Consider the following 113,048-nt stretch of genomic DNA (forward strand, 5'->3'; position numbering starts at 1 on the left):
TGGTATTCCAGCGCGAATCGGCCCTCACCGTGATCGCGGACGGATCGGCATTCAGGCGTGCGATCGGCTCCAGCTGGGCGGGGTCTAACGTGGTCGGCCCGACATGCGGGACGATCACGGCTTCCGCGATGATTATGCCGAGCTTGTAGCCATCCGGCCTGGCGCGGGCCACTTCCGTCATGCCGATTGCGCCACTGGCGCCTGGCTTGTTCACCACGGTCAGCGGCTGCGGCAGGTACTTTCGCATGGCTTCGCTGAAGGCTCGCGCAACCGTATCAGTACCACCGCCCGCTGAGCTTGGCACCACCAGTTCGACAGCGTGACTCGGGTAAGTCGCCGCAGTAGTCTGGCCCATCACGGGAACTGCGGCAAGGAATGCGGCCAGTTGAGCGGCCAGCAATAAAGCTGTTTGAAGGTGCTTGCGGGGTAGTCGCATCTATGACTCACACGTTTAGCTAGCCGGCGGCATTGCAAGCATTGGAGCACTGTCGGGGACACAACGTGAAAGACTAGCACCATTTGCCGCTTGCCGGATTTGTCGTGCTGGCGAACGGCGTGGAGACCACCTTCGCCTGTCTCCAGTTTTTTCTCTAGCGCAGTCCGCAAGGGATGGTCATGGTCAGGAACACCGCGAAAGAGGTCTATCACGTGGGGCGCTGCATTTGATCCCGAATCGCCCGGCAGAGCCATCCCGAAGTTGATAGGAACGGCCACACTGGCGGCCTTGCTACCGACCCCAGAGTCCGATTTCAGTCGATAGCCATCGATAGCCAAAAACACGAAACCCGCGCAGCAGCGCGGGTTTCCGGGAGATTTCCGATCGTCAGCGATAGACTTCGGAGGACGTCAAATCACTCCCACTCGATCGTCGCCGGCGGCTTGCCCGACACGTCGTACACCACCCGGTTCAGGCCGCGCACCTCGTTGATGATGCGATTCGAGCAGCGGCCCAGCAACGCGTACGGCAGGTGCGCCCAATGCGCCGTCATGAAGTCGGTGGTCTGCACAGCGCGCAGCGCCACGACGTAGTCGTAGGTGCGGCCGTCGCCCATCACGCCCACCGACTTGACCGGCAGGAACACGGCAAATGCCTGGCTGGTCAGGTCATACCAGCTCTTGCCGACCTGGTTCGGCTCGCACAGGCCAGCGGCAGCGTCCTGCTCGGTGGCGATGGTCTTGCGCAGTTCTTCAATGAAGATGGCATCGGCGCGGCGCAGCAGGTCGGCATAGTCGCGCTTGACTTCGCCGAGGATGCGCACGCCCAGGCCCGGGCCCGGGAACGGATGGCGGTAGACCATTTCCGGCGGCAGGCCCAGTTCCACGCCGAGTTCGCGCACTTCGTCCTTGAACAGGTCGCGCAGCGGCTCGAGCAGCTTCAGGCCCAGCGTTTCGGGCAGGCCGCCGACGTTGTGGTGGCTCTTGATGGTGGTGGCCTTCTTGGTCTTGGTGCCGCCCGATTCCACCACGTCGGGGTAGATCGTGCCCTGCGCCAGCCACTTGGCCTTGCTCAGCTTCTTCGCCTCGGCCTGGAACACCTCGACGAACTCGCGGCCGATGATCTTGCGCTTCTGCTCGGGGTCGGTCACGCCGGACAGGTGGCCGAGGAACTGCTCGGAAGCGTCGATGTGCACGACCTTGGCGTGCAGGCGACCGGCGAACATTTCCATCACCATCTTGCCTTCGTCGAGGCGCAGCAGGCCGTGGTCGACGAAGACGCAGGTGAGCTGGTCGCCGATGGCGCGGTGGATCAGCGCCGCGGCCACCGACGAATCGACGCCGCCCGACAGGCCCAGGATCACCTCTTCGTCGCCGACCTGTTCGCGGATCTTGGCGACGGCTTCTTCGATGTGGTCGCGCATGACCCAGTCTGCCTTGCAGCCGGCGATCCCGAGCACGAAGCGCTCGAGCATCTGCCGGCCCTTGACGGTATGCGTGACCTCGGGATGGAACTGCACGGCATAGTAGCCGCGCGCTTCGTCGGCCATGCCGGCGATCGGGCAGCTCGGGGTGGACGCCATCAGCTTGAAGCCCGGCGGCAGGCCGGTGACCTTGTCGCCGTGGCTCATCCAGACCTTGAGCATGCCGTGGCCTTCCGCGGTGCGGAAATCCTCGATGTCCTTGAGCAGCGCGGTATGGCCATGGGCGCGCATCTCGGCGTAGCCGAACTCGCGCTGGTCGCTCCACTCGACCTTGCCGCCGAGCTGCACGGCCATGGTCTGCATGCCGTAGCAGATGCCGAGCACCGGCACGCCGAGGTCCCACACCGCCTGCGGCGCGCGCAGCTGGTGGTCTTCATAGGTGCTGGCGTGGCTGCCCGACAGGATGACGGCCTTGGGCGCGTACTCGCGCACGAAGTCGTCGGAGACGTCGTTCGGGTGGATTTCGCAGTAGACGTGCGCCTCGCGGACGCGGCGGGCGATCAGCTGCGTGACCTGCGAGCCGAAATCAAGAATGAGGATTTTGTCGTGCATGATGGGCCGATGGCGTGTCTTCCGTTGCGGGCTCGGTCACTTCCGTGCCGGGGCCATAGCCCGGCGGCGGCGTGATGACCGGCTCGCGCCGGTATTCTGGGGTATTCGTTGGGCGTGCCGCGGGGGCGACGCCGGGTTCCTTCCGGGTTTCCTGTTCCTTCAGCGCGCGTTCCATCTTCAGCTGCTGCTCGCGCACGCGCACGCGTTTCGCCGCGGGGATCTGCACCGCGGCAAAAAACAGCAGCACCACGGCCATGGTCGGCAGCCAGATCTTGCCGGCGCCTTCGAGCGGCAGCTCCAGGAACACCATCCAGGCAATGATCAGCATCGCGCTGGCGAGGTTCACATAGCCGGCCGTGCGTGCCACCGGTACCGTCAGCTGGCCGTTGAACGCGGCCTGCCACAGCAGCACCGACAGGCCGGCCAGCGCCACGCCCAGCAGTTGCCCGAACAGCGCGGGTTGTGGCTGCGGCAATTGCAGCGCCGCGTACAGCGTGGTGAATGGGGACATCAACAGCAGGACGCCCAGCAGCAGGTCCACCAGGGCATCGAAAAACAGCACGGCTCGCAGCAACACCTTCATTGGCGCTCCTCGTCTGGGCCCCGCCGGTGATGCGGCTGGCAGCAAGGCACGCCGGGACAGGCAACACCGGCGTGGCGCGCGGCCGGGGCCACGGTCGGGGCCGGATTGGAATCCGGTCGGACCAGGGCGGCGCTGCGCACCTCGCACCAAACCTCGCACGCCCTCGTCCCGCTGATCGCGGGTAGCGCACCGCCGCCACTGCGGACGGCGGGCGCGACCGCTGCGCGTCAGTCGATATGGTAGTTCGGCGCTTCCTTGGTGATCTGCACGTCGTGCACGTGCGATTCACGCATGCCGGCTGCCGTGATCTGGACGAACTGGGCACTCTCATGCCAGTCGGCGATCGACTTGCTGCCGCAGTAGCCCATCGAGGCACGCACGCCGCCCGTCAGCTGGTGGATGATGGCCATCACCGAACCCTTGTACGGAACGCGGCCTTCAATCCCCTCGGGGACCAGCTTGTCGACGTTGGCGGTGTTGTCTTCCTGGAAGTAGCGGTCAGCCGCGCCGTCCTTCATCGCGCCTACCGAACCCATGCCGCGGTAGCTCTTGAACGAGCGGCCCTGGTACAGGAACACTTCGCCCGGCGCTTCTTCGGTGCCGGAGAACATCCCGCCCATCATCACGGTGTGGGCGCCGGCCGCCAGGGCCTTGGCCACGTCACCCGAATAGCGGATGCCGCCGTCGGCGATCAGCGGCACGCCGGTGCCCTTGAGCGCCTCGGCCACGTTGGAAACGGCGGTGATCTGCGGCACGCCCACGCCAGCCACGATACGGGTGGTGCAGATCGAGCCGGGGCCGATGCCGACCTTGACGCCGTCGGCGCCATGCTCGACCAGCGCACGGGCGGCGTCGCCGGTGGCGATATTGCCGCCGATCACCTGCACTTGCGGGAAGTTCTGCTTGACCCAGCGCACGCGATCCAGCACGCCCTGGCTGTGGCCATGCGCCGTATCGACCACAATCACGTCGACGCCGGCCTTGACCAGCAGCTCGACACGCTCGTCGTTGTCCGGACCCACGCCGACCGCGGCGCCTACGCGCAGCTGGCCGTGGTCATCCTTGCTCGCCAGCGGGTTCTCGACCGCCTTCTGGATGTCCTTCACCGTGATCAGGCCGCGCAGCTCGAAGGCCTGGTTGACCACCAGCACGCGCTCCAGGCGGTGGCGGTTCATCAGGCGCTTGGCTTCTTCCAGCGGCGCGCCTTCGGCCACCGTCACCAGCTTCTCGCGCGGGGTCATCTTGGCGCGCACCGGGGCGTCGAGTTCTTCCTCGAAGCGCAGGTCGCGGTTGGTGATGATGCCGACGACGATCTTGCCTTCCAGCACCGGGAAGCCCGAAATGCCATGCTGCTGCGACAGCGCGATCACATCGCGGATCTTCGCGTCCGGCGAAATGGTGATCGGATCACGCAGCACGCCCGACTCGTAGCGCTTGACGCGCGACACTTCGCGGGCCTGGTCGGCGGGCTTCAGGTTCTTGTGGACGATGCCGATGCCACCGGCTTGCGCCATGGAGATCGCCAGGCGTGCCTCCGTCACCGTGTCCATGGCAGCGGACACCAGCGGAATGTTCAGTTCGATCGAACGGGACAGGCGAGTGCGGAGGGAAACATCCCGGGGAAGGACGGCCGAATAGGCCGGGACGAGCAGCACGTCATCGAATGTGAGTGCTTTCTGGACAAGACGCATAGCAAATCCTCTAGGCGCAAAAGCGAATTATACAGGAATGCGCGGCTGGCTGATGAACGGCAACGGGTTTTCCGGCGTGTCGTCTGCTATGCTCGTCGTCCTTTTAACCGGGCGTTGAAAAGCATGGGGATCGGCGTATTGTGCGGGCTGCTGGCGGGCGCGTTCTGGGGCATGGTCTTTATCGCGCCCAAGCTGCTGCCCGTGTTCTCGCCGTGGGAGCTGGCGATCGGGCGCTACCTGGCGTATGGCCTGGTCGCGCTGGTTGCCGCCCTGCCGCTGATCAAGCGCATCGCCCGCAAGCTGACCCGCGCCGATTGCGTGGCGCTGCTGCGCCAGGCCTTTACAGGCAACCTGCTCTACTACGTGCTGCTGGCCTTCGGCGTGCAGCTGGCCGGGGTCGGGCCGACTTCGCTGATTATCGGCATCCTGCCGATCACGGTCACCATCATGGGCCGGCGCGACCACGGTGCGGTGCCGCTGTCGCGGCTGCTGTGGCCGCTACTGGTGGTGGCCGCGGGCATCGCCTGCATCAACATCGACCTGTTCGGCGGCGGCCAGAGCGCACATGCCGCCGCGGCCGGTGACGCCGTGCGGCCGGTCTGGCAGAAGATTGCCGGCGTCTGCTGTGCCGCCGGCGCGCTGGTCTGCTGGACGCTCTATGCGGTCGACAACGCGCGCTACCTGCAGCGCAACCCGCACTACAGCGGCAATGAATGGTCGGCGCTCTATGGGCTGTCGACCGGCGCGGTATCGGCCGTGCTGGCCATAGTCGGCTGGCTGGTGGCGGGCGATGCCCTCACTTCCGGCGACAGCGGCCGCGACTGGCAGTGGTTCTGGATGGTCAACGCCGCGGTGGCGCTGGGCGCGTCGCTGATCGGCAATAACCTGTGGAACATCGCCAGCCGGCGCCTGCCGCTGACGCTGTCAGGCCAGATGATCGTGTTCGAGACGCTGTTCGCGCTGGCATACGGCTTTGTCTTCGACCACCGCTGGCCGCGGCCGCTGGAAATTGCCGCCATTGTGTTGCTGATGGTCGGCGTGGCCTGGTCGGTGCGCTTGCACGCCAGCGACAAGTCTGCGTAGACTAGCGGACGATGGCGCGGGGGTCACACGCGCCACATCAGAACTGAAGTACCAGGGTCAAACCGGCGCCATGCCCTGGCGCCAAGCCATCGCCCGCGGCAGGCCTGCCGCGGCATTGCCTCGCGCGCAGCCGGCGGCCCAGCAGTTCTCCAGCCGCATCCGTTCCTTACCAGCCACTTTGAGACGCCGCGCCATGAAACGATCGTCCGTGCTGTGCCTGCTTGCCGCTGCCGTCACCGCTGCCGCCTCGGCCCACGCCCATGCCTACTGGCAATGGCGCGATGCCAACGGCCGCATGGTCTACAGCGACGTGCCGCCCTCCGGCGCCGCTGCCAGGGTGCTGCGTGCCCCTGGCCGCAGCGCCGGCGAGTACCAGCCGGTGGAGGCCGCCAACGCGGAGACCGCCAACGCCCCCGTGGCTGCACCGGCCCCTGCCAGGGCCGCGGGAAAGGCGAAGGAGGCCCCGCCGCCCACGGCCGAAGAGGCCTTCCAGAAGCGCCGCGACTCGCGCCTGAAAGCCGCCGCGGAAGAGGCGCGCAAGGAAGCCGAGGCTGCCGACCGCGAGGCCCGCTGCGCCCAGCTGCGCAACTACGCCACCGGCCTGCAGCAAGGGATGCGCGCGGCGGTAGCGGGTCAGGACGGCTCGCTGCAGCACCTGAACAGCGAGCAGCGCCAGGCCGAACTGGTCAAGACCAGCGCCAGCCTCGAAAAGAACTGCAACTGAACATAAGCAAAAACGGGGCATCACGCCCCGTTTCGCGGTCAGTGCTGCGGCTGGTGGCGCAAGCCTTGCGGCTCAGCCATTGCCACGCAGCCATTTCTGGCCTTCCCGCGCCCCGCCCTCGCGCAGCTTCTGCACGCGCTTGCGCCGCGCCTGCTTGGGGTCGGCAGTCAGCGGCCGGTACACCTCCACGCGGTCGCCCTCGCGCACCACGGTATCGGGCGTCTTGAGCTTGCCGAAGATGCCCACCCGCATGGTCGACGGATCCACTTCCGGGCACGCCTGCTGCAGCCCCGAGCCGACGATGGCCGCAGCGATCGTGGTGCCCGCGGGCACGTCGATCTCCTTCAGGAATACCGCATGGGGCCGCGCATAGCACACCGTGACATGCACGGTGCCCGCGCCTTCAACTGGCGCCATAGACCACCTCGGCGCGCTTGACGAAGGCATCGACGAAGGTATTCGCGATCATGCTGAACACCGGGCCGATGAGCTTTTCCAGCAGCAGGCTCGAAAACTCATAGTGCAGGTGGAATTCGATCTTGCAGGCGTCCGCGCGCAGCGGCGTAAAGCGCCACGCGCCATTAAAGGTCTTGAAGGGCCCGTCGGCGAAGGTCATGTCGATGCGGGTCGGGCGCTCCTGCGTATTGCGGGTGTGGAAGAACTGCTGGATCCCCTTGAAATGGATATGGATCTTGGCGTCGAGCGTGGTTTCGGTCTGCTCGAACACCTCCACGCCGCCGCACCATGGCAGGAACTTGGGATAGTCCTCCACGCGCGTGACCAGGTCGTACATCTGCGCGGCGGAATAGCCGAGCAGCACGGATTTATGGACGTCTGCCATGTATTGGAAAATCTGGCTCCCGGCCATGCCTGGCGCATTGCGCCAGGACACAAGCCGGTACCGGGGCTGGTTTGCTAAAATCCCAATTTTAGCCGACGCTGGTCGCTGGCGGCACTTCGCCATGCGGCGCTGCAGCGATCCGGCCCGCTTTCACCACATTGTTCCCCTACCCGCACGCATGACCATCGCAGACAACAAGAAGGCCTTTTTCGACTACTTCATCGAAGAGCGATATGAGGCCGGGATCGTGCTGGAAGGCTGGGAAGTGAAGGCGATCCGCGCGAACCGAGTACAGATCAAGGAAGGCTACGTGGTGGTGCGCGACGCCGAGATGTTCCTGATCGGCGCCCATATCAGCCCGCTGCAGAGCGCCTCCACCCACGTCAACCCCGATCCGGTGCGCACGCGCAAGCTGCTGCTGAAGGCCGACGAGATCAAGAAGCTGATCGGCAAGGTCGAGCAGCGCGGCTACACGCTGGTGCCGCTGAACCTGCATTACACGCGCGGCAGAGTGAAATGCGAGATCGGCCTGGCCAAGGGCAAGAAGCAGTTCGACAAGCGCGAGACCGAAAAGCAGCGCGACTGGCAGCGCGAGAAGGCGCGCATCATGAAGGGCGACACCAAGGGATAATGCCGCCCGGCGGCGCCTGCGCGCTCAGGCGCCGGCCTTCTGCCCCTTCACGATCTGCAGCGCTGACGCGATCATGCTGCTCATCTCGCTCATATTCCCGGGCACGATCAGCGTATTGCCCTGCTTGGCCAGGTTGCCGAACGCAGCCACGTATTCCTCGGCCACCTTCAGGTTGACCGCGTCCATGCCGCCTTCGGTGCGGATCGCGTTGCCCACCTTCTGGATCGCCTGGGCATTGGCGTCCGCCACCGCCAGGATCGCCGCCGCCTCGCCCTGCGCCTTGTTGATGGCGGCCTGTTTCTCGCCTTCCGACTTCTGGATGGCCGCTTCCCGCGCACCCGTGGCCAGGTTGATCTGTTCCTGGCGCTTGCCCTCCGACGCGGCGATCAGCGCGCGCTTCTCGCGCTCGGCGGTGATCTGCGCCTGCATCGCATGCAGGATTTCCTTCGGCGGCGTCAGGTCCTTGATCTCGTAGCGCAGCACCTTGACGCCCCAGTTGGCGGCGGCCTCATCGAGCGCGTTCACCACGCTGTGGTTGATGAACTCGCGCTCCTCGAAGGTCTTGTCCAGCTCCAGCTTGCCGATCACCGAGCGCAGCGTGGTCTGCGACAGCTGCGTGATCGCCACCACGAAGTTGCTCGAGCCGTAGGACGCCTTCATCGGGTCGGTCACCTGGAAGTACAGCACGCCGTCCACCTGCAGCTGCGTATTGTCCTTGGTGATGCAGACCTGGCTGGGTACGTCCAGCGGGATTTCCTTGAGCACGTGCTTGTAGGCAACGCGGTCGACGAACGGCACCACGATCGACAGCCCCGGCGTCAGCGTCGCATGGTAGCGGCCCAGGCGCTCCAGCACCCAGGCGTGCTGCTGCGGCACGATCTTGATGCCCCTGGCGATCAGCACGATCACGGCAATAAGGATGATCAGCGGCAACAGGCCAAGCTGAAAAGCGAGCATGTAACAACCCTCCGGTCAGGAAACAGCGGTACGGCGCCGCCGGAACGGCGGCAGGCGGATGGTTGCGCGGCTGGCACCGGGCAACCCTTGGATGCGGCTCAGCGCGGCGAAACCACCAGCGTGCTGCCGCGCACTTCGACGATACGGTAGCGGCCCGGTGCCGCGGCGCAGTTCGGCGCAAGCTCGACGGTCCAGTCTGCGCCCCGGTACGGCACGCGCGCACGGCCGTTGGCGTCCCACGCTGCAACGTCGAGTTCCTGGCCGATGTCGAGATTGACGTTGGGATCGGCGGCGGCATTGCCGCGCCGCAGCTTGCCGAAACGGGTACGGCGCAGCCCGGCGATCAGCACCGCGGCGACCAGCGCCGCGGTCACCGTCTGCGCGGCGGGCGACAGGTCCAGCAAGGCCGCGACGCCGCCGGCGGCCAGCCCGACGGCCACCATCAGCAGGTAGAACGTGCCGGTATTCAGTTCGACGATCACCAGCGCGACCGCCGCCACGAACCAGATGTAGTACGCCATCCGAAATCCCCCCGTCCGATCGGTTCCCGGCAGCGAATGCCCGGAATCGATTCCCGAAAAACAAAAACCCCGCAGCGCCAGGGGCGCCTGCGGGGCCGATGCAACACCTGACGCAGGGGCCGGTGCCAGCCGGCTGCCCGAAGGCGCGCCGGCGAATGTCGTTATTGTGACGTCAAAAGCCTCAGGAAGCCAGCTTCTGCCAGGTGTCGACCACCGAATCGGGGTTCAGCGAGATCGACTTGATGCCTTCCCTGGTCAGCCATTCGGCAAAGTCCGGGTGGTCCGAAGGACCCTGGCCGCAGATGCCGACGTACTTGTCCAGGCGGAGGCACGCCGAAATGGCGCGCGACAGCATGAAGCACACCGCCGGATCGCGTTCGTCGAAGTCCTTGGCCAGCAACTCCATGCCCGAGTCGCGGTCCAGGCCCAGCGTCAGCTGCGTCAGGTCGTTCGAGCCGATCGAGAAACCGTCGAAGTACTGCAGGAACTCTTCGGCCAGGATCGCGTTGGACGGCACTTCGCACATCATGATGATGCGCAGGCCATTCTCGCCGCGCTTCAGGCCGTGCTTGGCCAGCAGGCCGATGACCTTCTCGGCCTGGCCCAGCGTACGCACGAACGGCACCATGATCTCGACGTTGGTCAGGCCCATTTCATCGCGCACGCGCTTCATGGCCTTGCATTCCATCTCGAACGCTTCGGCGAAGTCTTCGGCGATGTAGCGCGAGGCGCCGCGGAAGCCCAGCATCGGGTTTTCCTCGTCCGGCTCGTAGCGCGAGCCGCCGATCAGCTTCTTGTACTCGTTGGACTTGAAGTCCGACAGGCGCACGATCACGGGCTTCGGGTAGAAGGCCGCGCCGATGGTGGCGATGCCCTCGGCCAGCTTGTCAACGTAGAACGCGCGCGGGCTGGCGTGGCCGCGGGCCACGCTTTCCACGGCCTTCTTCAGGTCGGCATCGACCTGCGGATAGTCGAGGATGGCCTTCGGGTGGACCCCGATGTTGTTATTGATGATGAATTCCAGGCGGGCCAGGCCAACGCCGCAGTTCGGGATCTGCGCGAAGTCGAAGGCCAGCTGCGGGTTGCCCACGTTCATCATCAGCTTGACGTCGATTTCCGGCATGTCGCCACGCTGGACTTCGGTCACTTCCGTTTCGAGCAGGCCGTCGTAGATGCGGCCTTCGTCGCCCTCGGCGCACGACACGGTTACCAGCGTGCCATCCTTCAGGATGTCGGTGGCATCGCCGCAGCCGACCACGGCCGGCACGCCCAGTTCACGCGCGATGATGGCCGCGTGGCAGGTACGGCCGCCACGGTTGGTGACGATCGCCGAAGCGCGCTTCATCACCGGCTCCCAGTTCGGGTCGGTCATGTCGGCGACCAGCACGTCGCCGGGCTGCACGCGTTCCATCTCGGACGGATCGTTGATGACGCGGACCGGGCCGGTGCCGATCTTCTGGCCGATGGCGCGGCCGCTGGTCAGCACGGGGGCGGTACCCTTGAGCTTGAAGCGCTGCTCGGCCTTGCCGGCCGACTGGCTCTTCACCGTTTCCGGGCGGGCCTGCAGGATGTAGATCTTGCCGTCCTTGCCGTCCTTGCCCCACTCGATGTCCATCGGGCGGCCATAGTGCTTCTCGATGATCACCGCGTACCGGGCCAGCTCGGTCACGTCTTCGTCGGTGATCGAGTAGCGGTTGCGCAGCTCGGCCGGCACATCGACGGTCTTCACGCGGCCGGCTTCGCCCGGCTTGGTGAATTCCATCTTGATCAGCTTGGAGCCGATCGAGCGGCGGATGATCGGGTACTGGCCGGCTTGCAGCGTCGGCTTGAAGACGTAGAACTCGTCCGGGTTGACCGCGCCCTGCACCACCGTTTCGCCCAGGCCGTAGCTGGAGGTGATGAAAACCACATCGGGGAAGCCGGATTCGGTGTCGATGGTGAACATCACGCCGGAAGCGGCCAGGTCCGAACGGACCATGCGCTGGATACCGGCGGACAGTGCCACCACGTCATGGGCAAAACCCTTGTGCACGCGGTAGGAGATAGCGCGGTCGTTGTACAGCGAGGCGAACACGTGCTTGATCTTGTCCAGCACGTCGTCGATGCCGCTGACGTTCAGGTAGGACTCCTGCTGGCCGGCGAACGAGGCGTCGGGCAGGTCTTCGGCCGTGGCCGACGAACGCACCGCGAACGAAGCCTCGGCGCCTTCGCGCTCGGACACGCGGGCATAGAACTCACGGATTTCCTGTTCCAGGCGCGGCTGGAACGGAGCGGTGGCGACCCAGTCGCGGATCTCGGCACCGGCCTCGGCCAGGGCCTTGACGTCGTCGACGTCGAGCGTCTTCAGGCGCTGGGAAATGCGCTCGGTCAGGTTGTTGTGGGCGAGGAAGTCGCGGAAGGCAAGCGCGGTGGTAGCAAAACCGCCGGGAACGCGCACGCCGGCCTCCGCCAGCTGGGAGATCATCTCGCCCAGCGACGAATTCTTGCCGCCGACGATTTCCACGTCAGCCATGCGCAACTGCTCGAACGGCAACACGTAGGCGCCGTTATCTGCCTGGTTAGTCATGAGAGCCTCAAAACAAAGTAGAAAACTTGTTGCGCATGCCCGGTATGTTGTTCGCGTTCTGTTCCCGGACCGATCGCTTGGCTAAGCAACCCCATGCTCATGGTGCTGCAATGTTGCGGACACGGCGCTACGGCTCTCATCGCGCAGCGCACATTGTCGACAATTCCGGGCCTGGATTGATGCAAAGCGGGCCCCTCGCGGAATTGCTTAGCGAAAAGATCGCCGCTATTCTACCGTGCTGCGCCGCACTTTTCTGCGGAAGATTGAATCTATTTATTTGCGCAACCCCATGTCCCAGCCAGAAGCGCCCGGTACAGCGGATTCCGGGACCCAGCCTGGAACGCAGCCCGCCTCCCCGTCCACCCAAGCGACCGCGACAAGACCTGCGATAACGCCCGCTGCAGCCGCCCAGACCGGCGACCGGCCGCCGGTGCGTACCGTCTTTATCGTCTCGGATGGCACCGGGATCACTGCGGAAACGTTCAGCCACTCGATCCTGGCGCAGTTCGAAATGCGCTTCCGCAAGGTGCGGATGCCCTTCGTCGATACCCCGGAAAAGGCACATATCGCGGTCGGCAAGATCAACGAGGCCTTCCACAACGAAGGCGTGCCGCCGATCGTCTTCACCACGCTGGTCAACCAGGAAGCGAACAAGGCACTGCGACGTGCCAAGGCGATGATCCTGGACATGTTCCAGACCTTCATCGAGCCGCTCGAGAAGGAACTGGGGCTCAAGTCCACCCACGCCATCGGCCGCTTCCACCAGAATGCCGATACCGAGGCGTACAAGAACCGGATCGAGGCGATCAACTTCTCGCTGGCGCACGACGACGGCCAGTCGCACAAGAACCTCGAAGAAGCCGATGTGATCCTGGTGGGCGTGTCGCGCAGCGGCAAGACCCCAACCAGTCTCTACCTGGCGATGCAATACGGGCTGAAGGCAGCCAATTACCCGCTGATCCCGGACGATTTCGAGCGCGGCAAGCTGCCGTCGGCGCTGTACGCATTCAAGAGCAAGATCTTCGGGCTGTCGATCGACCCGCAGCGCCTGACCGAGATCCGCAACGAGCGCCGCCCCGGCAGCAAGTACGCGGCGGTGGAGAACTGCCGCTACGAGGTCAATGAGGCCGAGGCGATGATGCGGCGCGAAGGCATCAAGTGGCTGTCGTCGACGCACAAGTCGATCGAAGAGATTGCGACCACGATCCTGCAGGAGATCAAGGTCGATCGCGACAACTACTAGGCACAAACAAAAAGCGGCCGCCCGGCCGCTTTTTTCATCGCCGCTGCCGCACCGCCTCGAACAGGCAGATCGCGGTGGCGGCCGCCACGTTCAGCGATTCCAGGCCGCCCGGCTGTGGAATGCCGACCTTGCGCTTGACGTGCTGCATCCACGCGTCGCTGACGCCGGCGCCTTCATTGCCGACCACCCAGGCCACCGGCGCGCGCAGGTCCGTATCGAACACCGCGGCGTCGGCATGCGACGACGTCGCCAGCAATGGCAGCGCCAGCCGCGGTGCCAGCGACTCCACGGTGCAGTGCTCGACGATGTTCAGGTGGAAGTTGGCGCCCATGCTGGCGCGCAGCGTCTTCACCGACCAGGCGAACGCGCATCCCGTTGCCAGGAAGGCATGGCGAATGCCCGCCGCGGCGGCGCTGCGCAGGATCGAGCCGACATTGCCGGCGTCCTGCACGCCGTCGAGGATGATGCAGTCCTCTTCGATGCGCGCCGGCAGGTGGCCCGCAGGCGTTTCGATCACCAGCATCAGGTCGATGCCGTTGACCACGCCGGAAATCTGCGTGAACAGCGTATCAGCCAGCACTACCAGCCGCTCCGCGTCGACGCGCGCCAGCAGCGGCGCAACCTCGGCATGGTCGTAGTGGCGCTCGGACACCACGCAGGTGACTGGCTGGCCCAGTGCATCCACATAGGCCTGGGCCAGGTGCACGCCGTCGAGCAGCGACTGCCCGGCCTTGCGGCGCTGGTGGGTGGAGGTGGCCAGCGCCTTCAGGTGCTTGAACAGCGCGTTGTCGCGCGAGGTGACGTGCTTCACGGTGCGTCGGTTTGCAGGGTGCCTGGGGGCGCGGCCTGGATCGGGGTGGTGAGTTCGGCGACTTCGATGCCGTCAATGCCCCCGGCAGCAACTGCCGTCACCGCGGTAAACAGCGGACGCTGTGCCAGCGCCTCGCGCACCGGCGCGAACGAGCGGCGGTGATGCGGCGTGGCGCCGAACTCGGCCAGCGCCGCCATGTGCTGCGGCGTGGCGTAGCCGACGTGCGAGTCGAAGCCGTACTGCGGGTAGGTTGCGTGCAGCTCCATCAGGGCACGGTCGCGCGCCACCTTGGCCAGGATCGACGCTGCTGAAATCGCCTTGACCAGCGCGTCGCCCTTGACGATGGCCTCGACCGGGAACGGCACCTGCGGGCAGCGGTTGCCATCGACCTGCACCAGGTCCGGCACGATTCCCTTGGCGGCCAGGCCCTGCACGGCGCGCTGCATCGCCAGCATGCTGGCGTGGAAGATATTGATGGTGTCGATTTCCTCGACCGTGGCGAAGGCGATATGCCAACCCAGCGCTCGCTCGCAGATCTTCTCGTACAGCGCCTCGCGCTTGGCGGCGGTCAGGATCTTGGAATCGGCCAGCCCGCGGATCTGGCGCTTGGGGTCCAGCACCACGGCGGCGGCATAGACCGGGCCTGCCAACGGCCCCCTGCCCGCCTCGTCCACGCCGCACAAACGTTGCACGGCGGATGCGGAAGGAGCCAGGTCCAGTCCCATCTGCAGGGATACGGCATTGCGGCGGGCCATCAGACTTTGCCCCGGCTATGCATCAAATCGACCACCACATCGGCGGCAATCTGCGCGGTGTTGCACTTGAGCGTCTCGTGCATGCGGGTGAAATGCTCGTACAGGAAGGCGGTATTGCCCTCGTCGTTGAGCTGCAGCAGCGTTTCGCGGGCCAGCGCCTCGGGCGTGGCATCGTCCTGCAGCAGCTCGGGCACGACAAAGCGCCCTGAAAGGATATTAGGCAATCCCACGTACGGCAGGTAACCCTGCCGCTTCATGATCTGCGCGGTCAGCCAGGGCACCTTGTACGAGATCACCATCGGCTTCTTGTACAGCGCCGCCTCCAGCGTCGCGGTACCGCTGGCCAGCAGCACCACGTCAGCGGCTTCCATGGCCTGGTGCGACTTGCCGTCGACAATGGTCAGGCGCAGTTCCGGATACTGCCGGTGCAGGTCTTCGACGATGGCGCGCAGCGGCGCGCTTGCCGCCGGCAGCACGAACGCCAGGTTCGGGTCCATGCGCTGCATCTGCGCCATCGCGGCAAAGAAGGTGGCGCCAAGGTTGCGCACCTCGGACTGCCGGCTGCCAGGCAGCACCGCGACCACGCGGTGGCCGGCAGGCAGCCCCAGCTCGGCGCGCGCGCCGGCCACGTCAGGCACCATCGGGATCACGTCGGCGAGCGGGTGCCCGACGTAGGTGGCGGGAATGCCGGCCTTGGCGTAGATCTCGGGCTCAAACGGGAACAGGCACAGGATGTGGTCCACCGCGCGCGCGATGGTGCGGATGCGCCCGCCGCGCCAGGCCCAGATCGACGGGCTGACGAAATGCACCACCGGGATGCCGGCGCGGCGCAGCGGCACTTCCAGGCCGAAATTGAAATCCGGGGCGTCGACCCCGATAAAGCACTGCGGCGGCTCGGCCAGCAGCCAGTCTCGCACCTCGCGCCGGGTGCGCAGGATCTCGCGCAGCGAGCCCAGCACCTCGACATAGCCGTTGACCGACAGCGTTTCCATCGGCCAGCGCGAGACGAAGCCCTGCGCCATCATGCGCTTGCCGCCGATCCCGGCGTACGCCATGGTATCGCCCAGGCGGGCCTTGAGCCCGCCCATCATCAGCGATGCCAGCAGGTCGCCGGAGGCCTCTCCGGCCACCATGGCGATGGTGCCGCGCCTGGCGGCGGCAGAACCGTTGCCCGTGGGCAGGCCACCCCGAATCGCGGCGTCGACCATGTGCAGCCCGGTCTCAGCGCACGATGCCGCGCTGGGTGGCGGCAAGGAAGTCGACGAACGACTGCAGCGGCGCCGCGGTGCCGGCATCCGACTGGGCCAGCAAGGCGGCGATCTCGTTGCGGGCCTCGTCGAAGCTGAGGTCGGACTTGTAAAGCAGCTTGTAGGCCTGGCGCAGCGCGGCGATCTGGGCCGCATCGAAGCCGCGGCGGCGCAGCCCCTCCACGTTGACGCCATGCGGCGTCGCCTTGTTGCCGCCCTTGTCGCTGGCGGCGATCACGAACGGCGGCACGTCCTGCACCAGCGCCGAGGCACCGCCCAGCATCGCGTGGGCACCGATGCGCACGAACTGGTGCACGCCGCTCATGCCGCCCAGGATGGCCCAGTCGCCCACGTCGACGTGGCCGGCGATCTGCGCGTTGCTGGAAAACACGGTGTGGTTGCCGACCGAGCAGTCATGCGCGATATGCACGTAGGCCATGATCCAGTTGTCGCTGCCGATGCTGGTCAGGCCGCGGTCCTGCACCGTGCCGGTGTGGATCGTGGTGAATTCGCGGATGGTGTTGCGGTCGCCGATCTCGAGCCGGGTCGGCTCGTTGCGGTACTTCATGTCCTGCGGCACGCCGCCGACCGAGGCATAGGGACCGATGTTGTTGCCCTCGCCGATCGTGGTATGGCCCTCGACCGTCGTATGCGAGCCGATCCGGGTGCCGCTGCCGATCCGCACATTGGGGCCGACGATGGAGAACGGCCCGACGGTCACGTCGGCTGCAAGCTCTGCCTTCGGGTCAACCAGGGCGGTGGGGTGGATTTGCGTCATACGTCCTGTCCTGTGGTGTGTCTGGTGAAGAATGGGCCCCTGCGCGCGGCAAAGGTTCCCGTCCGCGCCGCGCGCCCGTCCGGGAGCGCGGCAGCCGGCCTCACTCGGCCTGCTTCACGGTGCACATCAGTTCCGCCTCGCAGGCGACCTTGTCGTCCACGGTGGCGAACGCCTTGAATTTCCAGATGCCGCGGATATAGCGCTCGACCGTCACATTCATGTGCAGCTGGTCGCCCGGGTACACCACCTGCTTGAAGCGGGCGCCGTCGATGCCGACAAAGTAGTACAGCGCGCCTTCCTTGCGCTCCATGTCGGCGCCGAAGGTCAGCAGGCCGGCCGACTGCGCCAGCGCTTCCAGGATCATCACGCCCGGCATCACCGGCTGTTCCGGGAAATGGCCCTGGAAGTAAGGCTCGTTGATGGTGACGTTCTTCAGCGTCTTGATCCGCTTCTGCGCTTCGAACTCCAGCACGCGGTCGACCAGCAGGAACGGGTACCGGTGCGGCAGCAGCTTGAGGATCTTGCGGATATCGATTTCGGCCGCGCTCATGATGATTTCTCTTAGTCTTGTGTGGGTTGGGACCCGGCGGACTGGCCGCGCAGGCGACGTTCCAGCGCCACCACGCGTTCGCGCAGCTTGCTCAGGCCGCGCACGATGGCTGCGTTGCGTTCCCACTCGCCGTGCGGCAGGAACGGGAAGACGCTGGTGAAATGGCCCCCGGGCTTGGTAATGGATTTGGTAATCGACGTACCGCCGGACACTGTGGTCCGGTCGGCGATGGTCAGGTGGCCGGCAAAATTGGCGGCGCCCCCGATCACGCAGAAGCGGCCGATGCGCGTGCTGCCCGATACCGCGGCGCAGCCGGCAATGACCGTATGGGCGCCGACCCGTACGTTGTGCGCGATCTGGACCTGGTTGTCGATCTTGCAGCCGTCCTCGACCACGGTGTCGGCCATGGCGCCGCGATCGATCGCCGTATTGGCGCCGACCTCCACGTCATGACCCAGCACCGCGCGTCCCGTTTGCGGGATCTTCACGTATTCGACGCCGGTGGCGCTGATATCGGGAGCGAAACCGAAGCCATCGGCGCCGATCACCACGCCGCTGTGCAGGATGGCGCGCGCGCCGACCACGCAGTGGTGGTAGATCGAAACATTGGCGTACAGCAGCGAATCGTCGCCGATCTCGGCACCGGCACCGACGTAGCCGTTGGCCAGGATGCGGACGCGCTCGCCCAGCCGCGCGCCGCGCTCGATCACCACGTTCGGGCCGATGAAGCACGACGCCGGCACCGCCGCGTCGGGCGACACGCTGGCACGCGGGTCGATGCCGACGCGGGGATCGTGGTTGGCTTCGCGATCGAAGCGCTGCGCCACGCGGGCAAAGCAGACGTAGGGATTGCGCGCCACCAGCCAGTTGCGGCCGTCGGCCCGGCCCTCGCCGCGGATGCGCTCGAGGTCGGCCGGCGACACGATCACGGCGCCGGCTTGCGAATCCAGCGCCTGCTGCAGGTAGAGCGGATTGGACAGGAACGAGAGCTCGCCCGCCGAAGCCTGGTCAAGGGGAGCCAGGCCAACGATCGCCAGGTCGGGATCACCCACAACCTGCGCGCCGTTCTCGGTGGCGAGCTGACCCAGTGTGGGTGTCTGCATGGCGGTACTTCCTGAAAAAAGGGACGAAACGAACAGCGGCGGCTTAGCGGGCGCCGGCGTTCAGCGCCTTCATCACGTCGTCGGTGATGTCGATGCGCGGGTTCACGTACACGGCTTCCTGCACGATCAGGTCGTACTTGCGCTGCTCCGCCAGCTGGCGGATCACGCGGTTGGCGCGCTCGAGCACCTGCGCCAGCTCTTCATTACGGCGCTGGTTCAGGTCCTCGCGGAACTCGCGCTGCTTGCGCTGGAACTCGCGATCGAGGTCGGCCACCTCGCGCTGGCGGCGCTGGCGGTCGGAGTCGGCCAGCACGGCGGTGTCCTTGTCGAGCTTGTCGGCCATGCCCTTGATCTTCTGGGCCATGTCCTGCAGCTCGCGGTCGCGCTTGGAGAACTCCTGCTCGAGCTTCACCTGGGCCTGCTTGGCCGGCTGCGAATCGCGCAGGATGCGCTCGGAATTGACGGCGGCAATGCGCGCCTCCTGGGCCATGGCCGGCATCGCGGTGCACAGCGCCGCGGTGGCGAATGCGGCGGCGCCCAGGGATTTGACCAGTTTGGATGTTGTCATCATGAAAACAGATCCTTTTACAGAATCAGAATGCCGTCCCGATCTGGAACTGGAAGCGCTGGACCTTGTCAGTTTCTTCCCGGTTGAGCGGGAAGCCCATGCTGATCTTCAGCGGGCCGATCGGCGACAGCCACGACATGCCGAAGCCGGTCGAGTACTTGAGGTCGCTGAACGAAATCGGCGCGCCTTCCTGGTAGACGTTACCGAAGTCGAAGAACGTGAACAGGCGCAGCGTGCGGTCGACACCCGAGCCCGGCAGCGGGAAGATGAATTCCACGTTACCGATCATCTTGGATGCACCGCCCACCGGGTTGCCGTTCTGGTCCTTAGGACCCAGCGTGCTGGTCTGGTAGCCGCGCACCGAGCCGATACCGCCGGCGTAGAAGTACTTGAACACCGGGAACGGCGTGTTGCCGTAGCCGTGGCCGTAAGCGACTTCACCGTTCAGCGCCAGCGTGAACGACTTCGAGATCGGATAGAAGTACTGCTGCTGCACGCTGGCGCGGTAGTACTGCGTATCGCCGCCCGGCAGGCCCACTTCCAGGTTGGCCTGGGTGTACGGGCCCTTGGTCGGGACCAGCGCGCTGTCGCGGCGGTCACGTGCCCAGCCGATCGTGAACGGGAAGTTGTTGATGCCGTCGCCGCTGTTCTTGCCGATCGCGTTCAGCCACGCCGTGTACTGGCTCGGCGTGTTGACCGAGGTATAGACCTGGGTGCGCTCGTAGCCGATACCGAAGAACACGGTGTCGACTTCCGAGAACGGCACGCCGAACTTGAAGCCGCCGCCGGCGGAGACGATCTTGTAGTCCTGGTCGCCGGTGTAGTACAGCGGACGCGAAGTGCGGTAGTAGATATCGGTCGAGCGGCTGATGCCGTCCACCGTGAAATACGGGTCGTACTGCGTCAGCGCGATGGTACGGAACGACTTGGCGGTGTTCACGTCCAGGCCCAGGCTGGTACCGGAGCCGAACACGTTGTCCTGGCGCAGGCCGGCCTGCAGCACCAGCTTGTCGGTGGACGAGAAGCCCACGCCCAGGCTGATCTGCCCGGTCGGTTTTTCGGTCACGTTGACGTTCACATCGACCTGGTCGGGCGCGCCGGCCACGTCCTCGGTGGTGATGTTGGTGTCGGTGAAGTAGCCGGTCCGGTTGATACGCGCCTGCGACTGCTGCAGCTTCTCGCTGTCGAACCACGAGCTTTCCATCTGGCGCATCTCGCGGCGCACCACTTCGTCGCGGGTCTTGCTGTTGCCCACCACGTTGACGCGGCGCACATAGACGCGCCGTCCCGGATCGACCATCAGCGTCAGCGCGACCTCGCGCTTTTCCTGGTCGATGTTCGGCTGCGGGTTGATCGTGGTGAAGGCGTAGCCATAGGTGCCAAGCAGGTCGGTAATGGCCTTGGTGCTGGCGGTCAGCTTTTCGGACGAGAAGATGTCGCCCTTCTTCAGCTGCAGCAGCTTTTCCATTTCCTCCTGCTTGCCCAGCAGTTCGCCGGCCAGGCGGATGTCGGACACCTTGTACTGCTCGCCTTCCTTGATGTTCAGCGTCAGGTAGATGTCCTTCTTGTCCGGCGTGATCGACACCTGGGTCGATTCGATCGCGAACTCGAGGTAGCCGCGGTTCAGGTAGTAGGAACGCAGCGCCTCCAGGTCGGCGGTCAGCTTCTGCTTCGAGTACAGGTCATTCTTGGTGTACCACGACAGCCAGTTCGGCGTGGACAGCTGCATCTCGTCGCGCAGCGTGCTTTCCTTGAACGCCTTGTTGCCGACGATATTGATCTGGCGGATCTTGGCGACCGGGCCTTCCTCGACGTTGAACACGACCGAGACGCGGTTGCGGTCCACCGGCGTAACCGTGGTCTGCACGTCGGCGGCATAGTAGCCGCGCGCGACATACTGGCGCTTGAGCTCCTGCTCCGCCTTGTCGATCAGCGCCTTGTCATAGTAGCGCGCTTCGGCGACGCCGACCGCGCGCAGCGAGCGGCGCAGCGTGTCCTTGTCGAATTCCTTGATGCCGACGAATTCCAGTTGCGAGATCGCCGGGCGTTCTTCCACCTGCACGACCAGCACGCCGTCTTCGGCGCGGATCTGCACGTCCTTGAAGAAGCCGGTATTGTAGAGGGCACGGATCGCATCGGCGCCCTTGTCGTCGGTGAACGTTTCACCGACGCGCACGGGGAGGTAGCCAAACACCGTACCCGGCTCGACGCGCTGCAGGCCCTCAACGCGGATGTCCCTGACGACGAACGGATCGGCAGCCCAGCCCGCCGGGCTCCAGGCTGCAATAACGGCACTCGCCAGCAAGCCCAGCGAAATGCGCTTATGTCTGATCAATGTTGATCCCCTCTTTGATTCCATCCAGGATTTTCCATGCCTCGTGGGACTGCGCATGGCAATGGCGCCCCCTGGCGACGGTGTCCGACGACACGACCGCCCCCTTGCCGACAAGCGTTTCTAGCCGTTCGCCAGAAACATTCGGCTGACGTCATTGAACAAAGCGAGCGAGGTCAGGAGCAGGATGCAGGCAATGCCAACCTTCTGCAGCATTGCCTGCCAGTGGTCTGGTACGGGCCGGCCAGTCAAAAATTCCACGCAATAATACAGCAAATGCCCCCCATCCAGAACCGGAATAGGTAACAAATTCAGTACACCGAGGCTGACGCTGACTAGCGCCAGGAAGCTGACAAAAGCCTGCAGGCCGAGGTTTGCGGCACGCCCGGCGTAGTCCGCCACTGTCAGCGGTCCGCTCAGGTTCTGCAGCGACGCCTGCCCCACCAGCATCTTGCCCAGCAGCTTCAGCGACAGCGCGCTGGTGTCCCACACCTGGCCGAACGCGCGCGCCAGCGCCTCGTCCGGACGGTAGCGCACCGTCTCCATCTCCACCGCCTGGCTGAGCGCCGCGCCCAGCTTGCCTGCGGGCGGCGCCGGCGCGCCGCTGGCATCCTTCTCGCCGTCGCGCGGGGCGGCAGCGTCCAGCGTCACCGGCACGTCCAGCCGCTTGCCGTCGCGCTCGATGCCGAGCGTCACGGTCTGGCCCGGCTGGCTGCGCACCGCCTTGATCAGCGCGCTGGCCTGGGTCATCGGGGTGCCCTGCCAGGCGACGATGCGGTCGCCCTTCTTCAGCCCGGCGCGCTCGGCGGCCGAGTCCGGCACTACCTCGGTGATCGTGACCGGCCCGCCTTTCAGATTCAGGCCCAGCGTGCTGAGCGGATCCTGCTCCGGGTTGCCGCCGGTATTGGGCAGGCGCGCCAGCGTGACGTCGCGCTCGGTGCCATCGGCGGCGCGCACGCGCAGCACGGCGCGCGCATCGCCGAAGCCCCCGGCGAAGACCGCCATGCGCAGGTCGTTCCAGGAACGCACCGCTTCGGTATGGCCGTTGGCGGTCAGCGACAGCACCCGGTCGCCTTCGCGCACGCCGGCCTGCTGCGCCATGGTGCCGGCCGCCGGCGCGGCGACGATCGGCGCGGGCTCGCGCATGCCGCCGGCGAACAGCGCGAAGTACAGCACGATCGCCAGCAGGAAATTGGCCAGCGGCCCGGCCGCGACGATGATAAAGCGCTTGCCGACCGGCTGGCGGTTGAACGCGCGCGGCAGGTCGGCCGGATCGATCCGGGCGTCGCGCTCGGGGTCGAACTCGCGCTCGTCCAGCATCTTCACGTAGCCGCCCAGCGGGATGGCCGCCACCGTCCATTCGGTGCGGTCGCGGCTCTTCGAGATCCAGCGTAGCAGCGGCCGCCCGAAGCCGATCGAAAAGCGCAACACCTTCACGCCGCAGGCGCGCGCGGCGAGGTAATGCCCCATCTCGTGCACGTAGATGAGTACGCACAAGGCAACAATGAAAGCGAGTACGGTTTGCATGGCGTCGGGACGTCAGTAACAGTGGCTGGACTGGCGCGCCGGATCCGGGGGTACCGGCAGGTCCGGGGCCGCCGCAACCGCTATTGTCGCAGATGCGGCGTGCCGGTCCGTCGGATCAGTGGCGCAGCGCCAGCCCGGCAACGGCCGCGCGCGCAGCCGCGCGCGCCATGCGGTCGGCATCGAGGATGGCGTCTAGCGTGTCCGCCGCGCCGGCCGGTGCCGCCTGGAGCACCTGAGCCACCAAACGCGAAATGTCCGTGAAGCGCACTTTTCCGCCCAGGAATGCTTCGACCGCCACCTCGTTGGCGGCATTGAGCACGGTCGGCGCCACGCCACCGGCGCGCAGCGCGTCGAAGGCCAGCCCCAGGCACGGGAAGCGCTGCAGGTCCGGCTTCTCGAAATGCAGCCCGCCGGCCAGCGTCAGGTCGAGCGGCGTCACGCCGGCATCGATGCGCTCGGGATAGGCGAGGCCGTAGGCGATCGGCGTGCGCATGTCCGGGTTGCCCAGCTGCGCCAGCACCGAGCCGTCGTGGTAGGCCACCATCGAATGCACGATGCTCTGCGGGTGGATCAGCACCTCGATGCGCTCGGCCGGCGCGCCGAACAGCCAGTGCGCCTCGATGACCTCGAGGCCCTTGTTCATCATGGTGGCCGAGTCGACCGAGATCTTGCGGCCCATGACCCAGTTCGGGTGGGCGCAGGCCTCGTCCGGCGAAATGTCATGCAGCGTGTCGGGATCGCGGGTGCGGAACGGCCCGCCCGACGCGGTCAGCAGCACCTTGGCCACGCCACGGCCGTAGCGCGGGTCGTCGGCAGGCAGGCACTGGAAGATGGCGTTGTGCTCGCTGTCGATCGGCAGCAGCGTGGCGCCATGCTCGCGCACCGCGTCCATGAAGATGCGGCCGGACATCACCAGCGCTTCCTTGTTGGCCAGCAGCACGCGCTTGCCGGCACGCGCAGCGGCCAGCGTCGGGCGCAGGCCGGCGGCGCCGACGATCGCGGCCATCACGGCGTCCGTCTGCGCGTCGGCGGCGACCGATTCCAGCTCGGCCTCGCCGTGGCTGACTTCGGTATCGACACCGGCATCGCGCAGCAGCGCCTGCAGCTCGCCGGCCGCCTCGGCACTGCCTACCACGGCGCGGGCCGGGCGGAACGCAATGCATTGCTCGGCCAGCTTGCGCACTTGCCGATGCGCCGTCAGCGCGTGCACGGTGTAGCGGTCGGGATGGCGGCGGACGACATCGAGCGTGCTTTCGCCGATCGAGCCGGTGGCGCCAAGGATGGTAATGCGCTGCATATCAGACCGCTTCAGAGAAGGCTTCAGAGAAAAATCAGCATCAGTGCCGCCAGCGGGAACACCGGCAGCAAGGCATCGATCCGGTCCAGCACGCCGCCATGGCCCGGCAGCAGCCGGCTGCTGTCCTTCATGCCGACCTGCCGCTTGAGCAGCGACTCGAACAGATCGCCGATCACGCTCGCCGCGACCAGCAGCGTGGTCAGCGCGGCCACGTAGCCCAGGCCGCCGCGGTCGCCCAGCACCGAGAACCACGTCGGCGCGAAGGCATGGGTGGCGGCCAGCGCCAGGCCGATGACGAGCGCCAGCAGCCAGCCGCCGATGGCGCCCTCCCAGGACTTGCCCGGGCTGATGGACGGTGCCAGCTTGCGCCGGCCGATGGCCTTGCCGGTGAAATAGGCGCCGATGTCGGCCGCCCACACCAGCACGGCCGCCGTCAGCAGCACGCCGATGCCGGCGCCGCGCAGGATCATCGTGGCATGGGCAAACGCGGGCAGCATGACCAGGCCCAGTATGGCCCCCAGCACGGCAAAGCCCGGCGTGGCGGTGCGCACGCCGCGCGCCAGCAAGACCAGCGCCACGCCCCAGCACACCACCGCCGCTTCCAGCAGCCAGGTGGTGGCGTGGCGCAGCGGCATGTCATGCCAGGTGATGGTGGCGATCAGGCAGGCCAGCGCATAGACATAGGGCCAGGGCCCGCGCAGTCCGATCAGGCGTCCGAATTCCCAGCCCGCCAGCAGCACGATCACCCCCAGCAGGCCCGCCAGGCCGGCCGGCGGCGCCAGGAACAGGATCGGAAGAATCAGCAGCAACAGGCACAGGGCGGTGATGACGCGGGTGAGGAGCATGCGCTGCGGTCCCGTGGTAGTTGTTGGAGTAGCCCGGATCGGCCAGGGTGTCAGGCGGTGCCCGATAGTCCCGGCGCAACCAGTTGCGCGCTGGTGCGGCCGAAACGGCGTTCGCGCTGGCGGTACGAGGCAAAGGCCTTGTCCAGCTCGGCGGCGTCGAAATCCGGCCAGTACACGTCGGTGAAATACAGCTCGGAATACGCGAGCTGCCACAACAGGAAATTGCTGATGCGCTGTTCGCCGCCGGTGCGGATGAACAGGTCGGGCTCCGGCGCATAGGCCATGGCCAGGTGCGGGGCGAGCATCGATTCGTCGATCGACTCCGGATCGAGCATCGGCGAGTGCGCCAGCATCTTGCGCATGGCCTGCAGCAGGTCCCAGCGGCCACCGTAGTTGGCGGCGATGGTCACGGTCAGGCCGGTGTTGCCTGCGGTGCGGGCCTCGGCGTCCTTGATCAGTTTCTGGATGCGCGGGCTGAAGCGGGCCAGATCGCCAACCACCCGCAGGCGGATGTTGTTGGCGTGCATCTTCACCACTTCGCGCCGCAGCGACATCATGAACAGCCGCATCAGGAACGACACCTCGTCTGCCGGCCGGCGCCAGTTCTCGGAACTGAACGCGAACAGCGTCAGGTACTGCACGCCGCGCGCGGCGCAGGCTTCCACCACCGCGCGCACAGCATCCAGCCCCCGGGAGTGCCCGGCAACGCGCGGCAGGTGCCGCTGGGTCGCCCAGCGGCCGTTGCCGTCCATGATGATGGCAACGTGACCGGGCACGTAGGAGGTATCGGGTACGGCGAGTGTTGAACTGATGTGCTGCATGATGGCAGACGGTCGCGGCAGCCCCGGCAAATGCCGGGACGGCGTCAGACCGTCATGATCTCCTTCTCTTTTTCGGCGACCATCTTGTCGATCTCGGCCACGTACTTGTCGGTCAGCTTCTGCACCTCGTCCTGGCCGCGGCGCTCGTCGTCCTCCGAGATGGCCTTGTCCTTGACCAGCTTCTTGAACTGCTCATTGGCATCGCGGCGCAGGTTGCGCACCGCAACCTTGGCACCCTCGGCCTCGCCCTTGACGACCTTGGTCAGCTCCTTGCGGCGCTCTTCGGTCAGCGCGGGCATCGGCACGCGGATCACGTCGCCCATGGTGGCCGGGTTCAGGCCCAGGTCGCAATCGCGGATGGCCTTCTCGACCGCACCCACCATCTTCTTTTCCCACGGCTGCACCGTGATCGTACGCGCATCGGCCAGGCCGACGCTGGCGACCTGGCTGATCGGCACCATCGAACCGTAGTAATCCACCTGAACGTGGTCGAGCAGGCCGGTGTGGGCACGGCCAGTGCGGATCTTCGCCAGATCGGCCTTGAAGGCTTCGATCGACTTCTGCATTTTCTGCTCGACGCTCTTCTTTGTGTCGGCGACGCTCATGTTAACCTCCGGAAATCAGCCAACCATGATCCCGCCGGGCGGGATCGAAAATGAATCATTCTACTCTTTGCCCGGCCAGACACCAGCGCCGTGGCGCGGCATCGGGGGGCGCCGGACTCAGACGTGGACCAGGGTACCCTCGTCTTCGCCCAGGATCACGCGCTTGAGCGCGCCCGGCTTGACGATCGAGAACACGCGGATCGGCAGCTTCTGGTCGCGGCACAGGGCGAAGGCGGTAGCGTCCATCACCTGCAGGTTCTTCGAGATGGCCTCGTCGAAGCTGATGGTGGTGTAGCGCGTGGCGCTCGGATCCTTCTTGGGGTCGGCGGTGTAGACGCCGTCCACCTTGGTCGCCTTGAGCACAACCTCGGCACCGATTTCCGAGCCGCGCAGCGCGGCGGCGGTATCAGTGGTGAAGAACGGGTTGCCGGTGCCGGCGGCGAAGATCACCACCTTGCCCTCTTCCAGCTGGCGAATCGCGCGCGGGCGGATGTACGGCTCGACCACCTGGTCCATGCGCAGCGCGGACTGTACGCGGCCTTCGATATTGGCGTGGCGCATCGCGTCCTGCAGGGCCAGCGCGTTCATCATGGTGGCCAGCATGCCCATGTAGTCGGCCGTGGCGCGATCCATGCCGGCCGCGCCGCCCGCGACACCGCGGAAGATATTGCCGCCGCCGATGACCACCGCGACCTGGACGCCGAGCTTCACGATCTCGGCAATGTCGTTCACCATCGCCTCGATGGTGGAGCGGTTGATGCCAAAGGCATCGTCGCCCATCAGGGCTTCACCGGACAGTTTCAGAAGGACGCGCTTGTAGGCTGGCATGTTTACCCTCGGGCAGGAGCAAGTCGCTCGTTTGGGACTGAACACAAATGAGACGATTGATTTTTTGACACCGGCGGCGCGGATCGCGCGCCACCGGCGGGAGAAAGCCGGTTTTCGGGGTCGCCCCGCCCTGGCGGCAGGCGACAGGAAGACGACCGCGAAAACTGACTGCTGCAGTCAACGTGCTGCAAAGTGCAATACGCATCACTGCGCTACTTATGCAGAGGGGCACCTTGCGGCGCCCCTGCGGCATTATAGGCGCCCGGACCGTCCCATAAGGGCCGGCCGGCGCGCCCCTGACATCAGCCCTTCTGGGCAGCGGCCACCTGGGCGGCCACTTCAGCGGCGAAGTCGTCCTGCTTCTTCTCGATGCCTTCGCCCACGACGTACAGGGTGAAGCCCTTCACGGTCGTGTTGGCAGCCTTGAGCATCTGCTCGACGGTCTGCTTGTCGTTCTTCACGAACGGCTGGTTGAACAGCGACACCTCCTTCAGGTACTTCTGCACCGAGCCCTCGACCATCTTGGCGGCGATCTCGGCCGGCTTGCCCGACTCGGCAGCCTTCTGCTCGGCGATGCTGCGCTCCTTGGCGATCAGGTCGGCGGGGACCTGCTCGGCCGACAGCGACACCGGCTTCATGGCGGCCACGTGCATGGCCACGTCCTTGGCGGCGGCTTCGTCGCCGTCGAACTCGACCATCACGCCGATACGGGTGCCGTGCAGGTACGAAACCAGCTTGCCGCCGTTGGCGTAACGGACAAAGCGGCGGATCGTCATGTTCTCGCCGATCTTGCCGATCAGGGCGGCACGGGTTGCTTCCACGCTCACGCCGTCGATTTCCAGCGCCGACAGCGCAGCCACGTCGGCCGGGTTCTGCTTGGCGATCAGCTCGGCAACCTTGGCCGTGAACGCCAGGAAGTCGTCGTTCTTGGAGACAAAATCGGTCTCGCAGTTCAGTTCGACCAGGGCGCCGGTGGTGCCGTCGATGAACGAACCGACCACGCCTTCAGCGGTCACGCGCGATGCGGCCTTGCTGGCCTTGTTGCCCAGCTTGACGCGCAGCAGCTCTTCGGCCTTGTTCAGGTCGCCGTCGGCCTCGGTCAGGGCCTTCTTGCATTCCATCATCGGCGCGTCGGTCTTCGCGCGCAGTTCTGCAACCATGCTTGCGGTAATTGCCGCCATTTGTCACTCCTTGAATGGTTCGCGCCGGGCCCCGGCAGTCGCCCGCGGCACCCGGTCGGTGGGTCTACAGCGCACCCGCGGCAGATATTGCCTGCGGCGGATGACAACAATTCAAATTCGAAAAAAGGGGGCGCCAGATGTGCCCCCTTTTTTTGCCCTGCTGCCGAAGTACCCCGGCTTGCGCCCTGCGCGCTGCCCGGCATGCCGGGCGGCAAGCGATGCTTGCTGTCTTATGTTGACGTGCGCGCTATCGGGTTCCTTTCAAACAGCGGGCCGGAGGCTATCAGCCTTCCTGCACTTCGACGAATTCGTCGTCGCCGCGGGCGGCTTCAACGACTTCCTGCACCGCGTTGGCACGGCCTTCCAGGATCGCGTCAGCCACGCCGCGCACGTACAGGGCCACAGCCTTGCTCGAGTCGTCGTTGCCCGGGATCACGTAGTCGATGCCGTCCGGCGAGTGGTTGGTATCGACCACGCCGATCACGGGGATGCCCAGCTTGTTGGCTTCGGTCACGGCAATCTTGTGGTAGCCGACGTCGACCACGAAGATGGCGTCAGGCACGCCGCCCATGTCCTTGATGCCGCCGATCGACTTTTCCAGCTTGATCATCTCGCGCTCGAACATCAGCGCTTCCTTCTTGCTCATGGTTTCCAGCGCGCCGGCTTCCTTGGCGGCTTCCATGTCCTTCAGGCGCTTGATCGAGGTCTTGACCGTCTTGAAGTTGGTCAGCATGCCGCCGAGCCAGCGGGCGTCGACGTAGGGCATGCCGGCGCGGCCTGCTTCTTCAGCCAGGATTTCGCGCGACTGGCGCTTGGTGCCCACGAAAAGGATGGTGCCGCGATTGGCTGCCAGCTGACGCACGTACTTCATGGCGTCCTGGAACATCGGCAACGTCTTTTCGAGGTTGATGATGTGGATCTTGTTGCGATGGCCGAAGATGAAGGGGGCCATCTTCGGGTTCCAGAAGCGGGTCTGGTGGCCGAAGTGGCAACCGGCTTCCAGCATTTCGCGCATGGTAACGGACATGTGATTCTCCAAAGGGTTAGGTCTGAAGCCCGCCCCGACATTCCTGAAAAGGAACACCCCGGATAGGCGGGCCAGCGATTTCCAAAAACGATTTCCAAGAAACCGTGCAGCAGATGCTGCAAAATACCGGCCTGGCGGATGCAATGTTGCGCCGCAACCAAGTCAGCCCGCTATTCTAGCAAGAAAAGCATCGGGCGCTCAAGCCGCCCGGATCGCAACCGCAGCACCCGCGTTGGAGAGGCGCTGTCCAAAAGCGCCTCGGCACAGGCTGCTATCAGGCTCCGATGGTGCGATAATCCGACATTGACCTTTCGAATTCGGCGCGGCCAGTGGCCCCGCCATCACTTTTGGCGACGCAGCATGAGCATTTACCTGAACACCGCCGAAGACATCGCCCAGATGCGCGTGGCTTGCCGCCTTGCCTCCGAAGTCCTCGACTACATCACGCCCTTCGTCCAGCCGGGCGTCACCACGGGCGAGCTGGACCGCCTGTGCCACGCCTACATGCGTGACGTGCAAGGCACCGTGCCGGCGCCACTGAACTATGCGCCCCCCGGCTACCCGCCCTTCCCCGGCGCGATCTGCACCTCGGTCAACGACGTGATCTGCCATGGCATTCCCGGCGAGCGCGTGCTCAAGAGCGGCGACGCGGTCAACCTGGACATCACCGTCATCACCAAGGAAGGCTACTACGGCGACACCAGCCGCATGTTCATCGCCGGCGAGGGCTCGATCCTGGCCAAGCGCCTGGCGCAGGTGACATACGAATGCATGTGGAAGGGCATCGCCCAGGTACGCCACGGCGCGCGCCTCGGCGACATCGGCCATGCCATCCAGGTGCACGCCGAAGCCGCCGGCTACAGCGTGGTGCGCGAATACTGCGGCCACGGCATCGGCAAGAACTTCCACGAAGACCCGCAGATCCTGCACTACGGCCGCGCCGGCACCGGCGCCGAGATCAAGGCCGGCATGATCTTCACCGTGGAGCCGATGATCAACGCCGGCAAGCGCGATATCCGCACCATGCCCGACCAGTGGACGGTCAAGACCCGCGACCGCAGCCTGTCGGCGCAGTGGGAGCACACCGTGCTGGTCACCGAGACCGGGTATGAAGTGCTGACGGTCTCCGCCGGCACACCGGCGCCGCCGGCCTTCATTACGGAATCCGTCGCGGCCTGAGGTCGCACACCAGCCAGGGCGCCTGAGCGGCGCCCTTATTTTTCCAGCCGTGCCCACGAACCACCCCGCCCTCTCCATGGACACCACGCCGGAACTTCTGCTGGCCACGCGCGTGCGCGAACAGCTCAAAGCCGACAAGCAGGTCCTGTTTGCCGACTTCAATACCAGCGCCAACGTCGGCACGCTGATCACGCGGCTGCGCCGCGCCGTCGACGCCGCGCTGGTAGAGGCGTGGCGCGGGCTGCAGATGCCCGCGGGTGCGGCGCTGGTGGCGGTGGGCGGCTACGGCCGCGGCGAGTTGCTGCCCTATTCGGACGTCGACGTGCTGCTGCTGCTGCCCGCCGATCCCGACCAGGACACCACCGGGCGGCTGGAGCGCTTTATCGGCCTGTGCTGGGACCTGGGGCTGGAAATCGGCTCGTCGGTACGCACCGTGGACGATTGCATCGGCGAGTCGCGCCAGGACATCACCATCCGGACCTCGCTGCTGGAGGCGCGGCTGGTGACCGGGAGCCGCAAGCTGTTCGAGTCGATGCGCACGCGCTACCTCGCCGACCTGGACCCGGCCGCCTTCTTCCAGGCCAAACTGCTGGAAATGCGCCAGCGCCACGCCAAGTACCAGGACACGCCCTACGCGCTCGAGCCCAACTGCAAGGAAAGCCCGGGCGGCCTGCGCGACCTGCAGGTGATCCTGTGGATGACCAAGGCCGCGGGCCTGGGCGACAGCTGGAAAGAACTGTTCGAGCGCGGCCTGCTGACGCAGCGCGAAGCGCAGGAACTGGCGCGCAACGAGCGCCTGCTCAAGACCATCCGCGCGCGCCTGCACCTGGTGGCGGGCCGGCGCCAGGACGTGCTGGTGTTCGACCTGCAGACCGCGCTGGCGGAATCCTTCGGCTACCGCCAGACCACCAACAAGCGCGCCAGCGAGCAGCTGATGCGGCGCTACTACTGGGCGGCGAAGGCAGTCACGCAGCTCAACAGCGTGCTGCTGCTGAACATCGAGGCGATGCTGTTCCCGAGCGAGTCGCAGGTCACGCGCGTGCTCAACGAACGCTTTGTGGAGCGCCAGGGCATGCTGGAGATCACCAGCGACGACGTGTATGAGCGCGATCCGCATGCGATCCTGGAAACCTTCCTGCTGTACCAGCGCACGCCCGGCGTGAAGGGCCTGTCGCCGCGCACGCTGCGCGGGCTGTACAACGCCCGCACCGTGATGACCGCAAGCTGGCGCAACGACCCGGAAAACCGCCGCCTGTTCCTGGCCATCATGCAGGAGCCGCAAGGCATCACTCACGCGCTGCGGCTGATGAACCAGACCAGTGTGCTGGGGCGCTACCTGATCAACTTCCGCCGCATCGTCGGGCAGATGCAGCACGACCTGTTCCACGTCTACACCGTGGACCAGCACATCCTGATGGTAGTGCGCAACATGCGCCGCTTCGCCATCGTCGAGCACACGCACGAGTTCCCGTTCTGCAGCCAGCTGATGGCGAGCTTCGACAAGCCGTGGATCCTGTGGGTGGCGGCGCTGTTCCATGACATCGCCAAGGGCCGCGGCGGCGACCATTCCAAGCTCGGCACGCAGGACGCGCGCCGCTTCTGCAAGCAGCATGGCATCGCGCGCGAAGATGCCGACCTGATCAGCTGGCTGGTCGAGCACCACCTGACCATGAGCCACGTGGCGCAGAAGCAGGACCTGACCGATCCGGAAGTGGTTCATGCCTTCGCGCGCGTGGTCGGCAGCGAACGCTACCTGACCGCGCTGTTCCTGCTGACGGTGGCCGATATCCGCGGCACCAGCCCCAAGGTCTGGAACGCGTGGAAGGGCAAGCTGCTGGAAGACCTGTACCGGATCACGCTGCGCGTGCTCGGCGGCGCCAGGGTCGATTCGCACTCGCTGTGGGCGCAGCGCAAGGAAGAAACCATCTCGACGCTGCGGCTCAAGGCGTTCGATCCCGAGCTCGGCAAGCGGCTGTGGGCGCAGCTCGACGTGGCCTTCTTCCTGCGCCACGATGCGCGCGATATCGCCTGGCTCACGCGCCACCTGTACGACAAGGTCGACAGCCCCGCACCCGTGGTGAAGGCACGCATCTCGCCTGCGGGCGAAGGCCTGCAGGTGGCTGTCTACGTGCAGGACCAGCCCGACCTGTTCGCGCGCATCTGCGGCTATTTCGAGCGCAAGGCGTTTTCGATCCAGGACGCCAAGATCCACACCACCCGGCACGGCTACGCGCTGGACACGTTCCAGGTCACGGACCCCGGCATGGCAGGAAATGACAACTACCGTGGCAACTACCGCGACATCATCGCGCTGGTGGAGCACGAGCTTTGCGAAAAGCTGCGCCAGCAGGACGCCCTGCCCGAGCCCACGCAGGGACGCCTGTCGCGCCAGTCGCGCAGCTTCCCGATCAAGCCGCGCGTGGACCTGCGCGCGGACGAGCGCGGCCAGTATTACCTGCTGTCGCTTTCCGCCAACGACCGCACCGGCCTGCTGTACGCCATCGCCCGCGTACTGGCACGGCATCGCGTGTCCGTGCATTCGGCACGCATCAACACCCTGGGCGAACGCGTCGAAGACGTGTTCCTGGTAGACGGCAGCCGCCTGGCCGCCGACAACCGATTGCAGATTCAGCTTGAACAGGACTTGCTCGCCGCCCTCGCAATCTGAGGCGGCGGACAGCATCAACGATATGACCGACAGCAATTCGCCGAAGCGCAAGACGCTAGGCATCAAGGCCGCAAGCAATACCGGCACGGCCGCGCGCAAGACCGGCAACCGCCCGGTGCGGGTTTCGGACCTGAACCGCAACCGCGTGCGGGCCGTGACCGAAGGCATCAAGCGTGCGCAGCAGAATGACGGCGGCAAGAGTGCCGGCCGCCGCGCGCCAGGCGAAGCGCAATCGGGCGGCGACGTGCGCAAGCCGCGTCCGCCGCGGCCCGCTGACGGCGAGCGCCAGGCACGGCCGCGCCGTGCCGAAGGCGAAGCGCGCCCGCCTCGACGTTTTGGCGACGACGACAATCGTCCGCGCCGCTACGGCGACGATCGTGGTGAGGCTCGTCCGCGCCGCTTCGAAGGCAATGAGTCGCGTCCGCCGCGGCGATTTGGCGACGACGACAAACGTCCACGCCGCTATGGCGACGATCGTGGCGAGGCGCGCCCGCGCCGCTTCGAAGGCAATGAATCGCGTCCGCCGCGGCGCTTCGGCGACGACGACAACCGTCCGCGCCGCTATGGCGACGATCGTGGCGAAGCGCGCCCGCGCCGCTTCGAAGGCAATGAATCGCGTCCGCCGCGGCGCTTCGGCGACGACGACAACCGTCCGCGCCGCTATGGCGACGATCGCGGCGAAGCCCGCCCGCGCCGCTTCGAAGGCAATGAATCGCGTCCGCCGCGGCGCTTCGGCGACGACGACAACCGTCCGCGCCGCTATGGCGACGATCGCGGCGAAGCCCGCCCGCGCCGCTTCGAAGGCAATGAGTCGCGTCCGCCGCGGCGCTTTGGCGATGACGACAACCGTCCGCGCCGCTATGGCGACGACCGCGGCGAAGCCCGCCCACGCCGCTTCGAAGGCAATGAGTCGCGTCCGCCGCGGCGCTTTGGCGATGACGACAACCGTCCGCGGCGCTACGGCGACGACGAAAACCGTCCCCGTCGCCCTGCCCCCACCGGCGAACGCCGCCGCGAAGGCTCGGCGCCGGCGCGCCGCTTCAGCGATGCCGCGGACCGCATCCGCACCGCCGGCACCTCCCGGCCGCAGGCACCGGCCCCGCGCCCGCAGCAGCCCGCCCGCGCCGATGCCGCGCCCGAGGCTACCCATGACGACGGCCTGGTGCGCCTGTCCAAGCGCATGTCCGAACTCGGCCTGTGCTCGCGCCGCGAAGCCGATGAATGGATTCCGCGCGGCTGGGTGCTGGTCGACGGCAAGCCGGTGACGGAGCTGGGCAGCCGTATCCGCCCGGATGCCGAGATCGAGATCCTGCAGGAAGCGCGCTCGGAACAGGGCGAGCGCGTCACCGTGCTGCTGCACAAGCCGGTGGGATACGTCTCCGGCCAGGCCGAGGACGGCTACGAGCCCGCCGCGGTGCTGTTCACCGCCGAGAACCAGTGGGAAGGCGACCCGTCGCGCAAGCGTTTCGCGCCGTGGCAACGCAAGAGCCTGGCGCCCGCCGGCCGCCTCGATATCGACTCAACCGGCCTGCTGGTGCTGACGCAGGATGGCCGCGTCGCGCGCGCGCTGATCGGCGAGGATTCGAACGTCGAGAAGGAGTACCTGGTGCGCGTGGTCTGGCACGGCCCGCAAGGTGCGGTCGAGCGCAATGTCAGCGAGGCATTCCCCGCCGACCAGCTCGAGCTGCTGCGCCACGGCCTGTCGCTGGACGGCGTGCTGCTCAAGCCGGCCAAGGTCAGCTGGCAGAACGAAGAACAGCTGCGCTTCGTGCTGCGCGAGGGCCGCAAGCGCCAGATCCGCCGGATGTGCGAGCAGGTCGGGCTGGAAGTGGTTGGCCTGAAGCGCGTGCGCATGGGCCGCGTGGTGCTGGGCGACCTGCCGCCGGGGAAGTGGCGGTTCCTGGGGCAGTTCGAGAAGTTCTGATGTGAAAAAAGCGGCCGCGATGGCCGCTTTTCTTGACAGACTTTGGCAAATTGCCACAGCCTCATGTCTGTACCGATTGCGTGCTCCCCTCTCCCGCTTGCGGGAGAGGGGAGCAAACCGGCAGCAGGCGATCACTCGTCGCTATTGGCCGGCAAATCCGGAAACAGGATCTCGGTAAACCCAAACCGCGAAAAATCCCGGATCCGCATCGGGTAAAGAATGCCCTGCAGGTGGTCGCACTCATGCTGCACCACGCGCGCATGGAAGCCCTCGGCAACCCGCTCGATCCGGTTGCCCATCAGGTCGTACCCGCTGTATTTCAGCCGCACATGCCGCGGCACCACCCCGCGCAGGCCGGGCACCGACAGGCACCCTTCCCAGCCGTCTTCCAGCTCGTCCGACAGCATCTCCAGCACAGGGTTCATCAGCACCGTCTTGGGCACCATCGGCGCATCCGGATAGCGCGGGTTGCGGTCGAAGCCGAAGATCACCACCTGCAGGTCCACGCCGATCTGCGGCGCGGCCAGCCCCGCGCCGTTGGCGTGGTCCATGGTGTCGAACATGTCTTCGATCAGCGTGCGCAGTTCGGGCGTATTGAAACGCTCGACCTTCCGCGCCACCTGCAGCAGGCGCGGATCGCCCATCTTGAGAATCTCGCGGATCATGGCTGTTTCCCCGGTCTAATCCTGCGCGGGCGCGGCGCCCGCTTCTGCCAGCAACGCGAGCATGCCGGCCTCGTCCAGCACCGGCACGCCCAGCGCCTCGGCCTTGTCCAGCTTGCTGCCGGCTTCGGCGCCAGCGACCACATAGTCGGTCTTCTTCGACACCGAGCCCGCCACCTTGGCGCCCGCGGCCTCTAGCAATTCCTTGGCGTCCTCGCGCGACATCGTCGGCAGCGTGCCGGTCAGCACGAAGGTCTTGCCCGACAGCGGCGCCGGCGTCCTGGCGGCCGGCTCGCTCTCCGGCCAGTGTACGCCTGCGGCGCGCAGTTGTTCGATGACCTCGACGTTATGCGGCTCGCCAAAGAAGTGCGCGATCGACTGCGCCACCACCGGGCCGACGTCGTTGACCTCGAGCAGCGCGGCTTCGTCGGCGGCCATCAGCCCGTCGAGCTTGCCGAAATGCCTGGCGAGATCCTTGGCGGTGGCCTCGCCCACGTGGCGGATGCCGAGCGCGAAGATAAAGCGGTTCAGCGTCGTCTCGCGCGACGCCTCGATCGCCGCGACGAGGTTGGTCGCCGACTTGTCGGCCATGCGCTCCAGCGCCGCCAGCTTGGCCACGCCAAGCTTGTACAGGTCGGCCGGCGTGCGCACGATGCCCTGGTCCACCAGCTGCTCGACCACCTTGTCGCCCAGCCCTTCGATATCCATGGCACGGCGCTGCGCAAAATGCAGCAGCGCCTGTTTGCGCTGTGCCGCGCAGATCAGGCCGCCGGTGCAGCGCGCGATCGCCTCGTCTTCCAGCCGCTCGATATGCGAACCGCACACCGGGCAGGCCGTCGGCATCACGAAGGCGCGCGCATCCGCCGGACGGCGCTCAACAACCACCGCCACCACCTCCGGGATCACGTCGCCGGCGCGGCGCACGATCACGGTGTCGCCGATATGGACATCCTTGCGGCGGATCTCGTCCTCGTTATGCAGCGTGGCATTGGTCACGGTCACGCCGCCGACGAACACCGGCTGCAGCCGCGCCACCGGCGTGATCGCGCCGGTACGGCCGACCTGCACCTCGATGTCCTCGACGATGGTGGTCATTTCCTGCGCCGGGAACTTGTGCGCCAGCGCAAAGCGCGGCGCGCGCGAGACAAAGCCCAGCCGGTCCTGCTCGGCCAGCGCGTTGACCTTGTAGACCACGCCGTCGATATCGTATGGCAGGTCATCACGGCGCTTGCCGATATCGCGGTAGAAACCGAGCAATCCCTGCACCCCCTTGACCACGGCGCGTTCCTTGCACACCGGCAGGCCCAGCGCATCGAAGCCGTCGAGCATGGCGCTGTGCGTGGGCGGGCGGTCCACGCCGTGCAGCTCGCCCAGGCCATAGGCGAAGAACGACAGCGGCCGCTTCGCGGTGATGCGCGGATCGAGCTGGCGCAGGCTGCCGGCAGCGGCGTTGCGCGGATTGACGAAGGTCTTTTCGCCGGCTTCCGCCTGGCGCGCGTTGAGCTTGTCGAAATCGCGGCGATACATGAAGACCTCGCCGCGCACTTCCAGTACCGCCGGCGCCTGGCCGCGCAGCTTCAGCGGGATCGCCTTGATGGTGCGCACGTTGACGGTCACGTCCTCGCCGGTCTCGCCGTCGCCGCGGGTGGCGGCCTGCACCAGCCGGCCGTCTTCATAGCGCAGCGACATGGCCAGCCCGTCGAACTTCAGCTCGCAGGAGTACTCCACCGCGTCAGCCGCGCTGAACAGGTCGGCCTCGCCCGCCGCGGGTGCGGTGCGGCCCAGGCCCTGCGCGCAGCGGCGGTCGAAGTTGAGCACGTCGTCGTCGGCGAACCCGTTGTTCAGCGACAGCATCGGCACGCGGTGGCGCACCGTGTCGAAGGCGGCCAGCGCCTCGCCGCCGACGCGCTGCGTGGGCGAATCCGGCGACTGCAGCTCGGGATGCTCCAGCTCGAGCGCCATCAGTTCGGCGAACAGCGCGTCGTACTCGGCATCCGGGATGGTGGGCGCGTCCAGCACGTAGTACTGGTAGCTGTGGCGGTTGAGCTCATCGTGCAGCCAGGCGACGCGCCTGGCTGCGGCTTCGGGCGGCAAGCCGCCGGCGGGCGCGGAGGCTTCAGCCTGCGCGCCGCGTGGTTTTGCGGTCATGGCAGGCTCCGGCTAGACGCTGAACAAGCGCAGCGCCACCGGCGAGCCGGCCGGCATGCCGCGCGCTTCCAGCTTCTGGTACAGCGTTTCCAGCTGGCTGAAGATGGCGATGAACGAGGCTTCGGTCAGCGGGCGCATATTGTCGTCGACCAGTTGCGCGCCCATGCGCTGGGCGAGCGTGTTGCCGTATTCGCAAACCGTCTTGAACGGCCTGGCGCCCTGGTCCGCCAGCGGCACGTCGAGCAGCAGCGTGATCTGGCGCCCGGACTTGACCGTCAAATCATCGCGCAGGAAGTTGGTGTCGCCGAACTGCAGCGTGAACAGCGGGCGCTGCACGCCTTCGGCATTGGCCTGATAGCGGATAAAGCGCGTGCCATCGCGCGACAGCACCAGCCCGTCCTGCGTGGCCACGTTCTGCACGTAGGCGGCCGACCACGGTGCGCCGTCGGAAATCACATTGACGCCCAGCTGCACGTCGCTGCCGGCGGCAAAGCCATCCAGTTCGCGCGCGTTGGCCACGGTCTCGCTCATGTCGGGCAGGTCGGCGGAGGCGTCGAGCGCCTCGGCCAGCGATTCCACCGCGGTGATGAACTCGGAGAACTCCAGCGCATTGAGCGGGCCGCTGCGGTTGGCCAGCTGCACGCCGACCTGCAGGTCTTCGTACTGGTGGCCGGCGGTGACCGGTTCCCAGGCATTGGCTTCGGCGCGCAGACCCTCGATATGGACCTGCTTGGTGCCGGCACGGCGCAGCCGGCCGGTCAGCGGCAGGATGCGGTCGCCGGAGGCCTTGCGCTCCAGGTGCAGCGGCACGATGCAGTCGATCAGCGGATCGACCACGGCCGGCGCGGGCTGGCCGTCGGGAACGGCGGCGAGCGGGGCCGGAACCGGGGCCGGGATCGGTGCCGGCGCTGGGGCGGGTACGGGCGCCGCAGCGGTTGCCGGCGCATCGGCCACAGCGGGGCCCGTCGCCGGGGCGGATTCGGCCTCGGCGTCGCCGGCCGCGGCGCCGGGCTCGGCCTGCACCACGCCGGCAGCCACCGCGACTTCCTCGGCCACGGCCTCGTCAGCATCGGCGGTGCTGGCCGCGGCCGCGGCCGCGGCGGCCACGTGGTTGGGCTGCGACGATGCTGCCGGCGTGCCCGGCGCCAGCGTCGGCTCGCGCCGCTGCACCGACTCGGCGTTGGCCTCGTGCAGCCGCGCCGCGGTCTCCGGGGCAGTGGCCTGGCCGACCACCGGCTCGCGCATCGGCGGCAGGTCGTCCTCGGGGCTCAGCTCGCGCGGACGGCGCGCCTTGCGGATCTGCCACTGGTTGTAGCCAAACAGCAGCACCAGGAATACCAAACCCGCGACGATCAGCGCGGTCTGCAGGTCCATGTTCAGCTTCATGCTGCAATCTCCAAAGCGCCCATGTTGGTCACAGCATTGTGGTCTCGGGGCTCCTGCTTACGGCTCATGCTGCCTCCGCCATCGAAACCGCCGCGTCCATATCCACGGCCACGATCCGCGAAACGCCTTGCTCCTGCATGGTCACGCCAATGAGTTGATGAGCCATTTCCATGGCGATCTTGTTATGTGAGATGAAAACGAATTGAGTCTTGTCCGACATGCGCGCCACCATGTTGGCGTAGCGCTCGGTGTTGGCATCGTCCAGCGGCGCGTCCACCTCGTCCAGCAGGCAGAACGGCGCCGGGTTGAGCTGGAACATCGCAAACACCAGCGCAATCGCGGTCAGCGCCTTCTCGCCGCCCGACAGCAGGTGGATGGTCGAGTTCTTCTTGCCCGGGGGCTGCGCCATCACCTGCACGCCGGCGTCGAGGATTTCCTCGCCGGTCATGATCAGGCGCGCCTGGCCGCCACCGAACAGCGACGGGAACAGCTCGCCGAAATGGTGGTTGACCTGGTCGAAGGTGCCCTGCAGCAGCGCACGGGTTTCCTGGTCGATCTTGGCGATCGCGTCTTCCAGCGTGTTGATGGCGTCGTTCAGGTCGGCCGACTGCGCATCGAGGAAGGTCTTGCGCTCGCGCGCCGCCGCCAGTTCCTCGAGCGCGGCCATGTTGACCGGGCCCAGCGCGTTGATGGCGTTGTTGATGCGCGTGACTTCGCCCTGCAGGTACGACGGCTTCAGGTCGCCGGTGAGCTTGTGCGCCAGCCCGGCCTCGTCGACCTGCGCCGTGGTCAGCTGCTCGCTGAACTGCTCCTGGTTCAGGCGCGCGGCCTGCTCCTTGAGCTGCAGCTCGGTGATGCGGTCGCGCAGCGGCTGCAGGCTGCGCTCGGCGGCCAGGCGCTGCTCGTCGAACTGGCGCAGCTGCGCCGACAGCGCATCGAGTTCGGTGCGCGCGACGGTGAGCCTGGCTTCCTTCTCGGCGCGCAGTTCCAGCGCGTCCTGCAGGCCGGTATGCGCGGTCTGCTCGTTGATGGTTTCAAGCTCGGCGCGGGCGTTCTCCAGCGATTCGGCGATGCGCTCGGCCTGGTCCGCCGCGACCTGGATATTGCGGCGCAGTTCGTCGATGCGGCTGGACAGGTTGCGCTCGGCAAAGAGCGCTTCCTGCGCAGCGCGCTCGAAGTCGCGCAGCTGGTGGCGCGCGGCCGACAGCTTGCTGTCCAGCGCCTCGAAGGCCATCTGCTGGTCTTCGTGCGAGGCCTGCATCTCGGCCAGCGCGGCGTCGTGCTGCTCGAAGCTGGCTTCGGATTCTGCACGGATCGCGCGCTGCTCTTCGATCTGCGCGTGGATTTCTTCCAGCTCCTCGCGGATCTGGCCGCTGCGCGCGGAATAGCGCTCCATCGCCTGCGACAGCTTGAGCACGTCCATCTGCAGCGCATGCACGCGGCGCGTGGCCTGCTCGGCGCGCGTGCGGGCCTCGCCCAGCGCCTGGCTGGCCTGCGTGTACGCAGCCTCGGCACGTACTGCCTGGGTCTTGGCTTCGTCAGACAGCAGCGCCTGCGCACGCGCCTGCTTCTGCAGGTTTTCGATTTCCTGCTCGCGCGCCAGCATGCCGGCCTGTTCGGAATCGGCGGCGTAGATCTGGATCGCGTTGCGGCCCACCAGGTGGCCTTCGGCCACCACGAACGACGCGCCTTCGGGCAGCGTGCCGCGCGTGGCCAGCGCCTGCGCCATGTCGGTGGCGACGAAGATATCGGCCAGCCAGTCCTGCATCACTGCGCGGATGCCCGGCTCGGTGATCTGCACCAGCGACATCAGCGGACGCAGCCCCGCCGGCGTTTCGAGCGGACGGGCCGCGGCCGGGGGCGAGTAGAACGCGAGCTTGGCCGGCGGCGCGTCGGTCAGGAAGGCCTTGACCCAGTCCAGGTTGGAAATTTCCAGCGCGTTCAGCTTCTCGCGCAGCACGGATTCCAGCGCGTTTTCCCAGCCCGGCTCGATATGGACCTTCTTCCACAGGCGCGGCAGCTCGGCCAGCTCGTGCTTCGCCAGCCAGGGCTGCACCTTGCCGTCGGTCTGCACGTTCTCCTGCAGCTGGCGCAGCGCATGCAGGCGCGCTTCCAGCGACGCGATCGCGGCGGCTTCACTATGCACGCGCGCCTGCGCGGCGCGGCGCTCTTCATCGAGGCGCGGCACGCTTTCTTCGGCATCGGCCAGCACGGCCTGGGCTTCCTCGACCAGCGCCTCCTGCTCGGCCAGCTCGGCGCGGCCCTGTTCCAGCCGGGTTTCATCCGGACGGTCCAGGCCCTTTTCCTCGGCCGACAGGCGCTCGCGGCGCTGCTCCAGCTGCTGCAGCATCTGGTCGGCGCTGCGCTGCTGCGCGGCTTCGAGCTTGAGCGCCTGCTCGGCCTGCATGATGCCGGCGCGCTGCTCGTTGAGCAGCTGCTGGGCATCGCGCCACTGGCCTTCCAGCGTCGGCAGCTCGTCGTTTTTGTGCGCCACCGCCTCCTGCGCCTCGACCGTGCGGCCCTCGGCCACGGCCAGGTTCTCTTCGGCCTGTGCCAGTTCGTCGGTGGCCTGCTCGGCCTTGCCCTGCCACTGCTCGCGTTGCGCCGTCAGCGCGGCAATCTGGGCCTGCACGCGGTTGCGCGACTCCACCACGTAGCGGATCTCGGCCTCGAGCTTGCTGACCTCGGCATTGGCTTCGTACAGCGCGCCCTGCGCCGCATGCATGCCGTCGGATGCGGCATAGTGCGCGGCGCGCATGGTTTCCAGCTCGGCCTCGACATGGCGCAGCTGCGCGGTCTGCGCTTCCAGGTCAATCTGGGCCTGCTCGATGGCGCGCTGGTGGCGTTCCTGCTCGACCTGCGCCTCGCGCTTGCGCAGCAGCCACAGCAGGTGCTGCTTTTCTTCGCCATCGGACTGCAGCGTCTTGAAGCGCTGGGCGACTTCGGCCTGGCCTTCCAGCTTTTCCAGGTTGGTGCCGAGTTCGCGCAGGATGTCCTCGACGCGGGTCAGGTTTTCGCGCGTGTCGGACAGGCGGTTCTCGGTCTCGCGCCGGCGCTCCTTGTACTTGGACACCCCCGCGGCTTCTTCCAGGAAGATGCGCATGTCATCGGGCTTGGCCTCGATGATGCGCGAGATCATGCCCTGCCCGATGATGGCGTAGGCGCGCGGGCCCAGGCCCGTGCCCAGGAAAATGTCCTGGATATCGCGCCGGCGCACCGGCTGGTTGTTGATGTAGTAGGACGAGGTGCCGTCGCGGGTCAGCACGCGCTTGACCGCCACTTCGGCGTACTGGCTCCACTGGCCGGCGGCGCGGCCTTCGGCGTTGTCGAACACCAGTTCGACGCTGGCCCGGCCGGCCTGCTTGCGCGCGGTGGAACCGTTGAAGATCACGTCCTGCATGGACTCGCCGCGCAGCTCCGAAGCGCGTGACTCGCCCAGCACCCAGCGCACCGCGTCGATGATGTTGGATTTGCCGCAGCCGTTGGGACCGACGATGCCGACCAGTTGGCCCGGCACCTGGAAATTGGTGGGATCGACGAATGACTTGAAGCCCGCCAGCTTGATCGAGGATAGTCGCACGGTTTCTCGTGTGGTATCGGCCGCCAGCGGTCCGTCTTGGGTACCGCGCGCAGCCTGGTATCGGGGCTATAGCAATGTTCAGAAGCCGGGCTGCGCGGGAGCCGGCGCGGCGTGCCGCCTGCGCCTCAAAATACCCCCCGGGCCCGAGAATTGGGGCTAATCATACCATCGCAGATGCCTTCGCCGGCCCGTTTGGCGGTTGCCCCGGCGCCATATTCCTACCCCGATTTCCCTTGCTTTTCCGTCCCTTACAGGGGATTCCGCAAGCACTTTGGCATTCATCGGCGGCGTGCCCGGCCGGCACGCCTGTGACGTGGCCGGGAAACTAATTAGGGTAAATGCTAGTCTCTGCACTGTCGCCGTGATCCCGGACTCGCTCCGGGAGCCGCGCACCATGAAAGCCCCCCGAAGCCCTGCCCTTGCGGCAATTTCCAGGAGGACCAGGCATGCGTGAACTGTCGGCGGCCGCCCGGCCGTGGTCCATCAGCGACATCAATTACCCGGCAATCGAGCTAGAGCGCGTCCGCGGTGACCGCCGCCTGTTCTACCCTGCTGGTGTCTGCCTCGTTTATCGAAAGTGGCTCCGATGGGCCTCGTAGGCCTTGAGGTGGCTGTACGCGACTTGCAGCAGCGACAGCGGGCCACGGTAGTACGCACTGTCAAGCGCACGCTGGCTGGCTGCGTCCGTCCCATCACGTGCTGCCGCACCAAATGTCCGTTGCACTTTGCATTGGGCAGCCTGCGTACTATGCTTCAGCGACAACCCATAGCATCCTGCTGCGCCTTGCATGTCCGGGGGGAACAACAAGAGCGAGCGCACCGCATGGCGCTGAAAGGCGGGGAAACAGCATGTGTTTCTTTCTTCGCAAAGCTTGCTGCATGCAACTGGCAGTACTCAGCCTGTTCAGCGTCCCCACCTTTGCCTATGAAGTCGCCCCGGTCAGCGGGGGCGGCAAGATCGAAGGCAAGGTCACTTTCCAGGGCACCGTCCCGATCCGCAAGATCATCCCCACCAAGGACCGCGAAGTCTGCGGCGGCCCGCGCGATGAACCACAGATCCGCGTGGGCGCCGGCAAAGGCGTCCAGGATGCCGTCGTGTACCTGAAGGAAGTGCCCAAAGGGAAGGCCTGGGGTACCCCCGACAAGATCCCGGTGCTCGACCAGGAACACTGCATTTTCAAGCCTGCCGTGCAGGTGATCCGAGCCGGCAAGCTTGAAGTCACCAGCTCTGATCCAATACTGCACAACACCCACGGCTTCTACGGACAGCGCACGGCATTCAACCTTGCGCTACCCGAGAAAGGGGTCAAGATCACGCGCGAACTTCCGCGGCCCGGGCTGGTCCGGGTCGAGTGCGACGCGCACGGCTGGATGCTGGCCCACATCTATGTCGCCGATAGCCCGTACTACGCGCTGACCGGCGAAGACGGCAGCTTCCGCATCGACGACGTTCCACCAGGCAATTACACCCTGGTTGCCACGCAGTACTACACCGGCGATACCGAGACGCCAGTCACGGTAGCCGGCGGCCAGACCGCGAAACTCTCGATCGAACTGAAAAAGAAATAGCGCGTTCAGTTTCGCCGCTGCCAACTTCATCATCCCCCGGGGGGCGGAGGACCGCCAGATGAACTCATTCCAACTCGAACGACGCGAGTTGCACCGGACCCTGGCCGGTCCGGGCGATCGCCCGGAAGGCGCAGCAGTATGGACGCGCCGCACCTTCCTGCACCAGGCGCTGCTCAAAGGCGTTGCGGGCGCCGCCGCATGCGGGTTCTTCCCGCTCCTGAACACTCTTGAGGTGGCCTACGGGCAAACCGGGCAGAGCTTCCGCTTTGCCTGGGTCTCCGACACGCACCTTTATCCGAGGGAGCTCAACTCCCGCTTCGTGGAAAAGACGGTGCGCGCCTTCAAGGAAGTGCAGGCGATGAATCCGCCGGCTGACTTCATGATCTTCGGCGGCGACCTGGCGCAGCTGGGCGATCCTGTCGAGCTGCAACTCGGCGCCGAACTGCTGAAGGAAGTGAAGGTCCGCAAGGTCTTCATCCCGGGCGAGCACGACTGGTACCTCGACATGGGGTCGACCTGGAACAAGACCTTCGGCAACACGCCCTGGACCTTCGACCACAAAGGCGTGCGCGTGATCGGCCTGAATACGGTCGCTGCCGCACCTGACTTCTGGACGGCACGCAAGATGACGCCGAAAGAGCGCATGGGACATATGGCCACGCTCGACGGCACGCTGGGTGGTGCCTGGTCGGCGATCGGCGAAAAGCAAATGCGCTGGCTCAACAGCACGCTGTCGAACTGGCCCAAGAGCAGCCCGGTCATCCTGTTCACGCATACGCCGCTGTACGAGTACTACCCGCCTTGGAATTTCTGGATCCGCGACTGGCGCGAGGCGCATGAAATCCTCAAGCCCTACGCCAACGTCACCAATATCCACGGTCATACGCACCAGGTGCTCTACAACGAGATCGGCAAGGTGCGCTCGATCGGCATGCTGGCCACGTCGTGGCCATGGCCCTACGCGCCGGAAGGCGTGCCGCTGCTGACCAAGCCGATGATTCGCGCCGATCCGGGCGATCACTTCGACGGCGTGGGCTGGAGCACGCTGACCATGACCCCGCAGGGACGGGTGGAGAACGAATACAAGATGTGGCGCAAGACGGTCTTCGCCGACCAGCCGGCGGATTCCGGCACTGAGGACAACCGCAACCAGGTGCTCAGCCCGCGCGTGGCCGATCGGATCTAGCCCGGCCGGCACCCCTGATCCGGCGCAGAAATGCGTGAGGAGCGAATGATGAAGAACGACAAATGGCATGCCCGGGCCCTGGCGGCTGGGGTAGCCGTGTTGCTGCTGCTCGGCTACGACAGCGACCAGCCGATGGCGCACAAGGAACCCCACACGGCAGATCAGCTGAAAGCGTTTGAAGAGGTGTTCATGGAACAGGTGAAGGTCGGCGACCAGCTGTTCCACGGCGATCCCGGTGCGCAGCAGCGGCTGAACGTCAAGCTGTCGAACACCGGTGTTGCCTGCGCCATGTGCCACCCCTATGCGTCGGACACCCATCCGCATGAGTTTCCCAAGTTCCAGGAACAGATGAACGAGTTCGCCACGCTGCGGGACATGATCAACTGGTGCATCGAGAAACCCAACGAAGGCGAGAAGATCGACCCCAACGGGCCCGCCATGAAAGCGCTCGAGGCCTACATCTACTACTCGAACCGCAACAGCAAGCTCGATCCAGGCAGGCACTGAGCGCGTGGCCGGCTGCGATAACGAAGGGAGATAAAAGCATATGACTGCCGCCCGCGCGACATCGGACCCATCCGAAGCATTTCCTGACCTGGATTCGCTGATCGACCGCGGGCTTATTCTCAAGTGGCTCTACTGGGGATTGTTCTGGCTGATGTTCACGCCCAGCATCGGCGTGACCATCTCCAGCCTGTTCAACTTCCCAGACTACCTGGGGACCTCGCAATACCTGACTTTCGGCCGCTTGCGGCCGATGCATGTCAATGGCGTGATCTTTGGCGCCTTCTCCACGCTGTTCATCGGCTTGTGCTACTACCTGCTGCCGCGCCTGTGCGGCGTGCCGGTATGGAAAGGCCGGTGGGGACACTGGCTGGTATGGCTGTGGAACCTGGGCCTGGTTGCCGGCATGGCGTCGCTGATGCTCGGCTACAACCAGGGCCTGGAGGCCGGCGAATTCCCGCTTGCGATCGACGCCATCATCTTCTTCGTGGTGACGGTCACCACCGTGCAGTTCCTGATGACGATCGCGCACCGGCGCGAGCCGCAACTCTATGTGGCAGTGTGGTACCTGATCGGCGCCTTTGTCTGGACCGTGATGAACCTGGTACTCGGCAGCTTTATCCTGCCGTACACCATCACCGGCATCAACAGCGCCGCCTTCCACGGCCTGTTCATCCACTACATCGTGGGGCTGTGGATCACGCCTGCCGGCTACGTGCTGATCTACTATTTCCTGCCGGCGAGCGTGCAGAACCCGGTCTACAGCCACAAGCTGTCGCTGGTGGGGTTCTGGTCGCTGGCGCTGTTCTATCCCTTCGTCGGCATCCACCATTACCTGTACAGCCCCATCGCCGACTGGGCCGAGACGCTGGCGATCATCACCTCGATGCTGCTGATCGTGCCGGTCTGGACGGTGTTGCAGAATTTCTTCGGCACCATGATGGGCCGCTGGCACACCTTCACCCAGAACCTGACCGCCAAATTCCTGATCATGGGTTCGCTGATGTACCTCGCGGGCTGCTTCCAGGGCTCGACCGAGGCCCTGCGCGCGATCCAGCAGCCAACGCATTTCAGCGATTTCGTCATCTCGCACTCGCACCTGACGGTATTCGGCACCTTCGTGGTGTGGGCCATCGGCGGCACGGTCTACGTGATACCCAGGCTGGTGGCGCGGCCGCTATGGTCGGCGCGGCTCGGCAACTGGTCGTTCTGGCTGATCACCTTCGGCATCAGCCTGATGGGACTGGACCTGACCATGGCCGGCCTGCAGCAGGGCTACATGCTGATGGCGGGCGTGGAATGGCTGGACTCGCTGGTAGCCATCCGGCCCTACTGGCTGGTGCGCACGACTGCCGGCATCTCGATGGACATCGGCATGTCGCTGCTGGTCTACAACCTGATGCGCACCGTGATGGCGGCCGAGCCCGCCACGGCACCGAGCGCCACGGGCGCCGCACGCGGAGCGTCAACATGACCCCGCGCCGCCCCGATGGCCGCTATGGCCTGCGCTTCTATGCACTGATCGCGGGGTTCGGCTGCCTCTCGCTGGCCGCCTTCGTGCAGGGCGTGCTGCCGATGCTGGAGCCGCAGTCGCGCACCGACAAGGTCACCCAGGTGGTGCGCACCGACCTGGGCGAACTGAAATGGACGGAAGCACGCGCCACCGACTACACGCCGCTGCAGTTGCGGGGCCGCGAGGTCTATACGCGCGAAGGCTGCTGGTACTGCCACTCGCAGTTCGTGCGCCCGGTCACCGGCGAGACCCGGCGCTGGGGCCCGGTCTCCCAGGCCGGCGAATACGCGTTTGACCTGCCGCACCTGTTCTCGACGCGGCGCATCGGCCCGGATCTCTCGCGCGTCGGCCTGAAGTTCAGCGATGCCTGGCACCTGGCGCACTTCTGGGATCCGCGCATGTTGTCGCCCGACTCGATTATGCCGCGCTTCACCGCGCTGTTCTCCGAGCCGCACACCGCACGGCTGGTGACCGACCAGCAGGGGCGCCGCACCGTCGAGAACACGCCCGCGACCCGGCAGCTGTTCGATTTCGGCAGCAGCGAGACCATCACGCTGACGCCCAACCAGGCCGGCCTGCTCTATGTCCCGGAGCGGGGGAAGTACCCCGTGATCCTGACCCCCAACAAGGAATTCACAGGCGAGACCGTGATCCTGATCGCCGACACGGAAGACCTGCGCGCGCTGGTGGCCTACCTGCAAAAGCTGGGCACCAACCGCGGCAAGTGGCGTGACCGCTTCGAGCCGCAGCAGATGGAGGCCTCGCAGACGAGCATCCCGCGTTCGGAGGAGTGGATCGCGCACGGCAAGAACGTGTATGAGCGTCGCTGCCTGGGCTGCCATGGCGTCAAGGGCGATGGCAACGGACCGGCCGCCGCGTTCATGCAGAAGGACCGCCCGCGCAATTTCACGCTGGGCGTGTTCAAGTTCCGCCTCACGCCGTCCGGCTCCATGCCGGATGACGGCGACCTGCTGCGCACCATCACGCGCGGCGTGCGCGGCACCGCGATGCCGAGCTGGCACGAACTTCCGGAAAAAGACCGGCTGGCAGTGATCCAGTACATCAAGTACGTACTGGCGGCCGACCGCAGCAATCCCGACAAGCCCTACTTCTACTTCCTCGAAGAGCCGCCGCTCGCGCCGATCTTTATCGGCGTGCCGCCCAAGCCCTCGGCCGAACTGATCCAGCGCGGCAAGCAGGCCTGGGACCGCGCCAAATGCTGGGAATGCCACGGGCGCACCGGCAAGGGCGATGGCGAAAAGGCGGCCGGACTCGAGGACGATTTCGGCTTCCCGATCCCGCCGGCCAACCTGACCACCGGGCAGTTCAAGTCCGGGGCATCGGTGAAGGACATCTTCCGCACCATGAGCACGGGGCTGTCCGGCACGCCGATGCCGTCGTTCAGCGACACGGTGTCCGAAGACGATCGCTGGGCGTTGGCCTACTTTGTCCTGTCGCTGTCGGCCTACACCGATCCCCTGACCGGCCAGCCGCTGCCGATCCCGCCCGGGCAGAAAGCCGCGCTGAACGACCCCGGCCTGCGCGCCGACGAATCGCGCCACGCCTATCGCGCGCCGGCGGCGGGCCAATCGGGACAGCCCGGCCAGCCAAGCACCTATGCCGGCGAGGCGTGGGCCAGGCGGCATGGTTTCGCATTTGCCGACGAGCGCTAGCCAGAGGGAACGAGCATGGCCGAACTCACCTTGCTGCAATTCGTGGTGGCCTTCTTCATGAGCCTCGGCGCGGTCTGCGTGTTTATCTGGGCCGTGCTGTCGGGGCTGTTCGAAGACGTCGAAGCCATCAAGTACAAGGCCTACCGGGCCGAAGTCAAGGACGACGAAGCGGAGGCATCCGGCCATGAATGATGAACGCGACAGCCCGCCCGCCGTGCCGGAAGAGCCGCATCACCGGCAGACCCAAGACTACGGCGGCGGCCATATCCAGGCGCGGCATGGCCGCATCAATGTGTGGCTGCTGGTGGTCTACCTGGTGTTGTTCGTCTGGGCGTTGTACTACGGCTATGCCTACTGGGGCGGGCTCGGGCCAGGGCTGGACCTGACGCGCTAAGCCAACCGCCCGCCGACCGTCCGCCATACCATCGGAGCCGACCATGATACCGAGACTGCTGCTCGCGCTGGCCCTGCTGAACCTGGCCTTCCTGTTCGGCGAACTCGCGCTGAACGTGCTCGGCCTGCAGTTCCTATAAGCCTATAAGCGGAGCCGGTCATGACCCTTGCCGAAGCGATCGCCTTCTGGATCTTCGTCATCATGACGGTTGGCTTCTTTGCCTGGGTGGCCTACCTGGCGTTACGCAAGTAGCGGGAGAGGCCATGAGCGACCTGTGGCTGGTCTTCCTGGCAGGCGTCGCCGGCAGCATGCACTGCGCCGGCATGTGCGGCGGCTTTGCCTGCGGCCTGGGCCCCGCGCCCGGCGGACGCGTTGCCACCTTGCTGCGGCACCTGGGCTACAACCTGGGCCGCATCGGCAGCTATGCGTTCCTTGGCACGCTGGCCGGCTATCTCGGCATGCTGCTCGTCGGGCACTCCGGTGAAAGCAGCATGGCCAGCATGGTGCAGCGCGGGCTGGCCATCCTGTCCGGGCTGCTGATGCTGTTGATCGGGCTGAACCTGGCCGGGCTCCTCGGCCGAGGCGGCCATGCGCTGGGCGGTGGGGGCGCGCAGTGGCTGGCGCAATCGCTGCGCACCTTGCTGCGCCGGCCCGGACCTGGCGCGCCGCTGGCATTTGGCGTGCTGAACGGCTTTCTCCCCTGCCCGCTGGTCTACGCCTTTGCCGCGCAGGCGGCGGCCAGCGGCACCGCACTGGGCGGCCTGCAGATCATGCTCGCGTTCGGGCTCGGCACCTTGCCCACCATGCTGGCGATGGGTGGCCTCGGGCTCTGGTGGCGCGCGCGGCCTCGGCCTGCGGGCATCCCGGTGCAGCCCGTCATCGCCAGCTTCCTGCCTGCGCCTGCGGCGCGCCCGGGCTGGCGCATGCAGGGTGTGCGCGCCGCCGGCGCGTTCATCGTCCTGCTCGGCCTGATCACGCTCGCGCGCGGCGTGGTGCCGATGAGCGCCCACCTGCATTAGACAAGCCGCCTATGCCCATCGAAACCTCGCACGCCTGCAGTCACTGCCAGTTGCCGGTCGGACGGCTGGGCCAGCAGCGCGAGCTGGACGGTGAAGCGCACTGGTTCTGCTGCTATGGCTGCTGCCTGGCTTATCAGGTTCACCATGGCGAGCACGAGGAACCGCAGGCCGCCGCCGCGCTGATCCGGTTCGGCGTCGGCGGGTTTCTCGCCATGAACGTCATGTTGTTCAGCTGGCTGCTCTACGCCGATGCGTTTACCGGCGACGAAGCGTGGCTGCGTGGCCCGGTTCACTGGCTGCTGTGGGCGCTGGCGACGCCGCTGGTGCTGCTGCTCGGGCGGCCATTTGCCGAAGGCGCGTGGCAGGCCATGCGGCAGGGACGGCTGTCGACCGACACCCTGGTCTGCATCGGCGTGCTCGCCGCCTACTGCTACTCAGGTTGGCAGGTATCGCGCGGTTCGAGCCAGGTCTATTTCGACACCGCCGCCATGGTGCTGCTGCTGTTTACGCTGGGCCGCCTGCTTGAGGCGCAGGTGCGCGTACGCACCGCGCGCCGCCTCGCGCCGATGCTGGCGGCTGAACGCGCCGAGGCGCGCGTGGTCGAGGGCGGCACCGAAGGCTGGCGCGCCGTCGTCGACATCCGGCCGGGCGAACTGGTGCGGATACTGCCGGGCGAACGCGTGCCCGTCGACGGCATCGTCGTCGATGGCCGCTCGGAGTGCGACGAAGCCGTCCTGACCGGGCAGAGCGAGCCGCAGTTCAAGCCACCGGGGGCGCTGGTGCACGCCGGCAGCATCAACGGCAGCCGCCCGCTGCTGGTCCGTGCCACGGTGGCCGGCTCGCAGACCCGGTGGCAGCAGATCGGCCGGCAGGTGCGTGAAGCGCTGGCGCGCAAATCGCTGGCGGGCGACACCGTCGACCGCATCATTGCCTTGTTCATCCCGGGCGTGCTGGCGCTGGCCGCGGCCAGCGCGTGGTTCTGGGGCAGCCGGGCAGGCGCTCCGGCGCAGGTGGCGGACGCCGCGATGCTGGCCGGACTGGCCGTGCTGGTGGTGGCGTGCCCGTGCTCGCTGGGACTCGCAGCCCCCCTCACGCATGCGTTGGCGATCGGACTGGCTGCACAACGCGGCATTCTCGTGCGCGGCGGCGACGTGCTGGAACGGCTGGCACGGCTCAAGGGCATTGCCTTCGACAAGACCGGCACGCTGACGGCCGACACGCTGCACCCTGTCGGCATGCAGACAGCAGGCGCCAGCCATGCGGAAGTCCTGCGCGTGGCGGCTGCGCTTGCGCAGGCTTCGGACCATCCGGCGGCCCGCGCGATTGCCGCCATGGCCCGCGCCGCGGCATCGCCGCCCGTGGCCTCCAACGAAGTCGAGGCCAATGCCGGCGAGGGCCTGTGCGGTCGATTCGATGGCATGGACTGCGCGCTGGGATCGCCCGCGTTCCTCGGCACGCTCGGTTGGCACGTGCCACCTGCCCTGCTGGCTACGGCGCCACTGGGATGCACGCTGGTACTGGTTGGCTGGGAGGGCCAGGCGCACGGACTGATCGCGCTGCGCACGCTGCCGATGCCGCATGTTGGCGACGTGATCGGCGAGATGCAGCGCCAGGGCCTGCGCACGCTGCTGCTGAGCGGCGACAATCCGCACGCGGTGGCGGCACTGGCCGGCGATTTGCATATCGATGCGTGGCAGGCCAGGCTGCTGCCGCAGGACAAGGTGCTTGCCCTGCGCGACTGGGCTGCCGGCACAGGGCTGGTCGCCATGGTCGGCGATGGCCTTAACGACAGCCCGGTGCTGGCGGCTGCCTCCGTCGGCATCGCCGTGGGCAACGCCTCCGACCTGGCGCGCGAAAGCGCGGACGTCGTGCTGCCGCGCTCGGGCCTGGCCAGCCTGCCGTGGCTGTTGCAGCAGGCGCGCCAGGTACGCCGCACGGTCCGGGCCAACCTGGCCTGGGCCTTCGGCTACAACGCGATCGCGCTGGCGCTGGCCGCCGGCGGGCTGCTGCAACCGGTGCTCGCGGCGGTGCTGATGGCCGGTTCCAGCGTGCTCGTGGCGATGCGCTCGTGGCGTGCCAGCGCAACTGCCGAAGCGAATGCAGGCACTGCCGAGCGCGCAGGCGCCACGGCACCGGGCCATCCCGCTGCATTGCGATCCGGACAGGGAGTTTCACCATGAACCGATGGCTGGCCAGGCTGGCCGCGTGCCTTTTCGCCGTCGCACTGCCGGGCCTTGCGCCGGCCACGCACAACGAGACCCAGCACACCGACCTGTCGTCGCGCGGCTGGCCGGTGGGCGATTTCAGCCTCACCGACCAGAATGGCCGCGCATTTACCCAGGCGCAGCTGCAAGGCCGCTGGACCCTCGTGCTGCTGGGCGACACCCATTGCGGAGCACCGTGCGGCGCTGCGCTGACGGCGCTGACCGGGTTGTACCAGCGCATCAGCACGACGCAGAAGCTTGCCACCACGCAGGTGCTGTTCATCTCGCTGGACCCGCAGCGCGATACCCCGGACGCCCTGCGGCGCTACCTTGCCCCGTACGACGCCCGCTTCATGGGCGCCACCGGCAGCCCGCAGACGCTGGCGCGAATGATCGACGATCTCGGCGCCAGGCCGGGCGTGCCGCCTGCCGCCAACGCAGCCTATCCCGGGTCGCTGATCCTGGTCGGGCCGGATGCCACGGTACGCGGACAGTTCCTGCCGCCGTTCGACGTGCCGCTGCTGACCGCCGCCTATCTGAAAGCACGCGTGCGCAAGTGATTCATACGCCGCAAAGGCGACGACCTAAGCTGCCAGCCCGGCGTCAGCCACTGCCGAAGCACGCGCCGGCCGGCTGCGGTGCACCAGCCCCGACAGGGCGCCGGCAGCGATGATGCACAGCCCGCCGGCCGCTTCCTTCCAGCTCAGCACCTCGGTCGCCAGCCACCACGCCGATACCGCCGCGATCACGACCTCGAACAGCATCAGCAGCGACACCCGGTTGGCCGGCAGCCGCTGCAGGCCGTATTGCACCACCGAGTTGCTGACCACCAGCACCGCGGCCAGGCCCAGCACCAGGATGGCGACGCTGACCTGCGCGCCCGGCACGATCGCCACCGAGGTACCGTCAAGCAACAGTGCCGCCGGCACGCCGATCACGGTGCAGCCGAGGTACACCACCACGGTACGCACGCGCGCATCCGTGTCGGGAAAGCGCTGGCCGGCCCGGCGCGACAGCACGTTGTTGACGGCAAAGCCCATGCCGCCGATCAGCCCCGACCATTCCGCGGCGTTGCCCGGCAGCGGCACGCCGACTTCGGGCGTCCACAGCATCAGCCCGGCGCCAAACAGGGCCAGCGCCACCAGGCCCAGCCCCGCCGGCGAGAGCCGCTCGCCCAGGAACAGCCGGGCGAACAGCGCGGTCCAGACTGGCGTCAGGTAGAACAGGAGCAGCACGCGCATGACATGGCCGTTGACGCTGCCCCAGACAAAGCCGGCGTTGGTCACGCCGGCTGCCAGCCCGACCGCGACAAAGAGCCAGTGCGGGCGCAGCCCGGCCAGCTGGCGGCGGAATGCCAGCAGCGACAGCACCGCGGCGACCGCGCTGACCAGCGCGGCGGCGTGCATGCCACCCAGCCCCCAGCCGGCCAGCACGCGGTACGGAAACCAGGCGATGCCCCAGACCGAGGCCCCCAGCAGGATGGAAAGAGACGCCTTGACCGCATGGCGGTCGGCCGGCGCAGCCTGCGCCGTAATGGGTGTAATGGTTTTCGTGCTCATGAAGGGAATTCTGTTTGAGGCGAGCCGGCGCCTGCTGCCGTAATGCGGAGACGGGCGAGCAGGCAAGTCCGGACGGCGCCGGCGGCATCACTGCGAAGTGATGCCCGCCATCCGCGCCCCGGCCGGCCGCGCGGGCGGCTCCGGTGCACGGTAACCCGCGCCGTTCCTCTATAATGCGTCGTTTTAACCGGCCCCGACTGCTACCGTGAATCCGCGCCTCGACCTGCTCCAGCCCTACCCGTTCGAGAAACTGCGGGTACTCTTTTCGCAGGTGACGCCTGCGGCGGACAAGCCGGCGATCAGCTTCGGCATCGGCGAACCCAAGCACCCGACGCCCGAATTCATCAAGCAAGCGCTGGCCGAGTCGCTTTCGGGACTGGCGAATTATCCCACCACCGCTGGTTCCGATGCACTCCGACAGTGCATCGCCGGCTGGCTGGAACGCCGCTACGGGCTGCCCAAGGTCAATGCCGCCACCGAGGTGCTGCCGGTGACCGGCTCGCGCGAGGCACTGTTCGCCTTCGCCCAGACCGTGGTCGATGGCACCCGGCCGGGCGCGCTGGTGATGTGCCCGAACCCGTTCTACCAGATCTATGAAGGCGGCGCGCTGCTGGCCGGCGCCACGCCCGTGTTCGCCAACAGCGACCCGGCGCGCAACTTCGCCCCGGCGTTCGGCCGTATTAGCGACGACGTCTGGAAGAAGGTCCAGCTGCTGTTCGTCTGCACCCCGGGCAACCCGACCGGCGCCGTGCTGTCGCTGGATGACTGGCAGCAGCTGTTCGCGCTGTCGGACCGCTACGGCTTCGTGATCGCGTCGGACGAGTGCTACTCGGAGATCTATTTCGACGAAGGCTGCGCGCCGCTGGGTGCACTGGAAGCCGCGCACAGGCTTGGCCGGAGCTTCGAGCGATTGGTGATGTTCTCCAGCCTGTCCAAGCGCTCCAACGTGCCGGGGCTGCGCTCCGGCTTTGTCGCCGGCGACGCCGCGCTGCTGAAGAAATTCCTGCTATACCGTACCTACCACGGCGGCGCGATGAACCCGGCGGTGCAGAGCGCCAGCATCGCCGCCTGGAACGATGAGGGTCACGTGCGCGAGAACCGCGCGGCCTACGTGCGCAAGTTCAGCGAAGTGACGCCGATGCTGGCCGAGGTGCTGGATGTGGCGCTGCCCGACGCCGGCTTCTACCTGTGGGCCGATGTCTCGCGCACCGGCCTGAGCGATACCGAGTTCGCCGCGCGCCTGCTGGCCGGGCAGAACGTGACCGTGCTGCCCGGCAGCTACCTGGCGCGCGAAGCCGACGGCATCAACCCGGGTGCCAACCGCGTGCGCATGGCGCTGGTGGCTACGCCGGAGGAATGCCTCGAAGGCGCGCGCCGCATCGTCGAATTCTGCAAGTCGCTGGGCTGAGGCGCTGCCTCGCCCACCGCATTGGCCAGACCCACGCATCAATATTCAACCCTGAGAAAACGAACATGACGCAAGCACTGCAAGCCCTGATCGACCAGGCCTGGGAAGACCGCACCAGCCTGTCGCCCAAGTCCGCCCCCAACGATATCCGCGAAGCCGTTGCCAACGTCATCGGCCAACTGGATGCCGGCACGCTGCGCGTGGCCGAGAAGCAAGGCAAGGACTGGATCGTCAACCAGTGGGTCAAGAAGGCCGTGCTGCTGTCGTTCCGCCTGGAAGACAACGCGCCGATGAGCGCCGGCGGCTTCGCCCAGTTCTACGACAAGGTGCCGACCAAGTTCGCCAACTGGAGCGGCGACGACTTCGCCAAGGCTGGCTTCCGCGTGGTGCCGCCCGCAGTGGCCCGCCGCGGTTCGTTCATCGCGAAGAACGCGGTGCTGATGCCGTCGTACGTCAACATCGGCGCCTATGTCGATGAGGGCACCATGGTCGACACCTGGGCCACCGTCGGTTCGTGCGCGCAGATCGGCAAGAACGTGCACCTGTCGGGCGGCGTTGGCATCGGTGGCGTGCTGGAGCCGCTGCAGGCCAACCCGGTCATCATCGAAGACAACTGCTTCATCGGCGCCCGTTCGGAAGTCGTGGAAGGCGTGATCGTCGAAGAGAACTCGGTGATCTCGATGGGCGTGTACCTGGGCCAATCGACCAAGATCTACGACCGCGAAACCGGCGAGATCCACTATGGCCGCGTGCCGGCCGGTTCGGTGGTGGTGGCGGGCAACCTGCCGTCCAAGGATGGCAAGTACAGCCTGTACTGCGCCGTGATCGTGAAGAAGGTCGACGCGCAGACCCGCGCCAAGACCAGCCTGAACGACCTGCTGCGTGACTGATCGCGTCTGATCGGTCTGACCGCGCTGGCGCGGCCTCGCTGCGCCAGCCCGTCCCGGGGCCGGTCCCCGGGACCGCAATACCCGTGTTACCGCTGTTCCCGCTGTCACCTCCCGCCTGGCCAGGCTCAACATGCCTTCCCTCCGCAAGCGACTCATGGCCCTGGATCCCGCCACCGTCAGTACCGTGCTCTCCCTGTTGCCCACCATTCTCGAGCAGGCCAACAAGACCATCGAGAAGATCAAGAAAGGCAAGCGCAAGGACGATGCGCCGGAAGGCGCCGTGGCCGAGACGCGCGATCCCGCCGCCCGCATTGCCGAACTGGAAGCCGCCGCCGTGCAGCAGGCCGAAGCGGTCAAGCTGCTGGCCGAGCAGCACGCCATCACCATCGAAGCGCTGCGCAAGGAAGCCGCGCGGCTGGACCGCCGCCTGCGCCTGATGACCGCCGTTGCCATGGGTGGCGTGGCGCTCGGCCTGGGCAGCCTGGTGATTGCGCTGAACCTGCTGTTCCGCTGAGCCCGAATTCAACAAAGACCAAGCCATGACCGTCCTGCTCTACGGCATTCCCAACTGCGATACCGTCAAGAAAGCCCGCACCTGGCTGGACGCCAACGGCGTGGCCTACACCTTCCACGACTTCAAGAAGCAGGGCGTGGATGAAGCCATGCTGCGCGGCTGGCTCAGGCACGTGCCGCTGGCCACGCTGCTGAACCGCAAGGGCACCACGTATCGGGCGCTGTCGGATGCGGACAAGGCCCGCGCCGAGGAAGAAGCCGGCGCGATCGCGCTGATGCAGCAGAGCCCGTCGCTGATCAAGCGACCGGTGCTGGCCCATGCTGGCAAGGTGATGGTGGGTTTCTCCGCCGACCAGTACGCCAGCCAGTTCTGATTTCCCCCGATTCCCCTGCCGATTTCCCTGATTTTCGCCGCCGTCACATGACCGCCACCCTCGCCCTCACCGAAGACCTGATCCGCCGCCGCTCCGTCACGCCCGCCGACGAAGGCTGCCAGGCCATCCTGGAAACCCGCCTGAAGGCGCTTGGCTTCGACTGCGAAGCCATCGTCAGCGGTCCGGACGATTTCCGCGTGACCAACCTGTGGGCGGTCCGGCGCGGCACGCAGGGCACGGCGGGCAAGCTGCTGGTGTTCGCCGGCCATACTGACGTGGTGCCGACCGGCCCGCTGGAGCAGTGGCACTCCGACCCGTTCGAGCCAACCCATCGCGACGGCAAGCTATACGGCCGCGGCGCGGCCGACATGAAGACCTCGATCGCCGGCTTCGTGGTGGCGGTGGAGGAATTCGTCAAGGCGCATCCCGCGCATGCCGGCTCGATCGGTTTCCTGATCACCAGCGACGAAGAGGGCCCGGCGCATGACGGCACCATCAAGGTCGTCGAAGCGCTGACCGCGCGCGGCGAGCGCCTGGACTACTGCGTGATCGGCGAGCCGACCTCGGTCAACGCGCTCGGCGACATGGTCAAGAACGGCCGCCGCGGCTCGCTGTCGGGCAAGCTGACGGTCAAGGGCATCCAGTGCCATATCGCCTACCCGCACCTGGGCCGCAACCCGATCCATGACGCCGCCCCGGCGCTGGCCGCACTCGCCGCCGAAGTCTGGGACGAAGGCAACGAGTACTTCCCGCCGACCAGCTGGCAGATGTCGAATATCCACGGCGGCACCGGCGCCACCAACGTGATCCCGGGCCACGTCACCATCGACTTCAATTTCCGCTTCTCGACCGCGAGCACGCCCGAAGGCCTGAAGGCGCGCGTGCATGCGATCCTGGATCACCACAGCCTCGAATACACGCTGGACTGGACCCTGGGCGGAGAGCCCTTCCTGACGCCGCGCGGCGACCTGTCCGACGCGCTGTCGTCCGCAATCAAGGCCGAAACCGGCTTCGACACCGAGCTGTCGACCACCGGCGGCACGTCCGACGGCCGCTTTATCGCCAAGATCTGCCCGCAGGTGATCGAGTTCGGCCCGCCCAATGCCAGCATCCACAAGATCGACGAGCACGTCGAGGTGCGCTTCATCGACCCGCTGAAGAATGTTTATCGCGGCGTGCTGGAACGCCTGATCGCCTGATTTTTTTCGCCGAAAGACACTGACATGGCAACACCCTCTCCCTTGCGCACCGTGCGCGACCTGCTGCGCCTCGCGGTCTCGCGCTTTACCGCCGCGCGACTGTCCTTCGGCCACGGCAGCGCCAACGCCTATGACGAGGCGGCCTACCTGGTGCTGCACACGCTGAACCTGCCGCTCGACACGCTCGACCCGTTCCTCGACGCGCGCCTGCTGCCCGAGGAAATCGACGCCGTGCTGAAGGTAATCGAGCGCCGCGTCAACGAGCGCGTGCCGGCCGCGTACATCACGCACGAAGCCTATATGCATGGCCTGCGCTTCTACGTGGACTCGCGCGTGATCGTGCCGCGCAGCTTTATCGGCGAACTGCTGCAGGAAGGGCTGGAGCCGTGGGTCGGCGAGACCGGACAGATCGGCCCGGTGCTGGAGCTGTGCACCGGCTCGGGCTGCCTGCCGATCCTGGCCGCGCACGTGTGGCCGAATGCGAAGATCGATACCGTCGACATCTCGCCCGATGCGCTGGCCGTGGCGCGCCGCAACGTCGCCGACTACAAGATGGACGACCGCATCCGTCTCTACGAAGGCGACCTGTACGCGCCGCTGCCGCATGGCGCGACCTACGACGTGATCCTGACCAACCCGCCGTACGTCAACGAGGCCTCGATGCAGGCACTGCCGGCGGAATACCAGGCCGAGCCGCGCATCGCGCTGGCCGGCGGTGACGATGGCATGGACGTGGTGCGGCGGATCATCGCCGGGGCCAAGGCGCGGCTGAATCCCGGTGGCGTGCTGGTGGTCGAAATCGGCAACGAGCATGCCAATGTGGAGGCCGCCTTCCCTGACCTGGAAATCGTCTGGCTGCCGGTCAGCGCGGGCGAGGAGCAGGTGTTCTTGCTGACATACGACGCGCTGCCGGGGTAAATCAGCTCACCAAATGTGTGCTCCCTATCCCGCAAGCGGGAGAGGGAGCACACAATCGGCACGGAACACCCGCGCAATCTGGGCGAACACCGGCCACCCGTTGATCAGGCAACGCGCGCAGGCTCTACACTCGCTGCAGATATTGCGCCACTGACGCCGTGACCGCCAGCAACTCCCCCCTCCCCGGGTCCCCACCCGGTGCCAACGCCCTGCCCGCCCGGGCCGCAACCACGCACGCCGTGCGCGGCATTGCCATCCTGACCTTCGCGTTCGCGCTCAGCCAGTTTTTCCGCTCCTGCCTGGCAGTGATGGCGCCGGAGCTGCAGCACGATTTCGGCATGTCGCCGGCGGGGTACGGCGCACTCTCTTCGTCGTTCTTCCTGGCCTTCGCCGTGGCGCAGATCCCCGTGGGCATTGCGTTCGACCGCTACGGTGTCGGCCGCCCGACCGCGCTGCTGCTGGCCGTGGGCGCGCTGTCGTCGATCGTATTCGTGCTGGCGCCCAACGGCACCGCAGCCACGCTGGCGCAGGTGGGGCTGGGGCTGGCGTGCGCGCCCGTGTTCATGGGCCTGCTGCATTTCGCCTCGGAACAGCTCTCGGAGCGCGATTACACCCGCGTGGTCAGCCGCTCCAACGCCACCGGCATGATCGGCTCGCTGTGCGCGACCGCGCCGCTGGGCTGGGCCATCTCGCTGATCGGCTGGCGGCCGTCGATGGCGGTATCGGCGCTGGGCATGGTGGCAGCCTGCTATGGCGTGTGGCGCTTCGTGCGCGACCATGGCCATGCCGAGGCCCGCGGCGCCTCGTGGCCGGCGATGCTGTCGGAAAGCACGCAGCTGCTGAAACTGGCGCCGCTGTGGACGCTGATCCCGCTGTGCGTGGCCATGGCCGCCGGCACCGCCTTCCGCAATGCCTGGAGCGGGCCCTACCTGGCCGAGGTATTCGGCCTGGGCTCGGCACCGCGCGGCGTGGCGCTGACGCTGCTGAGCCTGGCCGGCTTCCTGACGGCATTCCTGCTGCCGGTGCTGGTCCGCCGCAGCACGCTCAAGACCGCCATCGCCGGCTGGTCCTGCTTTGCCATGTCGGGGGCGATCCTGCTGGCGCTGTGGCCGGACACCGGCATCGGCTACGCCGTGGCGATGATGGCGCTGCTGTCGACCATTGGCATGCTGCATCCGCTGGTAATGGCGCAGGGCCGCGGCCTGATCCCGCCATCGCAGCGCGGGCGCGGGCTGGGGCTGCTCAATACCTTCGTGTTCCTCGGCTCGGCGCTGACATCGTGGGCGTTCGGGCTGATCGCCAATGCGGGGCATGTGCGGCAATGGCCGGTGGCATCGACTTATGCGGCGATCTTTGTGTCCGCGGCGGTGCTGGTCGCGGTGTCGCTGATCCCGTATTTCTTCAGTCCGCCGCATCCGACCAACTGAGCGCCATGTCGGACGGCGTCCTTGATGCAGCCGCGCGGCGTGCGGATCACCAGGACGATCGCCCCGGGCTTCGCCCGCAAAAAGCCAGACTTATCAATTTAAGAATTCCGCTGCCGCGCATCCCGCTTTACCGTTTGTGACACCGGCGTCCCAGCCCGCAACATGGGACGGCGGCCGCGCCCGCGGCCGCTACAACAAGGAGACACATCGATGGCATCATCCCTGCGCCCCGTCCGGGGCCGCCGTGCATGGCTCGTGCAAGGCCTGGCCGGCATGCTGGCCGCCGGCTCGCTGGCCGTGCCGTTCACCGCCGGCGCCGAGACCTGGCCCGCGCGACCGATCCAGCTGCTGATCCCCTACCCGCCCGGCGGCAGCGCCGACCTGCTGGCGCGCCCGGTGGCCGCCAGGCTGCAGGAAAAGCTGGGCCAGCCGGTGGTGCTCGACTACCGGCCCGGCGCCGGCGGCACCATCGCCACGCAGGCGCTGGCGCGCGCCAAGCCGGACGGGTACACGCTGATCATGGTCCTGGCCGCGCATGCCATCAATGCCAGCCTCTATCCCAAGCTGCCGTACGACACCCGCAAGGACTTCGCGCCGGTGTCGCTGGTGGCCAACCTGCCGATGATCCTGGCCGGCAGCTCGTCGCTGCGCGCGAACAACGTGCAGGAGCTGATCGCGGAGGCCAGGGCCAACCCCGGGAAGCTGACCTTTGCTTCGGCCGGCAACGGCAACACCGGGCACCTGGCGGGCGAGTTGTTCGATTCCGTCGCGGGCATCAAGATGACCCATGTCCCGTACAAGGGCAGCGCCCAGGTGGTGACGGCGATGCTGTCGGGCGAGGTCCAGCTGACCTTCGACAGCATCTCCACCACGCTGCCGCACGTGAAGAGCGGCAAGCTGCGCGCGCTGGCGGTGACCGGCAGCCAGCGCGCCGCGGTCGCGCCCGACGTGCCGACGCTGGCCGAAGCCGGCGTGCCGGGCATCGGCATCACCGGCTGGTATGCGGTACTGGCGCCGGCCGGCACGCCGCAGCCGGTGGTCGACCGCCTCAGCACCGAGATCGCCACCGTGCTGCGCCAGCCCGAACTGAAGGCCTCGCTGGCAACCAATGGCTATGAACCGGTCGGCTCCACGCCGGCGGCGCTGCGCACGCATATCGATGCCGAGATCAACCGCTGGAGCAAAGTGGTAAAGGACTCCGGCGCGCAGATACAGTAACCGCTTCCCGGCGGGCGCCGCGATGCCGGCGCCCGCTCCGTTCTTGCGACATGAACTTGCCGACATGACCTTGCCGACATGACCCAGACGACCACCCAGCCCGCACCGCTTGCCCGCCCCTTCACCACCATGTCCGTGCTCGTGCGCGAGCATGCCACCGAACGCCCCACGCAGCGCGCGCTGATGCATGACGGGCGCGTGCTCGACTATGCCGGGCTGGACGCCGCCATGGACCGCATCGCTGCGGCGCTGGCGCGCGACAACGTGCGCCCGGGCGAGGCCATCGCGATCTGCGCGAACTCGTCGATCGAATACGCCGCGGTCTATCTCGGCGCGGTGCGCGCGGGCGTGGTGGTGGCACCGCTGGCGCCATCGTCCACGGCGGAGAGCCTGGCCGGCATGGTCGCGGACTCCGGCGCGCGCATCCTCTTCACCGATGCCGCGGTCGCTGCCGCGTTGCAGCCGGTACGCGCGCAACTGGCGGGCACGCCCCTCGTCACGCTCGATGGCAGCGATGGCGGCCAGCCGTATGCGGACTGGCTCGCCCCCGCCGGCACGCCGGTGCAGGAGCCCGAGATCCGCGCGGAAATGCCGCTGAACATCATCTATTCGTCCGGCACCACCGGCAAGCCCAAGGGCATCGTGCAGTCGCACGGCATGCGCTGGGCGCACGTGTCGCGCGGCGCGGCCACGGGCTACGGCACCGACGCGGTCACGCTGCTGTCGACGCCGCTGTACTCCAACACCACGCTGGCCAGCTTCTTCCCGACCATCGGCCTGGGCGGCACGGCGATCCTGATGGCCAAGTTCGATGCGGGCAAGTACCTGGCGCTGGCGCAGCAGCACCGCGTCACGCACACCATGCTGGTGCCGGTGCAGTACCAGCGCCTGCTGGCGCATCCGGACTTCGACCGCCACGACCTGTCGTCCTTCCGGCAGAAGTTCTGCACCAGCGCGCCGTTCAGCCCGGCGCTGAAGGCCGAGGTGCTGCGCCGCTGGCCCGGCGGGCTGACCGAGCTGTACGGCATGACCGAAGGCGGCGGCAGCTGCCTGCTGCACGCGCACCAGTTCCCCGACAAGCTGCACACGGTGGGCCGCCCTGCGCCGAACGCCGACATCCGCATCATCGACGACGAAGGCCGCGAGCTGCCGCCGGGCAGCACCGGCGAGGTGGTCGGCCGTTCGCCGGCGATGATGAACGGCTACCACAACCAGCCGGAAAAGACCGCCGAGACCGAATGGCACGATGCGCAGGGCAATCGTTTTATCCGCACCGGCGATATCGGCCGCTTCGATGAAGACGGCTTCCTGGTGCTGCTCGACCGCAAGAAGGACATGATCATCTCGGGCGGCTTCAATATCTATCCCAGCGATATCGAGGCGGTGGTGCGCGAGCACCCGGCGGTCGCCGAGGTGTCGGTGGTCGGCGTGCCGTCGGAGCGCTGGGGCGAGACGCCGGTGGGCTTCGTCGCGCTGCGCGCGGGCAGCGGCGCCACGGCGCAGGACGTGCTGGCCTGGGCCAACGAGCGGCTGGGCAAGACCCAGCGGCTGGCCGAACTGCACGTGGTCGACAGCCTGCCGCGCAGTGCCATCGGCAAGGTGCTCAAGCGCGAATTGCGCGACCGGCTGACGCAGGCCTGAGCTCTCGATGCAAAGCATGCTGACGCGGTGCGCGCAGCACAATCGCAGAAAGTTTGCGAAGGTGCTTGCGCAATCGCGGAGGCATACCTATAATCTGCGGCTTCGCTAGGCTCGTAGCTCAGCTGGTTAGAGCACCACCTTGACATGGTGGGGGTCGTTGGTTCGAGTCCAATCGAGCCTACCAACGCACAAAGGAAACGGACGGTACGCAATCGCGCACCGTCCGTTTTTCTTTTTCCGCGCGGCAATGTCAGTCGCTGAGGGTCAGGCGCTGATGCCGAACTCCGCCAGCACCGCTTCGGTGTGCTGCCCCAGCGTGGGCGCATTGCCCTCGGGCCGCACCATGCCTGCCATCCCCGGCAGGTTGGCCCAGGGCACCTCGCCAATCCCCTCTAGCGCCAGGCGGCCGAAGACCCCTGCCTGCCGGCATTGCTCGCCCCCCAGGAAATCGCTGGCGTGGCTGACGCGGCCGAACAGCACGTCATGCTCGGTCAGCTGCGCTTCCCAGTGCGCGAGCGGCTGCGCGGCCACCGCCTGCGCCACGCGCCGGTTCAGTTCCGCCGCGCGCGGCAACCGGCCGGCACTGGTGCGCAGCGCGGCATCGCCGAGCCAGTCGTCAAAGCCCAGCAGGCGTGCCAGCCGCACGAACATCGCGTCGTTGAGCATGCTGATATAGAGCATGCCGTCCGTTGCGGCGAACAATCCCGTCGGCGCATTGGCCGCGGCCATTTCCGCGTCGGGAAACATGGCATCGTCCACCAGCAGGTACGACTGAAGCGCAGCGCTGGTCTCCAGCAGCGACAGCTTCACATGGCGCCCCTTGCCATGGCGCGCGGCCCTGAACAATGCCGCGCAGGCATGCTGGGCGGCATAGAGCCCGGTGCTGAGATCGATCAGGAAGAACGGGATACGGCGCGGCTGGCCCGCGCCGTCGCGGTTCAGGTGCATCAGTCCGCTGACCGCCTGCACGGTGGTATCGACCGCGGGCAGCGCCGCCATCGGGCCGGCATGGCCGTAGCCGGTGATCGACACATAGACCAGCGCCGGGTTGCGCGCCGCCAGCGCCTCGTAGCCCACGCCCATGCGCTCGGCCACGCCGGGGCGGAAGTTCTGGATCACCACGTCGGCACGTGCGGCCAGCCGTGCGATGGCGGCGCGGCCGCTGTCGGTGCGCGCATCCAGCAGCACGCTTTCCTTGCCGGCATTGCACGCGACCGCGATCGCGGTCTGGCCGGCGCGGATGCGGCCCATATTGCGCGACCAGTCGCCGCCCGGCGGTTCCACCTTGATCACGCGCGCGCCCTGCTGGCGCAGCACCAGCCCGCAATACGGCCCGGCGATCCCCTGGCTCAGGTCGAGCACCGTCAGGCCGTCGAGCAGCGCGGCGTCTTGTTCGGATTGCATCTGGTCCTTCCTCCGCGTTTCAGATATCCAGCATGACCTTGCCGATGGCGCGGCGCGACATCGTGGTGTCGACCGCCGCCAGCCAGTCGCGCAGCGGGAAGTGCTGCAGCACCGGCGGCGCCAGCTTGCCGCTCGCCACCGCCTGCATGATCTGTTCGACCACCTGCTGCACGCGCGGCGCGAAGCGCTGGCGCTCGTCGGTCAGTCCCCAGCCGATGTAGTAGCCGTAGTTGAAGCCGATCATCGACAGGTTCTTGACCAGCAGCAGGTTCGCAGGCACTTCCGGGATGCGGCCGCTGGCATAGCCGATCGACAGCAGCCGCGCGCCCGGTGCCGCGCAGCGCAGCGAGGCATCGAACAGGTCGCCGCCGACCGGATCGAACACCACGTCGGCCCCGCCCGCCGGGCACAGCGCCTTGACCGAGGCCGCCAGCGTGGCCGCATCGGCAGGCAGCGCGTGCGCCGCGCCGTTGGCCAGTGCCGCCTCGCGCTTGGCATCGGTGCTGGCGGTGGCAATCACGCGCGCGCCCATCAGCTTGCCCACCTGCACGGCAGCCGTGCCGAGCGCGCCGCTGGCGCCGTGCACCAGCATGGTCTCGCCGGGGTGCAACGCGGCGCGCCACGCCAGCGCGGCCCACACTGTGCCGTAGGTGACCGGCAACGCCGCGGCGTGCGCCAGTTCAAGCCCGTCCGGCACCGGATAGACCGTGTCGGCAGTCGTCACCACTTCTTCGGCAAAGCCGCCCCAGTCCAGCGCCGCCGCCACGCGCTGGCCCACGCGCAGCCGCGTCACGTCCGGCGCCACCTCCAGGATCTCGCCCGCCGCCTCGGTGCCCGGCGTGAACGGCAGCGGCGGCTTGCGCTGGTACTTGCCCGACACGAACAGGCTCAGCGCAAACCCGACGCCCGCATGCCGCACGCGGATGCGCACCTGCCCCCGCCCGAGCGGCCGGCGCGGGATGCGCTGCAGTTCGAGTTCGCTCCAGTGGCACCAGCGCGAGCAGACCAGCCCCAGGTAATCGTCCTCTTGCATCGTCAGTCCTGTCATTCCAGCGTAATGCCGACATCGCGGATGATGCGGCTCCATTTGTCGCGGTCGCTCTTCAGCACCGTGGCAAAGGCTTCCGGCGTGCCGCCGACCGGCACCAGGTTCAGGTCCTGCATTTTCTTTGCGATCTCCGGCATGCGCACGATGCGCGCCACTTCGCGCGACAGCGCCTCGACCCGCGCCTTCGGCACGCCCGCCGGGAACAGCAGGCCCATCCACGCATCCGGCTCGAAGCCCTTGTAGCCCGCCTCGCGGAAGGTCGGCACCCCGGGCAGCAGCGCCGAATGCTCCGCACCCGCCATCGCCACCGGGATCAGCTTGCCGCCCTGCAGCAGCGCCATCGCCGTGCCCACCGGCACAAAGCCGATCTTCACATGCCCGGCGGCCAGGTCCGTGACCAGCGGCACACCGCCCTTGTAGGCCACGTGATCCATCTGCAGCCCGGCCTCGCGCTTGAACAGTTCGCCCAGGATATGGCCAGTGGTGCCGGCACCGTACGAGCCGTACGGGTACTTGTTGGGATTGGCCTTGACCAGCGCCACCAGCTCCGGCAGCGTGCGCGCCGGGAAATCCGGCGACACGGCGAGGATGGTCGACGAGATCGCGACCTCGCTGACCGGCGTGAAATCGGTGATCGGGTCATAGCCGATGCGCGGGTACAGCGACGGGTTCTGCACGTGCGCGGTGAAGGTCAGCAGCGCGGTATAGCCGTCCTTCGCGGCGCGCGCGACGTGCCTGGTGCCGGTGGTGGTGCCCGCGCCCGGCTTGTTGTCGACGATGACCGGCTGGCCCCAGGTCCTGGTCAGCTCCTGGCCAATCAGCCGCGCCACGGCATCGTTCACATTGCCGGCCACGGACGGCACGACGATGGTCAGCGGCCGCGACGGATAGGGATCGGCATCGGGTGCATCGGCCGCGTGCGCAGAGACTGAGAACGTGGCCAGCACGATGGCGGGCATGGCGGCGCGCAGCCGCGAGCGAAGAGTCGGCATGGTCGGTGTCTCCTGTCCTGGCTCCCTTCTGTGATGCCCGCCAGCCGCTGGCGATGCGAGGGATGCCAGCGCAGTCTAGGGCACCAGCGCGGCACGATCGATTCCTGCGCGGCACAGTTCGAGTCCTGCCAGGCATGGCGCAGTGCGTCAATGCCGCGGCGCGGCCCCCTCGCCGCGCTACAATGGCCGGCACTCTCCGCACGCTGCCAGGCCGGCACCTATCCCATGCGATTCGAGGATCTAGAAGCCTTCCTGGTAGTCAGCGAACACGGCAACCTGCATCGCGCGGCCGACACGCTCGGCATGACCCAGTCCGGCCTGTCCAAGACGCTGGCGCGGCTGGAGGCCGAGGCCGGCATGCCGCTGTTCGAGCGCACTCCGCGCGGGCTGGTGCCGACCAGCGTCGGCAAGACGCTGCTGGCCCATGCGCGCAAGATTTCGCTGGCGGCGACCGACCTGCGCAACGAACTGGCCGAGCAACGCCTGGCGCGCGCCGGCACCGTGCGGCTCGGCGCCATCCCGTACCTGGTGCCGTCGCTGCTGTCGCCGCTGCTGGCGCAGTTCTTCGTCAGCCGCCCGCTGGCGGTGTTCTCGATCGAGACACACCTGAGCGCGCGCCTGATGGCGGTGCTGCAGAACGGTGACGCGGACCTGATCCTGGCCGCGCGCCCGGCCAGCGTGCCTGAGGACATCGACTGGCTGCCACTGGGGCCGCTGACCATGCAGATCGTCTGCCGCGCGGCGCATCCGCGCCGCGACAGCTTCCGTACGCTGGCCGACCTGACCGAAGAGCGCTGGGCCGTGCCGGCCAGTTCGCTGTACCTGCGCCAGTGGCTGGAAGAACGATTCACCTCGGTGGGCCTGCCGCCGCCGCGCGTCGCGGTGGAAAGCACGGCCTCGCCGGTCGCGTTCGGCGAGTTGCTGCGGCACTCGGACCTGCTCGGCATCATGCCGCCGCGCATCCTGAAGCAGGCCGAGGGACAGGGATTGCAGGCGATCGCCGGGCCGGGCATGTCGTGGCAGCATGAACTGGCGGTGCTGTGGCGCGCCGGCGGCTACCTGTCGCCGATCTGCCAGGACTTCCGCGACGCGGTGGTCAAGTGGTGCGAGGAAATGGAGATCTGAAGGCGCGGCTCAGGGCACCCACCAGTAGCGGGTGATATGGAAGAACACCGGCGCGGCGAACACCACCGAGTCGAGCCGGTCGAGCATGCCGCCGTGGCCCTGGATCATGTGGCCCCAGTCCTTGATGCCGCGGTCGCGCTTGATCGCCGACATCACCAGCCCGCCCAGGAACCCCATCAGCGCGATCGCCAGCGCGATCAGCCCGGCCTGCCACGGCGTGAACGGCGTGATCCACCACAGCGCCGCGCCCAGTGCGGTGGCGCTGGCCACGCCGCCGACAAACCCTTCCACCGTCTTTGACGGCGACAGCAGCGGCGCGATCTTGCGCTTGCCGCACAGCTTGCCCCACACGTACTGCAGCACGTCGCTGCCCTGCACCACGATCACCAGGAAGGCGATCAGCAGCAGGTTGCGGCCCTCGAAGCCCGGGATCGGCAGCGTCAGCAGCGCCGGCACGTGCGAGATGCAGAACACGCAGATCATCACCGCCCACTGCACCCCGGCGCAGCGCTCCAGGAAGCGCGTGGTCTCGGACGACAGCGCCGCCAGGATCGGCAGGAACAGGAAGGCATAGACCGGGATCAGGATCGAGAACATGCCGTACCAGCCGGTGTAGACCAGCACGTACTGCAGCGGCAGGAACACGAAGAAGGCGGCGGCGATGGCGCGATGGTCGCCGCGGCGCGTGGTGGTGATGGTGACGAACTCGCGCAGCGCGAAGAACGACAGCAGGAAGAACAGCACGATCACCGCGGTGCGGCCCAGCGCGAAGGCCACGCCCATGATGCCGATCATCCACCACCAGGCATTGACGCGCTGCGCGAGGTTGTCGATCACCGCGTGCTGCCCGCCGCCGGCCACGCGCCAGCGCAGCAGCGCGGTCACGGTGGAGGCGAGCAGCAGCACCGCAAACAGGCCGCCGAACAGCAGCCAGGTTTCATGGCTCCAATGCAACGTTGGCGTGGTCGGCATGGTCATCAGTCCAGTTCGGGGGCTAGCGCGAGCAGGCCGTCGCGGCAGCGGGACAGGAAGCTCTCCTTGTCCTCGCCGTCGGCCACCAGCAGCGGCTGGCCGAAAGTCACGGTGCACAGCAGCGGCACCGGCACCACTTCGCCCTTGGGCATCACGCGGTTGAGGTTGTCGATCCAGACCGGCACGAACTCCACCGCCGGGCACGCGCGCGCCAGGTGGTAGATGCCGCTCTTGAACGGCAGCAGCCGTGCATCGGTGGTATTGCGCGTGCCCTCGGGGAACAGGATCAGCGAATCGCCGCCTTCCAGTGCGCCGCGCATCAGTGCCACCGGATCGCTGCCGGGATCACTGTGCGTGCGGTCGATCAGCAGCGCGCGGAATACGTCGCGGCCGATAAAGCGCCGCAGCGGCGAACAGTCCCAATAGTCGGCGCCGGCCACGGGCCGCGTGCCGGCGCGCAGGTCGGGCGGCAGGCAGCCCCAGATCAGCACGAAGTCGCCATGGCTGCTGTGGTTGGCAAAGTACACGCGTTGCACCGCGGCGGGAAAGCAGCCCTGCCAGTTGGCGCGCATGCCGGTCAGCAGGCGGGCGAAAGCGATGATGGCGCGCGCGGTGGCGCGGGCGATCCACATGGTGTTGTTTACCTCAGCAGCAAGATCAGCAGGGACAGGCACAGCTGGACTGCGGCCAGTGCCACGCTGGCGCTCACCAGCCGCATCGCGCCGCGCGCGCGTTCGGGCAGCGAACGGCCAGTGCGGCCGGGTGTGATCCAGCCCAGTCCGGTCAGCGCGCCGTCGAGTCCGGCCAGGTCCGCCTGGCCCTCGCGGTCGGCCGAAGCGGCCAGCGCATCGAACAGGCGCCGGTCGATCGCCACGCGCAGCAGCAGCCAGAGCTGGGCCGGTGCCACCAGCAACGGCAGTGCAGACAGTGCGGGGCCGGCAGACAGCCAGGCGGAAGCCAGCGCGAAGGCCAGTCCGGCCACGCCGATCCATAGCGCACCGGACAGCGCGCCGGTGACGGCGTGCGCGATCCAGGCCTCGGAGGAACCACTGTGTGCGGCGTCAGTGGCCATCGGCAGCCTCCGCGGTCGGATATTGGTCGAGCCACGCCTGCAGCGCCTCGGCGTGCTCGCGCCCCAGCACCACCGCGGGTCGGTGTGCACGTAATGCGGCCAGTGCCGCCGGGGCGCCGCGCAGTCCCTGCCGGCGCGCCATCCATGCAGCCGCCACCAGCGCGCTGCGCGAATAGCCCAGCGCACAGCTCACCAGTATCCGGCGCGCTTGCGCGTGCCACGCGTCGAGTTGCGCCACGGCCTGCTCCAGTTGCTGCGCGGTCGGCACGGTCAGGTCCAGCACCGGCACGCAGCGATAGGCCAGCCCCGGCTCGGTTGCGGCGCGCGGCAGTTCGGCGCTCGGGTCCAGCACGGCGTCAGCGCCCAGTGCGCGCAGTTCGGCATCGGTCGGGAAGCGGCCGACCCAGACGCCGTCTGCGATGCGGCTGGCCTGCGGCGCGCGCCGCGTCCACCAGCGCGAATTCAGGAACGCGCCGAGCAGGTATGGCGCCAGCACCCAGCATGCCGCCTGCGCCATCGTGCCGTCGGCATGCTTCTGGAACCAGGCCGGCGCGGCCAGCGCGTAGATGCGGGCAACGCAGGCCAGCGCCAGCGCCGCCCACAGCAGCAGGAACGCCAGCGTCACGGAGGCTCCCACCGCCAGCACCGCGCACAGCAGTGCCACGACTGCGCCAATCCCATAGCGCCGCGAAAGCTGGCGCGTGCGCGCATCGGGCACTCCCATCGCAACGCCCGGCAGCCGCATCGGGAACAGGTAAACGCACAACCAGCCGGCCAGCGCCCCGGTCGGCACGTCGATCACGTGGTGCTGCCACGTGGTCAGCACCGACACGCCGATCAGCGCGAACCAGCCATGGAGCAGCCAGCGCCAGCCGCCGCGCAGGTGCGCCGCGTACGCGACCCACAGGATCACCAGCAGGCTGATATGCAGCGACGGCGCCTGGTTGAACGGCAGGTCGAAGCCGCCCAGCAGCGCGAACAGCTGCCCCGGCAGCCCCTCCGCCTGCGGCCGCTCGAAGCTGAAGCGCAGCGGGAACGCGATAAAGCACGCCACCGAGACCAGCTGCGCCAGCACCAGCCGCCTGACGTGCACGACCAGCGCAGCGCGCGTGCGCCACAGGAAAAAGGAGATGCCGTACAGCAGATCGATCGACCAATACGGGATGATGGTCCACGGCAGGAACGGGATGCCGCGCTCCCAGCCGAAATAGACTGACGGCACCTGCGCGCGCTGGCTCGCAAGCCAGTTGGCAAAGCCGTAGCTGGAAAAGAAAAACGCGCCGGCCAGCGCCAGCAGCAGGCAGGCCAGCCGCCACGGACGTTCGCCGCGGGATGCCGCGGCAGCCGCCTCAGCCGCGCCAGCGGGCAGCGTGCTCATGCTGCGCGCCTGCGCGCCAGGCTGACGGTGAAGATGCCCCACGGGTCGATACGCTGGGTCACCTTGTCGAAGCCGGCGGCGCGCACCAGTTCGTCCATCTCGGCCTGCGAGCGGCGCCGCATCACCCACGCTGCGCCGCCGCGGTGGCTGGTCAGCGCGCGGGCGATGAATTCAAGCTGCGGATGCCAGGGCTGGCCGGTGTAGACCAGATAGCCGCCCGGCGGCAACGCGCGCGCCAGGCCTTCCAGCGAGCGGCGCACCATCGCGTTTTCCGGGAACAGCTCGTACAGGCCCGATACCACGGCCAGCGTCGGTGCCGGCGTCAGCGCGGCCAGGCCGTCGCCGTCGAAGGCATCGCCCTGTTCGAAGCGGGCGACTCCCTGCAGTCCCTTGGCCGCGACCAGCGCCCTGCCCTGGTCGACGTTGAGCTGGCTGTAGTCGCGCAGCAGGATCGATTCCACCGCGGCCGCACCGCCGTCCAGCGCGCCCAGCGCCTCCAGCACATAGCGACCGTGCCCGGCGGCGATGTCGACCATGCGCACCGGCATGCCGGCCGCATGCAGCCGCCGCACAGCCTGGGCGATCAGCGCTTCGGCGTGGACCTTGCGCTGGCGGATCCCGCGCCAGCCGATGGCGCCGAGGTATTGCTCGTCGGCCAGCCGGCCCAGTGGGCCGCGTCCCGACGGCGTATTGCGGTAAACGTAGTCGAGCGTCGAGCCCGAGTCGAAACCGGTCTCGTGCCCAAGCCGCACGCCGTCCGACAGCATCCCGCCGAGCTTCAGGCTGGCGCGCGCCGCGCGCCAGTACCACGCCGCCAGCCCGCCCGGCGCCGACGCCAGCCGGTCCGACTCCTCCCGGAACGGGCCGATCTGGTCGGCATCGAGCAGCGAGCGCGGCGCCGACGGCGTGTCGAACTCGCGCACGATAAATCGCCGCGCCGCGTCCACCGCCAGCTTGCGGTCGCGCTCGCCCAGCGTGTCGTGGAAGAACCCGTCCAGCACGATGCGTTCCTTGGTGCGCGCGCCCAGCCGCTCGTAGAAGCGGTCCTGCGGCCCGCGGTGCACCACCCAGTCCGCGCCGGAGATCAGCAGCTGCGTCGGCACCGTGATCGCGGCGGCATCGGCGACGATGCGCTCGGCGGTCTCGTACAGGTCGAGCAGGATATTGACCGCGATCGGCCGCGTGATCAGCGGGTCGGTGTCGTAGCTGGCGATGCGTTCGGGATCGTGCGTCAGGAACTTCGCCTTGACGTAGCTGTTGACAAAGAACCTGCCGCGCAGCCGGTGCATCAGCTTCAGCCCCGGCCGCGCGAACGGCACGTACAGCTTGACCTTGAACGCCGGCGAGGCCAGCACCAGCGCGCGGATCGGCGGCGCGTAGTCGTGCACCCAGGTGGCGGCCAGCACTGCACCGACGCTTTGCGCGATGACCGCGGTGCGCTCCAGCGGGATGCCGTGCGCCTCGGCGATATGGTGGGTAAATGTCTGGATGTCGCGCACCGAGTCCGCCAGGCTTGGGCTGTAGCCACGCTCGCCTGGCGAGCGGCCGTGGCCGCGCGCGTCCCAGGCAAAGATGTCGTAGCCCGGCAGGTTCAGCTCGTCGGCCAGGTGGGCGACCCGGCCGGAATGCTCGTGGCCGCGGTGGAACAGCACCACGGCGCCGCGCGCCGGGCCCTCCATCGCCGGCCAGTGGCGGTAGAACAGCGCCTGGCCGTCATGGGTCTGGAAATGCCGCTCCTGCGGCTGGCGGATAGCGGCTCGGTCCATGGGCTCAGCCTGCGGTGCGGGCACGCGCCTCGGCAACGCCGCGGCGCACGCGATTGGTGATGGTGTACAGCGACAGCAAGGACAGCGCGAGCCACAGCCACGAAGCGGCACCGCCGAAACCCAGGCCGAGCCCCGCCCACAGCGCGATGGCCCCGACCGCGAAGGCACGGTCGCTCTTGCCGAGCGGGCCGTCGTAGCGCCGGCTGGCGCCGGCAAGCGGGCCGACCAGGCCGGCGGCCTCGACCATCACCGCCAGCAGCGCAAAGGTGCCGACCTGCGCCAGCCCGAAGTCCGGCAGCGCCGCCAGCGGCAGGATCAGCGCCAGGTCCGAGACGATGTCACCGAGTTCGTTGAGGTAGGCACCGAGCGCGCTCTGCTGGCCGTGCTCGCGCGCGAGCATGCCGTCGATGGCATTGAGCGCCATGCGCAGGAACAGCCAGAGGGGAAACAGCAGGAACAGCGCCGGGCTCTCGCTCACCAGCATGCCGATGGCGGCCAGCACGCCGACCGCGAGAGAGCCGGCGGCCGCGGCGACCGTGACCTGGTTGGCAGTGGCGCCGCGATCGGCCAGGTCCTGCACCACCGGGCGCAGCCATGCCTGGAACCTGGGCTTGAGTTCGTAGAGCGTCATCGCGCCGGCCTCCCGCCGAGCTGATGCCGGAAGCGGCGCCGCTGGCAGGCCGGGAACCCCTTCCGTCTTGTTCTTGTGGCGTTTCTTGTGGCGTTTCGTCGTGACTGCCCGGCCCGCGCTGACGCGACCCGCCAGCGGTGCCTTTGGCGGCACTCTACAGCCAAGTCCGAGACATTACCAGAAGCGGCTTACGCCCTGTAGTGAAGGATTTCGAATGCGCAGGCTGAGTGCCATCCGGCCGCGCTCTAGCCACGATCAAGCCGCGGCCAGCGTGCTGCGCACGGCGTCGGTCACCTGCGCCACCACGCCGTCGCGCCAGTCGTCGGCATCGCCGTAGAAGGCCTGCCACATCGCCCGGCGCACCAGCGCGCGCTGGTTCTCATCCGCCTCGGGGTGCTGGTGCAGCCAGTGGTCGCCGCGCAGCGCGTCCAGCACCTCGCCCACCGGCAGCGTGCCGAACTCCAGCGCGATGCCGGCATAGTCGATCCCCGGCAGCGTCTGCGGCACCGCATGCCAGGCCAGCCCGGTCAGGTTGGCCGAGGTCGACGAGCCATCATAGATCGACGTCACCCGGCTGCCCCAGATCGCGCGCGTGCGCGTCAGCGACTCGGGCGTGTCCGGGCCCATGTGGATCGGCTCGCCGTAGCCCCACGGCCCCAGGCCGGTGTGCACGTCGATCCAGCGCAGCGCCCCGCGCCCGGCGCCGAAGCGCGCCAGGATGCGGCACAGCGTGTAGTTGCTCCAGGTCGCCTTGGTGCCGCCGAAGAACATGCCGTCCGGGTCCTGGTACTGGCCGCCGCTCAGCGCGGCCTGGTACCACGCCATGCCGCGCTCGGCGACGGTCTTCATCAGCTGCGCCTGGTCGGCGTCCGACGGCGGCCATTGCGCCGGCAGCAGCAGCGGCGCGATCTCCGCATAGGGCCCGTTGTGCGGCAGCGGCTGCGAGAAATCCATGAAGTTGCGGTTCAGGTCGACGTTGTCTTCGTTGACCCGGCGCAGGTGCGAGAAACCGTAGGGATTGATGGCATGGACCAGCAGCAGGCTGGTGCCGGCCGCGGCGCAATCGGCCAGCAGCGCGGTGTCGTTCAGCATCGCAATCTGCGCGCCGGAGCCGGCGAAGCCCTCGGCGCCATGGGTGCCGGACGTCACCATCAGGCACTGCCGCGCACCGGGCGCGCCCACCTGCGCCACGTCGATCGCCAGGTCCTCGCCGGCGCTGCCGCGGCGGGTCGGATGCGGGAACTGCGCCAGGTCGGCCCCGGCCGCGCGCGCGGCATCGAGGAATTTCTGGCGGGCTTCGGCGTAGCTGCGCGAAAAAGGGCTCATGGCGTCACCGGCGGATGGCGATGCTGGAGATTAGACGCCTTTTCCGCCGGTTCTGCCAGCCGTGGCTAGAACAGCGAGCCGTTCGGGTCGGCCGGCGCCGAGTGTGCCGGGACTGCCGGGCCGGCCGCTTCCGTCCCCGCGCCCCAGATGCCGGGCGAGGTGAAGGCCTGCGGATGCATCTCGATCCCTGCCGCGGCCAGCTGGCCGGCGGTCAGCACCAGGTGGCGCGCCAGCCAGTCGTGCAGGCCGCGCAGGAAGCGGATGTTGTCGACGCTGTTGGACGCGGCGATCAGGCGCTCCAGCTTGACGTGGGCGGTATAGACGTCGAGCAGGTTGGTGGCGCGCAGCCGCGGCGGCGTGCTGGGCGCACGCTCGATTGCCAGGATCCGGCGCACCTGCGCGGTGGCCACGTCGCCGGTGCGCAGGTATTGCTCGTAGACGGGGTCCAGCGCGGGAAAGCGCACGGTGGGCTGCACGCGAGGCACGGCGGCCACTTTTTCCATGCGCAGCACGAGGTAGCGGATGGCGGCCAGGCGCTCGGACGCCGCGGTTTCCGCCGCGCTGCGCCGTCCGCCCCCTCCGCGCCGGGCGCCGGCGGGGACAGGATCGGGCAAGGCTGTGCGGGGCACCACGTCGCGCTCGGTGTAGTCCGGCACCTGCAGCAGCAACCCGGGATGCGCCACCGCGGCGCGGGCGCAGTCCTCGCCGAACGGGTACTCGTGCCCGGCGGCGTCGCGCAGGATATAGGCCTGCCCGTGCGGGAAACCGTGGTGCCGGCGGCTGTTGCCGCGCGCCTGGCAGCGGGTGTCCACGTCGACGAAGTCCTTGCGTACGGGGATCCAGCCCCCGTCGTGTGCCTGGGTCATGCGAATGCGTAGCGCCGGTTGGCTGGGTTGGCTGCGGACCCGCTATTGTCGCCGATCCGCGCGATCCGCACGATCCGCTGCCGAGCAGGCGCTACTTCAGCATGAACGACATCGCCGACAGGCAGTTGAGCATGCGCACGGCGGCCTGCACGGAATCGGCGTGGAAGCCCAGGGTCACGCCGTCCAGGCGCTCCAGCGTCGGCCACTGGCAAAACAGGTCGGCGTGCGCCGGCGTCAGGGTCTGCAGCCGGGCACTCACCCGCGCGTCGGCCGGCGTGTCGAGCCGCAGGCATTGCGCCCGTGCCGCGGCGCGCACGCCGTCGGCCGCGGCCGCCTGGATCGCCTCGCGCGCCGCCGCCGGCGACAGCGTGGTGCCGCTGCCGAAGCCGCCGGCGCGCTTGGTCTCGGCAAAGCGCACCCACGGCATCAGCGGCCGGGTCTCGTGCACGAAGACATCGTCGCCGCTGGCCATCAGCACCGGCACGCCCAGCTCCCCGGCCATCGCGCCGTAGAGTCCCGCCTCGCCCAGTTCCATGCCGTTGAGCCAGACCCGGGCAAAGGCGCTGCTGTTGATGGTGTGCGCCAGCACGCCGCGGCTCTGCGCGCGGCCGTGGTAGCCGATCATCAGCACGCCGTCGGCGCCGTCCTCGATGCCGGCCATCATGCCGAGGTAGCGCGGCTTGCCGAGCACCAGCCGCGCGCGCGGGTCGAGCTGGTCCGGCAGCAGGTTGCGGAAGCCGCCATGCGAGTCGTTGACCAGCACTTCGGTGGCGCCGCCGGCAAAGGCGCCGGCGACGGCGGCATTGGCCTCGGCGGTCATCCAGGCGCGGGCGCGTTCGTACTCGCCGTTGCCGGGGCGGGTCTGCTCGGCGTGGAAGACGCCGGCGACGCCTTCGATATCGGTGGAAATCAGGATCTTCATCAGGCCGACTGGCGCAGTTCTGGCATGGCCTCCAGCAAGGCGCGGCGGGCATGGCCGTCGCGGCCCTGCACCGTCGCCGCATGCCAGAGCGCATGGACGATGGCCTGCTCGACACTGTCCGCGGCGGCGCGGAACAGCGGGTCGAGCAGCGTTTCGTGGAGCATGGCGACCGATGGCATCGCACGGTCCGCCTGGTGCGGGACGGTATAGGCGGTCGAGAAGGCCAGCGCGATATCACCCGAGCCATGCCCGAACACCGACCCCGTGCGCGCCAGCCCCGCACCCGCGCGCAGCGACAGCCGGCGCAGCTGGCGCGCGTCCAGCGGCGCGTCGGTGGCCACGACCATGATGATCGAGCCCTTTTCAGGCTGTGCCCCAGCGTCGGGCTGCGCCAGCCGCTGCACCAGCTGCGGCCCGAGCAGCTTGCCCGCCAGCGTCAGCGATTCCGGCGTGCCGAAGTTGGCCAGCACCAGCGCGCCGACGCAATAGCCCGACGCGACGCACGACACCATGCGCGAGGCCGTGCCGATGCCGCCCTTGACGCCGAACGACGACATGCCGCGCCCGGCGCCGATCGCACCCTGCGCCACCTCCTGGCCGGCAGCGGCCAGCGCCGCGTCATAGTGGCTGCCGTCCACCACCATGCGCTGGATATCGTTCAGGTAGCCGTCATTGCATTCGAACACCAGCGGATTGATGGTCGGCCATGCGCGCCCGACCTCCGGGTTGGCGGCGACGGCGGCGCGGATCTGCGCCTGCGCCACGGCGCCGACCGAGAAGGTGTTGGTCAACGCGACCGGCGTCTCCAGCACGCCCAGTTCTTCCACCTGCACCAGCCCCACGCTCTTGCCGAAGCCGTTCAGCACGGTAGCCGCAGCGGGCACCTTGTCGCGATACACATCGCCGCCATGCGGGCGGATCACGGTGACGCCCGTTTGCACTGCATCCTGCGCCAGCGTGCAGTGGCCCACGGTCACGCCCGGCACGTCGGCGATGCTGTCGTGCGGTCCCGCCGGCAGATTGCCGATGCGCGGCACGCCCTGCGTCGATGTCTGCATGGCTTTAGCGGCGGTCGATCTTGGGATCCAGCGCGTCGCGCAGGCCGTCGCCAAGCAGGTTGAACGCGAGCACGGTCAGGAAGATCGCCAGGCTCGGGAAGATCGCCACGTGCGGCGCGGTCACCATGTCCGCGCGGGCCTCGTTCAGCATCGCGCCCCACTCCGGCGTGGGCGGCTGCGCGCCCAGCCCCAGGAACGACAGGCTGGCCGCGGTGATGATCGAGGTGCCGATCCGCATCGAGAAATACACCACGATCGACGACACCGTGCCCGGCAGGATATGGCGCATCAGGATGGTCCAGTCCGACGCGCCGATGCTGCGTGCGGCCTCGACGTAAGTCAGCCGCTTCAGCATCAGCGTATTGCCGCGCACCAGCCGCGCGAACGCCGGGATGCTGAAGATCGCCACGGCAAAGATCACGTTGGTCATGCCGTTGCCGAGGATGGCGACGATGCCGATCGCCAGCAGGATGCCCGGGAAGGCGAACAGCACGTCGGAGATCCGCATCACGATGCGGTCCCACCAGCCCTCGTAGTAGCCGGCCAGCAGGCCCAGCACGGTGCCGATCACCGCGCCGATGATCACCGACAGGAAACCCGCGGCCAGCGAGATGCGCGCCCCGGCCAGGATGCGGCTGAAGATATCGCGCCCGAGCGAATCGACGCCCATCCAGTGCGCAGCCGACGGGCCGGCGTTGAGCGCGTCGTAGTCGAAGAAATTCTCCGGGTCGTACGGCACGATATGCGGCGCCAGGACGGCGACCAGCACCAGCAGCAGCACGAACACGCCGGCGCCGAGCGCCAGGTGCTGCTTGCGGAATTTGCGCCAGAACTCGGTCCAGGGCGTGCGCACGGCCTCCGGCACCGGGGCCGTTGCGGGTGCCGCTTCGCTTGCGGCGGGCGTGGAAAGCTCAGTCATGCCGGCCTCACTTGTAGCGGATGGTGGGATTGATCACGGTGTAGAGCATGTCCACCACCAGGTTGATCAGGATGAATTCGAGCGAGAACAGCAGCACCTCGGCCTGGATCACCGGGTAGTCGCGCATCTCGACGGCATCGACCAGCAGGCGGCCGAGGCCGGGCCAGTTGAATACTTTCTCGACCACGATCGAGCCGCCCAGCAGGAAGCCGAACTGCAGGCCCATCATCGTCACCACCGGGATCATCGCGTTGCGCAGGCCATGCTTGGCCACCACCGCCGTCTCGCGCACGCCCTTGGCGCGGGCGGTGCGGATAAAGTCTTCCTGCAGCACCTCGACGAACGAGGCGCGGGTAAAGCGCGCCATCACCGCCGCCACCGCGGCGCCGAGCGTGATCGACGGCAGCACGTAGTGTTTCCAGGTGTCGGCGCCGATCGACGGCAGCCAGCCCAACTGCACGGAAAACACCTCCATCAGCAGCATGCCGAGCGCAAAGGCCGGGAAGGAGATGCCCGAGACCGCCAGCGTCATGCCCAGCCGGTCCGGCCAGCGGTTACGCCATACCGCCGAGCCGATGCCGATCACCATGCCGAACACCACCGCCCACGCCATCGACGCCACCGTCAGCAGCAGCGTGGGCATGAAGCGGTCGCCAATCTCTTCGCTCACCGGGCGCTTGGTGCGCAGCGAATTGCCGAACTCGCCGCGGATCGCATTGGAGAAAAAGTTGACGAACTGCTCGGGCAGCGGCCGGTCCAGGCCCAGGTCCTTGCGCACCAGCTCGACCGTAGCCGAGTCGGCCTCGGGGCCCGCCGCCAGCCGCGCGGGATCGCCCGGCAGCAGGTGGACGAACAGGAACACCAGCACTGCCACGATCAGCAGCGTGGGGATCACGCCCAGCACTCGTTTGAGGAAGTAGTTCAGCATTGCACACCATGAAGAAAGGCCGCAGGCCGCCTGCCTGCGACCCCGCGACGCGGGCAGGCGGCCACCATCGGCTTACTGCTTTACTGCTAGGTTGGGTGGGTTGTGGCAGAGCGCGGCTTCGCGGTGCTGCAAGCGCCTGCCCTCACACCCCTCACTGCTTGATATCAATCTCATCAAAATTAAACGACCCGTCCGGCATCACATACGCCCCGGTCAGCCGCTTGCTGCGCGCGAACAGCACCTTCTCCGTCACCAGGAAGGCCCACGGCGCATCCTTCCAGATGCGTTCCTGGGCGTCCTTGTACAGGCGGGCCTTCTCGCTGCGGTCGGTGGTGCGCAGCGCGCCGGCGATATCCGCATCGACCTGGTCGTTCTTGTAGTAGGCGGTGTTCAGCAGCTTGGGCGGCATCGACTCGGAAGCCAGCAGCGGACGCAGCGCCCAGTCCGATTCACCGGTCGACGACGACCAGCCCACGTAGTAGATGCGCACGCCGGCGTCTTCCGGCTTCTGCACGCTCTCGACCTTTTCGACGCGCTGGCCCGCTTCCAGCGCCTGCACCTGCGCCTTGATGCCGACCTGCTGCAGCTGCTGCTGCACGAACTGGATCACCTTCTGCGCGGTGGTGTGGTTGTACGCCGACCACAGCGTGGTCTCGAAGCCGTTCGGGTAGCCGGCTTCCTTCAGCAGCGCGCGCGCCTTGGCCGGGTCATACGGCCACGGGCCCAGCTTCTCGGCAAAGTCCACGCCCGGGGGCACCACGCCTTCGGCCGGCACGGCATAGCCGGCGAACGCCACCTTGGCGAGTGCGTCCTTGTTGATGGCGTAGTTGATGGCCTGGCGCACCTTCGGGTCGTTGAACGGCTTGACCGTGGTATTCAGGCTCAGGTAGCGCTGGATGATCGACGGCGACGAGATCAGATCGACCTTGGCGCTGCTCTTCAGCACCGCGGCCTGCTCGAACGGGATGCTGAAGGCAAAGTCCGCCTCGCCGGTCTGCATGATGGCGGCGCGGGTGTTGTTGTCGACCACCGGCTTCCAGGTGATGGAATCGATCTTCGGGTAGCCGGTCTTCCAGTAGCCGGCGAACTTCTTGCCCTTCAGGTGATCGGGTTGTTTCCATTCGACGAACTCGAACGGGCCGGTGCCGACCGGATGGAAGGCAATTTCCTTGCCGTACTTCTGCAGCGCGGCCGGCGAGATCATCACCGCCGACGGATGCCCCAGCACGTTGATGAACGGCGAGAACGGCTCCTTCAGCGTGACCTTGACGGTATTGGCATCGACCACGTCGGTCTTGGCGACACGGTTGAACAGCGTATAGCGCTTGAGCTTGTTGGCCGGGTTGGTGACGCGGTCCAGGTTGGCCTTGACGGCGGCGGCATCGAAGGTAGTGCCGTCGTGGAACTTGATGCCCTTCTTCAGCTTGATGGTGTAGACCAGGCCATCCTTGCTGACGTCATAGCTGTCGGCCAGCACGTTGACCAGCTTCATGTCCTTGTCCATGCCGAACAGGCCCTGGTAGAAGGACTTGCTGGCTGCCTGCGACAGCGTGTCGTTGGCGTCGTACGGGTCCAGCGTGGTGAAGGTGGAATACACCGCCATCACCGCATCCTTGGCCGCGAAGGCCGGCGCGGCGGCCAGCATGCCGAGCGTGCCGGCGGCAAAGGCGCCGGCCATCCATCGGGGCGAAACCATACGTGCAGACATCGTCGATTCTCCTTGGTAGCTTCGTTATTTCCAGGACTTCAATAGGCGCCGCCGACGGCATGCCGGGCGACATAGTGGCCAAGCGCGCCGCTGCCGGCGACCTGCACCAGCGGCTGCACCACCGGCTCGTCGCCGACCGCGCGGATCGGGCTGGGAATCTCATCGTTCAGCGGCTCGCGCCGCAGGTGGCGCCGCGCCGGATCGGCGATCGGCACCGCCGACATCAGCTTGCGCGTGTACGGGTGCTGCGGGTTCTCGAAGATCGCGCGGCGCGGGCCGATCTCGACGATCTGGCCCAGGTACATCACCGCCACGCGGTGGCTGACGCGCTCGACCACCGCCATGTCGTGCGAGATAAACAGGAAGGCGATGCCCAGCTCGCGCTGCAGGTCGAGCATCAGGTTGACGATCTGCGCCTGGATCGACACGTCCAGCGCCGACACCGACTCGTCGGCCACCACCACCTTGGGGTTCAGCGCCAGCGCGCGCGCAATGCAGATGCGCTGGCGCTGGCCGCCGGAGAACTCGTGCGGATAGCGCGCCGCGTGCGACGGATCCAGCCCCACCTTGTCGAGCAGCCAGGCCACGCGCTGCTCGGCCTCCTTGCCGCTGGCCGCCTTGTGCACCAGCAGCGGCTCCATGATCGAATAGCCCACCGGCACGCGCGGATCGAGCGACGCGAACGGGTCCTGGAAGATGAACTGGATATTGCGGCGCAGCGTCTGCAGCGCCGGCCCTTCCAGCTTGCTGATGTTCTGGCCGTTGAACTCGATGGTGCCGCTCTGGCTTTCCACCAGGCGCAGCAGCGAACGCCCCGTGGTGGACTTGCCGCAGCCGGACTCGCCCACCAGTGCCAGCGTTTCGCCGGGATAGAGATCGAAGCTGACCTTCTCCACCGCATGCACGCGGCGCGTGACACGGCCGAACAGGCCGCCGGGCACGTCGAAACGCGTGACCAGGTCCTGCACGCGCAGGATCGGCGCGATGCCGGGCTTGACCGTGTCCTGCGGCGCGGCCTGCTCCGCCCTGGCGCTGTCCAGCCGCAGCAGCGGGAACTTGGCCGGGAGGTCGGTGCCGCTCATGGCGCCCAGGCGCGGCACCGCCGACAGCAGTGCGCGCGTATACGGATGCGCCGGCGCGCGGAACACGTCGTCGGAACTGCCCTCTTCCACCTTCTCGCCGCGGTACATCACCAGCACGCGATCGGCCACCTCGGCCACCACGCCCATGTCGTGGGTGATGAAGACCACGCCCATGTGCATCTCGGCCTGCAGGCTGCGCACCAGTTGCAGGATCTCGGCCTGGATGGTCACGTCCAGCGCGGTAGTGGGCTCGTCGGCGATCAGCAGCGCCGGCTTGCATGACAGCGCCATCGCGATCATCACGCGCTGGCGCATGCCGCCGGAGAGCTGGTGCGGATAGCGCTCCAGCACGCGGCGCGCCTCGGGGATGCGCACCAGTTCCAGCATGCGCAGCGCTTCGGCGCGCGCCGCGGCGCGGCTCTTGCCCTGGTGCAGCCGGATCGATTCGGCGATCTGCTCGCCCACCGGGAACACCGGATTGAGCGAGGTCATCGGCTCCTGGAAGATCATCGCCACGTCGGCGCCGCGCGCGCTGCGCAGGGTCGCGTTATCCGCGCGCGCCAGGTCGATCACCTCGCCGCCGCGCCGGCGCAGCAGCATGCTGCCGCTGGCGATCTTGCCGCCGCCATGCTCGACCAGCCGCATCAGCGCCAGCGACGTGACCGACTTGCCCGAGCCCGACTCGCCCACCACCGCCAGCGTCTCGCCGCGGTCGACATGGAACGACAGGTTGCGCACGGCCTCGACGGTACGTTCGGACGTGGCAAAGCGCACGCTCAGGCCGTCGACCGAGACGACGCGCTCGGGCGGCAGGATGATGCCGGAGGCGGAAGCGCGCGATTGCGCAGGGGTAGTGGCCACTAGGTACTCCTTGTTTGCTGCGAGTGCTGAGACTTGCCGGTGCGGCGCGGGTCAGCCGTAGATCGAGACGCTGACGGCCTCGCCCACGCGGGCAAAGCCGCGGTACATGCCTTCGGTGTTGAACGGCAGCGTGACGTTGCCGTCGCGGTCTACCGCAATCAGGCCGCCGCGGCCTTCGATGGCGACCAGCTTTTCCATCACCACGCGCCGTGCCGATTCCTCCAGCGGCAGGCCGGCATAGCGCATCTGCGCCGAGACATCGTGAGCGGCCACGGTGCGGATAAACATCTCGCCGGTGCCGGTGGCCGACACCGCCACCACGTCGTCGGCATAGCAGCCCGCACCGATCACGGGGGTATCGCCGACGCGCCCCACCCGCTTGTTGGTCACGCCACCGGTGGAAGTTGCCGCGGCGAGGTTGCCACGGCTGTCGCATGCCACCGCGCCGACGGTGCCGAACTTGCTGTCGGGGTCGATCGGGTCGGCCGGGTTGTTGCGTGCCGCCAGTGCGGCGGCATCATGGTCGAGCAGCGCCATGCCGGCGGTACCGCGGGCGCGCTGCCATTGCTCATGGCGTGCCTGCGTGAAGTAGTAGTCCTGCTCCACCAGCTCCAGCCCCTGGGCGGCGGCGAATTCTTCGGCGCCGGTGCCGGCAAACAGCACATGCTCGCTGTGGTCGAGCACCGCGCGCGCTGCCAGCACCGGATTGCGCAGCCGCGTGACGCAGGCGACCGCGCCGGCATCGCGGGTGGCGCCGTCCATCACGGCCGCGTCGAGTTCATAGGTGCCGGCGTGGGTCAGCACGGCGCCCTTGCCCGCGTTGAACAGCGGACATTCCTCCAGCAGGCGCACGGCTTCGGTCACGGCGTCGAGCGCGCTGCCGCCGTTGGCCAGGATGCGCTGGCCGGCCCGCAGCACGTGTTCCAGCGCTTCCGTGTATTCGCGTTCGCGCGCGGGATCCATCGCCTCGCGGGTGATGGTGCCGGCGCCGCCGTGGATGGCAATGACTGCTTGTTGCATGGGATAGCTCAGGGCTTCTTGAGGTTGGAGGCGCGGCGGCGCGTGGTGCCCGCCGCCTGCTCTTCGGTAGCCTGCGGCTCGGCTGGCCCGGCACGGCCGGCGCGGTCCGCGCCCGGCGCGCCATAGAGCCACGGCAGCAGGAATTCGGTCATTTCGGCGGCGGCCTTGACCGGCCGCTCGGCGCGATGCGCGACCGCGCCGCACAGCGCTTCGATCAGCGCCAGCACGGTCGCGTCGGAGTTGGCCGAGAGCCGGTTGGCGGCCTGCGCGTACAGCGCGATATCGGCCAGCGGCGCCAGCGGCGAGGTCGGCCCGTCGGTCAGCGCCAGCACCCGGCCGCCGTGCGCCTTGACGCGCTCCGCCAGTTCGATGCTGTCGGTCACATAGCGCGGGAAGGCAATCACGATCAGCAGGTCGCTCGGCTGCAGCTTGAACAGCTGGCGCGCCGCGTGCGAGGCGCCGCCGGCGCCGGCGACCGAGGTCACCATGCGGCAATGCATTTCCAGCCCGTGCTGCAGCAGGCCGGCCAGGAAGCCGCTGGCGCCGAAGCCCGCCACGTAGACGCGCTGCGCACCCAGGATCGCCGCGACCGCGCGCTCGCACGCCTGCGCGTCGATGCCGCGCCGGGTGGCTTCGGCATTGGCGGCCGCATCCTCGAGCGAGGCGGCGAACACTTCGGCCACGGTGGCGGGCCGCTCCAGTTCGCTGCGCAGCCGCTCGACCGGCGCCAGCGTGGCCTCGAAGCCGCGCACCAGCTCGGTACGGAACTGCGGATAGCCGTCGAAGCCCAGCGCCCGCGCGAAGCGGTTGGCGGTGGCCACCGACACGTCCACCGCCGCGGCAAACTCGTCGATGCGCATCGTGGCCGCGCGGAACAGGTTGGCCAGCACGTATTCCGCCATGCGGCGGTGCGCCGGCGTCAGCGTGGGCAGGCTGCGCGCGATGCGGTCGGAGATCGAATGGCCTTGGGTCATGTCGGGTCGGGACGGCATGCGCATGGGCGACGCTGCCGGTTACATCCTGAAAAACGAATGAAAATGAATTTACACGCAACCCACCCACAAAGAAAATAGAGTTTTCGCAGTTCGAGGGTAATCCCTAGGACCCGCCGCCATGCGGGGCACCGGGGCGGTGCGCAATGCCCTGGCATTTCTGGTGTTTCGCCATTCGCGGGCATGCCCCGCACCGGAAACGCTACAATGCCGGCCAGCGCCGCCAACCCGCCTTGGCCGGCTTTTCCGCGTAGTTGCCAGTACCCCGTTCAGAAGTTTCCCCGCACGTGATCCGAATCGACCAGCTTGTCCTCCAGCGCGGCACCAAGGTGCTGTTCGACCACACCAGCGTGACGCTCAACCCGGGCGAGCGCGTGGGCCTAGTCGGCGCCAACGGCAGCGGCAAGTCGACGCTGTTCGCGCTGCTGCGCGGCGAATTGCATCCGGACGGCGGGGATGTCAGCGTGCCGGCCCAATGGCGCGTGGCGCATGTGGCGCAGGAAACGCCGGCGGTCAGCCGCAGCGCGGTCGAGTACGTGATCGACGGCGACACCCGGCTGCGCGAGATCGAAGCCGCCATCGCGGCCGCGCAGGCCAGCGGCGACGGCACCGCCGAAGGCGAAGCCCACGCCGCTTATGCCGACGCCGACGGCTACACCGCCCCCGCGCGCGCCGAGGCGCTGCTGCTCGGCCTCGGCTTTACGCTGCCCCAGGTCACGCAGCCGGTATCGTCGTTCTCCGGCGGCTGGCGCATGCGCCTGAACCTGGCGCAGGCGCTGATGTGCCCCTCCGACCTGCTGCTGCTCGACGAGCCGACCAACCACCTGGACCTGGACGCCATCGTCTGGCTGGAAGACTGGCTGGCGCGCTACCCGGGCACGCTGGTGATGATTTCGCACGACCGCGAATTCCTCGATGCGATCTGCAACGTCACCGTGCATATCGAGAACCAGCAGGTGCGCCGCTACGGCGGCAACTACACGCTGTTCGAGACCCTGCGGCTGCAGCAGATGGCGCAGCAACAGTCCGCCTATGTGCGCCAGCAGAAGGAAATCGCGCACCTGGAGTCGTTCATTACGCGTTTCAAGGCCAAGGCGACCAAGGCGCGCCAGGCGCAGAGCCGCGTCAAGGCGCTGGAGAAGATGGAGCGGCTCGCGCCGGTGCACGTCGCCGCCGGCTTTGCCTTTGAATTCCGCGAGCCCGACGCCGCGCCCAATCCGATGATGGTGCTCGACGGCGTCGATTGCGGCTACGCCGAGGCCGAGCCGCCGGTCACCATCCTGCACAACCTGGCGCTGTCGATCCAGAACGGCCAGCGCATCGGCCTGCTGGGCGCCAACGGCCAGGGCAAGTCGACGCTGGTCAAGACGCTGGCCGGCACGCAGGATCCGCTGACCGGCACGCTGCGCCTGGGCAAGGGCCTGCAGATCGGCTACTTCGCCCAGCACCAGCTCGAGACGCTGCGCGACCACGACTCGCCGCTGCAGCACCTCGCGCGGCTCGCGCCCGACGTGCGCGAGCAGGAGCTGCGCGACTTCCTCGGCAGCTTCAATTTCCGCGGCGACATGGCCACCTCGCCGATCGAGCCTTTCTCCGGCGGCGAAAAGGCGCGGCTGGCGCTGTCGCTGATCGTCTGGCAGAAGCCCAACCTGCTGCTGCTCGACGAACCGACCAACCACCTCGACCTCGATACCCGCGAGGCGTTGACCATGGCGCTGGCGCAGTTCGAAGGCACGCTGATCCTGGTCTCGCACGACCGCCACCTGCTGCGCGCCACCGCCGACCAGTTCATGCTGGTCGCCGACGGCACCATCAAGCCTTTCGACGGCGACCTGGACGACTACCGCGACTGGCTGCTGCAGCAGGCCGCCGCCAAGCGCAACGCCGCCGCGGCCGCGCACCTGGCAGAGAATGGCGGCGATGGCGCCGCCACGATCAACCGCAAGGACCAGCGCCGCGCCGAGGCCGACGAGCGCCAGCGCCTGTCGGCGCTGCGCAAGCCGCTGACAAAGGAGCTGGAGAAGGTCGAGAAGCGGATGGCGGTGCTGCAAACCGCCAAGGAGGAGATCGACCGATTCATGGCCGATGAATCGAGCTATGCCGAAGCCAGCAAGGCGAAGCTGATGGAGATGCTGAAGCGCCAGGGCGAGGTCAATGGCGAGCTGGAGACGCTGGAAGAGAAGTGGCTGGAGTTACAGGAGCAAATCGAGCAGATTGCGTGAGGAGTCCCTCAACGCCAACAGCGCCTGCATAGCCTTACACCCCTTGCGGACGCTGCCCTCTCCCGCGAAGTGGGAGAGGGCAGCAAACCCGCTGGACTTCAACCTTCCCGCAGTAAAAAAACGGCGCCTTAGCGCAGCGCCTTAGGCCGGTTTTTGTTTGCCCTTATCGCTCAACGGAAATTCTTCTCCCGCCGGATCAACCCCACCGCCAGCGTCAGCGTCAGGATAAACAGCCAGATCAGCGACCACGCCGGCACCGACAGGCCCAGCACCGGCGGCAGCGGCGCCGCGCACAGGCCATCGGCGTAGAACACCTGCGGCAGCACCTTGGCGGTCGGCAGCGCGTTGACCCAGTTCTCCAGCGGATCGATGCCGCAGGTCGCCTTCGGGTTGAGCAACAGCGACACGTGATACACCGCCACGGCAATGCCGGCGATGCCGGACAGCATGCCCAGGCCCTGCCACAAAGAGCGCGTGTTCTGCGCCACCACGGCGAGCAGCGAGAAGATGCCGATGCCGATAAACGCAAAGCGCTGCATCACGCAAAGCGGACAGGGCTGGTAGCCCTTTTCAAACTGCAGGTAGAGCGCAACGCCGACCAGGCCGAAGGAAACCAGGGCGATCAGCAGGAAATAGGCGCGGGAATTGGCTTGCATAGCGGTGATAAATGGTGATCCGGGGTGATCCGGGGTGATCCGGCAAACGGGTGCCGTCAGGTGTGTTTAGTTCGGGGGCGCGGCATTGCTGCGCATTATTACCGATTTTTCCGCCCCCGCCTTGGACGCCACATCGGCTGCGCAACGCCGGCGCGAGTTTCCATAAGCAAGCCGCCGGCGCCCATGCCTCAGTCCAGGTGGCGCACCCGGTCGATTGCCTGCTCGATGCGCTCCACCGCGATCACTTCCAGGCCGTCGATCTTCTGCTTGGGCGCATTGGCCTTGGGGATCACGGCCAGCGTGAACCCCAGCTTGGCCGCTTCCTTCAGCCGTTCCTGGCCGCGCGGGCTGGGCCGGATTTCGCCGGCCAGGCCGACTTCGCCAAAGACCACCAGCCCGCGCGGCAGCGGCTTGTTGCGCATCGACGAATGGATCGACAGCAGCACCGCCAGGTCGGCGGCCGGCTCGGTGATCTTGACCCCGCCTACCGCGTTCAGGAACACATCCTGGTCGAAGCAGGCAATGCCCGCATGCCGGTGCAGCACCGCCAGCAGCAGCGCCAGCCGGTTCTGCTCCAGGCCCACCGCCAGCCGGCGCGGGTTGGGCACGTGGGCGGTGTCGACCAGCGCCTGGATCTCCACCAGCAGCGGGCGCGTGCCTTCCTGCGTCACCAGCACGCACGAGCCGGGCACGGTCTCTTCATGCTGCGACAGGAACAGCGCCGAGGGGTTGCTGATGCCACGCAGCCCGCGCTCGGTCATGGCGAACACGCCCAGCTCGTTGACCGCGCCGAAGCGGTTCTTGAAGGCGCGGATCAGCCGGTGCGAAGAATGCGTATCGCCCTCGAAGTACAGCACCGTGTCGACGATATGCTCCAGCACGCGCGGCCCGGCCAGGCTGCCTTCCTTGGTGACGTGGCCGACCAGGATGATGGTGATGCCGCTGCTCTTGGCGATGCGCGTGAGCTGCGCCGCGCACTCGCGCACCTGCGCGACCGAGCCCGGCGCCGACGTCAGCGCCTCCGAGTACAGCGTCTGGATCGAGTCGATCACCGCCACTTCCGGCTTCTCGGCTTCGAGCGTGGCCTGGATCTTCTCTAGCTGGATTTCGGCGAGCAGCCCCAGCGCCGGGCTTTCCACGCCCAGCCGCTGCGCGCGCAGGGCGATCTGCGCGCCCGATTCCTCGCCGCTGACATAGAGCACGCGGCGCTGCCCGGCCAGGTTGGCCAGCGCCTGCAGCAGCAGCGTGGACTTGCCGATACCGGGATCGCCGCCGATCAGCACCACGCCGCCCGCCACCAGCCCGCCGCCCAGCACGCGGTCGAACTCGTCGATGCCGCTGGAGAAGCGCGGCACGTCCGCGGCCTCGATCTCGGACAGCTTGCGCACCATGGCCGATGCCGCCAGCGGCTGGAAGCGCTTGGACGCGGCCGTCTCGGCCACCGTTTCCACCAGAGTGTTCCATTGCTGGCAATGCGGGCACTGGCCGGCCCAGCGCGGCGCGGTGCCGCCGCATTCGGTACAGGTGTAGACGGTCTTGGTCTTGGCCAACGGAAAATCCTTGCAGGAAAGAACAGGCCGGGCGCAGAAGTGGCCCGGCCCTCACACTAGCCGGCGGCAGGCGCTGCCGCCAGCTCTCGTTTGCAACCTCTCGTTTGCAACCTTCTACACCACGGCCGGCGCGGCGCTGTCGGATGCCGTGATGGTTGCCACCGTGGTCGGCACGCGCGGCGCCAGCGCGCACATCAGCTCGTAGCCGACCGTGCCGCTGGCCTGTGCCACCTCGTCGATCGGCAGGCCCTGGCCCCACAGCGTCACCGGGCTGCCGACCCGCGCCTTCGGGCACGGCGTCAGGTCCACGCACAGCATGTCCATCGAGACACGGCCGACCAGTTCCGTACGCACGCCGTCGACCAGCACCGGCGCGCGCTGCGCGCCCCAGCCGGAGGCATGGCGCGGGTAGCCGTCGGCATAGCCGCAGGCAACCACGCCGATGCGCATCGGGCGGTCGGCGGTAAACAAGGAGCCATAACCCACCGTCTCGCCCGGCTGCAGGTCCTGCACCGAGATCAGCTCGCTGTGCAGCGACATGGCCGGCTGCAGGCCGGTGCCGGCGATATCGGCATCGCGGCCGGTCGGCGAGGCGCCGTACAGGATAATGCCGGGACGCACCCAGGCCCGGTGCGCCTGCGGATGCCACAGCACCGCGGCCGAGTTCGACAGGCTCGCCTCGCCCGGCAGGTTGGCGGTGGCGGCGTCGAAGGCCTCGACCTGGTGGGCGATGCCTCGGGGACTATCCGCATCGGAAAAATGCGTCATATGGACGATACTGCCTACGCAGGGCATGGCGCGGGCGCGCTCCCAGGCGGCGCGATACTGGGCTGGATGGAAGCCGAGCCGGTTCATGCCGGTGTTCAGCTTGAGCTGGATCGCCAGCGGGCCCCTGGGGCGCGCGCTTTCCAGCATGCGCAGCTGTTCGTCGCAGTGGATCGCGGTGGTCAGGCGGTATTGCTCGATCAGGGCGATGTCCTGCGGCTGGAAAAAGCCCTCCAGCAGCAAAATGGGGCCCTGCCAGCCCAGGTCGCGCAGCAGCACGGCTTCATTCAGGTCCAGCAGGCCAAAGCCGTCGGCGCCGCGCAGCGCGGCAAAGACGCGGCGGATGCCGTGGCCGTAGGCATTGGCCTTGACGACGGCCCAGATGCGCGAAGCGGGGGCGCTGCGGCGGACGACGTCGAGGTTGTTGGCCAGGGCGGGTTGGTGGATGACGGCGTGGATGGGTCTTGGCATGGAGTCACATCTCGGAAATCAGGCAGTGCGGGCAGCGCGGTGGCGCATCGCTCACGTCACTGCGGGGACTGGAAGGACGGCTCTGTCTCAGCTTTAATGGCGCGAGGGTCACCTGTCAGTGGGCGACGGCACGTAGATGCGAAGTGCTTCATATTGCGGGCATGTCGCGCTAAGGTGAGCGGCCATGGGAAATTTGCGTTTGCCTGGTCACGTGGGCGTCCGGCTGCGATATTGTCTTGCCGCTGCACCAGTCAGCGGTACACCCGTCGTCTGGCCGGGATCGCAGCCGTTATTTGAACACATCCGGGAGCCGCTGCCGGGGGTCATTGGGGAATCGGCGCGGCAATTTGCAGTCAAAAAGGCACCTTGCCGGGGTTCGGGAATGTCATGTTTTCGTGATATAAAGCCGGACGCTCCGGCCATGTTCTAAAAGCGAAGCATTATGTCAATGACTGTCAGGCAAACCGCACGGCGCCGCAGCGCAGTGCAACAAAGACAATTCGACACGGCCGCGGCGCAAGGTTCCCTGCAAACCATAGCCTCCCCAGCCGGTGCCGCCCTGACCGGCGTGACGGAAGTCCGCGATGGAGACAAAGTCGAAAGCATGAAGAAGGGTTTTTACACCATCATGGCCGCGCAATTTTTTTCGTCGCTGGCCGACAATGCGTTGCTGATCGCCGCCATCGCCCTTCTCACCGAATTGCATTCACCGCAGTGGATGACCCCGCTGCTCAAGCTGTTCTTCGTTCTCTCCTACGTCATCCTCGCCGCCTTCGTCGGCGCCTTTGCCGACTCGATGCCCAAGGGGCGGGTGATGCTCATCACCAATGCCATCAAGGTGGTCGGCTGCGCGATCATGATGTTCGGCTTCCACCCGCTGCTCGCCTACGGCGTGGTGGGCTTCGGCGCGGCGGCCTATTCCCCGGCCAAGTACGGCATCCTGACCGAGCTGCTGCCGCCGGAGAAACTGGTCCTGGCCAACGGCTGGATCGAGGGGCTGACCGTGGGCTCGATCATCCTGGGCACCGTGGTGGGGGGCGCGCTGATTTCCGTGCATGTGTCGGACATCCTGATGCGGCTCGACCTGCCCTTCATCGACACCGGCATCGACACGCCGGCCGAGGCCGCGATGGTCGTGATCATGCTGTTCTACGTGATCGCGTCGATGTTCAACCTGTTCATTCCCGATACCGGCGCCCGCTATCCGCAGCAGGAAAAGAACCCGATCAAGCTGATCGCCGAATTCGGCGACTGCTTCCTGGCGCTGTGGCGCGACAAGCTCGGCCAGATCTCGCTGGCGGTGACGACCCTGTTCTGGGGCGTGGGCGCGACGCTGCAGTTCATCGTGCTGAAGTGGGCGGAGAAGTCGCTGGGCCTGAACCTGTCGCAGGGCGCACTGCTGCAGGCGGTAGTGGCCGTCGGCGTGGCCGTGGGCGCAATCGCCGCCGCCGCGCGCATTCCGCTACGCAAGTCGCTGTCGGTGCTGCCGTTCGGTGTGGCGATGGGCGCGACCGTGATGATCATGGCTTTCTACACCAAGGACGCCATGCCCCAGGTGACGCTGAGCATCCTGGGCATGAACATGCCGCTGTACATGGCCATCGCCTACGTGTTCCTGATGCTGGTGGGCGCGATGTCGGGCTACTTCGTGGTGCCGATGAACGCGCTGCTGCAGCATCGCGGCCACGTGCTGCTGTCGGCGGGCCACTCGATCGCGGTGCAGAACTTCAATGAGAACGTATCGGTGCTGCTGATGCTGTGCCTGTACGCGCTGCTGATCAAGCTGAACGTGCCGATCGGCGTGGTCATCATCGCGCTGGGCCTGTTCATCTGCGTGACCATGATGCTGGTGATCAAGCTGCACAAGTACAACATGCGCGCCTTCAACTCGCTGGCGATGATCGGCGAGGACAAGCACCACTGACCTCCTGACCTCCCCAGGCCGGCGCCCCGTTCAGGGTCCGTCGGCCAGCGCCTGCGCGCCCTGCCGGGTCGGCTCCGCCGCCCGCGCCATGGCGCGCGCCTCCCATCCCGGCGGCACCACGAACCCGCGCGAGCATTCGCGCCACCAGCCGTGGCCGGCCAGCTCCAGCTCGCACAGCATCACCGGCGCTTCGCGGCGCCAGCCGTGGTCGTGGCGCGGGTCGGCAAAGCGCTGCGCCAGCGTGGCGTACAGGGCGTCGACCTCCTCCGTGCCGCTGGCAGGCACCAGCGCCCCCGACAACCATTCGGAACGTGGCAGCCGGCACCAGCGCAGGCCCGGCCGCGCCGCCGCGCGCGCACGCCAGCCGTCGAGCGTCGACCACCAGCCTTGCAGGTGGTCCGGCGCGATGCCAAGCTGGTCGAGTCCCGCCGGCACTTGCCCGTCCGGGTAGAACAGCCAGCCCAGCAGGTAGACTTCGCTACGGTCGACCACATGGCCGAGCAGCGCGCGCGCTTCCGGCGTGCGCCCGAGCGGCAGCTGGCGCCCGACTACATGCCCGAGCTTGTCGCCGAGCCGGTCGACCATGTTGGGCCCGACGAAATCGAGCAGGGTCGGCGCCGCCACGGCGCCTGCCATCAGGTAGAACTTGGCGGCCATTTCCCAATGGACCACGTCGCCGGAGGCCTGCTCGCGCCAGACGAAGTCCAGCTCGCCCAGCGTGCGGATGCCATGCGCACCGGCGCGCCGTACCGGGACGTTGGCCGCCAGCAGCGTCAGCCCCTCCATCCGGCGCAGCGCAAAATGCAGCAGCCGTTCGGCATGGCGCCCCAGCCGCAGGCTGCGGCTGGCGGGATCCTGCGGCTGCAGCGCGGCGGCGGAGCCGGGAGCGGGATCGGAAGGAAAGGCGGCATGGCCGGCGGCCAGTTCGTCGATGGTGGCCGGCAGCGCCGCCGGGTCGGCGGCTTCCAGCCAGTGCCGCCACGCCGCCAGCGTACCGGCGGGCCAGCGCGCCGCAGCGGCGCCCGCTACCGCGGACAGCAGCGGCGGCGACAGCGTGGTCCAGGCCAGGTCGCGCGTGCGCGGCGACAAGGCGCGGCGCCACAGCGGCGGCTCCGGCGGCAGGTTGCCGTCGCCGCCGCGATGCAGCGAGAGGTCAGGCCCCAGCTCCCGCACGGTCATGTACCTCGCGGGCCAGGCACAGGTCTTCCCATGCGCGCGCCTTGTCGGTCAGCGTGCGCAGCAGGTAGGCCGGGTGGTAAGTCACCACCACGGGGATGCCTTCATAGGTATGCACGGTGCCGCGCAGCTTGCCGATCGGCGTGGTGGTGCGCAGCAGCGACTGCGCGGCGAAGCGGCCCAGCACCACGATCACCTTCGGGCGAACCAGCGCGATCTGCCGGCGCAGGAAGGGCTCGCACTGCGCCACCTCGGCCGGCTCGGGGTTGCGGTTGCCCGGCGGGCGGCACTTGAGCACGTTGGCGATAAAGACGTTGCGCCCGCGCGCCAGGCCGAGCGCGCCCAGCATATTGTCGAGCAGCTTGCCGGCCTGGCCGACGAAAGGCTCGCCCTGCAGGTCTTCGTTCTCGCCCGGGGCCTCGCCTACCAGCATCCATTCCGCCTGCCGGTCGCCGACGCCGAAGACGGTATTGGTGCGGGTCTGGCACAGTCCGCAAGCGGTGCAGCCGGCCACGGCGGCATCCAGCGCGGGCCATGCCATGGCGGCGATGGCAGCCTCGCGCGCGGCCTGCGCCGAGTCGGGCTCGGGGCAGGCCGGTACCAGCGAGGGCTCGGCTGGCGCACGCGAGGCAGGCGCCGCCACGGGGACGGCAGGCACCACCGGGGTAGCCATTTCGAGCGCAGGCGCGGCTTCCACGAGGGGCGCAACGGCCGGCGCGGCCACCGTGACAGGCTCGGCAATGGCCTCGGCAACGGGCACGGCAAGCGCAACGGCTTCGGACACCACGACCGCCTGCGGCGCGTCAGCGCGTGCCCGCGGCAGCCATTCGGCCGTGATGCCCAATGCCTCGAGGAAACGCGCGCGGCGGCTCATGCGCGGCCCTCCCCGCCTTCCCTGGACTTCCCGGCCACCTTGTCAGGCCAGCTCCGGCGCAGCACCAGCGCGTCTTCGCGGTTCCGGCCCACCGCCGGGTAATAGCCTTTGCGGCGGCCGATCTCGGCAAACCCGGCGGCCTGGTACAGCGCGATCGCGCCGGCATTGGACGGGCGCACCTCCAGCAGCATGGTATGGATGCGATGCGCGTGCGAGGTCGCCAGCACGATCGACAGCATCAGCCGCCCCAGCCCCTGGCGCTGGCGCGGCGGGTCGACGGTGATATTGAGCAGGTGCATCTCGTCGACCACCGGCATCAGCACTGCATAGGCCACCAGCGTGCCGGCGGGATCGCGCAGCGTCAGGCCGAGATGCCCGGCCTTGACCGAGTTCTCGAAATTGCCGCGCGTCCACGGATGGCTGTAGGCGCGCGCCTCGATCCCGGCCACCGCCTCCAGGTCGAGCGCGCTCATCCGGCCCAGCGCAAAGCCCGGCGGCAGCGGCGGCATGGCGGGCACGGCCGGCCAGTCGGCCCGCTCTTCCAGCGGGTAGGCGGCGCTCACGATGCACTCCCGGCCGTGGCCGCGGCGCGCGCGGCGGCGGCGGCTTCGCGTTCGGCGACGGTTTGCGCGACCTTGTCGCGCAGGTAGATCGGCATGGCACGGTCGGCGTCGATGGCCTCGCCACGCGCCAGCGCGCGCAGTGCGATGGCGACCATCGGCTGCGCATGGGGCATCGCCTCCGGCAGCACGCGCTGCGCGCGCGCCAGGCCGGCGAGGCGTTCGGCGAAGACCGTGGCGGCATTGCCCGCCAGCCAGAATTCGCCACCGGGCAGCTGCACGGTTTCCGGCGCGCTTACCAGCATCGGCGTGCGCTCCACCCACTCCTGCGCGGCGGCATCCCAGCCGAAGGCGCCGGCATAGGCCTCGTCCATGCGTGCGTCAAGCGCGACCAGCACCGAGATATCCGCGGGCAGCGCCGGCTCGGCGGCGCGCACGCGCTCGGCGCAAGCCAGCAAGGTATTGACCGGCACCACCGGCAGGCCGGCACCGAAGGCCAGTCCCTGCGCCACGCCACACGCGGTACGCAGGCCGGTAAACGAGCCGGGACCGGCGCCGAAGGCGATCGCGGCGCAATCGGCCAGTGCGATGCCGGCCTCGGCCAGCAGCTCGCCGGCGGCGGGCAGCACGCGCGCGGAGGAGCGTGCGCCGGTGTGCTCATGGCGCACCAGGCACTCAATGCCGGCGCCGGCCACGGCACGTCCGAGCGCGACCGAGCACCACTCCGTAGAAGTTTCAACAGCAAGAATCCAGGACATGGCGCGATTGTAGCCGCTGGCGCCCGGAACCGAGGGCTTCTTCGGTTTTAGACGCGCGGTCTGGCGCACCGGCGCGGCTATCATCGGCAGCACTTTCACAAACTCCCACGGAGAAACCCATGAGCGACCTGCAGGCACGCTTCGACCAGTCCCAGATCGACGTCAAGCAACTGAGCGAGCGCCCCAGCAACATGACCCTGCTGCGCCTGTACGCCCTGTTCAAGCAAGGCAGCGAAGGCGACGCGCACGGCGACAAGCCGGGCATGACCGACTTTGTCGGCCGCTACAAGTTCGAAGCCTGGGAAGCGCTGCGCGGCACCGCGCGCGAGCAGGCGATGGAGCAGTACATCGCGCTGGTGGAAGAACTGCGCAGCGGCGCGGCCAGCTAAGCCCCGCCAGCCGGCCCCGCCACGCCAGCCTGCGGCCTCAGCCCGCCGGCAGCGGCCTTGGGCGGATACGCCAGGCCGCGAAGATCGCACTGGCGATCACCACCCCGACCGCCAGGAAAGTCTCATCGAAGGCGCGGATGCGCGCCGCCTGCAGCGCGGCGTCGCCCGCCTGGCCCAGCACCGCGCCGTGCTGCGTCAGCCGCCACTGCAGCCCCACGCCGGCAAGGCTCACGCCGATCGCGCCGCCCAGCTGACGGATAAAGTTGATGCAGCTCGACCCCTGCGCGATCAGCGAGAAATCCACGCCCCGCATCGATCCCAGCGTCAGCGACGGCAAGATGCAGCCGAGCCCGATCCGCCCCAGCACCGCCAGCGCGACCAGCAGCAGATACGGCGTAGAAGGCGACCCCAGCGCCATCAGCAGGAACGACAGCGCCAGCAGCGCCAGCCCGAACGATACCTGGACATGCGGCGAGATCCGGTGCGTGAAGCGGCCCGCCACGGCGATGGTCAGCGCCAGCATCACGCCCGCCGGCAGCAGCACCAGGCCCGCGCGCGAGGGCGTGTACTCCAGCGCCATCTGCATGTAGACCGGCAGCAGGTAGGTCGAGCCGAACAGGCCCGCACCGTAGATAAATGCCACCACCGCGCCCGCCGCGAACTGCCGGTAGCTGTACAGCCGCATGTTCATCAGCGGATGGGGCGCGCGCAGCTGCCACAGCACGAACGCCGCCAGCATCAGCACGCCGAAGCCGGCCAGCGCCACGCCCGCGGCCACGCTTTCGCGCATTTCGACCACGCCGTTGAGCAGGCTCACGGTCGCCACGCCGGCCAGCGCCAGGCCGCGCCAGTCCAGCGGCTCGCGCTCGCCCATCATGATCGAATCCACCGCCATGAAGCGCCGCGCCATCGCCGCGCCGAGCAGCGTCAGCGGCACCACCACGAAGAAGATCGAGCGCCAGCCGAACGCCTCGACCAGGAAGCCGCCCAGGCTCGGCCCCAGCGCCGGCGCCAGCACCACGCCGAAGCCGAACATGCTGATGGCCTTGCCCTGCTCGCGCTCCTCGAACACACGCAGGATCAGGATATTGGGCAGCGGCTGCATGATGCCGGCGGCGGCGCCTTCGGCCACGCGCATGGCGATCATCACGCCGTAGGTCGGCGAGAACCCGCCGAACAGTCCGCCCGCGCCCAGCAGCAGCAGCGACCCCAGGAAGGTGCGGCGCAGCCCGTAGCGGTTGAGCAGCCACGGCGTCAGCAGCATCGACAGCGTCATCGCGATCATGAAGCTGGCCGCGACCCATTGCGCGCGCTCCTGCCCCAGCACGAAGTGCCGGCTCAGGTCGGGGATGGCAACGTTGATGATGGTGGACGAGACGATCGACGAGACCGTGCCCAGCATCAGTGTCATCAGCACCAGCCAGCGCAGGCGGTCGCCATAGCGCTCACGCAGCGCCGCCCGGGTCGGCCCGCCCGGCTGCTTGCCGGACGTCTCCGGCGCGACGGGGCCCTCGCTCACCCCAGCCGCCCGGTGTCGGCGATCTCGCGGATCTTGCGGACGGTGTCGAGGTCGGCCTCGTGATAGGCGGACTTGACGATCTCGGCGTAGCGGTCGTCGCCGCTGGCATCGACGGCCGGCATGGTGGTGTCGTAGGTGAAGCGCAGCAGCAGCGCGCCCGGGCCGGGGGTCTCGATCACCATGGTCAGCGTGCCCCCGGCGTGCTCGGCAGTGGCTGCGGTTTCGTAGCGCACCTGGCGGCGCGGCTCGAACACGACGCGGTCATGGATGGACGCCTCGCCGAAATGCAGCACGCGGTCGATCCAGTTGTCGCCGCGCGCCACCACTTCGGCACTGTCCAGGCCCAGCACGAACAGTTCGGGAGACTCGGCGCGCAACACCAGGCCTTGCCAAAGCTGGTCGGGTGTCAGCGGATCCAGCTGGGGGTTGCCGGGATCATTGATTTCCACCAAGTGCTCGAAACGCAACTTCTCTCTCCCTGTCTTCAATAAGTCGATATTATGAAGTCTCCGCGTGTTCGGAAGACGTTTTTGTCTGCGCGGTGCAACATTGCCGAGGCAGCCCTCTCGCCGGATATCGACCGATCATCACGTTGACTGGAGTACCGCGCATGCCTGCCGCGTCGCTAGCAGACACCGATCCGCTGCAAGTCCTTGTCTATGCCGATTCACTGTCCTGGGGGATCGTCCCCGGCACGCGCCAGCGGCTGCCGTTCCCGGTGCGCTGGCCGGGCCGCCTGGAACTGGCGCTGAATGCCGACCGCGGCACGCCGGTGCGCATCATCGAAGACTGCCTGAACGGCCGCCGCACGGCCTGGGACGATCCCTTCAAGCCGGGACGCAACGGGCTGCAGGGGGTGGCGCAGCGTATCGAGATCCACTCGCCGCTGGCACTGGTGGTCTTGATGCTGGGCAACAACGATTTCCAGTCGATGCATCCGCACAATGCCTGGCACGCCTCCCAGGGCATCGGCGCCCTGGTGCAGGCCATCCGCAGCGCACCGATCGAACCGGGCATGCCGGTGCCACCCGTGCTGGTGGTGGTGCCGCCGCCGATCCGCACGCCGCGCGGGCCGCTGGCGCCCAAGTTTGCCGGTGGCGAGCATAAATGGACCGGCCTGCCGCAGGCGGTTGCCGAACTCTGCGCGCAGCTGGATTGCCCGATGTTCGATGCCGGCACGGTCATCCAGAGCAGCGCCGTCGACGGCGTGCATCTTGACGCGGACGCCCACGTGGCGCTTGGCGACGCATTGCATCCTGTCGTTCGCGAACTGCTGCCGCGCTGACCCCCGCGTCTCGGCACTCCTTCAGCGGCCGGCTGAAACATCACTCCTGACAGCAGTTGTCAGGAGGGCCGGCGCACAATGCGGCCGCTCTCACTCGGAACGCCGCAAGGAGGCTGTCATGGAGTTGCTGATCAATATCGATGTCGACGACCTCGCGCGCGGCATCGCCTTCTACGAGCAAGGCCTGGGGCTGAAGCTGCAGCGTCGGCTGTTCGATGGCACCGTCGCTGAAATGCTGGGCGGCAATACGCCGATTTACCTGCTCGTCAAACCCGCCGGCACCCGCCCTACCAGTCGTTCGGATACCCGGCGCGATTACCGGCGGCATTGGACGCCGGTGCATCTCGACTTTGTCGTGGCCGACCTCGAAGCCGCGATCGAACGGGCGCTGGAAGCCGGGGCCGAGATCGAGGACTGGCCGCAGGATTTCGACTGGGGCAGGCAGGCTACGTTGTCGGATCCGTTTGGGCATGGGCTTTGTTTTGTTGAGTGGAGGGGTGAGGGGTATGGGGTGGTGGCGGGCTGAATGACCGGTTTGCCGCTATAAAAGCCTGGCCTTGTCGCGGCTGGTGACATGTTGTCGGCCGTTGAACCGCCTGGTTCCGCCCTCCTGGGCGGGTCACTTTTTGTCCGAGCGACAAAAAGTAACCAAAAAACGCGTCGCCTGAGCGGCTGGCTATCAATTTAGCTGCGTGCGTGGTTCGGGCGGTGGTGATTTCCGTTCGATGTGGATGGTGGTTCGAACCTGCTACGCCAGGTGAGTTTGGGATAGTGGCTACGTCGTCCCACTATTGGACGATCCCCATGCAGGGCGTAGGCCGCCTGCTAAATGCGTTATCGGTGGGACGCCTTCGGCTGCGCTGCGCGCCGTCCCTGGTGTGGCAGGACGCCGCGCCCAGCATAGCGCCATTTAATGCCGGCATTTGCCTTTAGGTAGGATTCATAAGCATATGAAAAAGAAATAGACGCCAGATCCGTTCCTGTTGCGCGGTTTTAGCGCAATTGCGTTAATCTGTGGCCTCGCCTGCGTAGACAATCCCTGCCAAGGCGTACCTGTCTCTCTCGCCACATAATCAAAACATACAGAACTCCTATGCGCAGCACCTCCCTTATCAAGCGCCTGGCGGTTGCCGTCTCCGCAATCGGCTTTATCGCCGCCGGCAGCGCCTCGGCCCAGGAACAGACCATCCGCGTCGGCACGGTCAGCGGTCCGGACGCGGAAGTCTGGCAAGTCGTACAGAAGGTCGCCAAGCGCAACGGCCTGAACGTCAAGGTCGTGGAATTCAACGACTACGTGCAGCCCAACGCTGCGCTGGATGCGGGCGACCTGGATGCCAACAGCTTCCAGCACCAGCCCTACCTGGACAGCCAGGTCAAGCAGCGTGGCTACAAGATGCAGAGCGTCGGCTACACCTATATCTCGCCGCTGGGCCTCTACTCGAAGAACCTGAAGTCGCCCAAGGACCTGCCGCAGGGCGCCAAGGTGGCGGTGCCCAACGACCCGTCCAATGAAAACCGCGCGCTGCTGCTGCTGCAGTCGCAGGGCGTGATCAAGCTCAAGGCCGGTGCCGGCACCAATGGCAACAACGCCACGCCGCTGGACGTGGCCGAGAATCCCAGGAAGCTGAAGATCGTGGAACTGGACGCTGCGCAATTGGCGCGCGCCCTGCCCGATGTCGGCGCCGCGGTGATCAACACCAACTACGCGCTGGCCGCCGGCCTGCAGCCGACCAAGGATGCGATCGCACTGGAAGACATCCACAGCCCGTACGCCAACATCATCGTGGTGCGCACGCAGGACAAGGACAAGCCGTGGGTCAAGAAGCTGGTTGCCGCCTACCAGTCGGAAGACGTGCGCCAGTTCATGAAGGCCCAGTTCAAGGGCGCGATGGTGCCGTCGTTCTGACCGGACGCGCCTGGCTCTGCAACTTCGTGCTTGCAAATTCCGCCGCCTTCGGTAGAATGCGGCGCTCACCTTGCCCAGGTGGCGGAATTGGTAGACGCACTAGGTTCAGGTCCTAGCGGTGGCAACACTGTGGAGGTTCGAGTCCTCTCCTGGGCACCAGAAGGTTTCAAGCGAAAAGCCCGCACGAATGTGCGGGCTTTTTGTTTTTGCGCCGACTGATATGAATTTTGGACACGGTGCTTCCGGGCCTTGCAAATTCCGACGCGCCGTGTAGAATGCGGCGCTCACCTTGCCCAGGTGGCGGAATTGGTAGACGCACTAGGTTCAGGTCCTAGCGGTGGCAACACTGTGGAGGTTCGAGTCCTCTCCTGGGCACCAAAGGTTTCAAGCGAGAAGCCCGCACGAATGTGCGGGCTTTTTGTTTTTCCGGAACCTGTCAATCAATCCGCCGAGCAAAGCTCCGACGCCGCCAAGTCCAATTGCGACTTGACCATTGCCAACAGGCAATGGATATCATGCGTCGACTCTGATCGCTCGCTCTCCTTCTCCAGCAACAACAGGATGGCGCTCAATCCGGCGCTAATTCGCTCCAGCGATTCCGCCGTCCCGGGCGGGACAATGTTGAGTACGTCTGTGGTGTGATAACTGCGCGTATGCATAGCATTCTTCCTCCGACAAGAGAAACGCCGCCGATCTGGTTCAGACAGGAGGTGGCGGGCCTGACAACGGGGGTGACAACCGGTGAACCGAGGGAAAACCGGCCAGCCATGCGGCTGCCCCGCCCGGCCCGCCGTGGAAACGGCTTGCTCGCGCGATTCTTGCCAAACTCCCTTGGTTCCTTCGGGTTGTCACGCCCGCCTCACCGAACCCCTCGGTGAGGCTTCCAGTCTCCCGCCCTGCCGTCAGGGCGTACATGAGACGCTTCGCATTCATTGCCCGCATCCATCGCCTACAGTAAATCCGACAGGCGCCATAGCGCCGCCGTCGGGAGACCTGCCGTGGGCAAACTGAAAGAGCGTCGCCGTTTCCTGGGAGCCGCGCTGAGCGGCCTGCTCGCACCGGCCCTGCCCGCCTGCGGCGGCGATGACGATCCCGCGCCGCCGCCGGATCCGGTTCCCGAAGCGCAGATCACCGCCGCCATCGCGCAGGTCGATACGCTGGCCGCCAACCTGATGGCCAGCTCGGGCGTGCCCGGCATGGCCATCGCGGTGGTGCGCGGCAACCGGGTCGTCTACGCCAGGGGCTTCGGCCGCCGGCTGGTCACCGATCCCGCGCCAGTCGATGCCGATACCGTGTTCCAGCTGGCGTCCGTGTCGAAGTCCATCGGCGCCACGGTGGTGGCGCGGCAGGTGGGGCGCGGCAGCATCGGCTGGGACACCCCGGTCATTCAGCACCTGCCATGGTTCGCGCTGGCCGATGCGGAAACGACAGAAGCCGTCACCATCGGCGACCTCTATGCGCATCGCTCCGGCCTGCCCGACCATGCCGGCGATCGCCTCGAGGACATGGGCTACGACCGCCGCGAAGTGCTGACGCGCCTGCGCTTCCTGCCGCTGCATCCGCTGGGCGCGGTCTACGAGTACACCAACTTCGGCATGACCGCCGCCGCCGATGCGGTGGCCAGCGCCGCGGGCATCGACTGGGCCACGCTGTCCGAGCAGGCCATCTACCAGCCGCTGGGCATGACCCGCACCAGCTCGCGCTACGCCGACTTTGCCGCGCGCGACAACCGCGCGCTCGGCCACGTCAAGGTCAACGGCACCTGGGTGCAGGGCATGGGCACCATGCCCGATGCGCAATCGCCCGCGGGCGGCGTCAGCGCCTCGGTCAACGACCTGGCGAAATGGCTGATCATGGTGCTGGCCAAGGGCGAGTTCGCCGGCCAGCGCATCGTCGATGCGGCGGCCCTTGCGCCGGCGCTGTCGCAGCAGATGCAAAGCGGCCCGCCCGTGCAAGGCCGCCCTGCGAGCTACTACGGCTATGGCTTCAATATCGGCACGACCGAACTGGGGCTGACCAACTACAACCATTCCGGGGCCTTCGCGGTCGGCGCGGCGACCAGCTTTACCGCGGTGCCGTCGCTGAACCTGGCCATCGTCACGCTGACCAACGGCTACCCCATCGGCATCCCGGAAACATTGAATGCGCAGTTCTTCGATCTGGTCCAGTACGGCACCTTCCGCCGCGACTGGGGCGCGATCTTTGCCGAGGCCTTCGCGCCCTTGCTGCTGCCCGAAGGCAGGCTGGTCGGGCAGTCGCCGCCGGCAAGCCCGTTGCCCGCGCGGGCGTTGTCAACCTATGCCGGCACCTATCGCAACGACTATTACGGCCCGCTAGTGGTCGCCGAGCAGGGCGGCGCGCTGGTGATGACGCTGGGCGCGAAACCGCTGGTCCTGCCGCTGACGCACTGGGACGGAGATGTCTTTACATTCACGCTAAATAACGAGAACGCCAATCCCGGCACCATCTCCCGGGCAGAATTCTCCAGCGACCGGGTATGGCTGGAGTACTACGACCACGAAGGGCTCGGCGTTTTCGTCCGCTAAGCCTTGCCGCAAACCCATGACTCCGCCACGGAAGGAATGACCATGATCAGATTCCGCGCAGTCGTACTCACCGCCGCCGTCGCCACGCTCGCCGCCTGCGGCACGCCCACGCCGACACCGACCGCGGTTACGCAGGTACCCACCTCCACCACCGCCGCCGGCAAGACTGAAGTCCTGTGGCTCGGCCAGTCCGCGATCCGCATCACCTCGCCGGGCGGCAAGGTCATCGTCATCGATCCGTGGCTCACCACCAACCCAAAGACCCCTGCAGGATTCAAGCAGCTGACGTCGCTGGGCAAGGTCGACCTGATCCTGGTCACCCATGCGCATAGCGACCATCTTGGCGACGCCCCCGCGCTCGCGCAGCTCAACAACGCGCCGATCTACAACGCAGGCGGCATGGGGCATGCACTGATCAACCTCGGCATGGTCCCGGCCGCGCTGGTGCAGCGCTTTGGCAAGAGCGGCACCGTGATGCCGTTCGGCCAGACCGGACCCAAGATCACCGCGGTACACGCCGAGCACTCGTCCGAACTGGTGATGAAGAACCCGGCCACCGGCAAGGACGAAACCCACTATGGCGGCGAACCGGTCGGCTACATCGTCGAGATGGAGAACGGCTTCCGCATCTGGCACATGGGCGATACCGGCCTGTTCGGCGACATGCGGCTGATCGGCGACCGCTACCGCCCCGACCTGGTGCTGATCCCGATCGGCGACCACTTCACCATGGGACCGCAGGACGCGGCGATCGCGGTGCGCGACATGATCCGGCCTCGCTTTGCCATCCCGATCCACTATCAGACTTCACCGCAGCTGCGCGGCACGCCGGAGGAATTCACCACCGCGCTGGGCGCCGGCGCGGTCACGCGCGTGATCGTGCCGCAGCCGGGAGAAAAGGTAGATTTCTGATCCGCACGGCAAGGGTCGTTGCCGTGCACACCGCTTTACGCCATGTGCACGGCGGCGCCGCGAACCGCGGCATCTCCCTTGCCCTCACCCTCCCCTTCAATGCGAAGGCGAGGCAGGAACTGCGGATACTCGCGCTGCATGAAGTCGATCAGCCCTTCGCGCACGACGCAGCGCAAGTCCCACGCCAGGCCGGATGACGCCGCGGTGCACAGCACGCGCAGCTGCATGGTGCGCTCGGTCGCATCGGTCACCACCAGGTTGAAGAAGCGCCGGTCCCATTCGGGCGCCGCGTGGACGATGCGCTCCAGCTCCTTGCGCAGCGGTGCCAGCGGCATGCCGTAGTCCACGTGGAAGAACACCGAGCCCAGCAGCTCCGCGCTGCTGCGGGTCCAGTTCTGGAACGGCTTCTCGATGAAGTACTGCAGCGGAATGATGAGGCGGCGATCGTCCCAGATCCGCAGCACCACGTAAGTGCCGGTGATCTCCTCCACGCGGCCCCACTCGCCCTCGACGATCAGCACATCGTCCAGCCGGATCGGCTGGGTCAGCGCCAGCTGCAGGCCGGCGATCAGGTTGCTGAACACCGGCTTGGCGGCAAAGCCCGCGATCAGGCCGACCACGCCGGCCGAGGCCAGCAGGCTGGCGCCGACCTGCCGAGCGCCGGGGAAGGTCATCAGCACCATCGACGCGCCGATCACGATCACCAGCGACATGGCGATGCGCGAAAGCACCCGAGTCTGCGTGTGGATGCGCCGCGCGCCCATGTTGTCCGCCACATCGACCGGGTGCCGTTCCAGCACGCCCTGCGCAAAGCCCGCAATGACGCGCGCCGCCAGCCAGGTCATGGCGATGATCATCAGCAGGCCGTTCAGATGACGCACGTTGTCGATCCAGCGCAGGTCGTCCGGCGCCGCCTGCCAAACTGCCTGCAACGCCAACAGCGGCAGCACCGCCTTGGCCGGCGCGCGCGACTTGATCGCGATGGCATGCAGCACCGGCGTGGCGCGCGTAATGCGCAACAGCACCAGGCCGCCAAGGCGATGCGCGATCAGCGCGACGATGACGGCGACCAGCGCGGCGGTCCACGTGCCGAACCAGGGATGATCGAGGAGGAGGTCAAGGTTCATGCGTCGTCCTGTTCATTGCGGGTTGCACGGTTATGGAGCTAACGACACCCCGGCGGCGCGAAAGTTCGGCTCGTGCCACGTCACCGGAGCGCGGGAACAGAGATGTTAGAACACGCCTGTTACCGCATCGCCCGCGACGGGGTTCATTTCTACAACGGGCAGCAAGATGTTCAGCGGGAGGCACGGAAACCCAGGGAGCAACGCCCTCCGGCACAGCTCTGCCGGAGTCTGAAGCGCCCCGCCCGCCACGGCATGGATGTTGCAACTCCATCGGTTCCGGCCAACCCACAGGAGAGCGATATGGCAACGCAGAAGGAACAGCGGAATGCGCCTGGGGCCCAGCCCAATCCGGGCGTCAGGACCGACCGCGACGCGCGCGACATCAAGAGCCGCAGCGAAGATCCGGGCCAGAGCAGCTATGGCGGCTTCAAGAACCAGGACCCGGGCAGGCAACACCAGGGCGATGCAAGCCGCAAGCCGGGTCAGCGGCAAAGCAAGTAGCCAGCGCTTGCATTGAAGACGACCACGCGTACGCGCGCTATTCCGCGTGCACGCGGTGGTCGGCCGCGCGCCATTGCCGCCGCTGCCGGCGCCAGCGATTCATCGCAGCGATGCCGAGCCGCCACAACCGGCGCGGGTGCGCATGCGGGTGCGGATGCGTATCGACCAGCAGGCTCAGTGCACGCGCGTAGTCACGCACCAGCCCCGGCGTCCAAGCCATGGTCTTGCCGCGCTTGCGGATCTGCGCGGCCAGCCATAGCTCCGGCATGCACAGCGTCTGCAGCAGCAGCGTCCACGACTGCCGCTGCCCTCGCCTGCGCATCAAGGCGCCTTCCACCGCGGCTTCGAGCGCGCGCGCCACGCTGACGGCGCAATTCCGGTAGGTCAGGTTGTACGTCGTATCTGCGCACCACGCATGCCAGAAGCGCTGCAGGCGCGCGGCATCGTAGTTGCGCAGGTGCACGCGCACGGTGGAGTCGCCGCGCCGCGACGCCTCGGTCGCATAATCGGGCTCGAACACGCTGGCGGATTCTAGCCACAAGATGCGGGCGGTGCGAGATTATGGCGCGGCCGGCACATCGGAAACGGCCGGCGGAAATGGCCGGCGGAAATGGCCGGCGGAAACGAGCGACGGAATCGGGGCCCGCGCGGTGGTAAGCTACCAGACCCCATCGCCCTCGCCAATCCGCAGCGTCCCCGCCCCATGCGCCTGTCCAAGGTCTCCGCCATCTCCTTCGATCTCGACGACACCCTGTGGCCGTTCGGCCCCGCCGTGGCCCGTGCCGAGGCGACGCTGCTGGCCTGGCTGCTGCAGCACGCGCCGAAGACAGCCGGGGTGCTGACCTCGCCCGCGGTGCTGCGCGACCTGCGCGCGAGCTATGAAGGCCGCAACCCGCACCTTGCGCATGACTACCGTGCGCTGCGCCTCGGCTCGATCCTGCTGGCGCTGGAGATGGCCGGCGAGGACGCTAGCCTGGCAGAAGACGCATACGACGCCTTCTTTGCCGCGCGGCAGCAGGTCGAATTCTTCGAGGACGCGCTGCCCGCGCTGGAATGGCTCAGCGAACGCTTCCCGCTGGTGGCCGTGTCCAACGGCAACGCCGACCTGAAGGTCACCGGCGGCCATCACTTCTTCAGCGCGGCGCTCAGTGCCGGAACGTTCGGCACGGCCAAGCCGGCGGCGGCGATCTTCCATGCGGCGGCCGCGGCAGTCGACACGCCGCCGGAACAGATGCTGCATGTCGGCGACGATCCCGACCTCGACATCGTCGGCGCACTCGGCGCGGGGCTGCAGGCCGCGTGGCTGGTGCGCCCGGACGGCCCGCACACGGCGCAATGGCAACGCGGCGGCGCGCGCCCGCACCTGATCCTCAGCGACCTGCAATCGCTCTGCCGCGCGCTGGCCGGCTGAGCGCACCAACGCAACAGGACCCACGCTGCCCGAAGGCGATATCGGGCCAACGCATACCTAATATGCGAAAATGTCGGCTCGCGACCAGGGCCGAGACCCCTGCGCTTGCCTCGCCACCGCACGATCCAGACGTTCCCCGCCATCCGCTCCGGGCCGTTCCAGTGCCCGACACCGCCGCAATCCGACAGGTTCACAGGCAGCAAGCCAGGGTCCGCCCCGCAAGATTTCGATCGAGGAGAAACAAGATGTTGAAGGCCCTCTTTGCCACCCTGCTGGTGGCATGCGGACTGACGAGCGCCCACGCGCAGACCCCGGCCAGCTTTCCGACCAAGCCGATCCGGCTGGTGATCCCGTTCCCGCCCGGCGGCGGCACCGACATCCTGTCCCGGCTGGTGGCAACGCAGGTCGGCCAGGCCACCAAGTGGAATTTCGTGCCGGACAACAAGCCGGGCGCCGGCGGCACGCTGGGCATCGCCGAGGCGGTCCGGGCAGCGCCGACCGGTTATGAGCTGGTGATGGGCCAGAAGGACAATCTGGTGGTCGCGCCGTGGCTGTACAAGTCGGTCACTTATGTGCCGAACCGCGACCTGGTCGCGATCAGCCATGTCGCTTACACCCCGATCGTGATCGTCACGTCGGCCAATTCGCGCTTCAAGACGCTGGCCGACGTGGTCACCGCCGCGCGCAGCGCACCGGGCGCGGTCAAGTATGGTTCGCCCGGCAACGGCACCACCATCCACCTGGCTGCCGAGATCTTCAGCCATGCGGCGGGGATCAAGCTGCTGCACGTGCCCTACAAGGGCTCCAACGCGGCGATGATGGACGCGCTGGCCGGCAACGTCGACCTGATGGTGGCATCGGTGCCGTCGGCGCTGGCGCAGGTCAAGGCGGGCAAGCTGCGCGCGCTGGCCGTGACCTCGGCCACGCGCAGCACGTCGCTGCCTGACGTGCCCACCGTGGCGGAAAGCGGCTACAAGCAGGTGGACGTCAGCACCTGGTACGGCCTGTTCGCCCCGGCCAGGACGCCGCCCGAGGTGGTCAACCGCATCCATGCCGAAGTGAACAAGGTCCTGGCCACGCCGGCGATGATCCAGGCGATCCAGGAGCAAGGCGCGGAAGCCAAGCTGATGACGACCAGGGAGTTCTCCGACCTGGTGCAGTCGGACTACAAGAAGTGGAAGGACATCGTCGAGCGTTCGGGCGCAAAGCTGGAGTAAGGCCGGCGCACCGCCACCGGGTTCGTTGCCAAGGAATGCCCGCCGCGGATCACGGCGGGCATTTTCTTTGGAATCCGAGGCCGGCAATCACGGCTGCCGCATAGCCGGCGATATAGCCATTGACGGCGCCCCGACCGCCCATCCCTACGTCAGTCCATATGCTGACCGCCGTTGATGGCGAGATTCGCACCAGTCAGGTAAGCCGCATCCTCCGAGCAAAGGAAAGCGACCAGCCCCGCCACTTCCTCGGGCTTGCCCAGGCGCCCCATCGGAATCTGCGGCAGGATCTTGCTGTCCATGATCTCCTTCGGCACGGCCGTCACCATCTTGGTGGCCAGGTAGCCCGGCGATACCGTGTTGACCGTCACGCCTTTCCTGGCGACCTCCAGGGCCAGGGCCTTGGTGAAGCCATGCATGCCGGCCTTGGCCGCGGAATAGTTGGTCTGGCCAAAGGCGCCCTTGGAAGCGTTGACTGACGAGATGTTGATGATCCGGCCCCACCCGCGCTCCACCATGCCCTCGCAGAGGGGCTTGGTGACATTGAACACGGAGTCGAGATTGGTCCTGATCACCGCATCCCAGTTTGGCTTGTCCATCTTCCTGAACGCCATGTCCCGCGTGATGCCGGCGTTGTTCACCAGGATGTCGACGCGGCCGAACTCGGCCAGGATCCGTGCCATGCCTGCCTGGCAGCTCTCGTAGTCCGCCACATCGACCTCGTACGCGCGGATCTCGCGGCCGCCGGCGGCCATGGATGCCAGCCATTCCTGGACCTTGGTGTTGCCCGGCGAATGCGTGACCACCACCGTATAGCCCGCGTCATGCAAGCGGATGGAAATGGCCTCTCCCAGGCCACCCATGCCGCCGGTAACCAATGCGATTTTCTTCGTCATGCTGATTCTCTCTTCTTGCAAAGTAAAAGACCCCTGACCTGCCGGGAATGGCAGGCCGACTTAACGGCTCGCCGCAACGGCTGCAGCCCCTGCCGGCGCCATGCGGCAAGGGGGGAGCCGATCGATGACCGAGTTTCTTCTTGGATGGATACCGGCCAGGCCGGCGCGCGCCGCTCGATCCGGCGGACTAGCGCTGCGTTGGCTGGCGATCCGGGCCCGTAGCCGCGCCGGGGGTTGCGGTAAACGTGGCGGAAGCCAGGCCGGCCAGCTGCTGGCTCAGGGCTTGCGCGGCGCGGTAGGATTGCGTGGCGTTATCTAATGTCGCCTGCAGCGTGGCGGAAATGGCTTCGGAACCGGCCGGGGCATTTTTCACGAAGGCATCGACGAAGGCCTGCACATTGCGCTGCTGCTGCTCGTATTGCTCTTCAACGGCCCTGGCCAGGTCGGCCTGGGCCTGCGATGCGATCTCGCACACGTGGCGCGCATACTCGATGGCTTTGTCCGCAGCAGACTGCGGCACATTGCCTTGAACTGACAACCCCGGATCTTGGTTGGCCGACACGGCCTGCAGGATTACCTGCCCTTCAGCCATGGCTGCCTTGGCCGCCTGCAGGTTCAGTTCCGTCAGCTTCTGGATCCCTTCGAGAGTGGAGTTCGACAGCTTGGCCAGGTTGGTCAGGTTGTTCTTATGGACTGCCGCAAACTGATCGGACGTAAAAAAGGACATGGATTGGGTATGCCTCTTGTAGTCGCCGGGTGTCGCCTGCCGCAAGGCTACAACGCACCGGTCGAGCGTGGTTTTCCAAACGGTTATGGGCCTTGGTGCACTGCACAAAGACCAACGCAAAGATTAGAGGACTTACTCTAATTTCGTCCCTAGGGACTTACCAGAGGTGAAGTGAAGCCCACGCCTTAATGTGCATTAAACGTCATGTATATAACATTTGCTTACATAATGGCGTTGCGTTGGCAGGCGGACCAACCGAACAGGCGTGTCCTGTCGGGCATTGCATGGCTACCCCTCCCCACCCGTCTCACCGTCTGCCGCGGCGCGCCGGAGGAGACTCATCGGGCCAAGCCTCTCAACCGTGCGTCTCTGCGCTGCATCCCGGACAAACAACGAGCCGGCAAATGCGAGGGCATTGAGCGCGATGCCTTCCACGCATTCCCTGGCCCTGCGCACCAGCAGCAGCCCGGCAGGCATGACCAGCAGGTTGTATGGCGCCGACTGAAGCAATGTGCCATCGACATGCAGCGTCCGTACGCCAACCGAATCGAGCAATGCGCGGTAGCGCTCGCAGGCCGTGCACGCCAGCTCGTGCGGGGGCGCCGCAACCAGGTCCAGTGGTGCGAATGCGTGCGCAAACGGAAGGCCCGGGACGGCGCGGATGGCGCCTGGGTCGCCGCTGATCCGCGCCGGCTGCAGCAAGGCATCGATCGGCAATGGACTGCCTGCGGCCAGAGGCAGCGGCACGAGCTGCAGGTGCTTGTGGGCCTGGCTCGCACCGGCGGCCGCCCCGCCGTTGTAGAAGCCCAGGCTTGGGAACTCCGCCATGCAAGCAAGCAGTGCGGCAAAGTCCGGGAGGGTCAGTAGTGATTCCTGCGGTTCGAAGCAGCGGGTGACGATCAGCAGGTGATGTTCGATGACGTAGAACTTGTTCAGCAGGGCCACATGGCCGTCGGAGATATCCGTGACAAACAGTTCAGCGTCATAGGGCAGGAACGGATTGCCGCCGGCACTGCCCCCCTTGCGCGCCTTGTCCCTGCTCCGCAGGCTCGACACCTCGCGCACCAGGAAGCGCACGCCGCCGTCCTCGATTACCGTCTGGATGGTCTCGATCGGACATAATGCCCCGCTCTGCAGGGCGTGCGCTGTCCGTCGGACAATGGCCGGCCAAAGTGTGCCTGGCTGAAGGTGTGGATGGTGCATGTCCGCTGGCGCTCCCACTTCAGCATAGAGCCGCCGCACGGCGG

The 113,048-nt window shown here is 67.3% G+C and carries 102 protein-coding genes and 3 tRNA genes (1 of these 105 running past the window's edge); 41 read left to right on the top strand and 64 right to left on the bottom strand.

What is annotated here, in order from left to right; translation table 11 throughout:
* From E1J61_RS22900 to guaB, 4 genes are all read right to left on the bottom strand, one after another.
* On the bottom strand, positions 1 to 436 hold the 5' end (the start) of the coding sequence (locus tag E1J61_RS22900; protein WP_133096286.1) for a tripartite tricarboxylate transporter substrate binding protein. 551 nt of this gene lie to the left of the window's left edge; the window shows 436 of its 987 coding nt (coding positions 1–436); the start codon lies at positions 434 to 436; the stop codon falls past the left edge of the window.
* A 415-nt stretch (positions 437 to 851) separates the two neighbouring features.
* Positions 852 to 2,471 (bottom strand): glutamine-hydrolyzing GMP synthase, encoded by a 1,620-nt coding sequence (gene guaA, locus E1J61_RS22905; protein ID WP_133096287.1) that lies wholly within the window; start codon positions 2,469 to 2,471, stop codon positions 852 to 854.
* Positions 2,446 to 3,054, bottom strand: a complete 609-nt coding sequence (locus E1J61_RS22910; protein WP_133096288.1) for a hypothetical protein — start codon at positions 3,052 to 3,054, stop codon at positions 2,446 to 2,448. Before E1J61_RS22910 ends, guaA begins: the two co-directional genes overlap by 26 nt.
* Positions 3,055 to 3,281: 227 nt before the next feature.
* Positions 3,282 to 4,745 carry an IMP dehydrogenase gene (gene guaB, locus E1J61_RS22915; RefSeq protein ID WP_133096289.1) on the bottom strand — a complete coding sequence of 488 codons (1,464 nt, stop codon included), beginning with the start codon at positions 4,743 to 4,745 and terminating at the stop codon, positions 3,282 to 3,284.
* A gap of 123 nt (positions 4,746 to 4,868) precedes the next feature.
* Between guaB and E1J61_RS22920 the strand changes: the two genes are divergently transcribed.
* Both E1J61_RS22920 and E1J61_RS22925 read left to right on the top strand, forming a co-directional pair.
* Positions 4,869 to 5,828, top strand: a complete 960-nt coding sequence (locus E1J61_RS22920) for a DMT family transporter (RefSeq protein ID WP_133096290.1) — start codon at positions 4,869 to 4,871, stop codon at positions 5,826 to 5,828.
* A 193-nt stretch (positions 5,829 to 6,021) separates the two neighbouring features.
* Entirely contained in the window at positions 6,022 to 6,552 is a 531-nt protein-coding gene (locus E1J61_RS22925; protein ID WP_133096291.1) for a DUF4124 domain-containing protein, read from the top strand.
* Positions 6,553 to 6,624: 72 nt separating this feature from the next.
* Here the strand turns inward: E1J61_RS22925 and E1J61_RS22930 are convergent, their stop codons facing one another.
* Positions 6,625 to 6,969 (bottom strand): RnfH family protein, encoded by a 345-nt coding sequence (locus tag E1J61_RS22930; RefSeq protein WP_133096292.1) that lies wholly within the window; start codon positions 6,967 to 6,969, stop codon positions 6,625 to 6,627.
* The gene (locus E1J61_RS22935; protein WP_133096293.1) at positions 6,956 to 7,393 is read right to left on the bottom strand and encodes a type II toxin-antitoxin system RatA family toxin; all 438 of its coding nucleotides are present in this window, start codon (positions 7,391 to 7,393) and stop codon (positions 6,956 to 6,958) included. Before E1J61_RS22935 ends, E1J61_RS22930 begins: the two co-directional genes overlap by 14 nt.
* 178 nt (positions 7,394 to 7,571) lie before the next feature.
* On the opposite strand from E1J61_RS22935, the gene smpB reads away from it, so the two are divergent.
* Positions 7,572 to 8,024 (top strand): SsrA-binding protein SmpB, encoded by a 453-nt coding sequence (smpB, locus tag E1J61_RS22940; RefSeq protein ID WP_133096294.1) that lies wholly within the window; start codon positions 7,572 to 7,574, stop codon positions 8,022 to 8,024.
* Between the two features lie 24 nt (positions 8,025 to 8,048).
* Here smpB and E1J61_RS22945 read toward each other — a convergent pair whose 3' ends face one another.
* The 3 genes from E1J61_RS22945 to ppsA all read right to left on the bottom strand — a co-directional run bounded on the left by E1J61_RS22945 (position 8,049) and on the right by ppsA (position 12,068).
* Complete coding sequence (locus E1J61_RS22945; protein ID WP_029045868.1) at positions 8,049 to 8,981, bottom strand: SPFH domain-containing protein; 933 nt, start codon at positions 8,979 to 8,981, stop codon at positions 8,049 to 8,051.
* 98 nt (positions 8,982 to 9,079) lie between these two features.
* Positions 9,080 to 9,502 carry an NfeD family protein gene (locus E1J61_RS22950; protein ID WP_133096295.1) on the bottom strand — a complete coding sequence of 141 codons (423 nt, stop codon included), beginning with the start codon at positions 9,500 to 9,502 and terminating at the stop codon, positions 9,080 to 9,082.
* 181 nt (positions 9,503 to 9,683) lie between these two features.
* Positions 9,684 to 12,068 (bottom strand): phosphoenolpyruvate synthase, encoded by a 2,385-nt coding sequence (gene ppsA / locus E1J61_RS22955; protein WP_133096296.1) that lies wholly within the window; start codon positions 12,066 to 12,068, stop codon positions 9,684 to 9,686.
* Between the two features lie 289 nt (positions 12,069 to 12,357).
* Between ppsA and E1J61_RS22960 the strand changes: the two genes are divergently transcribed.
* Entirely contained in the window at positions 12,358 to 13,311 is a 954-nt protein-coding gene (locus tag E1J61_RS22960) for a pyruvate, water dikinase regulatory protein (RefSeq protein ID WP_218959498.1), read from the top strand.
* A gap of 34 nt (positions 13,312 to 13,345) precedes the next feature.
* Here the strand turns inward: E1J61_RS22960 and E1J61_RS22965 are convergent, their stop codons facing one another.
* From E1J61_RS22965 to rpsB, 16 genes are all read right to left on the bottom strand, one after another.
* Positions 13,346 to 14,122, bottom strand: coding sequence for an RNA methyltransferase (locus E1J61_RS22965; RefSeq protein ID WP_115703349.1), 777 nt, complete (start codon positions 14,120 to 14,122; stop codon positions 13,346 to 13,348).
* Complete coding sequence (rnhB, locus tag E1J61_RS22970; protein ID WP_133096297.1) at positions 14,119 to 14,877, bottom strand: ribonuclease HII; 759 nt, start codon at positions 14,875 to 14,877, stop codon at positions 14,119 to 14,121. Before rnhB ends, E1J61_RS22965 begins: the two co-directional genes overlap by 4 nt.
* Positions 14,877 to 16,085, bottom strand: coding sequence for a lipid-A-disaccharide synthase (gene lpxB / locus E1J61_RS22975; RefSeq protein ID WP_133096298.1), 1,209 nt, complete (start codon positions 16,083 to 16,085; stop codon positions 14,877 to 14,879). The genes rnhB and lpxB overlap by 1 nt, the downstream gene beginning before the upstream one ends.
* Positions 16,086 to 16,098: 13 nt before the next feature.
* Positions 16,099 to 16,902 carry an acyl-ACP--UDP-N-acetylglucosamine O-acyltransferase gene (lpxA, locus tag E1J61_RS22980; RefSeq protein WP_133096299.1) on the bottom strand — a complete coding sequence of 268 codons (804 nt, stop codon included), beginning with the start codon at positions 16,900 to 16,902 and terminating at the stop codon, positions 16,099 to 16,101.
* A 100-nt stretch (positions 16,903 to 17,002) separates the two neighbouring features.
* Positions 17,003 to 17,452 (bottom strand): 3-hydroxyacyl-ACP dehydratase FabZ, encoded by a 450-nt coding sequence (fabZ, locus tag E1J61_RS22985; RefSeq protein ID WP_010809590.1) that lies wholly within the window; start codon positions 17,450 to 17,452, stop codon positions 17,003 to 17,005.
* Positions 17,453 to 17,463: 11 nt separating this feature from the next.
* Positions 17,464 to 18,555, bottom strand: a complete 1,092-nt coding sequence (lpxD, locus tag E1J61_RS22990) for a UDP-3-O-(3-hydroxymyristoyl)glucosamine N-acyltransferase (RefSeq protein ID WP_133096300.1) — start codon at positions 18,553 to 18,555, stop codon at positions 17,464 to 17,466.
* A gap of 43 nt (positions 18,556 to 18,598) precedes the next feature.
* Complete coding sequence (locus E1J61_RS22995) at positions 18,599 to 19,126, bottom strand: OmpH family outer membrane protein (RefSeq protein ID WP_133096301.1); 528 nt, start codon at positions 19,124 to 19,126, stop codon at positions 18,599 to 18,601.
* 22 nt (positions 19,127 to 19,148) lie between these two features.
* Positions 19,149 to 21,482, bottom strand: coding sequence for an outer membrane protein assembly factor BamA (gene bamA / locus E1J61_RS23000; protein WP_240745874.1), 2,334 nt, complete (start codon positions 21,480 to 21,482; stop codon positions 19,149 to 19,151).
* Positions 21,483 to 21,578: 96 nt separating this feature from the next.
* Complete coding sequence (gene rseP, locus E1J61_RS23005; protein WP_133096303.1) at positions 21,579 to 22,982, bottom strand: RIP metalloprotease RseP; 1,404 nt, start codon at positions 22,980 to 22,982, stop codon at positions 21,579 to 21,581.
* Between the two features lie 115 nt (positions 22,983 to 23,097).
* Complete coding sequence (gene ispC / locus E1J61_RS23010; protein WP_133096304.1) at positions 23,098 to 24,279, bottom strand: 1-deoxy-D-xylulose-5-phosphate reductoisomerase; 1,182 nt, start codon at positions 24,277 to 24,279, stop codon at positions 23,098 to 23,100.
* Between the two features lie 23 nt (positions 24,280 to 24,302).
* Positions 24,303 to 25,124 carry a phosphatidate cytidylyltransferase gene (locus tag E1J61_RS23015; RefSeq protein WP_133096305.1) on the bottom strand — a complete coding sequence of 274 codons (822 nt, stop codon included), beginning with the start codon at positions 25,122 to 25,124 and terminating at the stop codon, positions 24,303 to 24,305.
* A gap of 50 nt (positions 25,125 to 25,174) precedes the next feature.
* The gene (locus E1J61_RS23020; RefSeq protein ID WP_133096306.1) at positions 25,175 to 25,945 is read right to left on the bottom strand and encodes an isoprenyl transferase; all 771 of its coding nucleotides are present in this window, start codon (positions 25,943 to 25,945) and stop codon (positions 25,175 to 25,177) included.
* A 44-nt stretch (positions 25,946 to 25,989) separates the two neighbouring features.
* Positions 25,990 to 26,550, bottom strand: a complete 561-nt coding sequence (gene frr / locus E1J61_RS23025; protein WP_133096307.1) for a ribosome recycling factor — start codon at positions 26,548 to 26,550, stop codon at positions 25,990 to 25,992.
* Positions 26,551 to 26,667: 117 nt separating this feature from the next.
* Positions 26,668 to 27,378 carry a UMP kinase gene (gene pyrH, locus E1J61_RS23030; RefSeq protein WP_063237869.1) on the bottom strand — a complete coding sequence of 237 codons (711 nt, stop codon included), beginning with the start codon at positions 27,376 to 27,378 and terminating at the stop codon, positions 26,668 to 26,670.
* 302 nt (positions 27,379 to 27,680) lie between these two features.
* Positions 27,681 to 28,559: a translation elongation factor Ts gene (gene tsf / locus E1J61_RS23035; protein WP_133096308.1), complete on the bottom strand. Its 879-nt coding sequence runs from the start codon at positions 28,557 to 28,559 to the stop codon at positions 27,681 to 27,683.
* Positions 28,560 to 28,842: 283 nt separating this feature from the next.
* Positions 28,843 to 29,586, bottom strand: a complete 744-nt coding sequence (gene rpsB / locus E1J61_RS23040; protein ID WP_029045850.1) for a 30S ribosomal protein S2 — start codon at positions 29,584 to 29,586, stop codon at positions 28,843 to 28,845.
* A 360-nt stretch (positions 29,587 to 29,946) separates the two neighbouring features.
* On the opposite strand from rpsB, the gene map reads away from it, so the two are divergent.
* The 3 genes from map (at position 29,947) to E1J61_RS23055 (ending at position 35,357) form a co-directional block, all read left to right on the top strand.
* Entirely contained in the window at positions 29,947 to 30,765 is an 819-nt protein-coding gene (map, locus tag E1J61_RS23045) for a type I methionyl aminopeptidase (protein ID WP_133096309.1), read from the top strand.
* A gap of 76 nt (positions 30,766 to 30,841) precedes the next feature.
* Positions 30,842 to 33,433: a [protein-PII] uridylyltransferase gene (locus tag E1J61_RS23050; RefSeq protein WP_133096310.1), complete on the top strand. Its 2,592-nt coding sequence runs from the start codon at positions 30,842 to 30,844 to the stop codon at positions 33,431 to 33,433.
* Positions 33,434 to 33,455: 22 nt separating this feature from the next.
* Entirely contained in the window at positions 33,456 to 35,357 is a 1,902-nt protein-coding gene (locus E1J61_RS23055) for a pseudouridine synthase (RefSeq protein ID WP_133096311.1), read from the top strand.
* A gap of 131 nt (positions 35,358 to 35,488) precedes the next feature.
* Here the strand turns inward: E1J61_RS23055 and def are convergent, their stop codons facing one another.
* The 4 genes from def to smc form a co-directional block, all read right to left on the bottom strand.
* Positions 35,489 to 36,022 (bottom strand): peptide deformylase, encoded by a 534-nt coding sequence (def, locus tag E1J61_RS23060; protein ID WP_133096312.1) that lies wholly within the window; start codon positions 36,020 to 36,022, stop codon positions 35,489 to 35,491.
* Positions 36,023 to 36,037: 15 nt separating this feature from the next.
* The gene (ligA, locus tag E1J61_RS23065) at positions 36,038 to 38,167 is read right to left on the bottom strand and encodes an NAD-dependent DNA ligase LigA (protein ID WP_133096313.1); all 2,130 of its coding nucleotides are present in this window, start codon (positions 38,165 to 38,167) and stop codon (positions 36,038 to 36,040) included.
* Positions 38,168 to 38,179: 12 nt separating this feature from the next.
* On the bottom strand, positions 38,180 to 39,553 hold the full coding sequence (locus tag E1J61_RS23070) for a cell division protein ZipA C-terminal FtsZ-binding domain-containing protein (RefSeq protein ID WP_133096314.1): 1,374 nt from the start codon (positions 39,551 to 39,553) through the stop codon (positions 38,180 to 38,182).
* Between the two features lie 64 nt (positions 39,554 to 39,617).
* The gene (smc, locus tag E1J61_RS23075) at positions 39,618 to 43,133 is read right to left on the bottom strand and encodes a chromosome segregation protein SMC (protein ID WP_133096315.1); all 3,516 of its coding nucleotides are present in this window, start codon (positions 43,131 to 43,133) and stop codon (positions 39,618 to 39,620) included.
* 879 nt (positions 43,134 to 44,012) lie between these two features.
* Between smc and E1J61_RS23085 the strand changes: the two genes are divergently transcribed.
* The 10 genes from E1J61_RS23085 (at position 44,013) to E1J61_RS23130 (ending at position 53,755) form a co-directional block, all read left to right on the top strand.
* A complete protein-coding gene (locus tag E1J61_RS23085) occupies positions 44,013 to 44,702 on the top strand; it encodes a carboxypeptidase regulatory-like domain-containing protein (RefSeq protein ID WP_205751632.1) in 690 nt (229 codons plus the stop codon).
* Positions 44,703 to 44,760: 58 nt separating this feature from the next.
* Complete coding sequence (locus E1J61_RS23090) at positions 44,761 to 45,888, top strand: metallophosphoesterase (protein WP_133096317.1); 1,128 nt, start codon at positions 44,761 to 44,763, stop codon at positions 45,886 to 45,888.
* Positions 45,889 to 45,933: 45 nt separating this feature from the next.
* Positions 45,934 to 46,395, top strand: coding sequence for a hypothetical protein (locus E1J61_RS23095; RefSeq protein ID WP_207951243.1), 462 nt, complete (start codon positions 45,934 to 45,936; stop codon positions 46,393 to 46,395).
* Positions 46,396 to 46,435: 40 nt separating this feature from the next.
* The gene (locus tag E1J61_RS23100; protein ID WP_133096318.1) at positions 46,436 to 47,866 is read left to right on the top strand and encodes a cbb3-type cytochrome c oxidase subunit I; all 1,431 of its coding nucleotides are present in this window, start codon (positions 46,436 to 46,438) and stop codon (positions 47,864 to 47,866) included.
* The gene (locus E1J61_RS23105; RefSeq protein WP_133096319.1) at positions 47,863 to 49,578 is read left to right on the top strand and encodes a cbb3-type cytochrome c oxidase subunit II; all 1,716 of its coding nucleotides are present in this window, start codon (positions 47,863 to 47,865) and stop codon (positions 49,576 to 49,578) included. Before E1J61_RS23100 ends, E1J61_RS23105 begins: the two co-directional genes overlap by 4 nt.
* Positions 49,579 to 49,593: 15 nt before the next feature.
* Entirely contained in the window at positions 49,594 to 49,770 is a 177-nt protein-coding gene (gene ccoS, locus E1J61_RS23110; protein WP_133096320.1) for a cbb3-type cytochrome oxidase assembly protein CcoS, read from the top strand.
* A complete protein-coding gene (locus tag E1J61_RS23115; protein ID WP_133096321.1) occupies positions 49,763 to 49,972 on the top strand; it encodes a hypothetical protein in 210 nt (69 codons plus the stop codon). Before ccoS ends, E1J61_RS23115 begins: the two co-directional genes overlap by 8 nt.
* Before the next feature lie 263 nt (positions 49,973 to 50,235).
* Positions 50,236 to 50,991 (top strand): sulfite exporter TauE/SafE family protein, encoded by a 756-nt coding sequence (locus E1J61_RS23120; protein ID WP_133096322.1) that lies wholly within the window; start codon positions 50,236 to 50,238, stop codon positions 50,989 to 50,991.
* A gap of 11 nt (positions 50,992 to 51,002) precedes the next feature.
* Positions 51,003 to 53,171 (top strand): heavy metal translocating P-type ATPase, encoded by a 2,169-nt coding sequence (locus E1J61_RS23125; RefSeq protein ID WP_133096323.1) that lies wholly within the window; start codon positions 51,003 to 51,005, stop codon positions 53,169 to 53,171.
* Positions 53,168 to 53,755: an SCO family protein gene (locus E1J61_RS23130; protein WP_133096324.1), complete on the top strand. Its 588-nt coding sequence runs from the start codon at positions 53,168 to 53,170 to the stop codon at positions 53,753 to 53,755. Before E1J61_RS23125 ends, E1J61_RS23130 begins: the two co-directional genes overlap by 4 nt.
* 24 nt (positions 53,756 to 53,779) lie before the next feature.
* Here the strand turns inward: E1J61_RS23130 and E1J61_RS23135 are convergent, their stop codons facing one another.
* A complete protein-coding gene (locus E1J61_RS23135; protein WP_133096325.1) occupies positions 53,780 to 54,754 on the bottom strand; it encodes a DMT family transporter in 975 nt (324 codons plus the stop codon).
* Positions 54,755 to 54,959: 205 nt separating this feature from the next.
* On the opposite strand from E1J61_RS23135, the gene dapC reads away from it, so the two are divergent.
* From dapC to E1J61_RS23185, 10 genes are all read left to right on the top strand, one after another.
* On the top strand, positions 54,960 to 56,162 hold the full coding sequence (gene dapC, locus E1J61_RS23140; RefSeq protein ID WP_133096326.1) for a succinyldiaminopimelate transaminase: 1,203 nt from the start codon (positions 54,960 to 54,962) through the stop codon (positions 56,160 to 56,162).
* Between the two features lie 65 nt (positions 56,163 to 56,227).
* On the top strand, positions 56,228 to 57,052 hold the full coding sequence (gene dapD / locus E1J61_RS23145; protein ID WP_029045838.1) for a 2,3,4,5-tetrahydropyridine-2,6-dicarboxylate N-succinyltransferase: 825 nt from the start codon (positions 56,228 to 56,230) through the stop codon (positions 57,050 to 57,052).
* Positions 57,053 to 57,206: 154 nt separating this feature from the next.
* Entirely contained in the window at positions 57,207 to 57,566 is a 360-nt protein-coding gene (locus tag E1J61_RS23150; RefSeq protein WP_240745875.1) for a hypothetical protein, read from the top strand.
* A gap of 25 nt (positions 57,567 to 57,591) precedes the next feature.
* Positions 57,592 to 57,939, top strand: a complete 348-nt coding sequence (locus tag E1J61_RS23155) for an arsenate reductase (RefSeq protein WP_133096328.1) — start codon at positions 57,592 to 57,594, stop codon at positions 57,937 to 57,939.
* Positions 57,940 to 57,986: 47 nt separating this feature from the next.
* Entirely contained in the window at positions 57,987 to 59,138 is a 1,152-nt protein-coding gene (dapE, locus tag E1J61_RS23160; protein WP_133096329.1) for a succinyl-diaminopimelate desuccinylase, read from the top strand.
* A gap of 24 nt (positions 59,139 to 59,162) precedes the next feature.
* Positions 59,163 to 60,056 carry a 50S ribosomal protein L3 N(5)-glutamine methyltransferase gene (gene prmB / locus E1J61_RS23165; RefSeq protein WP_133096330.1) on the top strand — a complete coding sequence of 298 codons (894 nt, stop codon included), beginning with the start codon at positions 59,163 to 59,165 and terminating at the stop codon, positions 60,054 to 60,056.
* 158 nt (positions 60,057 to 60,214) lie between these two features.
* Positions 60,215 to 61,483, top strand: a complete 1,269-nt coding sequence (locus E1J61_RS23170; RefSeq protein WP_133096331.1) for an MFS transporter — start codon at positions 60,215 to 60,217, stop codon at positions 61,481 to 61,483.
* A 210-nt stretch (positions 61,484 to 61,693) separates the two neighbouring features.
* The gene (locus E1J61_RS23175) at positions 61,694 to 62,701 is read left to right on the top strand and encodes a tripartite tricarboxylate transporter substrate binding protein (RefSeq protein WP_133096332.1); all 1,008 of its coding nucleotides are present in this window, start codon (positions 61,694 to 61,696) and stop codon (positions 62,699 to 62,701) included.
* Positions 62,702 to 62,779: 78 nt separating this feature from the next.
* Positions 62,780 to 64,342, top strand: a complete 1,563-nt coding sequence (locus tag E1J61_RS23180) for a class I adenylate-forming enzyme family protein (RefSeq protein WP_133096333.1) — start codon at positions 62,780 to 62,782, stop codon at positions 64,340 to 64,342.
* A gap of 107 nt (positions 64,343 to 64,449) precedes the next feature.
* Positions 64,450 to 64,526, top strand: a tRNA-Val gene (locus tag E1J61_RS23185).
* 80 nt (positions 64,527 to 64,606) lie between these two features.
* On the opposite strand, the gene E1J61_RS23190 is transcribed toward E1J61_RS23185, so the two are convergent.
* The 3 genes from E1J61_RS23190 to E1J61_RS23200 are packed head-to-tail and all read right to left on the bottom strand — an operon-like array spanning position 64,607 to position 67,786.
* A complete protein-coding gene (locus tag E1J61_RS23190) occupies positions 64,607 to 65,746 on the bottom strand; it encodes a CaiB/BaiF CoA-transferase family protein (protein ID WP_133096334.1) in 1,140 nt (379 codons plus the stop codon).
* A 19-nt stretch (positions 65,747 to 65,765) separates the two neighbouring features.
* Entirely contained in the window at positions 65,766 to 66,779 is a 1,014-nt protein-coding gene (locus tag E1J61_RS23195) for an NADPH:quinone oxidoreductase family protein (protein WP_133096335.1), read from the bottom strand.
* An 11-nt stretch (positions 66,780 to 66,790) separates the two neighbouring features.
* A complete protein-coding gene (locus E1J61_RS23200) occupies positions 66,791 to 67,786 on the bottom strand; it encodes a tripartite tricarboxylate transporter substrate binding protein (protein WP_133096336.1) in 996 nt (331 codons plus the stop codon).
* A 225-nt stretch (positions 67,787 to 68,011) separates the two neighbouring features.
* Between E1J61_RS23200 and E1J61_RS23205 the strand changes: the two genes are divergently transcribed.
* Positions 68,012 to 68,911, top strand: a complete 900-nt coding sequence (locus E1J61_RS23205; RefSeq protein ID WP_133096337.1) for a LysR family transcriptional regulator — start codon at positions 68,012 to 68,014, stop codon at positions 68,909 to 68,911.
* 9 nt (positions 68,912 to 68,920) lie between these two features.
* Here the strand turns inward: E1J61_RS23205 and E1J61_RS23210 are convergent, their stop codons facing one another.
* From E1J61_RS23210 to E1J61_RS23285, 16 genes are all read right to left on the bottom strand, one after another.
* Positions 68,921 to 69,883: a phosphatidate cytidylyltransferase gene (locus E1J61_RS23210; protein WP_133096338.1), complete on the bottom strand. Its 963-nt coding sequence runs from the start codon at positions 69,881 to 69,883 to the stop codon at positions 68,921 to 68,923.
* 5 nt (positions 69,884 to 69,888) lie between these two features.
* Complete coding sequence (locus E1J61_RS23215) at positions 69,889 to 70,515, bottom strand: 1-acyl-sn-glycerol-3-phosphate acyltransferase (RefSeq protein WP_133096339.1); 627 nt, start codon at positions 70,513 to 70,515, stop codon at positions 69,889 to 69,891.
* Positions 70,516 to 70,523: 8 nt separating this feature from the next.
* A complete protein-coding gene (locus E1J61_RS23220; protein WP_133096340.1) occupies positions 70,524 to 70,955 on the bottom strand; it encodes a hypothetical protein in 432 nt (143 codons plus the stop codon).
* A complete protein-coding gene (locus tag E1J61_RS23225) occupies positions 70,945 to 72,333 on the bottom strand; it encodes a phosphatase PAP2/dual specificity phosphatase family protein (RefSeq protein WP_133096341.1) in 1,389 nt (462 codons plus the stop codon). The genes E1J61_RS23220 and E1J61_RS23225 overlap by 11 nt, the downstream gene beginning before the upstream one ends.
* Complete coding sequence (locus E1J61_RS23230) at positions 72,330 to 74,099, bottom strand: bifunctional alpha/beta hydrolase/class I SAM-dependent methyltransferase (RefSeq protein ID WP_133096342.1); 1,770 nt, start codon at positions 74,097 to 74,099, stop codon at positions 72,330 to 72,332. Before E1J61_RS23230 ends, E1J61_RS23225 begins: the two co-directional genes overlap by 4 nt.
* 4 nt (positions 74,100 to 74,103) lie before the next feature.
* The gene (locus E1J61_RS23235; RefSeq protein ID WP_133096343.1) at positions 74,104 to 74,730 is read right to left on the bottom strand and encodes a CDP-alcohol phosphatidyltransferase family protein; all 627 of its coding nucleotides are present in this window, start codon (positions 74,728 to 74,730) and stop codon (positions 74,104 to 74,106) included.
* A gap of 255 nt (positions 74,731 to 74,985) precedes the next feature.
* On the bottom strand, positions 74,986 to 76,056 hold the full coding sequence (locus E1J61_RS23240) for a M14 family metallopeptidase (RefSeq protein ID WP_133096344.1): 1,071 nt from the start codon (positions 76,054 to 76,056) through the stop codon (positions 74,986 to 74,988).
* Between the two features lie 65 nt (positions 76,057 to 76,121).
* Positions 76,122 to 76,922 carry a hypothetical protein gene (locus E1J61_RS23245; protein WP_133096345.1) on the bottom strand — a complete coding sequence of 267 codons (801 nt, stop codon included), beginning with the start codon at positions 76,920 to 76,922 and terminating at the stop codon, positions 76,122 to 76,124.
* A gap of 91 nt (positions 76,923 to 77,013) precedes the next feature.
* Positions 77,014 to 77,844, bottom strand: a complete 831-nt coding sequence (locus tag E1J61_RS23250; protein WP_133096346.1) for a M55 family metallopeptidase — start codon at positions 77,842 to 77,844, stop codon at positions 77,014 to 77,016.
* The gene (locus E1J61_RS23255; RefSeq protein ID WP_133096347.1) at positions 77,844 to 78,902 is read right to left on the bottom strand and encodes a P1 family peptidase; all 1,059 of its coding nucleotides are present in this window, start codon (positions 78,900 to 78,902) and stop codon (positions 77,844 to 77,846) included. Before E1J61_RS23255 ends, E1J61_RS23250 begins: the two co-directional genes overlap by 1 nt.
* Before the next feature lie 4 nt (positions 78,903 to 78,906).
* Positions 78,907 to 79,821: a glutathione ABC transporter permease GsiD gene (gene gsiD / locus E1J61_RS23260; RefSeq protein WP_063237910.1), complete on the bottom strand. Its 915-nt coding sequence runs from the start codon at positions 79,819 to 79,821 to the stop codon at positions 78,907 to 78,909.
* Positions 79,822 to 79,828: 7 nt separating this feature from the next.
* Complete coding sequence (gsiC, locus tag E1J61_RS23265) at positions 79,829 to 80,749, bottom strand: glutathione ABC transporter permease GsiC (RefSeq protein ID WP_133096348.1); 921 nt, start codon at positions 80,747 to 80,749, stop codon at positions 79,829 to 79,831.
* Between the two features lie 151 nt (positions 80,750 to 80,900).
* Positions 80,901 to 82,457: a glutathione ABC transporter substrate-binding protein GsiB gene (gene gsiB, locus E1J61_RS23270; RefSeq protein WP_133096349.1), complete on the bottom strand. Its 1,557-nt coding sequence runs from the start codon at positions 82,455 to 82,457 to the stop codon at positions 80,901 to 80,903.
* Positions 82,458 to 82,495: 38 nt separating this feature from the next.
* Positions 82,496 to 84,400 carry a dipeptide ABC transporter ATP-binding protein gene (locus E1J61_RS23275; RefSeq protein ID WP_133096350.1) on the bottom strand — a complete coding sequence of 635 codons (1,905 nt, stop codon included), beginning with the start codon at positions 84,398 to 84,400 and terminating at the stop codon, positions 82,496 to 82,498.
* Between the two features lie 51 nt (positions 84,401 to 84,451).
* A complete protein-coding gene (locus E1J61_RS23280) occupies positions 84,452 to 85,420 on the bottom strand; it encodes an isoaspartyl peptidase/L-asparaginase family protein (protein WP_133096351.1) in 969 nt (322 codons plus the stop codon).
* Positions 85,421 to 85,428: 8 nt separating this feature from the next.
* Positions 85,429 to 86,394, bottom strand: coding sequence for a MurR/RpiR family transcriptional regulator (locus E1J61_RS23285; RefSeq protein WP_133096352.1), 966 nt, complete (start codon positions 86,392 to 86,394; stop codon positions 85,429 to 85,431).
* Positions 86,395 to 86,699: 305 nt separating this feature from the next.
* Here E1J61_RS23285 and E1J61_RS23290 point away from each other — a divergent pair, with 305 nt between their 5' ends.
* Entirely contained in the window at positions 86,700 to 88,634 is a 1,935-nt protein-coding gene (locus E1J61_RS23290; protein WP_133096353.1) for an ATP-binding cassette domain-containing protein, read from the top strand.
* 170 nt (positions 88,635 to 88,804) lie between these two features.
* On the opposite strand, the gene E1J61_RS23295 is transcribed toward E1J61_RS23290, so the two are convergent.
* From E1J61_RS23295 to alr, 3 genes are all read right to left on the bottom strand, one after another.
* The gene (locus E1J61_RS23295) at positions 88,805 to 89,290 is read right to left on the bottom strand and encodes a disulfide bond formation protein B (RefSeq protein ID WP_029045809.1); all 486 of its coding nucleotides are present in this window, start codon (positions 89,288 to 89,290) and stop codon (positions 88,805 to 88,807) included.
* A gap of 188 nt (positions 89,291 to 89,478) precedes the next feature.
* Entirely contained in the window at positions 89,479 to 90,840 is a 1,362-nt protein-coding gene (gene radA / locus E1J61_RS23300; protein WP_133096354.1) for a DNA repair protein RadA, read from the bottom strand.
* Positions 90,841 to 90,954: 114 nt separating this feature from the next.
* The gene (alr, locus tag E1J61_RS23305) at positions 90,955 to 92,076 is read right to left on the bottom strand and encodes an alanine racemase (RefSeq protein WP_133096355.1); all 1,122 of its coding nucleotides are present in this window, start codon (positions 92,074 to 92,076) and stop codon (positions 90,955 to 90,957) included.
* 604 nt (positions 92,077 to 92,680) lie between these two features.
* Here alr and lplT point away from each other — a divergent pair.
* The gene (gene lplT / locus E1J61_RS23310) at positions 92,681 to 94,000 is read left to right on the top strand and encodes a lysophospholipid transporter LplT (protein ID WP_133096356.1); all 1,320 of its coding nucleotides are present in this window, start codon (positions 92,681 to 92,683) and stop codon (positions 93,998 to 94,000) included.
* A 30-nt stretch (positions 94,001 to 94,030) separates the two neighbouring features.
* Here the strand turns inward: lplT and E1J61_RS23315 are convergent, their stop codons facing one another.
* The 4 genes from E1J61_RS23315 to tsaB are packed head-to-tail and all read right to left on the bottom strand — an operon-like array spanning position 94,031 to position 97,368.
* The gene (locus E1J61_RS23315; RefSeq protein ID WP_133096357.1) at positions 94,031 to 95,179 is read right to left on the bottom strand and encodes a DUF1853 family protein; all 1,149 of its coding nucleotides are present in this window, start codon (positions 95,177 to 95,179) and stop codon (positions 94,031 to 94,033) included.
* Positions 95,154 to 96,050, bottom strand: a complete 897-nt coding sequence (locus E1J61_RS23320; RefSeq protein WP_133096358.1) for a uracil-DNA glycosylase — start codon at positions 96,048 to 96,050, stop codon at positions 95,154 to 95,156. The genes E1J61_RS23315 and E1J61_RS23320 overlap by 26 nt, the downstream gene beginning before the upstream one ends.
* Positions 96,047 to 96,613 carry a ribosomal protein S18-alanine N-acetyltransferase gene (gene rimI / locus E1J61_RS23325; protein WP_133096359.1) on the bottom strand — a complete coding sequence of 189 codons (567 nt, stop codon included), beginning with the start codon at positions 96,611 to 96,613 and terminating at the stop codon, positions 96,047 to 96,049. Before rimI ends, E1J61_RS23320 begins: the two co-directional genes overlap by 4 nt.
* Entirely contained in the window at positions 96,610 to 97,368 is a 759-nt protein-coding gene (gene tsaB / locus E1J61_RS23330; protein ID WP_165971522.1) for a tRNA (adenosine(37)-N6)-threonylcarbamoyltransferase complex dimerization subunit type 1 TsaB, read from the bottom strand. Before tsaB ends, rimI begins: the two co-directional genes overlap by 4 nt.
* Positions 97,369 to 97,487: 119 nt before the next feature.
* Here tsaB and E1J61_RS23335 point away from each other — a divergent pair, with 119 nt between their 5' ends.
* Entirely contained in the window at positions 97,488 to 97,757 is a 270-nt protein-coding gene (locus E1J61_RS23335; protein WP_133096360.1) for an acyl-CoA-binding protein, read from the top strand.
* A gap of 37 nt (positions 97,758 to 97,794) precedes the next feature.
* Here E1J61_RS23335 and E1J61_RS23340 read toward each other — a convergent pair whose 3' ends face one another.
* Both E1J61_RS23340 and E1J61_RS23345 read right to left on the bottom strand, forming a co-directional pair.
* Positions 97,795 to 99,276 (bottom strand): DHA2 family efflux MFS transporter permease subunit, encoded by a 1,482-nt coding sequence (locus E1J61_RS23340; protein ID WP_133096361.1) that lies wholly within the window; start codon positions 99,274 to 99,276, stop codon positions 97,795 to 97,797.
* Entirely contained in the window at positions 99,273 to 99,743 is a 471-nt protein-coding gene (locus E1J61_RS23345; protein ID WP_133096362.1) for an SRPBCC family protein, read from the bottom strand. The genes E1J61_RS23340 and E1J61_RS23345 overlap by 4 nt, the downstream gene beginning before the upstream one ends.
* A gap of 143 nt (positions 99,744 to 99,886) precedes the next feature.
* Between E1J61_RS23345 and E1J61_RS23350 the strand changes: the two genes are divergently transcribed.
* From E1J61_RS23350 to E1J61_RS23370, 5 genes are all read left to right on the top strand, one after another.
* Positions 99,887 to 100,561 carry an SGNH/GDSL hydrolase family protein gene (locus E1J61_RS23350; protein WP_133096363.1) on the top strand — a complete coding sequence of 225 codons (675 nt, stop codon included), beginning with the start codon at positions 99,887 to 99,889 and terminating at the stop codon, positions 100,559 to 100,561.
* A gap of 118 nt (positions 100,562 to 100,679) precedes the next feature.
* Complete coding sequence (locus E1J61_RS23355; protein WP_133096364.1) at positions 100,680 to 101,087, top strand: VOC family protein; 408 nt, start codon at positions 100,680 to 100,682, stop codon at positions 101,085 to 101,087.
* A 567-nt stretch (positions 101,088 to 101,654) separates the two neighbouring features.
* Entirely contained in the window at positions 101,655 to 102,467 is an 813-nt protein-coding gene (locus E1J61_RS23360) for a MetQ/NlpA family ABC transporter substrate-binding protein (protein WP_133096365.1), read from the top strand.
* A gap of 72 nt (positions 102,468 to 102,539) precedes the next feature.
* A tRNA-Leu gene (locus tag E1J61_RS23365) sits at positions 102,540 to 102,626 on the top strand.
* Between the two features lie 132 nt (positions 102,627 to 102,758).
* Positions 102,759 to 102,845: transfer RNA gene (locus E1J61_RS23370), tRNA-Leu, on the top strand.
* Between the two features lie 62 nt (positions 102,846 to 102,907).
* On the opposite strand, the gene E1J61_RS23375 is transcribed toward E1J61_RS23370, so the two are convergent.
* The gene (locus tag E1J61_RS23375; protein WP_133096366.1) at positions 102,908 to 103,126 is read right to left on the bottom strand and encodes a DUF1484 family protein; all 219 of its coding nucleotides are present in this window, start codon (positions 103,124 to 103,126) and stop codon (positions 102,908 to 102,910) included.
* 339 nt (positions 103,127 to 103,465) lie between these two features.
* On the opposite strand from E1J61_RS23375, the gene E1J61_RS23380 reads away from it, so the two are divergent.
* Both E1J61_RS23380 and E1J61_RS23385 read left to right on the top strand, forming a co-directional pair.
* Positions 103,466 to 105,013, top strand: coding sequence for a serine hydrolase (locus E1J61_RS23380; RefSeq protein ID WP_133096367.1), 1,548 nt, complete (start codon positions 103,466 to 103,468; stop codon positions 105,011 to 105,013).
* 42 nt (positions 105,014 to 105,055) lie between these two features.
* A complete protein-coding gene (locus tag E1J61_RS23385) occupies positions 105,056 to 105,925 on the top strand; it encodes a metal-dependent hydrolase (RefSeq protein ID WP_133096368.1) in 870 nt (289 codons plus the stop codon).
* 35 nt (positions 105,926 to 105,960) lie between these two features.
* Here E1J61_RS23385 and E1J61_RS23390 read toward each other — a convergent pair whose 3' ends face one another.
* Positions 105,961 to 107,052 (bottom strand): mechanosensitive ion channel family protein, encoded by a 1,092-nt coding sequence (locus E1J61_RS23390; protein ID WP_133096369.1) that lies wholly within the window; start codon positions 107,050 to 107,052, stop codon positions 105,961 to 105,963.
* A 300-nt stretch (positions 107,053 to 107,352) separates the two neighbouring features.
* On the opposite strand from E1J61_RS23390, the gene E1J61_RS23395 reads away from it, so the two are divergent.
* Complete coding sequence (locus tag E1J61_RS23395) at positions 107,353 to 107,553, top strand: hypothetical protein (protein ID WP_133096370.1); 201 nt, start codon at positions 107,353 to 107,355, stop codon at positions 107,551 to 107,553.
* Positions 107,554 to 107,590: 37 nt separating this feature from the next.
* Here the strand turns inward: E1J61_RS23395 and E1J61_RS23400 are convergent, their stop codons facing one another.
* Positions 107,591 to 108,073 (bottom strand): hypothetical protein, encoded by a 483-nt coding sequence (locus tag E1J61_RS23400; protein WP_207951244.1) that lies wholly within the window; start codon positions 108,071 to 108,073, stop codon positions 107,591 to 107,593.
* Between the two features lie 183 nt (positions 108,074 to 108,256).
* Between E1J61_RS23400 and E1J61_RS23405 the strand changes: the two genes are divergently transcribed.
* Together E1J61_RS23405 and E1J61_RS23410 are read left to right on the top strand one after the other, a co-directional pair.
* Complete coding sequence (locus E1J61_RS23405) at positions 108,257 to 108,964, top strand: HAD-IA family hydrolase (RefSeq protein ID WP_133096371.1); 708 nt, start codon at positions 108,257 to 108,259, stop codon at positions 108,962 to 108,964.
* 245 nt (positions 108,965 to 109,209) lie between these two features.
* Positions 109,210 to 110,181, top strand: a complete 972-nt coding sequence (locus E1J61_RS23410) for a tripartite tricarboxylate transporter substrate binding protein (RefSeq protein WP_133096372.1) — start codon at positions 109,210 to 109,212, stop codon at positions 110,179 to 110,181.
* Positions 110,182 to 110,330: 149 nt separating this feature from the next.
* On the opposite strand, the gene phbB is transcribed toward E1J61_RS23410, so the two are convergent.
* From phbB to E1J61_RS23425, 3 genes are all read right to left on the bottom strand, one after another.
* Entirely contained in the window at positions 110,331 to 111,074 is a 744-nt protein-coding gene (gene phbB / locus E1J61_RS23415; protein ID WP_133096373.1) for an acetoacetyl-CoA reductase, read from the bottom strand.
* 187 nt (positions 111,075 to 111,261) lie between these two features.
* Positions 111,262 to 111,846 carry a TIGR01841 family phasin gene (gene phaP, locus E1J61_RS23420; protein ID WP_240745876.1) on the bottom strand — a complete coding sequence of 195 codons (585 nt, stop codon included), beginning with the start codon at positions 111,844 to 111,846 and terminating at the stop codon, positions 111,262 to 111,264.
* Positions 111,847 to 112,089: 243 nt separating this feature from the next.
* Positions 112,090 to 113,004, bottom strand: coding sequence for a phosphorylase (locus E1J61_RS23425; protein WP_133096374.1), 915 nt, complete (start codon positions 113,002 to 113,004; stop codon positions 112,090 to 112,092).
* Positions 113,005 to 113,048 lie beyond the last annotated feature (44 nt).

The organism is Cupriavidus sp. L7L, from assembly GCF_004353535.1.
Lineage (GTDB): Bacteria > Pseudomonadota > Gammaproteobacteria > Burkholderiales > Burkholderiaceae > Cupriavidus > Cupriavidus oxalaticus_A.

Excerpts from the sequence above, each read along its gene's own strand:
- guaA (WP_133096287.1), bottom strand. The coding sequence starts at position 2,471 with ATGCACGACAAAATCCTCATTCTTGATTTCGGCTCGCAGGTCACGCAG.
- E1J61_RS22910 (WP_133096288.1), bottom strand. The coding sequence starts at position 3,054 with ATGAAGGTGTTGCTGCGAGCCGTGCTGTTTTTCGATGCCCTGGTGGAC.
- guaB (WP_133096289.1), bottom strand. The coding sequence starts at position 4,745 with ATGCGTCTTGTCCAGAAAGCACTCACATTCGATGACGTGCTGCTCGTC.
- E1J61_RS22920 (WP_133096290.1), top strand. The coding sequence starts at position 4,869 with ATGGGGATCGGCGTATTGTGCGGGCTGCTGGCGGGCGCGTTCTGGGGC.
- E1J61_RS22925 (WP_133096291.1), top strand. The coding sequence starts at position 6,022 with ATGAAACGATCGTCCGTGCTGTGCCTGCTTGCCGCTGCCGTCACCGCT.
- E1J61_RS22930 (WP_133096292.1), bottom strand. The coding sequence starts at position 6,969 with ATGGCGCCAGTTGAAGGCGCGGGCACCGTGCATGTCACGGTGTGCTAT.
- E1J61_RS22935 (WP_133096293.1), bottom strand. The coding sequence starts at position 7,393 with ATGGCAGACGTCCATAAATCCGTGCTGCTCGGCTATTCCGCCGCGCAG.
- smpB (WP_133096294.1), top strand. The coding sequence starts at position 7,572 with ATGACCATCGCAGACAACAAGAAGGCCTTTTTCGACTACTTCATCGAA.
- E1J61_RS22945 (WP_029045868.1), bottom strand. The coding sequence starts at position 8,981 with ATGCTCGCTTTTCAGCTTGGCCTGTTGCCGCTGATCATCCTTATTGCC.
- E1J61_RS22950 (WP_133096295.1), bottom strand. The coding sequence starts at position 9,502 with ATGGCGTACTACATCTGGTTCGTGGCGGCGGTCGCGCTGGTGATCGTC.
- ppsA (WP_133096296.1), bottom strand. The coding sequence starts at position 12,068 with ATGACTAACCAGGCAGATAACGGCGCCTACGTGTTGCCGTTCGAGCAG.
- E1J61_RS22960 (WP_218959498.1), top strand. The coding sequence starts at position 12,358 with ATGTCCCAGCCAGAAGCGCCCGGTACAGCGGATTCCGGGACCCAGCCT.
- rnhB (WP_133096297.1), bottom strand. The coding sequence starts at position 14,877 with ATGGCCCGCCGCAATGCCGTATCCCTGCAGATGGGACTGGACCTGGCT.
- lpxB (WP_133096298.1), bottom strand. The coding sequence starts at position 16,085 with ATGGTCGACGCCGCGATTCGGGGTGGCCTGCCCACGGGCAACGGTTCT.
- lpxA (WP_133096299.1), bottom strand. The coding sequence starts at position 16,902 with ATGACGCAAATCCACCCCACCGCCCTGGTTGACCCGAAGGCAGAGCTT.
- fabZ (WP_010809590.1), bottom strand. The coding sequence starts at position 17,452 with ATGAGCGCGGCCGAAATCGATATCCGCAAGATCCTCAAGCTGCTGCCG.
- lpxD (WP_133096300.1), bottom strand. The coding sequence starts at position 18,555 with ATGCAGACACCCACACTGGGTCAGCTCGCCACCGAGAACGGCGCGCAG.
- E1J61_RS22995 (WP_133096301.1), bottom strand. The coding sequence starts at position 19,126 with ATGATGACAACATCCAAACTGGTCAAATCCCTGGGCGCCGCCGCATTC.
- bamA (WP_240745874.1), bottom strand. The coding sequence starts at position 21,482 with ATGGAATCAAAGAGGGGATCAACATTGATCAGACATAAGCGCATTTCG.
- rseP (WP_133096303.1), bottom strand. The coding sequence starts at position 22,982 with ATGCAAACCGTACTCGCTTTCATTGTTGCCTTGTGCGTACTCATCTAC.
- ispC (WP_133096304.1), bottom strand. The coding sequence starts at position 24,279 with ATGCAGCGCATTACCATCCTTGGCGCCACCGGCTCGATCGGCGAAAGC.
- E1J61_RS23015 (WP_133096305.1), bottom strand. The coding sequence starts at position 25,124 with ATGCTCCTCACCCGCGTCATCACCGCCCTGTGCCTGTTGCTGCTGATT.
- E1J61_RS23020 (WP_133096306.1), bottom strand. The coding sequence starts at position 25,945 with ATGCAGCACATCAGTTCAACACTCGCCGTACCCGATACCTCCTACGTG.
- frr (WP_133096307.1), bottom strand. The coding sequence starts at position 26,550 with ATGAGCGTCGCCGACACAAAGAAGAGCGTCGAGCAGAAAATGCAGAAG.
- pyrH (WP_063237869.1), bottom strand. The coding sequence starts at position 27,378 with ATGCCAGCCTACAAGCGCGTCCTTCTGAAACTGTCCGGTGAAGCCCTG.
- tsf (WP_133096308.1), bottom strand. The coding sequence starts at position 28,559 with ATGGCGGCAATTACCGCAAGCATGGTTGCAGAACTGCGCGCGAAGACC.
- rpsB (WP_029045850.1), bottom strand. The coding sequence starts at position 29,586 with ATGTCCGTTACCATGCGCGAAATGCTGGAAGCCGGTTGCCACTTCGGC.
- map (WP_133096309.1), top strand. The coding sequence starts at position 29,947 with ATGAGCATTTACCTGAACACCGCCGAAGACATCGCCCAGATGCGCGTG.
- E1J61_RS23050 (WP_133096310.1), top strand. The coding sequence starts at position 30,842 with ATGGACACCACGCCGGAACTTCTGCTGGCCACGCGCGTGCGCGAACAG.
- E1J61_RS23055 (WP_133096311.1), top strand. The coding sequence starts at position 33,456 with ATGACCGACAGCAATTCGCCGAAGCGCAAGACGCTAGGCATCAAGGCC.
- def (WP_133096312.1), bottom strand. The coding sequence starts at position 36,022 with ATGATCCGCGAGATTCTCAAGATGGGCGATCCGCGCCTGCTGCAGGTG.
- ligA (WP_133096313.1), bottom strand. The coding sequence starts at position 38,167 with ATGACCGCAAAACCACGCGGCGCGCAGGCTGAAGCCTCCGCGCCCGCC.
- E1J61_RS23070 (WP_133096314.1), bottom strand. The coding sequence starts at position 39,553 with ATGAAGCTGAACATGGACCTGCAGACCGCGCTGATCGTCGCGGGTTTG.
- E1J61_RS23085 (WP_205751632.1), top strand. The coding sequence starts at position 44,013 with ATGCAACTGGCAGTACTCAGCCTGTTCAGCGTCCCCACCTTTGCCTAT.
- E1J61_RS23090 (WP_133096317.1), top strand. The coding sequence starts at position 44,761 with ATGAACTCATTCCAACTCGAACGACGCGAGTTGCACCGGACCCTGGCC.
- E1J61_RS23095 (WP_207951243.1), top strand. The coding sequence starts at position 45,934 with ATGATGAAGAACGACAAATGGCATGCCCGGGCCCTGGCGGCTGGGGTA.
- E1J61_RS23100 (WP_133096318.1), top strand. The coding sequence starts at position 46,436 with ATGACTGCCGCCCGCGCGACATCGGACCCATCCGAAGCATTTCCTGAC.
- E1J61_RS23105 (WP_133096319.1), top strand. The coding sequence starts at position 47,863 with ATGACCCCGCGCCGCCCCGATGGCCGCTATGGCCTGCGCTTCTATGCA.
- ccoS (WP_133096320.1), top strand. The coding sequence starts at position 49,594 with ATGGCCGAACTCACCTTGCTGCAATTCGTGGTGGCCTTCTTCATGAGC.
- E1J61_RS23115 (WP_133096321.1), top strand. The coding sequence starts at position 49,763 with ATGAATGATGAACGCGACAGCCCGCCCGCCGTGCCGGAAGAGCCGCAT.
- E1J61_RS23120 (WP_133096322.1), top strand. The coding sequence starts at position 50,236 with ATGAGCGACCTGTGGCTGGTCTTCCTGGCAGGCGTCGCCGGCAGCATG.
- E1J61_RS23125 (WP_133096323.1), top strand. The coding sequence starts at position 51,003 with ATGCCCATCGAAACCTCGCACGCCTGCAGTCACTGCCAGTTGCCGGTC.
- E1J61_RS23130 (WP_133096324.1), top strand. The coding sequence starts at position 53,168 with ATGAACCGATGGCTGGCCAGGCTGGCCGCGTGCCTTTTCGCCGTCGCA.
- E1J61_RS23135 (WP_133096325.1), bottom strand. The coding sequence starts at position 54,754 with ATGAGCACGAAAACCATTACACCCATTACGGCGCAGGCTGCGCCGGCC.
- dapD (WP_029045838.1), top strand. The coding sequence starts at position 56,228 with ATGACGCAAGCACTGCAAGCCCTGATCGACCAGGCCTGGGAAGACCGC.
- E1J61_RS23150 (WP_240745875.1), top strand. The coding sequence starts at position 57,207 with ATGGCCCTGGATCCCGCCACCGTCAGTACCGTGCTCTCCCTGTTGCCC.
- E1J61_RS23155 (WP_133096328.1), top strand. The coding sequence starts at position 57,592 with ATGACCGTCCTGCTCTACGGCATTCCCAACTGCGATACCGTCAAGAAA.
- dapE (WP_133096329.1), top strand. The coding sequence starts at position 57,987 with ATGACCGCCACCCTCGCCCTCACCGAAGACCTGATCCGCCGCCGCTCC.
- prmB (WP_133096330.1), top strand. The coding sequence starts at position 59,163 with ATGGCAACACCCTCTCCCTTGCGCACCGTGCGCGACCTGCTGCGCCTC.
- E1J61_RS23175 (WP_133096332.1), top strand. The coding sequence starts at position 61,694 with ATGGCATCATCCCTGCGCCCCGTCCGGGGCCGCCGTGCATGGCTCGTG.
- E1J61_RS23180 (WP_133096333.1), top strand. The coding sequence starts at position 62,780 with ATGACCCAGACGACCACCCAGCCCGCACCGCTTGCCCGCCCCTTCACC.
- E1J61_RS23190 (WP_133096334.1), bottom strand. The coding sequence starts at position 65,746 with ATGCAATCCGAACAAGACGCCGCGCTGCTCGACGGCCTGACGGTGCTC.
- E1J61_RS23195 (WP_133096335.1), bottom strand. The coding sequence starts at position 66,779 with ATGCAAGAGGACGATTACCTGGGGCTGGTCTGCTCGCGCTGGTGCCAC.
- E1J61_RS23200 (WP_133096336.1), bottom strand. The coding sequence starts at position 67,786 with ATGCCGACTCTTCGCTCGCGGCTGCGCGCCGCCATGCCCGCCATCGTG.
- E1J61_RS23205 (WP_133096337.1), top strand. The coding sequence starts at position 68,012 with ATGCGATTCGAGGATCTAGAAGCCTTCCTGGTAGTCAGCGAACACGGC.
- E1J61_RS23210 (WP_133096338.1), bottom strand. The coding sequence starts at position 69,883 with ATGCCGACCACGCCAACGTTGCATTGGAGCCATGAAACCTGGCTGCTG.
- E1J61_RS23215 (WP_133096339.1), bottom strand. The coding sequence starts at position 70,515 with ATGTGGATCGCCCGCGCCACCGCGCGCGCCATCATCGCTTTCGCCCGC.
- E1J61_RS23220 (WP_133096340.1), bottom strand. The coding sequence starts at position 70,955 with ATGGCCACTGACGCCGCACACAGTGGTTCCTCCGAGGCCTGGATCGCG.
- E1J61_RS23225 (WP_133096341.1), bottom strand. The coding sequence starts at position 72,333 with ATGAGCACGCTGCCCGCTGGCGCGGCTGAGGCGGCTGCCGCGGCATCC.
- E1J61_RS23230 (WP_133096342.1), bottom strand. The coding sequence starts at position 74,099 with ATGGACCGAGCCGCTATCCGCCAGCCGCAGGAGCGGCATTTCCAGACC.
- E1J61_RS23235 (WP_133096343.1), bottom strand. The coding sequence starts at position 74,730 with ATGACGCTCTACGAACTCAAGCCCAGGTTCCAGGCATGGCTGCGCCCG.
- E1J61_RS23240 (WP_133096344.1), bottom strand. The coding sequence starts at position 76,056 with ATGAGCCCTTTTTCGCGCAGCTACGCCGAAGCCCGCCAGAAATTCCTC.
- E1J61_RS23245 (WP_133096345.1), bottom strand. The coding sequence starts at position 76,922 with ATGACCCAGGCACACGACGGGGGCTGGATCCCCGTACGCAAGGACTTC.
- E1J61_RS23250 (WP_133096346.1), bottom strand. The coding sequence starts at position 77,844 with ATGAAGATCCTGATTTCCACCGATATCGAAGGCGTCGCCGGCGTCTTC.
- E1J61_RS23255 (WP_133096347.1), bottom strand. The coding sequence starts at position 78,902 with ATGCAGACATCGACGCAGGGCGTGCCGCGCATCGGCAATCTGCCGGCG.
- gsiD (WP_063237910.1), bottom strand. The coding sequence starts at position 79,821 with ATGACTGAGCTTTCCACGCCCGCCGCAAGCGAAGCGGCACCCGCAACG.
- gsiC (WP_133096348.1), bottom strand. The coding sequence starts at position 80,749 with ATGCTGAACTACTTCCTCAAACGAGTGCTGGGCGTGATCCCCACGCTG.
- gsiB (WP_133096349.1), bottom strand. The coding sequence starts at position 82,457 with ATGTCTGCACGTATGGTTTCGCCCCGATGGATGGCCGGCGCCTTTGCC.
- E1J61_RS23280 (WP_133096351.1), bottom strand. The coding sequence starts at position 85,420 with ATGCAACAAGCAGTCATTGCCATCCACGGCGGCGCCGGCACCATCACC.
- E1J61_RS23285 (WP_133096352.1), bottom strand. The coding sequence starts at position 86,394 with ATGACCCAAGGCCATTCGATCTCCGACCGCATCGCGCGCAGCCTGCCC.
- E1J61_RS23295 (WP_029045809.1), bottom strand. The coding sequence starts at position 89,290 with ATGCAAGCCAATTCCCGCGCCTATTTCCTGCTGATCGCCCTGGTTTCC.
- alr (WP_133096355.1), bottom strand. The coding sequence starts at position 92,076 with ATGCCAAGACCCATCCACGCCGTCATCCACCAACCCGCCCTGGCCAAC.
- lplT (WP_133096356.1), top strand. The coding sequence starts at position 92,681 with ATGAAGAAGGGTTTTTACACCATCATGGCCGCGCAATTTTTTTCGTCG.
- E1J61_RS23315 (WP_133096357.1), bottom strand. The coding sequence starts at position 95,179 with ATGACCGTGCGGGAGCTGGGGCCTGACCTCTCGCTGCATCGCGGCGGC.
- E1J61_RS23320 (WP_133096358.1), bottom strand. The coding sequence starts at position 96,050 with ATGAGCCGCCGCGCGCGTTTCCTCGAGGCATTGGGCATCACGGCCGAA.
- tsaB (WP_165971522.1), bottom strand. The coding sequence starts at position 97,368 with ATGTCCTGGATTCTTGCTGTTGAAACTTCTACGGAGTGGTGCTCGGTC.
- E1J61_RS23335 (WP_133096360.1), top strand. The coding sequence starts at position 97,488 with ATGAGCGACCTGCAGGCACGCTTCGACCAGTCCCAGATCGACGTCAAG.
- E1J61_RS23350 (WP_133096363.1), top strand. The coding sequence starts at position 99,887 with ATGCCTGCCGCGTCGCTAGCAGACACCGATCCGCTGCAAGTCCTTGTC.
- E1J61_RS23355 (WP_133096364.1), top strand. The coding sequence starts at position 100,680 with ATGGAGTTGCTGATCAATATCGATGTCGACGACCTCGCGCGCGGCATC.
- E1J61_RS23360 (WP_133096365.1), top strand. The coding sequence starts at position 101,655 with ATGCGCAGCACCTCCCTTATCAAGCGCCTGGCGGTTGCCGTCTCCGCA.
- E1J61_RS23375 (WP_133096366.1), bottom strand. The coding sequence starts at position 103,126 with ATGCATACGCGCAGTTATCACACCACAGACGTACTCAACATTGTCCCG.
- E1J61_RS23385 (WP_133096368.1), top strand. The coding sequence starts at position 105,056 with ATGATCAGATTCCGCGCAGTCGTACTCACCGCCGCCGTCGCCACGCTC.
- E1J61_RS23390 (WP_133096369.1), bottom strand. The coding sequence starts at position 107,052 with ATGAACCTTGACCTCCTCCTCGATCATCCCTGGTTCGGCACGTGGACC.
- E1J61_RS23395 (WP_133096370.1), top strand. The coding sequence starts at position 107,353 with ATGGCAACGCAGAAGGAACAGCGGAATGCGCCTGGGGCCCAGCCCAAT.
- E1J61_RS23405 (WP_133096371.1), top strand. The coding sequence starts at position 108,257 with ATGCGCCTGTCCAAGGTCTCCGCCATCTCCTTCGATCTCGACGACACC.
- E1J61_RS23410 (WP_133096372.1), top strand. The coding sequence starts at position 109,210 with ATGTTGAAGGCCCTCTTTGCCACCCTGCTGGTGGCATGCGGACTGACG.
- phbB (WP_133096373.1), bottom strand. The coding sequence starts at position 111,074 with ATGACGAAGAAAATCGCATTGGTTACCGGCGGCATGGGTGGCCTGGGA.
- E1J61_RS23425 (WP_133096374.1), bottom strand. The coding sequence starts at position 113,004 with ATGCACCATCCACACCTTCAGCCAGGCACACTTTGGCCGGCCATTGTC.